Source organism: Chryseobacterium paludis, assembly GCF_025403485.1.
GTDB lineage: Bacteria > Bacteroidota > Bacteroidia > Flavobacteriales > Weeksellaceae > Chryseobacterium > Chryseobacterium paludis.
Window position 1 is genome coordinate 2,133,845 of the sequence record NZ_CP099966.1, and the last position, 115,343, is coordinate 2,249,187.

A 115,343-nucleotide genomic window follows, 5' to 3' on the forward strand; every position below is an offset into this window, starting at 1 on the left:
CAAGGGAACTCCGATATGATTATTCAGGTTACCATAGGTATACTGAACATTATACTTTTCAGACAGAACAGCATGGATCAACTCTTTTGTAGTCGTCTTACCGTTACTTCCGGTAAGCCCTATAATAGGTATATTTAACTGATCTCTATGATGTATAGCTAAAGCCTGTAAAAATTCTAATGTTGAAGGAACATAGAAAATATTTTTACCAATATCTTCGAAATCCTTAAGCTCAACAATAGCAGCCAGCGCTCCCATCGAAATAGCTTTTTCCGCTAACGTCGCTGCGTTGAAGTTCTCTCCCGAAAAAGCAAAGAAAATATCATTATTTTCTACTTTCCTACTATCAATCGTAACTTTATTGGCCTTCAAAAATAAAGGATAAAACTGTTCTGTATTCATAGTTCAAAAATAAAAAAACCTTCCAGTATTTAGGAAGGTTTTTTATATTATTTTTTTGATAAATATTATCTTCTAGTTCTACTCTTGTCAGCTGCTCTAGCATCTTGAGCAACACGGAATCCAATCCATCCAAAAGCTCTATTTTGATCTTTATATCTTCTTTGTCCCGGATCCAGCCAATAAGCTGTATCTTGCCAAGAACCTCCTTTAATTACTCTGATATCATTAGACATTGCAGATGTTCTGTCTTTAGTATCCTTCTGCATAATTACTTTTCCAGATCCGTCTACAATAAATCTCTGTTTTGGAGAATTATACATATCATAAGCTGTTGCAGAGTCTCCCGCTTTATAATAATCTAAAGAAGATTGTCTGTCACCATCTCTGTAGTTTCTGTAATCAGCGATAGTTTGTTTTTCAAACTGTCCTGGTAAACTTTTATATACTAATCTACCATCAGCTAAAGTATCATATTTTATTGAACCTTCATCTACCATTTTGTAAGTCCCGTCTCCGTTCTTTACAACAGCCTGAGGCATATTTCCTCTGTAGTAGTTGAAGTCACTGAAATCTTCGTCAATAACTGGTCTGTAAACATCGGCAACCCATTCAGATACGTTTCCATACATCCCATATACCCCAAGGTCATTAGATGGATATTGTCTAACATCTGAAGTTCTTGCTGAACCATCATTTTTCCAGCCTGCAATACCTGAATAATCACCTCTACCCATTTTGAAGTTCTCAAGGAACATCCCTCTGTCTCTTCCTTTAGTACCTCTCAATCTTTCGATTTCCGGTTTTTTACCTAGGTATTGGTTATATTCTCTATTTTTAGCCATACCAAGTGCTGCATATTCCCATTCAACTTCTGTAGGAAGTCTGAATTTCTGAACCATTGCAGAGTTTGGAGCTCTATTAGCAGAAAGCAATCTTTGGTTTGTTGTTTTTAAACCTGATTTTTGCTGCATTCTCTGTTCATTGATATACCCTTGCATTTCAGGATCATTCGCTTTGAATTTATCCATGTTAAATGCAGTTCCACCTTGATTATTGGATTCATTGATATACAAATCTTTAGCAATGATTCCTGCAGACATTAATGCTTTTTCATTAGCTCTGTCAGTTAACCACTCACAATATCTATTTGCTTGAGTCCAAGAAACACCTACTACCGGATAGTAATCAAATTCAGGAGAACGGAAATACGTCTCGTTGTAATCATTTCTAGATAGTTTGTTATCCCATAATAAGGTATCTGGTAAAGCACCATTATAGATTTCCTTAAAACTTGGATCACTAGGTGGGAATACATACTTCAACCATGTCAGGTATTCGCGGTATTCATAGTTAGTAATCTCTGTTTCACCGATAAAGAACGAACTTACCTGCATTCTGCGAGGTGAGTTATTCCAATCGTGCATTACATCATCTTTCACTAATCCCATTGTAAAAGTTCCACCTTCTACATATACCATCCCCGGCCAACCTTTCTGTTTTTGTTGCTTTCCTGCAAAAAACCAACCTTGTTTTTCGTTTGGCTTCCAACCCGTCTTACTGATAAATTTTTTAGTACCTCCACCTTTGTTGGTACCTGATCCACCACAACTGGTTAATGCAAGTGTAGAACTTAATGCTATTAATGAAAACAACTTTAGTTTTTTCATAGTCGATATAAATATTTTCAAAGTACAAAGAAAAAATAAATTATTCAATAAATCAAGTAAACATTTGATTTTTTTGAAAAACGTTAACAAATTAATTTTATTGTATCGCAATTTAATTATAAAATTTTCATTTATTTTGTAATTTAGAAATTTCAAAAACAAACATGAAACAATTAACTACGTTTTTACTCTTATTGACTTTTGTATCAACGCTTTATGCTCAAAAAATCAACATCGAATGGGATGGATCAAAAATTCAAGATTTTGGCGATACAAAAATCAATCTCCCTAATTTTAAAAATACAGGTTTTTCGTATGGCCAAAATAACATTTTTATAACAACCAAACAAAAAATAGGAGAAAAGCAGTTAAAGATTTCTAATTTAGTTTGGGAAACCGTTTCAAATAGAGATTTGTTTGAATTGGGTAAAAACGGAATCCCAGATTATGACATTACAAATGTTTCTTACTACTATTTTGAAGGGGAACAATATGCCGGTGTGAATGTCGGTTTATTTAAAAATGTAAAAGGGAGAATCCAGAGGCTTTCATCATTTGAAATTTCAGAAGGCAGTGCTTCGAACCAAATTATGAGTGCTGCTAAGGTTGGTACAAATAACAACCCTTTGTCGAGTGGTACTTTTTATAAAATTAAAGTTGACAAATCAGGTATTTTTAAAATCACGACACAGTTTTTAAGGGATAATGGCATTAATCCTTCATCTATAAATCCAAGAAATTTCAGAATCTATGGCAATGGAGGAATTATGCTTCCAGAATTTAATCAGGATGTAAAATATAGCGCTTTACAGGAAAATGCAATACAGGTAGTAGGAGAAAGTGATGGCACTTGGAATGATGAAGATTATGCATTGTTCTATGCTCAAGGTCCAAACGGATATAACCTTTACAATAAATCAAACGGTAATGGTATAAAAAGAGCTGATGAACGAAATGACAGAAGTGAGAATACAAAAAATATTTATGATGATTTTTCTTATTATTTTATCAACTTTGATAAAGGAGAAGGAAAAAGAGTTCAGCCTATAGATGCTAATCTTCCGGCAGCTTTAATTACGCGATTTGATAATTATCAGGTTATTAATAATGACCAAAAAAATATCATGAAAGTAGGAAGAGTATGGACTGAAGAAGCACCTTTCACTACTGACAAGACCGTTACGTTCAACCTCGCCTCACCTATTCAGGGTGCAGATAATATAAAATACCGAACAAAGATAATAGGGTATAAAACTCAGGGTAACAGTATTTCTTTTGATATCAACAATCAAAATGCGCAAACCTACTCAACCATTCCAACAGATCTGGATTATATACCATTTGTTTATACTGGGGACATCACTAATTTAAGTGGCAATCAGATCTCCTTTAATTACAAACCCAGCATTACGACCAATCCTAATGGATTATTTTACTTTGATTATGTAGAAGTACAATATAAAGAAGACCTAAAATATAATGGTTCCCAAATGAACTTTAGAGATTTCTCTCTTACCACAGGAACTAATACCAATTACGGCTTTAGCGTAAACAATGTTTCAGGATTGGAGCAAATTTGGGATGTTACGGATATTACCAATGCAAACAGAAGGGTAAACAAAGCAGCGGGTAGCGCGAATTTTAACTTTGGATATGTTACTGCTGATGTAAATTTCAACAACGAGTTTGTAGCCTTCAAAGCAGATGCTGCATACTCACCTCAATTTGTAGAGAGGATTGGAAATCAAAATCTCTCCGGATTACAAAATGTAGATTATTTGATAATTACGGTTCCGGAAATGATGTCACAGGCTCAAAGGTTAGCCAGCTATCATCAAACCAAGAATAATTTTAATGTTCAAATCGTAGATGCTAATAAAATCTATAATGAATTTGGTAGCGGAAGCAGAGATCTTACGGCCATCCGTGATTTTGTAACTAAATTAAATACTCCATCAGGAGCTTTAAAATATGTTTTTATTTTAGGAGATACTTCATATGATTATAAAAACAGGGTTCCTAATAATTCTAATGTCGTGTCAAGTTATCAAAGTGAGCAGTCTTCAGAATTCATTACCTCTTATGTAACTGATGATTATATTGTCATGACAAAACCTCAGACTTCGGCATCTATTCCAAGTAACCTTCCGGATCTTCCAGTAGGAAGAATTCCAGCGGCTAACATTACGGAAGCAACAGTTATGATAGATAAAACCCTTGCTTATTACAATTCATTACCAGGCCAATCCAGTCCATTTGGAGAATGGCGTATGAAACTTGATTTTGTTGTTGATGATGATACTGATAATGGGAGTCCGTTTCATAATGTAATGAACAGTACCTTAGAAACTATTTTTGAACAGGCTGGATCAAATAATCTTAAAGAATATAATGTAAGAAAACTGTATTTAGATGCCTTTCAGGCTCAAAGTACAGCGGGGGGGCGTAGATATCCACAAGTAAACCAGGCAATCTCCAACGATATTGGAAATACCATGTATCTCTTTTATTTCGGACATGGAGGGATCAGTGGCTGGGCCCAGGAAAGAGTTTTAACTCTGGATGAAATCAACAATGCCAATAACTTTTCGAATGTATACAGTAGATTTCCATTTGTATCCACAATAACGTGTGAATTTACATTATGGGATGAACCGGAAACATTTTCTGCCGGAGAACGTTTCCTTAAAATGAAACAAGGAGGCCCTGCAGCTATGATTACATCAAGCCGTGCTATCGGTGTAGATTATGGCCGTGATTTTACAAACCTATATACTCAGGATATTTTCAAATTAGTAAATGATGATTTTGAAACATTAGGACTGGCACATTTAAATGCTAAAAAACAAAAAGGTCCACAAACTGATCATTTAAAAGTAAATCTTCTTGGTGATCCCGCTATGAAATTAAGCAGGCCCAAAAGATTATTAGTTATTGATAATATTGACACCCCTGTACCAGGGCTGATCAGAGGATTAGATTTTGTAAAAGTGAAAGGACATATCAATAATGCAAATGGAACAGTTAACACTACATTCAACGGAAGAGTTGTAATTAACATTTTTGATAAAAGATTAAATAAAAAAACTTTAAATAACAGTGGAGCCTTAGATCCGATATTAAACTATACAGAAGAAGGAAGTGCTATTGTAAAAGCATCGGGAATGGCTGTAAACGGAGTTTTCAATGTCGAGTTTTATGTTCCAAAAGATATCAATTATGCAGTAGGTGAAGGAAGGATATTAGGATATGCCGATAATAAATCTACTGATGTCTTCAACAACCAGTCTGTGCAGGTTGGAGATGTTAATCCAAACGGAATTAATGATAGTGAACCGCCAAAAGTAAAATTGTATATGAACAACACCAATTTTGCAGACGGAGGAATTACAGATCAAAATCCGATGTTGCTAGCTTGTGTAACTGATGATACAGGAATAAATTCTACAGGTGCTGGTATCGGTCATGATATTACTGTATATTTGGACGGACAAATTATTAACACTATCGTATTAAATGATTTTTACGCTTCGGGAGAAGGAAACGGATGTCTGAGCCCGAGTCTTGCAGATTACCAAAAAGGAAATGTAACCTACCCTTTCAGGAATTTAGCAGTAGGTCAACATCAATTATCATTTAAAGTTTGGGATATAAACAATAATTCTACGTCTGCAACGTTAAACTTTGAAGTTAAGGATGAGGCCGATCAGCATCTGGTAATTAACAGACCGCTTAACTGGCCAAATCCATTTACCAACAAAACCTATGTTCAATTTGAACATAATTGCGATGATATATTAAATGTAAATGTTCAAATCTATACAATAACAGGAAAATTAGTAAGAACATTATCTCAAGCAGTAGTTGCAGAACCCTTCTTACAGGGCTTTAGAACGCCAAGACAAGCAATTGAATGGGACGGAAGAGATGATTTTGGTTCAACTGTTGGGAAGGGAACGTATATTTTTAAGATATTTGCAAAAAGTCAAAATCAAGAAAAATGCAAAGGAAGTGCTACAGCTGTAGAAAAAATGGTACTTTTGAAGTAAAATAAAAGAAGTATAAATAACAATATTAATAAAAAACTGATAATATATAAAAGACAACATATGAATTTAACTACTAAACTGCTTTTAGGAATTGGTTTTACTGCTGGTTTTTTAGGCTATTCGCAAGATCTGAGTAAGGTAGGACCTGTATTAACCGGAGCTCCATTTCTAAGAATTGCGCCAGATGCGAGATCTGGAGGTATGGGTGATCAAGGTGTCGTTACCTCTCCGGATGCATTTTCTCAATTCTGGAATGCAGCGAAATACCCTTTTAGCAGAACTAGTTCTTCCGTAGGCCTTAACTACACCCCATACATGGGAAAACTGACTAATGATGTATTCTTATTATATGGAGCATTCCATAAATTTTTAGGTCAGGATGAAAGATCTACGATCTCGGCAAGTATTTATTACTTCAATATGGGTCAGGTGGATTTAACTCAATTAGTAGGTACTGAGGTAGCTTCTATGGGAACATCAAAACCTAATGAATTCTCTATTGATGTTGCCTACGCACTAAAACTTTCAGATTCTTATTCCATGGCTGTAACTGGTAGATTTATTCGTTCAGATTTAGCCGGAGGTTTCAATACAGATACTACTCTTAAGCCTGCAAACTCTTTTGCAGTAGACGTTTCAGGATACTATACTTCTCCAAGATTTTCAAGTTTCGGAGGTTATGATGGTAAATTGAATGCAGGTTTCACAATTCAGAACCTAGGTCCTAAACTGGACTATACAGGAAATGAAGAATCCAGATCTTATCTTCCTACTATGGCAAGATTAGGGGTTGGATATGATATGTATTTAGATGATGCCAATAAAATAGGATTAAGCGTAGAAGGTTCTAAGATCTTGGTTCCAGGTTCTGAATTTGTAGGAATGGATCCAAATACAAGACAGCCGATGTATGCTGTACCAAACGTAGGTCCAATTGCAGGTATCGGAAAATCTTTCAAAAATAAAAACAGCATTATGTATAGTGGTGCTTTAGAATATTCATATGATAATGCTTTTGCAGTAAGAACCGGATATTTCCGTGAAAGCGAAGAACAGGGAGCCAGACAATTTGCAACTGCAGGTGTTGGTTTGAAATACCGTTCTTTTGGACTTGACATCTCTTACTTAATCAATATGTCTAAAATTAATACAGCTTTAGATAATACACTTCGTTTCGGTTTAACCTGGAATATCGGAGATGAAACTTCTAATGTTGATTATTAAAAAAATATAATACATAAGTTTACAAAAGTCTCATATTTATGAGGCTTTTTTGTTTTCCAATAATTATTTTTGTAAAATGAACTATTCAGCGGAGCTAAAAAAATTTGTAACCAGTCAATATGTATATTCTGCCATCAGAATTACATTAGCCACTGTATTGCCTTGTTTAGTTCTTGCCCACTTCGGAATTTTAAAGGAATATTTCCTTTTTCCTCTTGGAACCAGCTTCGTAGCCCTTACTGATCAACCCGGACCTTTTATAAGAAGAAGAAATGCATTAACATTTGCTATTTTCTGTTTTGTACTCGTATCCCTTATTGCAAGTTTAGTGATGCATATAAAAGTTCTCGTTATCCTGGAGATCATTGTATTTGCAATGTTTTTCTCATTAATAGGAGTTTATGGACAGAGGCTGGCTGCCGTTGGTTCATTATCTTTGGTGGTGTTAGCTATCTTTATTGATGGACATCTCACGGGAAGTAATATTTTTAAAAGCCTTCTTATTTTTGCTTCGGGATGTATCTGGTTCTTACTGATATTCCTTATTGTTACTACCATACAACCCTATAAACTTGCCAGCCAGATGATTGGTGAAAACTATCTTCAACTGGCTGAGTTCTTAAAAATTAAGGCTAATTATTATCAGAAGAATCCCGATTTTGATAAACTTACAACACAGGTCATTGCTAAACAGATCGGAATTAAAAATCTTCAGGAAGAAACCAGAGAAACCGTTTTTAAAACCAGGACTATCGTTAATGAATCTACGACCACTAGTCGATTGCTAATGCTGATGTTCCTGAACTCAATGGACCTTCATGAAAAATTAATGACTTCTGAAAGTGACTATCAAAAGCTTCAGCAAAGTTTTGAAGACAGCATGATCCTGGTTAATATCCATGATTATCTCAATCTCCTTTCTGAAGAAATCACCAATATCGGAATCTCTCTTCAGCTTGGTACAAGAGCAAAGCCCATCTTTGATCTCGATATCGAATTAAAAAAACTGAATACCTTATATTTTGAGCTTAGAAATAAGCAAATCACACCAGGGAATCTTGAAAACTTTATGATCTTGCGTCAAATTCTAATGCGTATCAGTGAGATTACAAAAGAAATAAATGAGATCTATAAAGTCTTTTCGCAAGATGTAAAATTAGCAAAGAGTCTTTCAACCGGACTAGATTTAAAGAAATTTATGCCTAATGAAGAGAAACTTAATTTCAAGGTATTAAGAAATAATATTTCTCTTTCGTCGTCTCAGTTCAGGCATGCTATACGGATTACAACAGCTTTATTAATTGGTTATCTTTTTTCATTATTCCAATTTTTAGGGATTGGACATACCTATTGGATATTAATCACAATTACCGCAATATTAAAGCCCGCCTACTCTATCACAAAACAGCGGAACGGACTTCGTTTGTATGGAACGATCGTTGGTGCTACCATTGCTTATGTGATATTGCACTTCGTTCATATTAACGCCATATTATTTGCTACACTTTTGGTGAGTATGATCCTTTGTTTCAGTTTATTAAAAGGGAGATATTTCTGGGCTGTCCTATTTATGACGATCTACGTTTTTATGAGTTTCAACTTTTTAAGTCCCGGGAAAGTAGATGTCATTTTTAAAGACAGAATTGTAGATACTATGATTGCAGGTATCATAGCATTTCTGGTTTCTTATGTTGTTCTTCCTGTTTGGGAACACACTCAGAACCTTGATCTGATGAAGAAATCTGCTGAAAGCAACCTTATCTATTTTCAAAGTGTCATTTCCAAATTTTTACAGGAAGATTTTGATCTTGAAGATTATAAAGTAAAACGTAAAAATGCAATCATTTCACTGGCCAATCTTTCTGATAATTTCCAAAGGATGATCTCTGAACCAAAAAACCAGCAGAAGAAACTGGAGGTTGTCCATCAGTTTGTGGCAACTTCACATCTTATTACTGCTTATACGGCTTCCCTATCTCAGTATTCTAAGAATGAGGAGAAATATCCTGAAATAGATGCCGAAAGCTGGAGCCGGAAAATAGAATCAGAAATGCATCAGACTTCTGCACTTCTTAATGGAGAAGAAATTAACGAAGTACTGAAAATGGACAGTCGTCTTGAGCCCGAAGATTCTTCTATTGACGATCTGATGTTAAAAAGAAAAAGTGAGCTTGAAGAAAATGAACCATCAAACTTGAATGATCCGAATAAAATATCTCATCTTACAGAACTGAAAAATATTCATGATGTTCTGGAACTTATTTATGATGTTGCTAAAGAACAGAGAAAAGTTATAGAAAAATATAAAAACGAATCTAAAACTACTCCTCCACAATCGTAAAACAGTAATCATCAAAAAACTCTACTTTGGCTTTGAATTCATCTGAAAACTGATCATCATATACCCTACAGTTTATTTTGTGAAGATTTTTTAATTCAAAAGGTTTTACTTCATAATTCTTTTTCAGAGACCAGTATTTTGAATGGTGTATTTTGTACATACTTTCTTTCACACTCCAGATAATCGTATAATAAGTATCCGCTATATCTTCCGGTATGAAACCTCTTTCATTTTCATAGGTAAACTTATCAATGACCCTCATTATTTTAGGATTAAATTTCTCAATATCAATTCCAATTTTATTTTTTGAAATTGCAATCGCAGCAAAAGGAAATGAATGGGTAATAGAAATTTCTGCATCTTTAGGAGAGAGAAAAGGTTCTCTTTCGTTGTATAGAATCTTTGAACTGGGCTTCAATCCCTTTAAAAGTTTACGGACCATTAAAACCTCCAGGAGTTTCTTAGGGTGATAATCCTTTACTTTCTCAGCATTTTCAGGCTCTAAAAGTTCATTAATGCATAATTCTTCACTCTCATCATATTTCCATACAAGAATTGTAGCGGTATCATCTGAAAAATCTCGGTAAAGGGGCATTGTTTTTTATTTCGTAAAAGTAATGCAAAGATAACGATTCTAGAATCTCGAAATCATCGGAAATCAAAATATTAGAGTTCAACTTTTTACAACATAAAAAAGGCTCAATCTTCAGATTAAGCCTTTTTTTTATTTTGACTGGTGGTTAACATCATTTCGATGCTCAAGAATTTCTAAATTCTCATCAACAAAATAAGCACTTCCAAATCCATTAACATAAGAACCTTTAACAGGATGTAAAGCGATAAGAATAAAATCTTTCATTTCGGAAATAACATCAACCACTTTTCCATGATTTTCTTTTAAATTGGCAACAACAGTATTCCACGTATCAGAATCTCTTTCTATTTGAGAAGTTGTTGCTTCAAGTGTTAAACGTTCACGGGCATAAATTTGTTTTGTTGCAGATTCATCTTCAATAAACATCATTGATGTTTTTCTTCCTTCAGCAAGATTTTTAGTATGTCTCGCCATAAAAGATACAAGAATATAGAATGTATTTTCCACCTGTATAAAAGGGGCATAGCTGGAATTAGGATTTCCCTCCGCATCTACAGTCGCTAAAATTACACTTTTAGTATTTGCTATCAATTCTTTCACTTTCGGAGTCAGAGGTTTTGCTTTTTTCTGAGCTTCATCCTGCGTATTTGTATGATTCATTGTATAAATTTATTTAAGCAAAAATAGGTTATTTAGAATAAATAAAGATAATTTAAAACTATGTATAATCTCATCAATCGAACTTGATCAGTTGTTTTTATATCTTAATTATTAATTGTAATTTTGCAGTTCGTTATCAATTGAATTTAAACTTATTCATTAACATATGAGTACTACAACACAATACATTCCTTATAAAGTTAAGGATATTTCTCTAGCAGAATGGGGAAGAAAAGAAATTACTCTTGCTGAGGCAGAAATGCCTGGTTTGATGTCTATTCGTGAAGAATACGGACCATCTCAACCTTTAAAAGGAGCAAGAATTGCAGGATGTCTTCATATGACAATCCAGACCGCTGTGCTTATCGAAACTCTTGTAGCTTTAGGTGCTGAAGTTACTTGGTCTTCATGTAATATTTTCTCTACACAAGATCATGCTGCTGCTGCTATTGCTGCTGCAGGAATTCCCGTTTATGCTTGGAAAGGTTTAAACGAAGAAGAATTCGACTGGTGTATTGAGCAGACTTTATTCTTTGGTGAAGATAGAAAGCCGTTAAATATGATTCTTGATGATGGTGGAGATTTAACAAACATGGTTTTTGATAAATACCCTGAATTCACAAAAGATATCAAAGGACTTTCTGAAGAAACAACAACAGGAGTACACAGATTATACGAAAGAATGAAAGCGGGAACTTTAGTAATGCCTGCAATCAATGTAAACGATTCCGTTACTAAATCTAAATTCGACAACAAATACGGATGTAAAGAATCTGCAGTAGATGCTGTAAGAAGAGCTACAGACCTTATGTTGGCTGGAAAAAGAGTTGTAGTTTGTGGCTATGGAGACGTAGGTAAAGGTACTGCTGCATCTTTCAGAGGCGCTGGTTCTATCGTTACTGTTACAGAGATCGATCCAATCTGTGCTTTACAGGCTGCAATGGACGGTTACGAAGTTAAAAGATTAGATACTGTTGTAGATAATGCAGATATCATCATCACAACGACTGGTAACTTTAACATTGTAAGAGGAGAGCATTTCCTTAAAATGAAGGATAAAGCTGTAGTTTGTAACATCGGTCACTTCGATAATGAAATCGATATGGCTTGGTTAAACAAAAACTATGGTCATACTAAATCAGAAGTTAAGCCACAGGTTGACATCTATACTTTAGAAGGTGGTAAAGAAATTATCATCCTTGCGGAAGGTAGATTGGTAAACTTAGGATGTGCTACAGGACACCCAAGTTTTGTAATGTCAAATTCTTTCTCTAACCAGACTTTAGCTCAAATCGAACTTTGGACTAACTCTGCAGCATATGGAAATGAAGTATATATGTTACCAAAACATTTAGACGAAAAAGTAGCTGCTTTACACCTTAAAAAACTAAGTGTAGAATTAGAAACTCTTTCTCCGGAACAGGCCGAATACATCGGTGTTGACGTAAAAGGGCCGTTCAAACCGGAATATTACAGATACTAAAATGTGATCCTGAATTTTACAAAGGATTTCAAAATAATAGAAACTCTCCATTTTTGGAGAGTTTTTCTTTTTAGAAGCTATTTCCCGCTATCTGCTCATACTCCTCGCTCTAATGCTTAATCCATTCCTGCTGTGGGGTAACCGCTTCTATCGGGGCTAATAATTATTACTTTTCAACCATAAAAAGGAATGTTTAAGGGTAATTAAAAAAAGTATATATTTGGCTCCCTAAACAAAACATTATAATTAATGAAAAAACAAAGAGTATCAAATGCATTCGTTGCAGCGTCATGGATAGCATTAGGAGCAGGAATGGTAGGCTTTATCGTAGGTCTTGCAAGAGCCGAAATGTTGCTTAATGAAAAAGGATATTATTTTACGATCCTTTTATATGGTCTATTCGCAGTAGTTTCTTTGCAGAAAGCCGTTCGTGATAAATTAGAAAATATCCCTGTAACGGATATCTATTATGGAATCTGTTGGTTTGCAACTTTATCTTCTATTGTATTATTAGCTATAGGCCTCTGGAACGCAACCATCCTTCCGAGTGAAAAAGGATTTTATGCTTTTGCATTCTTACTTGCCCTTTTCGGAGCTATTACCGTTCAGAAAAATACAAGAGATAATATGCTTCAGGAATAACGAACTCATCACATTTCAAAATCCGGATATTTTACCATTCAGGCTATAAAAGGCAAAAAAGAATAAAATAAATCAATTACAACAATAAACTCTTCAAAAATTTGGAGAGTTTTCTATTTTTATTATCTTTATTTCACAAAATATTGATATGTATAAAAGATTTTTACTCCTTATCCTTTTTTATTTTCAAATTACAAATGCTCAAAATGAATTTATTACAATCTGGAAGCCTAATGCTCCCACCATTGTTCCCGATATAGACTTTATTGCTCCCCATCCTGCAGGCAACAATCAAATATGGTTTCCGGGAATTGGAGAAAACTACACCATCAGCTGGGAGGAAGTGGGTTACCCGCAACACAACGGAACCATTTCTAATGTGACCTCCACAAATCAGGTTTTCATTGATTTCGGAACAGCCTTAAATCCCAATCTTGCAGATGCTACCTATAAAGTAAAAGCAAGTAATGGAAATGGTATTTTTAAACAAATCAGATTTAGTGACCCTGAAATCTTAAACTTTCCGTCGGCATATCTTAGTATTTCCTGGCATAGTGTAGGAAGTATCGATAAAATCACAGAAATTGCTCAGTGGGGAAACATTAATTGGGTTTCAATGAATAATGCTTTTAGTAATTGCAGAAGGCTTCAGGTTACAGCAACCGATGTTCCGGATCTATCCAACGTAAACGATGTATCATTTATGTTCTATGGAAATTCAGATTTTAAGGGCCATCCTTCAATGACTACATGGGATACATCTGGTGTTCAAAAATTCACCTATATATTTGGCCACATTTCTTTTATTCCCGCTACCGCAGCAGTTGATACCTTTAACCTTCCAGTTGGCTCATGGGATATGTCTTCTGCAGAAGATATCAGTTATATGTTTTTCCACAGAAGATCATTTAATCAAAATTTAAACAGCTGGAATACCTCAAATGTCACAACAATGGCTCATACATTTGAAAATTGTTTCACTTTCAATCAACCTCTTGATAATTGGAATACTTCAAAGGTTACCGATATGGCTTATCTATTTCATTTTATTCCAGAATTTAATCAGCCAATTGGCAATTGGGATACTTCAAGTGTTACCAATTTTAGCCACATATTTCATCATTGTACCGCTTTCAACCAACCCCTTAATAACTGGAATACGAGTAAAGGAACCTCAATGGATATGTTATTTTCAGGTGCTTCCACATTTAATCAGCCCTTAGATACCTGGAAAACCAGCTTAGTAGGAACGATGCTTGCCATGTTTGATGGTGCTACAAATTTTGATCAATCTTTACAGACATGGGATCTAAGCTCTTTAACTCTGGGAATGCAGATATTAGCAAATTCAGGATTAAAATGCGAAAATTACAGCAATACGCTTATAGGTTGGGCAAATAATCCTAGCACCCCGAACAATATTAATTTAGCCTCTACAGCACCTTTAATCTATTCACCAGATGTAATTCCTTACAGAAACATGCTCATTAATAAAGGCTGGGTTTTCAACGGTGATACTCCCGGATCGGAATGCAGAGTATTGGGTGTTTCAGCAAATAATCTCAACAACCCCTCTATCTATCCGAATCCGGCAACAGACTTTATTTATATCAAAAACATGAAAGGTTTTGATACTTACAAAATCTTTGATAAAAGTGGAAGAATTGTGCTTCAAAATCTGCTACGTGAGGAGAAAATAAATATCGCTTCTTTAATTAAAGGAAATTACATACTACACATCATTTCAAAAGATAAAATACAGTCTTTTAAATTTATTAAGAAATAATAATCCAATCCATCAATATGTATAAAAAGATTTTAGTTTTAAGCTTATTCTTCTTTCTAGGTCACATCATAAAGGCACAGGACGAATTTACCACCATATGGCAACCTAACATGCCAAATACAACACCACTTATTAATATCGATGCTCCTTATCCTGCAGGTCAAAATCAGATTTGGTTTCCAGGGATCGGTGAAAATTATACCATAAGCTGGGAAGAAGTAGGATATCCACAGCACAATGGTGTCATGAACAATGTAACCTCTGTAAAACAGGTACTCATTGACTTTGGAAATTCATTAAATTCTGATATCGCCAGTGCCACTTATCGCGTAAAAGTAAGTGATGGAAATGGTACTTTTAAGCAAATCAGATTTGGTGAATGTCAAATTATAAATGTGACAGATTCTTACGTTCTTATATGGAATATGTTTGGCAGCTCAGATAAAATTACAGAAATAGAAAAATGGGGAAATATTTCATGGACTTCTATGAATAGTGCATTTGTACATTGCAGATTACTGCAGCTTACCGCTCCCGATAGTCCAAACCTTAATAATGTAACGGATGTCTCATTCATGTTCTATAATGCCCATAATTTCTTAGGAGCAAGTTCTATGCAAAATTGGGATACTTCAGGTATTGAAAATTTTAAATTCATGTTTGCAAGAATGAATGACTACCCCCAGGCAATAGACCTCTTTAATTCTCCTTATTTAAATTCCTGGAATATGTCTTCAGCTAAAAACCTGAACAATATGTTTTCGGGAAGAAATGCATTTAATCAATCTCTAAATAATTGGGATACCTCTAAAGTGGAAGATATGGGCTGGATGTTTGCAGCATGTGTGAACTTCAATCAGCGATTAGATAGCTGGAACACTTCAAAGGTAAAAGATATGTCCTTTATGTTTCATTACATTCCGGTTTTTAATCAGGATATAGGCGGATGGAATACCTCAGCGGTAACTACTATGACCCATATGTTTCACGGATGCCTTGTCTTCAATCAGCCTCTTAACTGGAATACTTCACTGGTTACCAAAACTGATTTTATGTTTAATGGCTCTACTCTGTTTAATCAATCTTTGGGAAACTGGAATCTCAGCTCCCTATCTGAAGCTTCAGGAATGCTCACTAATACGGGACTCAGTTGTGACAATTACAGTAAGACTCTTTCCGGTTGGGCAGACAATCCTACTACTCCAAATAATATACCTCTCTCTTCAGTAGCTCCACTACAGTATGCCTCCAATGCCGTTGGTAAAAGAAATATTCTGATCGGTAAGGGTTGGAGCATGTCGGGAGATACAGCAGGCAACTGTTTATTATCAGTCTCTGATGTTCACACAGATGTTCAGAATTCATCCATATATCCTAATCCTGCGGAAGACAATCTGCATATCAGACATGTACACGACACCAAAAGCTATAAAATAATAGATACAAGTGGCAGACTGATACAACAGAATGTTCTTAATACAGATATGATCAACGTGAGTTCCTTAACAAAAGGAAATTATATACTACAGATTACTACGAAAAATAAAACGGAATCGTTTAAGTTTATTAAAAAATAACATAAAGCCTCACTAATTAAGTGAGGCCTTTTTATTTAAATAATTTTTACTTATCGTATTGATTAGGATGCTGAGCTTTAATATCATCTACTGTTCCTAAAACTTTATCTTTTAAAGAATCTTGATATTGTTGTAGCCTTTGGGCAACCTGTTCATCGCCACTACCTAAAATTTTAGCAGCTAGAATCCCTGCATTTAAAGCACCGTTTAGTGCTACAGTAGCGACAGGAATTCCACCTGGCATTTGAAGAATTGACAATACGGAATCCCATCCGTCAATTGAATTGCTGGAAAGAATAGGAACTCCGATTACAGGAAGCGTAGTGCAGCTCGCAACCATTCCGGGAAGATGAGCAGCTCCTCCAGCTCCGGCTATTATTACTTTTAGTCCTCTTTCTTTTGCTGTTTTAGCATAATCGAACATTCTTTCCGGTGTTCTGTGAGCCGAAACCACTGTAAGCTCATAAGGAATATTGAGGCTTTTCAGAAAATTTGCCGCTTGTTCCATGATCGGCAAGTCGCTTTGACTTCCCATAATAATTCCTACCATCTTCAATTTTATTAGATTTTCAAAGATAAAAATTAAAATCTGTTTTTTAAAATTACTGCTACCATGAAATCCAAACTGCTTCCTAATTGTTATTCTGGCGAAATAAAGAGGGTGACATCCCATTTGATTTTTTAAAGAATCTATTAAGATGACTCTTATCTGTAAAACCAAATTCATCTGCTATCTCATTAATCCTCATATCACTGTATTTCAACCGATTTTCAATGAGTTTCATTCTATACTGAGCAATATATTCAGTGAATGCTTTTCCAGTCTGATTTTTAAAGTAACGTCCAACATAAGTAACGGATATTCCAAAAACTTTACTGATATTATCAGCAGATAGCTTTTCAGGATGATAAATATTTTCATGGACATATTGAATAATATGAGCAGCTTTGTCATCTGTTTTTTCACCAACCTTAAGATTTGTTTTCTGCAAAAGATTACGGGAAACAATAACCAAAACGGAATGTACCAATAAATGGGTTACTTCACGTTCATAAATTCTCATCCCATCTTTTTCGAGCAACAGACTTTGCATAATATGTTTTATCATAAGGTTATCTCCTTTATGGTCAATAATACAACCCTGAAAACCATTTGCATTAAAAAAACGCTGTTCAATTTGCTGTAAAAAAGAAGAAGCCAACTGATTCGTACTAAAAAAAATACGATTAAACCTGATAAAAAACAATTGTGTTTTTGCTTTAAATCTAAAATAGTGGACATCATCCGGCATTAACAAGAAAAGATCTCCTTCCTTATAAGAAAACTTATTTCCATTAATGTTCTGAGTTCCGGTTCCTGACACAATATAAACCAGTTCAAAGAAACTAACCCCGTGCTCTCCTCTGGGGCAAGCATCTATTGGTTCTTTTAAATCAAGTTCAAAAGGTTCATTCAGATAATCTTTCTTCACAGCAACAATATACTCTTTAATGATGTAAAAATACAACATTTTAACCATATGAATTTTTCAACTTTGTATTATAATTAAATGATAATAACGAACAAAAAATCAACATTAAAAAATGAAAGCACAAGTATTAGAACAATTTGGAAAACCTTTGGTATTAAAAGAAATAAACAAACCGGAACCAAAAGACCATGAAGTTTTAGTTAAAATAAAAGCGAGTGGGCTTAACCCCTTAGATGTTAAAATAAAAAATGGACAGGCTGCTCATGCTGAAGCTGCCCTACCTATGATATTAAGCTTGGATATGGCCGGTGTTGTAGAGGAAGTAGGAAAAGATGTTCACAATTTTAAAGTAGGTGATGAGGTATTTGGTTTGGTAGGAGGGGTCTCGGATCTTCAGGGAACTTTAGCTGAATATATTGCAGCAGATGCTGACTTGCTGGCATTAAAACCAAAAAATATTTCATTCTACGAAGCTGCGGCAACACCTTTGGTATTTATCACAGCCTGGGAAGCATTGGTAGATCAGATGAATATTCAACAGAACCAAACTGTTTTAATTCATGGCGGTAGTGGTGGTGTAGGCCATGTAGCCATACAAATTGCAAAAGCAAAAGGAGCAAAAGTATATACCACTGTTGCACCCTATCAGGTTGAATCAATAAAAAAATATGGTGCTGAATCCATTGATTACCAAAGTTTATCCGTAGAAGATTATGTAGAAACATATACCAATGGAGTTGGATTTGATGCTATTCTTGATACCGTTGGGGGCAATGTTCTTGAAAGTTCTTTTAAAGCTGTAAAAAGATATTCAGGGCACGTTGCAAGTATTTTAGGTTGGGGCAGTCAGAACCTCGCGCCACTTTCTTTCCGTAATGGAACCTATTCAGGAGTATTCTCTTTATACCCATTGTTATCCGGTAAAAGCAGAAAACACTTCGGAAAAATATTAAATGAAGCTGTTGAGCTTTTTGAACAAGAAAAACTAAAAATAATACTTCATCCGATCGCTTATACATTAGAAAACGCAAATGAAGCATATACCGATTTAGAAAATAAAAAAACCACAGGAAAATTGGTTATTGAAATTCATTAAATAGGGATTTCAATAAAAAAGATTAGCACGAAATTCAATTCAAAATAAATATCTTTGTGTTCCATTTCACATCTATATTTTGAAAGATTATAAACTCTTTTTTGCTATCGTTACAGTTGCTATTGTTTGGGGAACAACATTTTTGGCAATCCGGGTCGCCGTACAAACAATACCTGCCTGGTTCGTAGCAGGAATACGTCAGTTTTTAGCATCCCTTATCATGCTTTCGATCCTTCTTTACAGAAAAGAATTTAAATGGATAGGATGGAAAAATCTAAAATATCAGATTATTTTCTCTACATTAATGCTTGTGATTGCTAACGGGATGACCACTGTAGCTGAAGAAACGGTATCTAGCAGTCTTGCTTCATTAATAAGTGCCTCCTCTCCTATTCTTGTTTTTTTAGGCAGTGTCGCTATTGGCTTACAAAAGTTTAGCTTTAAAGCTTTTCTGGGTGTATTAATGTGTTTCGGCGGAATTCTTTTTATCTTTTGGGATGGTCTTAAAGATCTTGCTAATCCAGATTACAGAATGGGAATCCTCTTCCTGTTCTGTGCTATTTCCGGATGGGCCTCAGGTACTATTTTTACCAAGAAACTAAATATCCAAAGTGGAAATATTTCACTGAATCTCTTTTATCAGTTTGCCTTTGCCGGAATTATTCAGATTATTTTTGCTTTTTTATTTTCACAAGATTATAATTTTGGAAATTGGAGTATCAAAAGTATTTCAGCCATGCTTTATTTATCTGTTTTCGGTTCAGTAGCCGCATTTTTTGCTTTTCATTTTGCCCTTACCAGGGTTTCACCTGTTCAGGTTTCTATTCTGGCATATTTTAATACGATCATCGCAATATTTTTAGGCTGGCTCATTCTTAATGAGAGTATTTCTTTTAAATTCATCATTGCTGCTGTTTTAATTATTTTCGGTGTCTTTATCATCAATTATAAACCCGAAATGTTTAAAAGACAAAAAATTCAGGATTCCTAAAGAATATTCCCCCAAGTCGAGACGCCTTTATTTTAGTTGACAAGAAAAGTATATCTTGAATTAGATTTTTATTTACAGTTCTTTTCAAGGGATATCTTTCTTTCGGGACTATCTATCGATTCCTATTCCCTCATGTATTATTCAGAAGATTTTCAATCAATTAACCTATATTGATAATATAATTTCAACCAGCTGACGCTATTATTTTTAGTTTATTTTCATTAAATTAGATCAGGTGAAAATCATGAATTTTGGCCTTTCATTTTATACCAACGAATCAATAATTAAACTAATTAAAAAACGGACCAGCCGAACACCGTATTTCAAAGTAGGCAACAAAAACACACTTAGATTATGCCCAATTTATTAAAATCATTTAGAAACTCAGTAAAACACTGGTATATCCCACTTATTTTAGGGATTCTCTTTATTGTCTGTGGAATTTATGTATTTTCATCTCCCGTTGAAACTTATTTAGCATTATCCGTTCTTTTCAGTGTATCGTTTATCGTCTCAGGAATTTCGGATATATTTTTCTCTCTTAATAACGCCAAATTTTTAAATGGATGGGGCTTATATCTGGTCACAGGGCTACTCTCCCTCATTATGGGAATCTATCTAGTTTCCTATCCTCATATTTCAATGAGCGTTCTTCCTTTTATAGTAGGATTTACCGTTATGTTCCGTTCTTTTCAGTTATTAGGAATTTCGTTTGACCTAAAAGATGCCCATGTACTTAAATGGGGAAACCTGGCTATTTTTAGTATTTTAGGTATTATATTATCTTTTATGCTTTTGGCTAACCCTATATTCTCTGGTATCTCACTAGTTGTTTTAACTGGTTTATCTTTCATTTTTGTAGGAATTGCTTCCGTAATCCTAGCATTCAATTTGAAGAAAATAAAAGACTACCCCAGCAAACTCAGCAGTGAATTGAAGGAAAAAATAGAATCGCTTCAAAATGAAATTAATGACAGAATGAAATAAAGAAGCTTAAAATAAAAAAAGACTGCTTTTCGGCAGTCTTTTATCTTTATCGTTAAGCAATCACTTTTACCATTCCTTTTATCATTATCAACTTTTCCATCAGTTCTTCTTTCGAGTCAGCCAGCACATTAATGTGTCCCATTTTCCTTCCTGATTTGGTCTCTGTTTTTCCATAAAGATGAACATAGGTTTTTGGAAGCTTTAAAACCTCATCCATTCCTTCATAGATCACTTTTCCAGCATAACCTTCAGCTCCTACCAGATTGAGCATCCCACTATATCCAAAAGCATCCGTATCTGCTAAAGGTAAATTTTTAACCACCCGGTACATTTGTTCAAATTGTGAATTTGCATTTCCCTCCTGACTTTGATGTCCGGAATTATGTAATCTTGGTGCTGTTTCATTTACCCATACTTTGCCATCCTTATCTAAGAACAATTCTATAGCAAAAAGTCCTGGAGAATTAACAGCATTTAAAAATTTCTCAGTGATCAGATTAATCTGCCTTTCAATATCCTCGTTAAGAAAAACCGGGCAAATATTAAAATCTAACAGATTTAATTTCGGATCAGCAACCATCTCTGTAACCGGAAAAGTCTTGGTCTCTCCTTTTTCATTTCTGGCAACAATCACAGAAAGTTCTTTATCAATATCAACAAGACTTTCTATTACAGATGCCTCTTTCCATAAATGTTGATAATCTGCTTCTGTTTTAATGACCTGAACACCTTTTCCATCATAACCACCCGTATTCATTTTCTGAACAAAAGGTAATGACATCATAATTTTTTCATCACTATTCCATACCACCTGAAATTCGGGACTTGGAATATCGTGAGCTTTATAAAATTCCTTCTGAAGGATTTTCTGTTGAATGGTTTTAATGATTTTAGAATTCGGAACGACTTTTACCCCTTGGTTTTCAAGCTCTGCCAATGCCTCAGCATTTACATGTTCAATTTCTATTGTGACAACGTCTTTATCCTTACCAAAATTCAGGACTGTTTCATAATCATTGAAATTTCCCTGTGTAAAATTCGAAATATTGTGACAAGGTGCATCAGAAGCAGGATCCAGAGTATAAAAGTCATCGTCATAATTCAGTGCACTCTGTATCAACATTCTTCCGAGTTGTCCACCTCCTAAAATTCCTATTTTCATTCTATTTTAATTAGATATATTCAATTAAGTATTAATAATCGTTCACCATTTATAATGATAATAGTACGATACATATTCGTCTGTTTAAGACTTTGCAAAGATAAAAATTTTATATCCTACTACCTAAATTTTCACTTTATTCAAATATACTCTAAAATAAGAGGGCCGGCTTTTCAAGCCGGCCCTCTTATTAGGTTATACTTTATCTATTTTCAGATATCCCAGTCCCATTGGATTTTTCTGATCTTCCGTATCTGATTTCTCTAAAACAATAGAATATTTTTCTTTCATTTTTTGTGGAAGAATATCATTGACATTAAAAATATCATCAATATCTACTCCGTGCTTATCATCAACGTGGCTTACTGCACCTTCAAACCCCATTGTCTTATAAAACTCTGTATCTTTTACTCTTTTCACAATCTCCCCCATTGATCGTCCTACCATCAGGTGCTGCTCATGAAACTCTTCGAAAAAGCCTTTTTTATATCCACCCAGGTTTATAAAGTATAATTGATTTTCAGAAACAGAGTCTCTTTTTTCAACAATTTTCACTTCATATCCGTCTGCAAACTTCACTTCCTGATGACAGTCGATATGTATTTTACCATCAGCCTCTTTCCAGAAATCCTTCATATCCGGAACGAGGTCTTTTAAACTTTCTGCTATACCAAAGAATACATCGTGCTGTTCAATATTCCTTCCTGGAGGTGTAGCACCAAGGATAACATAGAATAATTTCATTTCCATTTTTTTATTCACACAAAAATACGTCAAATTTATCTTTTTGAAAGTTTGGCAGAAAACGGCAATAGTTTTATATTTGTATTCATGTCAGAAATCATTATTCTCTTTCTTGGAGCAATTTCGGCCGGCCTGTTAGGCTCGCTTACCGGTTTAGGAGGAGGAGTTATCATTATCCCTTTGTTGACACTGGGTTTCGGTGTTCCTATGCATTACGCAATCGGAGCTTCTTTAATATCTGTAGTAGGTACTTCCTCTGGAGCTGCTGTAGCTTTCGTTAAAGAAGGTTTTACCAATATGAGAATTGGAATGTTCCTTGAAATTGCCACTACGGCCGGAGCCATCGTTGGAGCTCTTGTCTCAGGAATTCTTAATCCCAATACCATCGGAATTATTTTCGCCAGTATCCTTCTGCTTACTGTAATTCTTAATATTAAAGGAAAACCTGATCATCAGGAACCTTTGATAAAAGGAAGCTTAGAAGATAAACTTAAGTTGTATGGAACTTTCCCCGATAAAGGGGTAATTAAAAATTATTCAGCGAGAAATACTATTCCTGGATTTTTTATGATGATGTTTGCCGGTGCAATGTCTGGGCTTTTAGGAATTGGTTCAGGTGCATTGAAAGTATTGGCAATGGATAATATGATGAAACTGCCTTTCAAAGTTTCAACTACGACCAGTAACTTTATGATTGGGGTAACTGCTGTAGCCAGTTCTTTAATTTATTTTCAGAGAGGTGAAATTATCCCTGTTATTGTAGCTCCTGTGTTAGTAGGTGTTGTAGTAGGAAGTTTTATAGGATCTAAAACATTAATGGTTTCTAAAACAAAAAAATTAAAAGTATTTTTTGCTATTGTAATTACTATCCTTTCACTTTATATGATGTATAACGGTATAAATCAAAGTTTCCGATGAGAAAGAATTTCACAGATGTTGATTTGAACCGTTCGGTAGGAAACCTTTTAAGACTTGGGGTTATTCTATCCGTAATTATATCTCTTATAGGATTTATAAAATTATTCCTTGAAGGCTTTAAAATGCCTAAAAACTATTCCTCTTTAGAAACAGGATCTTCTTCAGAAAAAGTATGGAGTCAGCTTTGGGATTCTTTATGCAAAGGCGAAGGCATGGCTATTATCCAGCTTGGGATTCTTGTGCTAATCTTCACTCCTTTAATGAGAATTGTTTTTGCATTGATAGGTTATCTAAAAGAAAAAGATTACGTTTATGTCGTAATCTCATCTATTGTTTTAGCCATTATGGCAATCAGTTTCTTTACAGGTTATGCTCACTAAATTTTACATTTCATAAAATTCCAGAGGAAGTTGGTCCGGATCCTGGGTAAAGAAAAATTCTTTCCCTGTAAATTCATCAATACGAATTCCCTCACAATTGAGACCTTTTTCAATGAGCTCCTGACGTTTCTCATTAACGTTCTCTACAGAAAACGCAAGATGCCTTAATCCACATGATTCAGGGCGTGATGGCCTTTTTGGCGGATCAGGAAATGAGAAAAGCTCTATGACATAATGATCTCCAATAGCAAGATCCAATTTATAAGACTTCCTTTCTTCACGGTATACTTCGCGTATCATATTCAATCCTAAAATCTCTGTATAAAATTTCTTTGAAACATCGTAATTCGAGCCGATAATAGCTATATGGTGAATTTTCATTTTTAAATTATTTGATATTTTCACAATTCTCCTTCCTTCTTGTATCAATAATATACTGAATTTTCCACTTATCATTCTGTTTTACCAATTGAAAACTATTGGCTCCACAATGTGAAAATTTCCCTTTATAATAAAACTGATATGGAGTGAATACACTCGCCAGTTCTCCATCAACATGAATAGATTCTACAATTATCCTCTCATCTAGGTCACCTTTTGAAGCTTTAGAGATCGTAGATATAAAATCATTAATACTATCTGTTTTTACAACCCCACCCTTTGTGATAGTCTGTAGAACTGCGGTTTCAGCAAAAGTTGATTTTAGTAAATTTGGATCTGCATTTTTCATCGCTGAAAAAAGATCCCGGATAGGTTTTTCAATGTCCTTATTTTCAGATCCCTGCCCAAAACAGAAAGAACTAAAAAACATAGCAATAACAAATATTCTATTGATCATATTTTCTCATAGTTTAATTGATTAAAAATAAGAAAAATACCTTTTAAACAAACCTGATTTAAACTAAAAAAAGCCAATTTAATTTGAATTCTTGTAAAAATAAGCTACTTTTATCAACCTATTCTAAGAGATATGTGGAGTGCTTACCTGATTTTAATTGGTTTACTGATCCTGTTAACATTATTACCCAAAATTCAAAATCAGCATTGGATATTTCGGGTTCCTGAATTTGGGAAAATTCAAATCACATATTTTATTGTTATTACCTTCATTTTAGGCTTTTTCTTGGAGTCTTCTGAAAAATTTTGGTATTTCCAGAGTGCCCTATTAATTCTATTTGTTCATCATGGTTCTATTCTTGTAAAATACACTCCGCTCTATAAGGTTAAAAAACATCGTCAACATAATCATTCGTCCCAAAAAATACATTTTGTTTCTGCCAATGTTTATCAGTTCAACACTGATTACAATAGATTCGTTGAACTTATTGAAAAAAGCAAACCGGAGATATTCATGACTATGGAAAGCAATGGTGGTTGGGAGAAAGCATTAAGAATTCTCGAAAAAGATTATCCTTACACTCATAAAGTGACTTTAGAAAACACTTATGGGATGCATTTTTATTCTAAAATCAAAATCAAAAATGCTGTAACACATTATTTCGTTGCTGATGATATTCCAAGCATTGAAATATCCTTGGAAACCGAAGATGGCTTTTCTTTTGTTTTTTTTGGAGTTCATCCACCACCGCCAAGTCCTACGGAAGAAGAAACATCAAAAGAAAGAGATGGTGATCTTTTAAGTATTGCAAAACGAGTAAAAGACATCAAAATTCCAGTTATTGTTGTTGGTGATTTCAATAATGTTGCCTGGTCAAAATCATCTATATTATTCAGAAAAACCAGTCACCTTATCGATCCAAGAATCGGACGTGCCTTTGTTTCTACCTTTCATGCAAAATATCGTTTATTAAGATTTCCGATCGACTTAATGTTTCACAGTGAAGACATTTTTATTAAAGATCTTAAAACCCTGGAAAATTTTGGCTCAGATCATTTACCAGTCTATTGTGAGTTTTTTATAGATCATCATAATGACGGGCAGGAGGAAAGAATTGAAGATGCGACTTTAGAAGAAAAAGCGGAAGCAGAAGAAATGATTCAGGAAGGAAAAAAAGAAGATGGCGAGCGTGATGCTGTGGTTACAGAAGATTAATTTGCTTTTTCAGTGAATAGCTCCTATTGATCGTACATTTTATTATTACCTATTCAAAACACGATAAGAATTTTCGGAACTTTTTGGTGTCAAAAAGGATCCATAAAAAACAGAATTTATCCCTTTTTTATGGTTGGAAACCAAGATATTCGAACCAAAAAACACTTTAACTTCACAAAAAAACGGGCTAAAGCCCGTTTGTATTATTTTTTATGTCATTAAAATTTCATTATATCTTTCACTACCCCATTTTTTTGAGTGTGCTGTAATAACTCTGCTTCAATAAAACTTTTTATTTTTTCTTCAGAACCATCATTTGGAAATAGAAGGTGGACATTTGCCCCTGCATCCAAAGTAAAGAATAATGGTAGTTTCGTGTCTTTTCTAAAATCCCAGATCTTGTTAATTACTTCCATAGTTCCTGCCTTCATCAAAATAAATGCAGGATCACTCATCATCATCATTGCATGAAGAGTTAATGCTTCATGTTCTACTAATTTAATAAAGCTTTCAAGATTACCACTTTTAAGTATTGCCTTCATCGGAATAAAGTTTTCTCTGGCCTCTTGAAATCTTCTTTCGGCATAAGGATTTGTATTCATCAAACCATGCCCTACTGTTGAGGATACACTTTTCTGACCTTCATGGATCAATAAAACCCAGTCATTGAAATCCTTAAAGATCTCGTGAACCTCAGTATTTGGATATTGCACAGCAAATAAATCTGAACTTCCTGAAACCTCATCAGAATCTCCCCAAACCACTAATCCATTGTACAGACTTCTGCATGCACTTCCACTTCCCAACCTTGCCAAAAATGATGCTTTTCGTAGGGAGTCTTCCTGAGAAATATTTCCTGAAAAAGTTTCCTCCAGCTTCATCAGACATTTTGCAATAGCTCCAAACCCAGAAGCTGAACTTGCAATACCAGAGCTGTGTGGAAATGTATTTTCTGTTTTAATACTATATTTTCCTTTTAAAATCCAAGGTAAATATTGTTCTATATTTTTAAAGTATTTTTCTATTTTTTCAGCAAACTTTACTTCTTCAATTCCCGACAAAAAAGTTTGTACAGAGAAAGCTTCATCAGCCAGAAATTCTATGGTCGTATTTGTTTTACAATGATTAAGAGTATAGCTGATACTTGGGTTTGCAGGAATCTGATTTGCATATTTCCCCCAATATTTAATCAGTGCAATATTTGATGGACAGCTTTCTGAAACCATCTGCGAATGAATGGTATAATTTTCTTTTCCTAGAAATTCTTGTGTTGTCATAATTTAATTTAAATGTGCCATATCATTTCAATAAAAATCATCGAATGGTGGCTACCTACTAATACATCTTCTCAATAATATCTTCATATCTCTTCAGAACTACATTTCTCTTGATCTTCAAAGTAGGAGTGATTTCCCCCGTGTTAATATCAAATTCTGCAGGCATAAGGGTGAATTTTTTCACCTTCTCGAAATCTGCCAGATGCTCCTGTAGTTCTTTTATTTTATTTTTATAAAGATCGATAATTTCTTCTTTTTTAACAATTTCTTCCCAACTGGTAAATGGAATATTATTTTTCTTGATATAGTCTTCTAAAAATTCAAAATTAGGAACTATTAAGGCTGAAACAAACTGTCTTCCTTCAGCAATCAATACAATCTGCTGGATATAATTATTATTGGTCAGCAAATTCTCAATCTGTTGTGGGGCAATATATTTCCCATTGGAAGTTTTCATGAGATCCTTGATCCTATCTGTAATGATCAGATTTCCGTTATCATCAAATTTTCCAGCATCCCCGGTTTTAAACCACCCATCTTCCGTAAATACCGCTTTCGTTTCTTCAGGTTTATTATAGTAGCCTTTCATAATCCCATTTCCTCTGGCCTGAATTTCATCATTATCGCTAATTCGAACCTCAACTCCGGGTAAGGGTTTCCCACTGGTAGCATGTTCAAAATGAGTTAAGGGAAAAAGAGTTAACGTAGCTGTAGTTTCAGTAAGACCATATCCTACTGTCACATGGATTCCTACAGATTCAAAGAATCGGGTCACTTCAGGAGATAAAGAAGCTCCGCCACAAGGTAAAAACCATAATCGTCCACCCATTTTCTCTTTGATCTTACTAAAGACCAACATATTGGCAATGGATTCTTTAATTTTCAATCCAAATGGAGCAGGATGATCATTTCTTCTTAATTCGGCTGTTTGTTTACCAACTTCTAAAGCCCAATTAAAGATCTTTTTCTTAAATGGTGAGCTTTCTGCTGCCATATCATTTACTCCAGCATAAATCTTCTGGAAAAATCTTGGAACCGCACACATCATTGTTGGCTTTATTTCCACTAGGGCTTTAGCAATATTTTTAGGATCTTCTAAAAAATAAACCCTTGCCCCTCCATACAATGAAAGTAAGCTCCAGCTTCTTTCAAAAACGTGGCTTAATGGTAAAAATGCCAGTGAAAGTTCTTCTTCGAAATTTTTAAACTTAAAAAACTCAAAGTGGGCATCAAAAGCCTTTACAAAATTACCGTGTGTAAGCATTACACCTTTAGGAGTTCCAGTGGTTCCGGAAGTATAAATCAATGTAGCTACATCTTCATATTCCTTTTTAGAGATTTCCAATTTTGGAGACGCCTTTGCAATAAAGTCTTCCAAATAAGATGCATTTTCTTTTTTTATCCAGACTGCTTTTTTAGTGACAACAATGGTCTGAAGATCATTATCCTCTTTACTTAACAGTTCAAAACAAGCATCATACTGAGCCTGATCTCCTACTAAAACAGCTTTAGCCTGAGAATCCCTGATAATATATTCCGCCTGTTCTGCATTGTTGGTAGAATAAATTGGTACCGTAATGGCTCCGATAGACAATGAAGCCAGATCAAACATCATCCATTCAGCAGAATTGTCTGAATAAATAGCCACTTTATCATTTTCCTGGATTCCTGCATTTTTAAGCGCATTGGCAGTTTTAAAAATCATTTCGCTGAATTTTTTCCAGCAAAGTTCTTTCCAAACCTCTTTACTTTTAAAACCAATTGCTGACTTTAAAGGATGCTTTTCTATATTTTTACTGATAATAGCCTCTGCAAGATTCATTTATTTATTCAGCTTTTTGTCGTTAATGTAATTATTGAGATGAAAATCAATACTATCTTTTACGGGAATGAATTGATAATTCAACTTTTCTTTAATTCTTTGACTGGAAATGGTGTTGAATGAAGTGATAGATTCAATATTAGATTTTGTAACCATCTTTAATTTAGGAATCAACCAACCAAAGAGTATATTGGCTGTTCTTCCGGCATTAAGCTCTGCTTGGGATAAAATCCGGGCGTCTTTTAATCCTAGTTTTTTACGGATATAATTACCTACTTCTGCATATCTTTTATTTTCAGAGACCAAGATAAAACGTTCACCAAAAATGTTATTCTCCATAAGTTCTATAGAGATCCTGGCAACGTCCCGAACATCAACGTATGATGAACCACCAGAAAATGTAAAATTATTTTTCTCAAAAGTTGAAAAAAGCTCACCACTGCTTTGAGTCCAGTTTCCACTGCCTATGATAATAGCCGGATTGATGATGATCGTATTTAAACCTTCCGCTGAAGCTCTCCATACTTCCATTTCTGATAAATGCTTAGAAATGGCGTATGCAGGATGATCAATTTTTGGATTAAAATCAGAATCTTCGTCAAGCTCTCCTTTTTCATTGAAGCCGTCTAAAACAGCCACAGAGCTTACATGTAGAAATTTTGTTACCTGAGAACCTTCACAGGCAAATAAAAGACGTTCAGTACCTTTGATATTTGTATGGTACATCTCCTTTCCATCTTGTGGATGAAAACTTACTTTTGCGGCGCAGTGATACACTTCATCTACTCCTTTCAAAGCATTTTCCAGTGAATTGATATCGTCAAAATCAACATCTATCCATTCGATCTTGTTAAAAAAATCATCTGGATTTTCAGTATAAAACTGATACGAATGTCTTACTTCGTTTAAATTACTTGTGGGTCTTTTGGCGCCTCGTACATTTTTACCTCTCTTAAGAAGTTCTAAAATAATTACGCGGCCCAAAATTCCGGTTGCTCCCGTTACAAAAACCATCAATTATATTCCTACTTGATTGTTGACTAAATTATGATAATATTTTTGATTCAGCAATTCTCAGCTGCATCCTAAAAATGTGAAAAAATACTTTTGCAAATTTGCGATTTTTAAAGCACAATTCAGCTTAATTTCATCAATATTATCAGTTTAAATATATTCTTAGAATAGTTATTGTAACGGAAAACCGGCTTTATAAAAATTTACTTTTTAAGCTAAAACCATATTATTTCTTCTCGGTGCCTTGTCACACAAAACATCAGCAATACTTTTAGAAATAAGATTCTCTTCCGTTAGATTATCCAACCAGAAAAACTCACCAGCACCATTAATTTCAATGAAATAATATTCATCATCAGGAGATACAATAATATCCAATGCACCGTAATCAACATTATAAACATCCAGAAGTTCGAGAACTTTAGTTTCAATATCTTTAGGAAGATCTGTTCTCACCCATTTATCGATAAGATTCACACCATCTTTTCTCCAGTCTACTTTTGCATCTTCAAATTGTTGCGAATCGATCTCAAAAGCGTATACATCTCTGCCTACAACAGTCACTCTTAATTCTCTTTTCTTTTCGATTTTCGTCTGAAACTGCATCGGACAATAGAGTAAAGTATCCAATTCTTCCAGTTTCTCTTCTCCAATAACATTCGTAAAGACCACGTTCTCTACACCATCTTCATAGATTGCAAAACCAGCCTGCATCTTCCCTATCACATTCTTGTGTTTAAGGATAAAGCTTCTTGCCTCATCAGGGTTATTGGTAATACAGGTTTCAGGAATTTTCAATCCGATTTTATCAGCAATTTTCAACTGTTCTTCCTTACTGTCTAATCTTCTGTAGACACTTGGTTTTCCCAAAGCGTACGCATCAATAGATTCTAAAAATCCAAAAAGTGTTGTGCGAATTTCACCCATTGCTGCACCATAAAATTTAGCATCAATTTCTTCTTTCAGGCCCTCCCCCATATTATAGGCTCTTCTATACCATACAGCAGCAATATCATCTAAACGATGTTTAGCAGTAGGAGTTTCGAGAATGCTGATCCATTTTCCATCCTGGAAAGTGGTTGATAATTTATTTTGTAGAGGATATAAATCTACATCAAAACGAATAACCTCAAAGCCATTTTTTTCAATATATTCTGTTACTTTTAGAATTGAAAAATTATCTCCAGTATGGGTTATTATTAAAATTTTATTGTTCATTGGTTTTCATTCTTTTTATAAGGTTATCGGCAATGCTTTCCGCAATAGGAAAATCTAATTCTTTTTGTAACATTCCCCACTCTCCTTGTGGGTTTACTTCAAGGAAATAATAATTTCCATCTCTCCCTTTTATCATATCAATGGCGCCCATATAAAGTCCCATTTCTTTCATCATTCCGGAAAGATGAGCTTTAATATCTTCAGGCAATTCATAAGGTGACCAAAAATAATTTCCTTGATTGACACGCCAGTCAGCATGTTCACTATTATTGATCTTTCCTGTAAAAAAATCACCATCCACATACATGATTCTTAATTCATATTCTTTTTCAATATAAGGCTGAAAAATCATAGGGCAGTAAGCGATATCAGAAATTGATTCTAAATTATCTTCATCAATTATTGTCGTAGAAAGTAAATCTTCTCCGCCCATCGATTTTGAAATGACCCCATGAAGTTTTGCGACTGCTTTTCCATTACAATGCTCATGGAAAAAAGCAGTTATTTTTTCTTTATCATTCGAAAACAATGTTTTTGGAACCGTTAAATTATTCTTTTTTGCTATTTTCAGTTGATACAATTTATTTCCATCCACTTTTTTTTCTTCTTCAAAGGGATTGATCCATGGGACATGCTCTAAAGCTGTGTAAAGATTATATCGCAAACTTCCATATTCATTTACAAAAATTTTCACATAATCATTATCCAACTCTTCCGGAATACTGATGCGCCAGCCTTTTCTGTGCCAAACCGCTTTAATATCATTGGAACTGACTGTATTTCCATACTCATCTGTCAATTCAAATGAATTTTCGTTAATACTGACTTCCTGAAGATGGTTCACATGATCTGAATTCAATCTGAAATATGGAATATTTTTAGAGGAAAGATATTCGAAGAAAATATCAATGTTATAAAAATCATTGGAGTGAGTGATACAAAGAATCATTTATTGCTTTTTATTAAAAAAGGAAACTTAGAGTGTAAGTTTCCTTTAATTATGATTTGTAAATATTGTTATCTATTATATAAACAATTCATTATACTGTTGGAGCATCATCATCCCCATCAGATGGATATTTCATTGTATGAGCCATATCTAAAGTTGGCTTTGTAACAACATCTCTTTCTGGAATTGTAATGTCTGGTCCACCGCCTGTTACAGATTGAGGATCTTTTAATTGTTTCTCAAGAAATGATGCGAAAAATGGTTTTTTCTTTGAACTCTTGTTTTTCATAATGTTTTAATTTGGTTTGACTTAATATTTTGTTGAAATTTGATTAAAAATGATCGATCGGTAAAGATGGATCTATAGGATGAAGAGGTCCGCCTTCATCATTATCAGAAGGATACTTCAATGTAACATTATCATTTCTTACTGTTGTTACATTATCTGCTAAAACAGAAGTAATGTCATCTTTTGAAGGAATAGTAATTACATCTCCGTTAATGGAAGTAATAACCCCGCCTCCGGTTACTTTCTCAGGCTCTTGAATTTGTTTCTCTAGAAAAGAAGCAAAAAATGGTTTTTTTAGTTTTTTTGGTTTCATAAGTAAATATTTTTAACTTTTTTGATAAATCTAAAGTACAAAATTTTCACATTCAAAAAAATAAATCACTCTTTTAAGAAAATTTTAACAACATAAAAGACAGAGTATCAAATTAATCCAACCCTAAAAATTTTTTAACAACCATACTAAAATCCACAGGATTATCGGCCTGAACCCAATGAGCTGCATTTTTAACCGTCACAATTTTCGCCTTTGGAAACTGTTGTTTAATTGCATATTCATCTTGTGGAAGAATGTAATTGGATTTTTCTCCGGCAATAAACAATGTCTCTCCTTCAAAAACTCCAAATTTTATCGCATTGGAAACAAACTCATTATATTTTTCAGATAGTGTTTTAAGATTAAATCTCCAATTCAATTTTTTATTATCATCCCAATACAGATTCTTAGCCAGAAACTGAATGGTCGATTTTTCTGGGATATACTGAGTTAATACAGCTTCTACTTCATTTCTTGATCCCACTGTATTGAAATCAACAGTTTCCAAAGCTTTAATAATTCCCTGATGATGTGGAGGGTATGCTTTTGGAGAAATATCAACAACAATTAACTTTTCAACTTTTTCCGGATATTTTATGGCAAACTGCATTACCGCTTTACCACCTAAAGAATGTCCTAAAACGTGGGCTTTTTTTATTCCATAATGATCCATATAATTGGCAATATCATCTGCCAGGTCATCATGTGACATACTTTCTGAGTGGAAACTTCGTCCATGATTTCTTAGATCCAAAAGATGAACCGGAAGATATTCTCCCAGATCCTTTCCAAAACTTCCCCAATTGTCGAGCATTCCAAACAAACCATGGAATACTAATAAAGGTGTAGACGATTTTTCTTCGCCAAATATTTTTGAATGTAAAATTTCCATAATTCTTTTTTAAGATTTTAAATTTCAGACCACAGATTCCAGAGGATCAGTATACTTTATATTTAAAGTCTACTATCTGACACCCGGTATCCAACATCTAAATTTACCACTTTGCTAATCTCTTCAGATAGGCCTGAACCGTATTCTCCATTCCCATATACAGGGCTTCAGAAACTAAAGCATGCCCGATAGAAACTTCTAATAGATTAGGGATCGTATCAGCAAAATATTTTAAATTTTCAAGACTCAGATCGTGTCCTGCGTTTACACCCAATCCGAATTCACCAGCAGCAATTGCTGTTTCAAGATAGGGCTTTATAGCTTGTTCTTTATTTGTAAGATAATCTTTTGCATACGCTTCAGTATACAGCTCTATTCTGTCAGCACCTGTTTTTGCAGCATACTCCACCAGTTCAGGTTTTGGATCTAGAAAAATTGAAGTACGAACTCCTGCATTTTTAAACTCAGCAATTATTTCTTTTAGAAAATCTAAATGCTTTTTGGTGTCCCAACCCGCATTGGAAGTTATAGCATCATCCGCATCCGGAACAAGAGTAACCTGTTCAGGTTTCACCTCCAGCACCATATCGATAAAAGAACGGTGTGGGTTTCCTTCAATATTAAATTCTGTGGTTACTAAAGGCTTCAGGTCATAAACATCTTTTCTTGTAATATGTCTCTCATCTGGTCGTGGATGAATGGTAATTCCCTGTCCTCCAAACTCCTGAATTTTTATTGCTGCTTCTGTAACGCTTGGTGTTTCGCCTCCCCTTGCATTTCTTAAAGTTGCAATTTTATTAATGTTTACGCTTAGTTTTGTCATTTTTTATAAGTAGATGTTAGATGTCAGATCCTAGATGTTAGATAAGGTTGCTTCTAATATCTAAAGTCTAACCTCTTATTAAATTAAACTTTTACGGTTACCTGCATTACCTGCAGATCAAATTCTTTTGAAGCGACTAAAAGGTGATCAAAGATATCTGCCTGAATCTGTTCAAAACGTTCCCATTTGGAATCATTTGCGAAGCAATAAACCTCCAGGGGAAGCCCATGCGGAGTAATATCCAGCTGACGAACCATCATAACTCCTTTTTTGTCTATATCAGGATCATTTTCGATATACTTTTGTGCATAATATCTGAAAACCCCAATATTGGTTAATTGCCTTCCGTTTACAATTTTGTCTTTATGTGCAAGCTTCTCTTTTTCTTTTCTGATTTCTACGCTTTTACCTTCCAGATATTCAGAAATCAAATTAATATCCTTTAACCGTTCAATCTCCTCATCGCTTAAAAATTTAAAAGAATTGATATTGAAATAGATCGATTTTTTAATTCTTCGGGTATTGGATTCTGACATAATCTGAAGATTCTTTATCTCAGTAGTTAACAGATCATAGGTTGGAATTGTAGAGACTGTCTTATCAAAATTTGTGATTTTTGTGGTTAAGAGACTGATATCTGCAATATTTCCTTCTATGTTGTATTTAGGGATACCAATCCAATCTCCTACTTTCATATTTTTAGAAGTTGCCACGTGAAGTCCTGTAACAAATCCTAAAATGGTATCTCTGAAAACGAGAACCAAAACAGCAGTTATAGCTCCTAAACTTCCTAATATTGTCCCACCTTTAATTCCAAAAATCACACAAATACCTACCACAGTAAGGATAAAAATACCAAATATTTTTACAGACTCTGAAATAGCATTCAAAGCCATTATCTTATAAAAGTCCTGTTTGATCACAAAATAATTCCTTAAGGCAGTTAATGCTCTGAATAACATTCCCGCAATGACAAAAATAATAGAAACACTTACGATCAATCCCAATAGTTCAAAACTTTTAGGATGTCTCCAAAAAACAGATTTCAAAGCATATTCTGCAAAACTCAATGCTCCTAAGTGAACAATTGAATTGGTAATTCGGGATTGATAAATTGATTTTAGAACCGGATATTTCTCTTTGTCAAAAAAATATTTAAATATAGTATTAACAAGAATTTTAAAAATAAAATCCAATACATAAACAAGTCCAGCCAAAAATAAAAATTTAAGGATTATCTGGCAGGTAAGCACCAAGTCATTGGGCACATTAGCACTTACAAAATAGTGGATCTGATCACTAATATCCTGTAAAAAATCTTTGGTGTCTTGTAACTCGTCTTTCATTATAGCAAATTTATGAAATTTAAGGCTGATTTTAATTAAAACCTTTCCATCAATTTTCATCCCAAATAATTTCCTTTTTTAATATTTAATAAAAATTTTAAATCATTTTTTTTAAGATTATTAAATCCCATTAAACTTGGATTAATAAATAAAAAATTCACCAAAAAACTTAATTAAAAATAAATAATACTGAAAATTTATCATATTTTATAATTTTATATTTAATTATTTATTAAATTTGATCAAAACTAACCCAATCAAAATCAATTAGATATGAGAAAACACTACTTATTTATTTTATTGTGTGTATTCACACTTTTAACAAATTGTGCAGGAGGAGACGATCCTGTGATGACTCCCCAAAATGTTGGCCCTACAGCTGTAAAAACCGGAAAACTTACCGGAAAGGTGATGTCACAAAATGGAACAAAACCTATTGGAGGTGCTTCAGTTTTTACTTTTGATGACAAGTATAAAATCTATTACACTACTTCAGATGCAGATGGTAACTTTACCTTGGAAGCCCCGGTTGGAAATCACACCATTCATATCCAAACAGGTAATGGTAGTAATTTCCGTACGGAAATTAACACAACTGTAAAAGATAATGAAACTTTAAATCTCGACGCCAGTCAAACCAAACTGAATCAGGTTGCAAAAATCGCTTACGTAAAAGGAACGTATGATAAAATCGAGGATATTATTCAGACTTTAGGCTATACCACCACCGAAATTACCAATACCGATCTTGCTAACCTAACTACTATTGCACAGTATGATATTATATTTCTTAACTGTGGTTCAAGGAATAGTTACTCTTCAAATCCGGGACTTTATTCTGTAATTGATACTAATTTAGCAACTTTTGTTGCTAACGGAGGAAGTATCTACGCTTCAGATTGGGACGTTGCCTACTTAGTGGGTGGAACAACCAATACCAATAACTGTTCTCTTCCTGGAGGATTTGTTCCTGATACAAAATTATGCTCTAAAAATATCGGAAGTTCAGGTACACTAGGCGCTACGGTAACTAATACGGGACTTACAACAGCTTTGGGGTTCAATACACTTAATATCGATTATGACTTAGGTGCGTGGCAAAAAATAACTAATTATGATCCTGCTTATTGGGAAGTTTTAGTTAAAGAAACTTCATCAAATGACGCTTTAATGATCAGAACCAATCATTTTACAGCAACAGGAATACCAACTACTCCGATAGGAAATGCTCCGAATTCAACATTTGTAACGGTTTGTATTACTCTTCCTGGAAACATCCAGATCAGTATTTCAGTTCCTCAGGTATTAGTTCCTTATTTGGTTGCATTAGGTGCAACAGTAGGACCATGCTCAGGATCTTCAACAAGTGGGTATATTTATTACACAACTTTCCATAATCATGCTTCAGGTAACATTGGAAACGCCGGCGTAATTCTACAATATGTAATCTTAAACTTATAGAAAATCTTAAACTTATATTAAAAGGTGGCTTTTTTAAGGCCACCTTTTTTTATCTTGCATATATAATTTTAAAGAATGGATACAACGTTAATTAATATTCTCTGTCTTGTTTTATTAATATTAGGAATGCTGGGAACTTTCCTCCCTATTTTACCAGGCCTTTTATTAAGCCTTTGCGGTTTGTTGATTTATAAGTTTGGAACGGATGCCGATTTACCAATGCTTTATATTTGGGTTTTTGGAATCCTTACTGCTGCCTCCGCGGTTTTAAACTATGTAATTCCCGCTAAAACCAATAAAAAATATGGTGGAACAAAATGGGGAAGTATAGGTTCAGTAGTTGGTACCATTGTAGGGATGTTTATTCCTATTCCATTGGGATTTTTAATAGGGATGTTTGCCGGAGTATTTATAGGGGAATTACTTCACGACAGCAAAGATATGGATAAAGCCCTTAAATCCACAAAAGGAGCTTTCATTGGATTTATATATGGTACGGGATTTAGTTTTGTTGTAGGTGTGGCAATGTTTTTGGTAGTAGTATTAGATATGCTCGATTACATTTAAAATAGATTACCATGTTATATAAAACCATTTTATTCAGTTTAGGTATGTTGGCTCTTACGAACTGTAATGCTCAAAAAGAGACTAAATCACCTACAAAATCGTCTGGTACACCCAGCACAAAAGAAAAAACGATGAACAAAGAAGGAGACATTATTTATTTCAATGAGGGAGAGAACAGATTTCTTAAAGAATACCAAATGAATGTTACTTTCACTAATATTTCTGAAGACAGTCGTTGTCCAGAGGGTGTCAATTGTATCTGGGCGGGTGTTGCAGTCGCCAATATTACGGTAATGGGAACGACAACAAGACCGGTTACTTTGACTTTAGCTACAACAGAAAATCCGGGAAGAAATTATTTTAAATCTGCGGAGTTCAACGGATATACGATTTCATTAAATGATGTTGCCCCTTATCCTACTTCACAAAGTGGAGCAAAAGCACTTCCGGGAAAATATAAAATAGGAATTACGATTAAAAAGACTGGTGAAAAACCTACCATGAGATAGGCTTCTTACCTTTCGAAACAAGATATTCATTAATTTTTGAAAAAGGTTTGCTTCCGAAAAATCCTCTGTATACAGAAAATGGCGATGGATGTGCCGATTTCAAAATAAAATGCTTAGCCGGATCTATGAGTTCGGCTTTTTTTTGTGCAAAGGCTCCCCACAAAACAAAAACTACATTTTCTTTTTTATCAGAAATTTCTTTAATGATATAATTGGTAAAGGTCTCCCAACCCAGATCTTTATGGGAATTGGGAGTATGAGCGCGAACGGTTAATGTTGCATTCAATAACAAAACGCCCTGTTTCCCCCAATCATCTAATTCTTTTGAAGTTCTTACTATTCCCAGATCATCCTTCAGTTCGATAAAGATATTCTTAAGAGATGGTGGAGCTGCAACCTGTTCTGAAACAGAAAAACATAAACCATTTGCCTGATGATCATTATGGTAAGGATCCTGCCCGATAATCACCACTTCGATGTCATCAAAAGGTGTGATTTCTAATGCCCTGAAAATTTGATTTTTAGGTGGAAATACTTTGGTAGTTGCATACTCCTGCTTTACTTTTCCCCAAAGATTAGTAAAATATTCTGTGCTTTTTATAGGTGCTAAAATTTCTGTCCAGGTCATGGTTTGGATTTAATAATTTGAAAAGGGACTAATTTGACAATCAATTTTCATCTGGTGTATATACTAAATGATAGATTAACTATTTCTTTAAGTTAAAAATAATATTATCCGGAAAACCTTCATCCTTCTTATCTCTCTCCAAAATAAAGTGATGTTTTAGAAGAAGTCCAATTGAATTTTCATTATCCTTATTTGTAATAGCTAAAATTTCCTGCAAATTTAATTCATTAAAACCGTAATCTAAAACCGCTTCTAATGCTTCGGACATTATTCCTTTTCTGTGATAGTCGGGTAATAATTCATAACCCACTTCCGCTACTTTTCGGTCTTCAGAAAAATTCCACAGGCAAATTGTTCCGATAAGATTGGATTTATCTTTATAAGAAATACCTAAATAAAGGGTTTGCTTATTTTCAGTATTTTTTTTAATCGTTAAAATAAAATTCAATGCATCATAATTCGTTTTAGGCGAATTTCTCAAAACATATTTATTGATCACCTCGTTACTTCTGATCTTTAGAATATCTTCAGCATAGGTTTCATCAATCTCCTTTAAAATTAATCGTTGGGTTTCTAGGGTCATCTCAGCTTAATTTATAGACTTTAGTTTTAAATAATGATCTTTCCCTAACGTAACATAAAATAGAGATAAGAAAGGATTACGACCACTTAAATTATATCGAAGTACCTCATCCAGATTGATTTCTAAGTTGATTACATTAGATCTGCACCAATCTATTTGCGCTCTTAATTGATATATACCTGGCATTACTTCAAATTCTTTAGATTCTCCGTCTTTAATCTCACCTATTTTCTTATCTCCCAAAAAGATTCCTATAGATCTTAAAGCATTCGAAAATTCAGATGAACGGTTAATAATTAGTTTTGTCACTGTCTTGTATTTAAATTATTAATGGTCTCTTTAATAATCAAATATACATAATAATCAAATTTCTCACTAAATTTGCAGTGTGTATATAAATAAAGAAGATTTAAACGAATTAGAGTTTCCGCAATTGCTCGCGGAAATTTCTCCTTTTGCGTATTCTCCGAAAACAAGAGAAAAAATCCTTCACCTTCGTCCGATGGAAATTGACGAAGCAGAACTTTCTTTGAAAAAAACTTCAGAATATCTTTCTAGTTTTGAAAGTTCAAATGCTATTCCGTTCGATGAATATGAAGATATTGAAGTAGAGCTTAAATTAATGCTGATCGAAAATTACCGTCTGGAAAACAGCGCTTTCATCAAAATAAAAACTTTAACGGAACAAATAGGAAAGCTACAAAAATTCTTTCCAACCATGCCTGATACCTTCCCTAATCTTATGGAAGATGCTTCTGTTCTGGAATTTAAAAAAGAGATCATTGATAAGGTTGATAAAGTTTTCAATCGTTTTGGGGAAGTGAAAAGTGAAGCTTCACCTATTTTAAAAACGTTACGAACAGAAATTCAGCAAGCTAAAAAAGCAATTCAGGAAAATTTCAATCGTGTATTGTTCAATTATGGCCAAAGTGATTTTTTAGATGATATCCGAGAAAGTATTATTGAAGACCAAAGGGTTTTAGCTGTAAAATCAGCATACAAAAAAAGAGTTCCCGGAAGAGTTTTAGGACTTTCAAAAACCGGTTCTATCACATATATTCAACCGGATAGTGTGGTAACCCATTATTTTAAGCTTAAAGAAAATGAGGAGGAAGAGAAGAAAGAAATTGATAAGATCCTTAGAAAGCTGACTGCTGAATTAGCAGAATTCCAACCTCAGCTTTGGCGATATCAGAAATATATCTTTGATCTCGACTTAACGAGGGCGAAGGCTAAGTTTTCAGAAATGATTAATGGTGTTTTACCTAAGATCAACCGCCATAAAACACTCAGATTAAGAGAGGCCTTCCATCCTTTGCTATGGTTGAGAAATAAGGCAGAAAACAAAATAATCCACTCGCAGACATTAAGTTTAACGGAACACAACAGAATCATATGTATTTCAGGACCGAATGCGGGAGGAAAGTCGATTACGCTGAAAACGGTCGGATTACTCCAATTAATGATTCAGAGTGGAATTTTAGTTCCTGTTCATCCGAAATCTGAAATGTTTTTCTTTGATAAGATCATGACGGATATTGGAGATAATCAGTCGATTGAAAATCACCTTTCTACGTATTCATCCCGATTAAAGAAAATGGGTGGTATCATTCGTGAGTCTGATGCCAATACTCTTTTATTGATCGATGAGTTCGGAACCGGTTCTGACCCGGAATTAGGTGGTGCTTTAGCAGAAAGTTTCCTTGAGTTTTTCTATGATAAAAAGAGTTTTGCCATTATAACAACACACTATACCAATATCAAATTGGTTATAGAGCAGCTTCCCAATGCTGAAAATGCAGCGATGTTGTTTAATGAGGAAACGCTGGAACCAATGTATAAATTAGAAGTCGGACAAGCGGGAAGCTCATTCACTTTTGAGGTTGCTGAAAAAAATAAGATCCCTAGATTTATCATTCATTCTGCAAAGAAAAAAGTAGAACATGATATTGTAAATCTTGATAAGACGATTGTAAAACTGCAGCAGGAAAAATTTGAGGTTGAAAAACTTAAAACAGACCTTGCGGAAAGAAAAGAATCAGTTGAAGATAAGCGTGACAATCTGCAAAAACTAAACGAACAGCTCCAGCAAAAGCTTTTCAATTTCCAAAAATTATATGAAGATGAACACCGCAAACTTCAATTCGGAAATAAAATTGAGGCCTTTGTTGATAGTTACGTAAAAGGTAAATCCCGAAAGGATGTGGTGAAAGATTTCGTAAAGATCCTGGAGCAGGAAAAGTTTCGAAAAGTGGGTGCTGATAAAGATGAAACAAAACGTCTTCAAGTGGTAAAAAGAAAAATTACCCAGCAGCTTAAAAAAGAAGATGTTATTGAAAAGATCGCTGAAACGAATGAAAAGATAGAGGAGAAACGTAAAGTAGACCGCGCCGTATGGATGAAAATAGGACAACGGGTCCGTATTCCGGGAAGTACAAGTGTCGGTACTATAGAAAAAATTTCCAGAAATAAAGTGATCGTTAATTATGGAACCTTTAAGACCACAATTAATGCCGATGAATTAGAGAGAATTTAAGCTTATTTAGCAACAAATTAAATTTAATAAAAAACAAAAGAGAGTACTTCAAGCACTCTCTTTTCTCTTTTCTCTCACTTCTTAATAAATTTTAACCTGATATTATTATTTTCTTTTCCTTTGAATTCAATAAAATACACTCCTTTAGGCTGAAGTTGCTGTAATACTTGAGACCTGAACATTGGTTGGCACATTTTATTAGTTTTTAATATTTTAATAAAAATTATACTAATATATTGAATCATCAATTATAGGATATCAAGTAAATTTTATAAAATTAAAATTCCCTTTATTTTGCAATAAAGAAAAACAAAAGCAATATTCATTCAACTTTTTATATCTTTAAAAGAAAATGTTTAAGAAAATCATCTTTGGAATAATTGCTTTTCTGTTAGTATGGATCCTGTTTATATGGGGAAAATACTATTTTTTCTATCCATCTTATTCACAGGAAGATATCAATACTATTTTTAAAAAAGAAAATCTGAAAGCTCCCGTTTATGACTCTATAAACATACGCGGATACAGTATTCATTATCTCACTAATAAAGCCAATGATGATGTAATCACTAATCAGGAAACGCGAAAGAAAAAGCCCTACCTCTTCTTGATACATGACAGTGGAAAGAATTCCGGATATTTTTTAGACTATTTTAAGAATAAAGAAATCAATAAAATATTTCATATCATCGCAGTGGATAGGATTGGTTTTGGAAAATCTCATTTTATAAAATCTGAAAGTGAAGATCAAAAAGAGTTTGGGGAAGATTTAGACTATGTAACTTCTGTCATGCCTAAAGAGATTTTAAAGAATGAAGGCCAACATCTTGAAGAAGTTCGTATTGTTACGAATGGTTGTGCCGGTTTATTGGGCTTAAAAGCATACAACTGGGCAGATTTAACTTATGTGAAAGTTTTCATGTTTTATCCCGAAACAGAACCCAGATTTTTTGGAAGTATTTTCTTTAGTAAACTAATCTCCAGTCCATTTTTAAGCTTTCTTTTTCCACGGGACTTTGTGAGTAAACATCAAGACTTATTATTGATGGATGATTCAAAAGGACAAGGCAGAAAAACCCTTTTTGAAAATGCTAAAATTTCCGAAAACAAAGGAATCAGCAGCGATGGCCCTATGTTTCCTGCAGGTAAGGGATTCAAATCTATATTCTTTATAGTTGCAAACAAAAAAGCGAAGGAACAGACCGAAAATATCATTGAAACCAATAATTTTCTAGTAGAAGAAGCTGATAAAAAGAACATTTATAAAGATCCTGGGTTCGTGCTGGATAAAATTTTATTGAACGATTTTTATACTTTGGATTTTAATAGGATTAGAAGATAATGTCCTGCATATTGAACCGTCTTTTTAAATATTTCAAACAAAGTTCAACCTTTTTACAGGTCATCTAAAACCAATAACTAATATTAAGGATTTAGAGTTATATAATTATCTTCCGAAAAGTATTTAATTTATATATTTGATGCATCAAAAATTTTTCATAATGATTTCCGTAAATAAAGCAGTCTATTTATCAGCCTTCAGTTTATTCTCATTAGCTTTTGTAAAAGGCCAGCAAAAAATTCCTTTTGGAGTGGTAAAGGCTGAAGAAGGTTACGCGAATGTTAGGGTTGCCAAGGATAATTATAGAAAAATTGTTGATAAGATCAGAATGCGTAAAGGAGATGTCTTTCTTTATGTAAAACCGGCTCCGGGAGAAACAGAATGGTTATGGATCAAATATCCCGAAAAGCAAGACACTGAAAAACCTTTTGTGAGATATGAGAATCTTGACAAAGAAGGTATGGTGAATAAAGAACGTGTAGCTTTTATTGATCAGCTTCCTCAATACACACCGTCCAAATCCAAAAACGGAAGATCCCTTATTTTCACTGACAATAACAATCCTAAAATACCTACTGCCCAAAGAAATAAGGTTATCATTGATGTCTATCCTTCCAATGCCAGTTATAGGAAACAGGAAAAAGATGCGGATGGAACAATCCTTACTATTGATAAAGTAAAACCTTGGGGTATCAGTAAAGAACTTCCTGAAGGGATGACAGAAATCAAGTCTATCCGTGTACAACAGGTTGGAAGAGGTTCCGTTTTTGTAAGAGAAGCTATTAAAAATATGTTCCAGCCGACTATGGATTTCAATAACATTAGTGTTGCTGCTATTGACAATGATAACATTTTTCTTTATATGATCAACGGTTCCGGGGAAAACAGATATACCACGCTCTGGACGATCAGACAAGGAAAGGTTGCTCACCAGATTATTTTTAAAAATCCTGAATAATTCACTATACTTCTCTGTATTATCCTTATTTTTGTCATTGAAAAAGTTTTAACGCTTATTCATCACAGGAATTGGTTCTGTTTAATCACAGATTAATAGGGAATCGTGTGAAAATCACGAACTGTCGCGCAACTGTAAGTAACTAAAGTCTTTATAATAAACCACTGTGCAAAAGCATGGGAAGGGATAAGGATGTTACAAGTCAGGAGACCTGCCACTTTCTATAAACAAGAAACTTTCGCGGCTTGAAGTTTATTGATCTGATGGATTGTTTCAGGAATTTCACCTTTCCTGTTATTATTCTGTTTGCTTCAATATATTTCATTTCGCTTTAATTTAATAATGAAATATGACTACAGAAGAAAGAATTCAAGCATCCGAAACCAGAATCTTTAAAGCGGTTTTCCCTAACACAACCAATCATTATGATACTCTTTTTGGAGGTACAGCGATGCAATTGATGGATGAAGTGGCATTTATTACTGCTACACGTTTTGCAAGAAAAAGAGTGGTAACTGTAAGCAGCGACAAAATTGACTTTAAGAAACCTATTCCTGCCGGAACTATTGTCGAGCTGATAGGAACGGTTTCTCATGTTGGAACAACAAGTATGAAAGTAAATGTAGAGATCTACACGGAACAAATGTATTCTTATGAAAGAGAAAGAGCTATTGTGGGAGACTTTACTTTTGTGGCTATCGATGAATTTAAAAAGCCTGTTCAAATACTATAATTAGATGAGAAACGCAAGTCAAATTGACTTGCGTTTTCTTTATTTTAAAACTTTTTCGGTCTCTAAACTTCTATTAAGCAGAAGCTGGAAAGCTTCACCCATTTCATCAGAAGCTCTGCTTATTGCATTTTCCAGCATATTTCTGATTTGACTCTCGGTTACTTTTGCTTCGGTCCAGCTTTTCCCCGAAGTATGTGAGTTAAGAATAAATGGCATAATACGGTCTATTGCACAGGCAAAAATAGCATCCGCAGTCTGCTCTTCTTCAAACTCCAACCATAGATTGAAAAACTCTGAACGTAAAGGTTCATCTAAAATTCCAAAAATATTCTGAGCTGATAATTTCTCTCTTTCAAATTTGCCAACCATTGCTTTCTCATCAAATAAGAATGTATCACCAGCTTCAATTTCTACCAGATCATGGATAGAAAGCATCCTTATAACTCTTAACAAATCGATATCTGTCCTGTTTTTAGCATATGGAAAAAGTACCTGTGCCAGTATTATTATCTGCCAAGAGTGTTCAGCAGTATTTTCCCGTCTTGAATCATCTGCATTATAATTTCTTCTCTGCACATTTTTTAAAGCATCTACTGCTAAAATAAAATCGATCTCTTTTTGTATTTTCATTTTAATCTTCTTTATAGTACTGTTTGATCGGATATTTTTTTGATTTTACGATCCACTTGTTATTGATCTTTTGTCGCTTTGTTACTTTTACGAATTCTTCACCACCCATTGCATCTTCTTCCAGCTCGTAAACTTTATCTAGTCCTTTTTTCGGAATTACCTGATACTCTGTTGTTAAATGCCAGCAACATCCGGATTTAGAAAATGTAATTAATCTCTTTCTTTTAGGATCTGTTTGAAACATTCCCAGATTTTCAAAAGCAAGAGTAGTTAATTCATCACTGATAACGAATTGTTTTTTTGTAGAATTGTAGACATATACATCATAGGATGGACCACCATAACTGCTTTCATTCCCATTTCGTATTGCAATATCTTCTGAACCATCAAAATTAAAATCTTCAAAAATCAATGGACTTTGCTCATCATATAATTGAATAACATTAACACTTGGTTGCTGCTCTTTATTCAAATAAAAGTAAAGATCATCAGAGGTTAAAGTCTGAATAGTACGTAATGTTTTTTTATCTTTTAGTTCTACTATCCCGCTTCCACTACATTTTTCTGCGTCACAATCATTTACCGTAATCACTGCATCATAGTGATTTGATCCCGTTTTAAGTTCAAAATGATGCTGTCCGGAACATAGAAATCCCAAAAAGACAAAACTGATCAATGTAATATACTTATTCAATATATAGATTTTATTCAGTACAAATACGACTGAAATTTCATAACAAAAGTAAGAATAGCTGTCAAAATCTGGATCATTTATCCTCTAAATTAATTAAATATAATTTTCTTTTAAAGACTTGATAAAATTTATTAAACTGATTATCAGTATTTTAAATAATAAATAATAAAAATTTCACTACTTTGTATTGCATAATACCATTTTAATTACATATCTTTGTAATGTAAAATAAGAATAGGTTCAACTAGCTAGGAACTGAATTCTAAATATAACTAATTAAAAACCTTATTAAGATGAATACTGAAAATACCAAAGCGCAGATGCGAAAAGGGATTCTGGAATTCTGTATTTTAAGTCTTATCAATCATCGTGAAATGTATGTTTCCGACCTTATAGATGAACTAAAAAAAGGAAAACTGGATGTTGTAGAAGGCACACTCTACCCTCTTTTAACAAGATTAAAAAATGGAGAGTTTCTTTCATACAGATGGGAAGAATCAACCGGAGGACCTCCGAGAAAGTACTACCAGATTACAGAAAAAGGTAAACTGTTTTTAAGTGAACTTTTAAACACCTGGAACGAATTAACCAATTCAGTAAACCAAATCACTCAAAAAAATTAAAAAACAAAGCTATGAACAAGACACTCTCCATAGGACTCGCAGGTTTTTCTTTTACAATAGAGGAACACGCATATATAAAGCTTAGCGATTACCTTAATGCTCTAAGAAGTACATTGGACGCTTCAGAAGTAGACGAGGTAATGCATGACATAGAAATAAGAATGGTTGAAATCTTCAGAGATTCATTAGGAAAACGAGAAGTAATCAACGATACAGATGTAGAAGGAGTTATTGCACAAATCGGAACCCCTGAAAAGATCGAAGAACAGGAAGAAGCTTATTATTCTGAAAAGAATTCTAAAAGAACTGGCCATTCAGGTGCTGAATATTCTGATAAAAAGCAATTATTCCGTGACCCTGAAAGACAAAAAATAGCAGGTGTTTGCGCAGGTTTAGCTCATTATGTAGGAATGGATATCACTGCCATGAGAGCGATCTGGTTAGGTGTATTTATCTTAGGAATATTTACAGCAGCTATTTCTTCTTCATTAATAGCATTGCTTTATATCATTCTTTGGATCGTACTTCCAAAAGCAGAGACGGCAGCCGATTTTTTGAAAATGAAGGGAAAGCCTATGAACTTCGACAATCTTAAAAGCGAATCTAATAAACTGGTTCAGTTTGCTAATGAATCTACACAGAGAGTCGGAGAAATATATATCGAAAACAAACCTTATATCAACAATGCAGGAAGTGGAATTTGGAACGTTGTAAGATATGTTTTAGGAGGAATCTTCGGATTGATGGCATTTGGATGTTTGATTGGAGTATTCGTAGTTTTTGGATTTATGGGAAGCAATGATTTTCCTCCAATCAACGAAATGAATTTCTACTTTGACAACGATGGAATGAGGTATGTACTAATGGCGATGATCATATTAGGAAGTTTGATTCCTGCAATGTTGTTCGCATTATTAAGTATTAAATTAATTTCCCCTAAAACAAAATTAAGAAATACAGGATGGGTTTTAGGAGCTTTGGTTCTTGGTTTAATTGCAGTATCCACTTATTTCGGAGTTAGCATGGCGAGAAAAGATATGTTCTTAAAAGGCCACAAAGAAGATACAGAAGAAGTTTCTATCAATACAACATCGGACAGTATCTATGTTGACTTAAAACAAATCGTTATTCCTCAAAACTTTATGGGATATGATGATGATCTTTATTCTGACAAAGTATCTGTTTTTAAAAGAGATTGGATTCATGTTCAGGTAACAAGAAAAGCTGACATAAAAACACCTTATTTAATTATTAAAAAAGAAGCAAAAGGTTATAACATCCCCCTTAATGTAAGTGTTCCCGTAGAAGTATTAAATAACAAAGTGATCCTTCCTAATTATGTTAAATATCCATATGATCACCGTTTCAGAGACTACAATGTAGATTATGAATTGGTAATTCCACAGAACGCAATCGTGATCCCTGTAAAGAAAGACGGAATTGATTTTGATGGGGATTTGAATGGTGACGGAGTAGATGACGATGATGAGAATAATGATGACGATCATGGAAATATCAGAATTGAAAAAAATAAAATTTCTGTAAATGGTTCTACAATCGAATACAACTCTGATGATAAAGACAGTATCATTATCAACGGAAAGAAAGTTCCAAATTCAAAAGCAGAAAAAATAATGGATTCAGTAAAGTCTGACATTAAAAAGATGAAAGGCAAAGTAGACATCCAGATAAAGGATGGAAAAGACGAAATTTCTATAAAAACCAAATAATAAACTGCAGAGAGTGGCGGAAGGTGTGAATGGAAGGCAACAGTTTGAAATTCACACTCTTCTTCTCTCATTAGCAACAAAAAACATTATTAATTAGTTCTTTATATTAAAAAATTATCTTACCTTCGTACAGTTATATTAATAATAACCAAATCATTAAAAACACACACCTAAACCATGGTACAAGTAGCACTAGAAATTGTAATGAAAATCGTAGATTTAATCAGCGGTTTATTTTAAGAGCGATAATATTTCAATATATTTGTAAAGTATAACTTATTTGGTTATACTTTTTTTGTTTTTAATAGAAAATATATGAAAAAACTAATCGGCAAATTAATGTTGAAACTCATGGGTTGGAAGGTCGTTCTTCAGGGCGATGTCAACAGCCTGAACAGGTGTATTCTTGTAGTAGCACCACATACTCATAATATGGAATACATATTGGGGAATTTCGCCTATTGGTCGTTACAAAAACCATTAAAAATAATTATCAAAGATGCTCATACCAAAGGATGGTATGGCGGGATCGTAAAAAATCTTGGCGGAATCGGAATCGACAGAAGTCAGAAAAATGATCTGGTAAATTTCGTTGCCAAAGAATTCGCTAAAGAAGATTTCAGCTTGGTGATCACGCCCGAAGGAACAAGAAGCTGGGTGCCAAAATGGAGAAAAGGTTTTTACCATATGGCATTGGCAGCAAAAGTGCCCATCGTACTGGCTGCCGGAGATTTTAAGAAAAAAATCGTTTATCTTGGATATACTATTCCCTATGAAAGAATAGCTTCCGTTCCTTTTTCAGAGATCATGGACGAAATTAAAAATTACTACATTAAAAACGATATTACACCAAAAGTTCCTGCTAATTGGAATCCGAATATCATGGGAACAGAGAACGAACAGCAATCATAAACAGTGAATTAATAGATAATGATGAGTAACTCCTCATTATTTATTACATTACTTTTTAATAAAACCATACTGATACTATATGAAAGACATGACCAAAGATGAGCTATTAAACTTCCTTAACAACTGGGGTGAAGAAACAATGGCCAAAGCACTTGAAATAAGATTCATTGATATCGATCAGACCAACGAAACACTTACTGCTACAATGCCGGTTTTACCAAGGGTTCATCAGCCATTCGGCATATTACATGGTGGTGCAAGCTGTGTTTTAGCCGAAACTTTAGGCTCTAGCCTATCTAATATATTCATAGATGGTGAAAAATATTATGGTGTAGGAACTAATATTAACTCCAACCACCTGAGAAGCAAAAAAGATGGAATCATAACGGGAACTGCACGATTTATAAGAAAAGGAAGAACGATGCATGTTTCTGAAATCGAAATCCGTGATGAAAAAGGCCAGCTGATCAACCATACAACAATGACCAATAATATCATTAACAAGTAACTCGATGATTAATAATAAATATAAGACTCAAATTTTTTGAGTCTTTTTTTATATACTTGCTGCAACCTTTTTATTTTTTATCATCTTATAAGAAAATTAAGCATCCATGAAAACTTTCATTTTACCTTTCTTATTTTTATTAATATCCATAGTTTCCTGCAAACAAGATAATGATGAGCTTTTAGAAAAGAATACAACATCTGTTGATTTATATGTAGCAGGAGTCGAAAATAACCAAGCTTGTTATTGGAAAAACGGTCAAAAGATAATTCTTCCTAATGGAACGGGACTATATGCTATGCAGATTATCGTTGAAAATAACAATGTATATGTGTACGGAGGAATGACTTCTGAATTTGCAAATATCCCTCCATCAAAACATTTGTACTTATGGAAAAACGGAACGAGATATAATTTGGATGAATATTTACAAGATGTACCAGATCCGGATCCAAATAATTATTTTGATATTTCTTCAAGGATGGTTGTTGAGAATGGAAACGTTTATTTCTGTGGTTCTCTTAGAAACCCTAATCCTTTACCCAATCAAGGGCCGAACACTTTTTATTCATGGAAAAACGGTATAAAAACAATGATTTCAGATAGTAATGAAGGTTTAATTTCCGGAACTTACGCATTAATTAATAATGACATTTACTTAAGTATAAGGAAGAACCAGCAGTACAATCCAATTACATGGGAAACCGGATTCTACAAAAACTCCACTTATTTTCCTCTAACAAATGACTCACATATTTTGGATTTTTACAAGGATAGTACTGGAATATATGCTTACATAAGAAACATTTTGACAGGTGAAAAGTATTTCAAAAATATACAAACCAATGCTATCTTATCACTTCCTTCAAATCCTCCAGGAGAAATTACACTCGTTGTATGGGACAATAATGACAAATATTATATTGGGGACAATTTTTATTACAAAAACAGTACTTTAATTCAATTAAATGATCCAAATGGATATAATAAGATTGCTAGGTTTAACATTAAAAATAATCAAATCTATACAATAAGGTATAAAGATGGTTCAAATCCATCACCTTTTGCAAAAGTTTTCATCAATGACACTGAAGTTCAAAGCCAACCTATAATGGGTGTTTCAGATCCTAATGTTGGTGGAATTTTATCAATTTTTATCGATTAATATTAATGCAGACATACGATTGGCAAACTATATACATCAACTACTCCCCAAAACTCTTGGGGATTTGCCGTAGATATATACAGGATATTTATGCCGCTGAAGATATTGTGCAAGATAGTTTTATAACAGCCATACAAAATAAGAACCAGCTCAGAGATGAAAAATTACTCTTTGCATGGTTAAAAACAATTGTAGTGAATAATGCCCTGCAATATATAAGAAAGAGCAGTAAAGAAACTTTCATTACAACGGAGCCTTCAGAAATCCCAGATATACTTTCAGAGATGAATCACCCTTCTTTAGACGAAAAAATATTTTTTAAATATGACTTCACAAGAGATCAACTTCTGTCTTCAATAGATAATTTACCAGAGCATCACAAATCTGTTTTCAATTTATTTTTTATTGAAAATCACTCACACATGGAAATTTCAGGTATGTTAGGAATAACTGTTAATACCTCAAAATCTCATTTATTAAGAGCAAAAAAGTCTATTCAAAACTATTTGCTTGGCAATGTGGATCATCATACACCAAAAAATAAAAAGAAAATTACGCAATTGCTTGTCCTCTTTGGATTTGGCGGTTTATTATGGGCACAAACTTTCAGAAGTAAATTTTTGGATTATAGTATTGCGCCTTCTAAAGTATTTGATATTTCTGAAAACATTTCTATTAAGGTAACTTCCCCTCCGATGATCTCATCGCTGGTATGGAAAAAGAAAGTGGCCATAAGTTCTATGACTTTATTAATTATTGTAGTCTCTATCTTTATAATAAAATCAAATAAAAATCTTCATTCAAAAGAAACCTCAATAATTACATCTGATAAAACCCCAGACAACGAACATAAAACAATAGAAATAACTTCTCAAAATCTTAAAAAAAGTTCAAGTTCAGTTGATCAACCTTTGGAAAAAGCTTTAAATGGGGACAATTCTCAAATTCCAATTGTAGAATCTCAATCTACATCTGAAGAAAAAAGTATAGACAGCAAAGAAAAATCAAAGAAAGTCATTTTGAAAGATTCCATTCAGAATGCTCCAAAAAAAATTATTGTGGTAAAGAAAATTATCCAAAGGGATACAATATTTATAGAAAGATAAAAACTAATAATCCAAAACTATGTTTCTCAGAAGACTGCTTCTCTTATTTCCAATTATATTGTTTCACTTTTCAAAAGCTCAAAAAAAGAAAAATGATACGGTTTATGTTTATGAAAAAGTAATTGTATATGATACCATTTATTTAGAAAAACCTATAAAAGCAAAATTGAACAGCATCTCTGTTCCTCAATTAAATATAAATAAAACGGAAATTAAAGATATCATTCGAGAAAATATTGTAAAAAATAAAACCAATTCACGAAAACAAGATTCATTACCAACAAACTTCCAATATGGTATTACTGCTGGAGTTGGGCTAAAAAACAGCAATTGGGCAAAGGAGCTTTCAAATAAAAAACAACAGTTTGGGGAGAGTATCGGAGTCTGGGTATCAAAAAACATTATTACTCCAAGATTATCACTAATGCTTTCGGCAAGTGTTTATTATTGGAATTCAACATTTGATCTGGATGCTAATAAAGAAGACACCTACTTAAATGGATTCTATTTTTCCAATGATCAACAACCCCTGCTTTTCCAAAGATTTAATAATAAACATTTTGAATATGCACTTCAATTAAAAATATTTTACGAATGGAACAATATCCGACCATTTGTGGGGTTTTTAGCCAATAGGAATATCTATAAAATGCAATTTTTAGTTCCTGAAAACAATGTTCTGGATAAATTGGATGATTTTAAAAACACTCAAAATAATTATGGTTTCACCCTGGGGATAGAATATCGTTTTATGCGGAGATTTTTGCTATCTATAGATTATCAACAATACAAAATGAAGAATATATCATTAAAAAACTCTTCATTTGATTTTGACATTTTTGACAGTAATAATACCTTTGCAGAAAGAAAGATCAACTTAGGCTTATCTTATATTATTTCTAAGTAATTTTTTCTAAAAGCATTGGCCTAATGATTTACTTTAAACTTCCCTTTAACGAAAAACTGTATACCACCGGAGAAGATTCTTCTAAAATATCAGTTACTTTTCATTCATTTGATAATTCTGAACAATTACATTTCAAAGGAAATATTATAGAAATAGAATCTGGAGATTTCGAAAAAAAAGAGATAACAAGTCAATCTTTGCCCAAAGAGAATAATCATTTTATCGCTGAAACGGAGGATGAATATATCCGTAAACTCAATGGTGTAATTGAAATCATCAAAGAAAATAATCTTCCTAAGCTCGTTTTATCACGAAGAAAAATAATCAGAAATTTCAATACAATTGATTTAAAGGAGAGTTTCAAACGTCTATGTAATTCTTATCCTAATGCTTTCAGGTACATTTTTATTAATGATGAAAACTGCTGGATGGGTGCCTTTTCAGAGGTTTTAGGAAAATTCGATAAGGTTACTCACACATTTGAAACGATGAGCCTGGCAGGCACCCTACCTGTCTCTGAAGATTGGTCACAGAAAGAAATTGAAGAGCAAAAACCAGTATCTACTTATATTGAAAATGTTTTTGAAAAATACGCTACTTCAGGTCATATTGAGAAATCTCCAACGTATGATCATATTTCAGGAAATATCAAACATCTAAGAACGGACTTTAAAGCAAATATAAAACCTGAAGATATTGACAAAATTATTACAGAGCTGCACCCTACTCCCGCTGTTTGCGGAATACCTAAGGATTTCTGTAAGGAAAAAATTCAATGGATTGAAAAATTCCCACGTGAATTCTATGCTGGATATATCAAAATTGAGACAGAAGAAACCGTTCAGTATTTTGTGAATCTGCGATGTGCAAAACTCTATAAAGACGCAGTGCATTTATTTGTTGGTGGCGGAATTACAGCACAAAGTAACCCTAAAAAGGAATGGGGAGAAACAGAGTTAAAATCCGAAGCTGTATTTAAGAATCTTGTTATCTCTTGACTTTGCCAGAGTATATTTTTTTAAATCTATTAGTGTAAATTAAAATTATTAATTAATTTACATTTGAAAAAAGGTGTCTAATTATTTATAATGCCGAAATATACCAAAATCTGTAGGTGTCCACAAAGCTGCTTTTTGTCCGGCTGCTTTTAATGCATTGTTTGTCCATGTATTGCATGTGTATAAGAAATTATAACTTCCATTGGCATCATAAAACGCATCATTATCACTATACACAGCATTGGTAGGAATCAGAATGAAATTTCCATTTTTATCCTTGTCAAATTTATCTTCTACAAATTGTACCAATTTTTTGTATTGTGATCTGCTGATCATGATCATCTTACAATCATCGCCTTCCTTCATTGTATTATAGTAGGTACAGTGCATTGCAGATTCACTTAACCAGAAAGCCGCTTTAAAAGCTGTTGAAAATTTTAAATCGGACCAGGTTGGAGTATCCAGATAAAAGCCTTTATCACCCCAACCGATTCCTATATATTGATAGTCGGTTCTTTTTGAAGCAATATTGGAAAAAGGGACTTTTACACTCCAGTCCTGCAAATCATTTTTTACAGGCATTACAATGTCCGTATGTACTCCATTGGTATAAATATAAATTGGAACCTCTTTTGTCTCACCATCATCTTTTGCTGAAACTTCAATAAAAGGAATTAGAAGGCCCAGTACGACATATAAAGCAACAATCCCAAGAATGATCCCCAAAGCTTTTAAGAATATGATCAATATTTTTTTCACAAATATGCTTTTATAAAGATTAATAAAACTTAATTTTTAATTTATCACAAAACTATTTGTTTTAATCGGAAAAATAAGTATATTTAGGTATGAAATAGTTACAAATATGCGTAAAAACACTAAATCCCAAAAAAGATTTAAAGTAAGAGTAAAAATAGCTCCAAAAAGAATACAAAAAAAACGTTGATTTTCTAAGAGATTTTATCTTTTTGAAAGTCAATTTTTCTTTTTTAGGAAAGGCTTTTTAACGAATTCTTATCACTAAAAATCTTCATCTCCTTATCCCTTAAAGGACAAGGCATGATCAACAACCCTCTTTAAATTTGGAATGTAAAATTTTCAAAAGAGGATTTATCACCAAAAATCTGACTTAAAGTTTGTCTGAAGATGATTCTAAGAATTCAATATTTCTTTTTAAGCCCGCAAATTTTGTTCTTTTAACAGGAGATTTTCTAAAAATATCAGAGAATAATTCTTGTGTAAGTTCCTTCCATTCACCTTTTTTGAAATTTTTAAGCATTTCATTAGGTCTGAACCTGCTTTGAAGGTTTGGTGCTGAAAACCTATTCCATGGGCAGACATCCTGGCAAATATCACAACCAAACATCCAATCCTGCATCTTATCTTTAAAATAGTCAGGAATCTCAGTTTTCAATTCTATTGTTGCATAAGAAATACATTTACTTCCATCAATAAGCTTATCTGAAACAATAGCATCTGTTGGACATGCATCTATACACTTTCTACATGTTCCACAATGATTAGTTGTTTCATGGTCGGCAATAAGTTCCAGGTCGCAGATAATTTCTGCTAAAAAATAAAAAGAACCGTTTTGCTTTGTAATAAGGTTAGCATTTTTACCCACCCAACCAATTCCTGATTTTCTTGCCCAGCTTCTCTCAAGTATGGGTGCAGAATCTACAAAGACCCTGAATCCAAACTCGCCGATCTCTTCTTGCAGCTCCATTACCATTTCTCGAAGGATCTCTTTGATTACTTCATGATAATCTTCGGCATAGGCATATTTTGAAATCTTATAGTTTTCGAGTGTCGAAATCTTTTCTTCAGGAAAATAATTGTAAGATAATGAAATCACAGATCTAGAACCTTCCACCAATAACCTCGGATCCAGTCTTTTATCAAAATGATTTTCCATATATTTCATTTCTCCATGGAAGTTATTCTTAAGCCACAGTTCTAGATTCCGAGCATCTTCCTCAAGAAAATCTGCTTTGGAAATACCACAATTCTGAAATCCAAAACGTTGAGCTTTGGACTTTATCAGTTCAGAATATTTTTCGGCAGTTGAATTCATGATTTCTTATTGCAAAACTAAGATTATTTTATAAATTTGCCGCCTTTATACTTTTTTACTAAATACGTATAAAAACCTAAACCCGAAAAATCTAAACCATGAAGAAAATAGGTCTGTTAATTGGACTTTTTACTTTGAGCATGAACTATGCACAAATCAAATTTGAAAAAGGATATATCATTAATAATTCAGGCGAAAGAACCGAAGTATTGATCAAAGATGTAGATTGGAAAAACAATCCCACCGATTTTGAATATAAACTTAATGATTCTTCTGCGCCAATAAAAGAAAGTGTAAAAAATATTGCTGAATTTGCTATTGATAATTCTGAAAAATATGTACGGAAGACAGTAATGATAGATCACTCTTCTGATATTATTGCCTATATTTCAAAGAATAAAACACCAGATTTCAAAGAAGAAACACTGTTTCTAAAATATGTTGTTGAAGGAAAGGCAAATTTATATTATTATCAAAATAATGACACCAAAAGATTTTTCTACAATATTGATCAATCTGATATAAAGCAGCTTATTTATAAGCCATATTACGTTAATGAAAGTTTGATCCGCTATAATAATGAATATAAAAAGCAGATCGCAGAAAATCTTACATGTGGTATCGAAAATAAAGAAATTGAAAGAGCAGATTATAAAACGAATGCTTTGACAAGAATTTTCGTAAAATATAATAATTGTTCAAATGGCGGTTCTGTTAATTATACTCAAAATAAAGAAAAAAGAGACTTTATTAATTTAAATATACGACCAGGAATTAGCAGCTCAAAACTTCAGACTACATTTAATTCTTATGATCCAGCTGGAAAAACAGATTTTGACAGAAAATTTTCCTTTAGGATTGGAGCTGAGCTCGAGTTTATTTTACCTTATAACAAAAATAAATGGTCAGTTTTTATAGAGCCTACTTATCAATATTACAAAACAGATTCTGAAACAGTAGTTAATGTTGGAACTTATTTTGAAAGAAAAATCACTCAAAATATAGACTATAAAGCATTAGATGTACCTATTGGGGCAAGACATTATATGTTCCTAAATGATAAGTCCAAGATATTTATTAATGCTGCATTCATCATCGGTATTGGTCTTAATTCTTCTTTCAAAGAAGGAAATACTGAAATGAAAATAAAATCTGCCAACAATATTGCATTCGGTGCTGGATATAAATATAATGACAAATTCAGTGTTGAGCTTAGGGTACATACCACAAGAAACCTCCTAAGAAATTATGTTATGTGGGACTCCAATTATAATAATATGTCATTAATTTTTGGATATACACTTTTCTAAGAATTAAGTTTCAACAAGAAAGTTTTTTAAGAAAAAAAATACGTATTTTCGTTATTATTTTAATGATTAAAACCCAACAGCTATGCCTTTAACAGAAGTATTAAAATCAGGAAATTATCAATTAATAGACGTTCGTGAACCAATGGAACTGGAAATGGACGGTAATATAGAAGGTGCTCAAAATATTCCACTGGGTGAAGTAGAAGATAGAAAAGAAGAAATTCTATCTATTGAAAAACCAGTTGTTATATTCTGCAGAAGTGGAAACAGAAGTGGAAAGGCATTGGAATATCTTAATTCTCAAGGCTTAAAAGACGGTTATAACGGCGGAGGCTGGGCAGACCTGAAAGCAACAATCGAAGCAAATCAAGGAACTTTTTAAGTTCCTTTTTTTATATGGTTTAATGATATGAATTTGCAAGAAAGATTTAAACAAAGCCTATTCTCCTACACTCAGGATCAAAATACACTTGATATCCTATGGAAGGAAATTGAAACTCAATATTCGCAAAAAGGAAGACATTATCATAATCTGGAACATCTGAATACTATGTTTTCAGAGCTTGAAATGGTAAAAATTAATATTTCACATTTCTCTAATATTAGCTTTTCAGTGTTTTATCATGATATCATTTACGATGCCTCTTCTAAAGCTAATGAGGAAAAAAGTGCAGAGCTAGCTACATTCAGACTTCAAAGGCTCAATGTTGATCAAAAGTCTATCGAACAGATTTCTGAGCAGATTTTAGCAACCAAGGCTCATCAACGATCTAATGACAATGACACTAATTATCTTTTAGATGCTGATTTATCAATTTTGGGAAAAGACATCGAAACCTATCTTGATTATACTAAAAAAATCAGAAAAGAATATTCTATTTATCCTGATCTTTTGTATAAACCTGGCAGGAAAAAAGTACTGAAACATTTCCTGGAATTAGAAAACATTTTTAAAACCGATTATTTTAAGGATCGATATGAAAAACAGGCGCGGATAAATATTGAACACGAGCTTGATAACTTATAAGTTCCTGCTAAAATTTCAAAGGTTTTGAATAAACTCTGTTGCTTTTTTTAACACCAAATCCGACACCTCCTTATGAGGTGTGTGTCCGACATTTGGAATGATGTATTTATCTGAAATCCCACTTACCTGTTCTATTGTTTTCTCCACCTGATCTAAAGTTCCATACTCATCTGCATCTCCCTGAATAAATAGTAAGGGACAAGTAATATCTTTTAATAAGTATTCAATATTCCAATTTCTATAACTTTCTCTGGTCCAGGTTTCCGTCCATACTTTAAAAAGCCTTTCAACTTTATCTCCGTGGTATTTTTGTAAACGTTCAGCAAGGTTGGTAGTCTTATAAGCTTCCCAGGCATCATATACACCTTTTAGAGTAACTTCTTCAACAAATATATGCCCAGCTTCACAAATAACTGCCTTTACGTTTTTAGGGTATTTGCTAGCGGTTATCAAAGCGATTGTTCCGCCATCACTATGTCCAAACAAAATGGCATCTGTGATATTCAGTTCTGTTAAAAGATCTTTTAGTAAATCCGCTTCGATTTCCATATAGTTATTCGGTCTTTCATCTGTCAGCATTGGATCAGACTTACCATAACCAAGCCGGTCATAAACCAGAACATTACATTGGGAACCTTCTGAAAGTTTCATAGGAAAATCCCGCCATAATTGAGTACATCCAAGAGAGTCATGGAGAAAAATCAAGGTAGGCCTGTCTTCAAGTGAATGATTATATTCTATATAGAGTTTTTTTTCTTTTACTTCTATTAAATTAGTTGACATAAAATTCAAAACGTCATTAAAACTTAGGCATTTTCACCTCTTCAAACTCTTTCAGTAAATTTTTAAAGACTGTTTCAGCTGGCAGTATATCATTAATTAAAGCAGAAACCTGTCCTATTTCTAATTCTCCATCTTCCATATCACCTTCGAACATTCCCTTTTTTGCCCTGGCTCTTCCTAAAGATGCGGCTAAAGCTTCTGCATCTCGTCCTAACTGGTAAATATTTTCCAATTCATTAAAGAACTTATTTTTAACCATTCTTACGGGTGCTAATTCTTTTAGAGTAAGATGGGTATCTCCTTCCTTAAGTTCTGTAATCTTCTTTTTCCAGTTTTCATGAGCACTAGCTTCGTTAGTAGCCGCAAAACGGGAACCAATTTGTACCCCATCTGCACCCAGAATCATTGCTGCTTTCATTTGAGAACCTAAAGCAATTCCACCTGCAGCTATTAAAGGTTTAGAAATGTGCTGTCTTACATTGGGAATCAAACAGAAAGTTGTTGTTTCATCTCTCCCATTATGGCCTCCTGCTTCAAAGCCTTCAGCTACAATAGCATCTACCCCTGCTTCTTCACATTTTACAGCAAATTTTGTAGAAGAAACAACATGTGCTACTTTTATTCCTTCCTTTTGCAACGTTTCCGTGTACGTTTTTGGATTTCCGGCAGAAGTGAAAACAATCTTCACTCCTTCCTCTAAAATAATCTGGATAATTTCTTCAATATTTGGGTAAAGCATAGGAACATTAACTCCAAAAGGCTTATCTGTAGCCGCTTTACACTTTTGAATATTCTCTCTTAATATATCAGGATACATACTTCCTGCGCCGATCAAGCCTAACCCGCCACAATTGGAAACTGCTGAGGCAAGTCTCCATCCTGAATGCCAGATCATCCCAGCCTGGATAATTGGATATTTTATATTAAAAAGTTTTGTAACCCTATTTTGTTCCGATTCCATATCATGAAGCTTTTTGGCTGTCGTAAAATCTATAAAATTGCTCATGCTGTAAAAATACTAAAAACAAAGATTTCAGGCATTCCGTTTTTAAGAATATTCACTCTGATTCTTATCAAATTTTGTAATGATCCAGGGTTTCATCAATTATAAAACTGATATCTAAAAATTTTTGAACCAGTTGAGAAGTATCCTTTTCAATACTGTCAGGTTTCAACTCAATCCATCCTTCCATTAATGTTAACGGACCATATTGTACACTCACATTAGGCCAATTATCGCTGTTATTGATAAACTGCTCTCTAAATCGTTCTGCAAAATTCCGGCTCAAAATTTTATATCCTTTTAATTCCCTTAACTTCAAAGCGTGAATATTATAGTATATTTTGTTTTCCTGAATCGCTTTATCATTAACCCAGACAGAAAAAAAAATTCTTCCATTGGCAATTAATGGTGATTGTGGATTGCTAGACCACTCAGATTTATACACTTTCAATGCTAAAGATTCCATAACACTACCTATAGACACTTTCAATTTCAAATCATCCAATTCTTTTTTTAAAATTGTTGAAATTGCCGATTGAAATTTATTTTGGTAAAAATTATAATCCATTTCTATTTGTTTTAAAATAAAATATTTAAGGTATTAAAAACAATAGGCTAAAAGTAATTACTTTTAGCCTATTGTTTACAAAAAAAACCTTCAGACTAACTGAAGGCTTTTAATTTATTTCTTTAATGCCTCTTTCTTCCAGTTTCCTTTGAACTTACAAGAATCGTAACGGCTATCTATTGATATGAAAGTCGTTGGTAATTTTGAATTCACAAATTTTTCAACCATTTCATTTCTTTTCTTATTAAGAGCCATCTGCTTTATTCTGTCATAGTCAGTCTCTAAAGTGATCTGGTGAGCAGGAATTACCTCTTCGATCTTTACAATCTTAACCACTTTTCTTTTTCTTTCATCTTCATCATCAAAAGCATTTGTTAGATCATCTTTGTTAAGACCTGCCAATTCGTAGCTGATTGTTCCTGGAATACTTTCTCTTTCAATTTTATTAGAACCATCAGCTCCGGCAATTACCCCACCATTGAACTTAGTTTTCTTATCGTCAGAATATTTAAAAGCAGCATCTTTAAATGTGATCTTTCCTTCAACAATTAAAGTTTTGATACTATCTAATTTCTTTTTTGCTGTTTTAATCTCATCCTCTGTAGGTGTAGCCATTAAAAGAATATGTCTTGCATCATAAATCTTTCCAGATTTTTTCACCAGTTGAATAATATGGTAACCAAATTCTGATTCTATAGGATCTGAAATTTCTCCTTCCTGTAAATTAAGTGCGGCAGCCTCAAATGGCTTTACCATCTGACCTTTAGAGATATTTTTCATCAAGCCACCTGTAGATGCGGAACCTGGATCTTCAGAATAAATTCTAGCCTGGCTTTCAAATGATTCTCCACCTGCAATATCCTGTTTGATCTTTTTTAATTTATTGATCAGTTCGTCTTTGTGCGCTTCCGTAAGCTTAGGGTACATCATGACCTGGGCTAAAGAAACTTCATCCTTGATCTCAGGCAACTGAGCTTTATAAAGGTTATAAAAATCGGTTACTTCATTAGGAGTAACATCTGCTTTATCAGTAACTCTTTGGTATTTTGCCTGTCCATAATAAGTATCAGTATCTATTTTTTCAATAGCATTTTTCATTTCATACCCATTTCTGAACTTATAAGCTGCCAACATTGCTTTTTCGTCTGGGAACTGAGAAAGTAATTGAGAGTACTTAGCATTTGCCTGGCTTTTTATAGCTGCAGATCTGTTTTCAATTAATGTATCTTTCTTAGCTTCGTATACAAGAAGTTTGTTGTTGATCAGATTCTCCAAAAACTCACACTTATCCGTATTGGAAGCTCCCTGCTGTTTTGCATAATTCATCTGTTCATTTACATCAGACTCCAATACAATTTCATCTCCAATTACAGCAGCAATACCATCCACTAGGTCTCCTTGTTTTATTTGAGCTTTCATGTTGGTAGCAAATAGCATCACAAAAACTCCAAAAAGAAAAGTGATCTTTAGTTTATTTATCATTTTAGTATTTTAAACAAGTTGCAAATTTAGAATTCTTAATGAATTACACTAAATTTTTTATTATAAATATTTCTTAAAAACACCTATTTATTGTAGTTCAACATCAAATGTTGTTAATTCTTTGAATTGTCTCAGTCTGCTGAACATATCAGACTCGCTTACTTCCTCAATTCTTTCCGTTCCAAATTTTTCAACAGTAAAGGATGCCATAGCAGAACCAACGATCAAAGCAGATTTCATTGTTTCGAAATCGATCTTCCCTTTTTTAGCTAAATAAGCTGCAAAACCACCTGCAAAAGTATCTCCAGCTCCTGTTGGATCAAAGACATCTTCTAATGGAAGTGCCGGAACAGCAAAAACCTTATTATCGTGGAAAAGTAATGCTCCATGCTCACCTTTTTTAATGATAACATATTTAGGTCCCATTGTAAGGATCTTTTTTGCTGCTTTTACAAGAGAATACTCTCCTGACAACTGTCTTGCTTCTTCGTCATTAATAGTGATCACATCAGTTTTAGCGATCATATCCATTAAAATATCTAAAGCAGTATCCATCCAGAAATTCATTGTATCAAGAACAACAAGTTTAGGACGTTTGTTCATTTTTTCAAGAACTGATAACTGAACTCCAGGATGTAGATTTCCTAATAATAAAATCTCAGAATCCTGCATAGAGTCTGGAATTTTAGGATCAAAATTTTCCAAAACATTCACCTCCGTAGCTAAAGTATCTCTAGTATTTAAATCATTATGATATTTACCTGACCAGAAAAAAGTTTTTCCTTCTTTTACAATTTCAAGTCCTTCAATATTTACATTTCTGTCTGTAAACATGTCTAGGTGTTCTTGTGGGAAATCTCCTCCTACAACAGAAACAATTCCTGATTTCACTCCTAATATAGATGAAGTGATTGCAATATAAGTGGCGGCTCCGCCTAAAATTTTATCTGTCTTACCAAATGGTGTTTCAATTGCATCAAATGCAACACTCCCAACAACTAAAAGTTTCATATATTTTTCAATGTATTTTAAACTGATTTATTTTTTCCATTCAAAAGTATCCAGCAGGTGTTTCATATCTTTTTTGATATAATCCACAGCAGGAGCTAATGAATCCGGTTTCGGTCTTGTATTAAAGTATAGATAGGCAGTCACAAAATGTTTTGTACTGTCCGTAATGTAAAATTGAAGGTTAGAAGCACTCTGTCCTTTTAATTCGTAAAAGTTTCCATATACCTTTTTTTCAGGATATTCGAAAGACTTCGTATCAATAGCACTTGCTTTAATGGTATGTTCATATACCATTTTTTCAGCTTCTTTAATATGATCTGCAAAATCATTTTGAATCGGATAATAGGTAACGAAGATCTTAGCCTTCATTTTAGGATAATTCAAATAATACCAGCAAGGCTTTTTAGCATCTGTCATTGTCGCAAAATCCGAATACTCAAAGCTGTAAGCACAGTTAGATTCAAATTTTTGATATTTTGGTGTGGGATACTCCAAACGTAATTCTCCGTAAGGTTTTGGAATTGGATCTTTTCCACATGAAATTAAAAGCAATGAAGCAAATATAAAAATGACTTTTTTAATCATTTTGCAAAAGTACAAATTAGATTTCAGATTTAAGAAGACAAATTTCAGTCTTTCAATGAGTTTTGAATATAGTTTTCCAAAGGTTTGGGAAAAGATTTCTTTTGTGATCCTTTAAAGTCTGTAATGATGTATTCATTTTGTTCAATGAAATTGTTCCAAACCACTTTCGAACTTACGTCAACATCATAAATATCAATGGTCAGATTCTTATGAGTGAGTTTATGATGGAGCGTTTTAAGACCTTTTATAAATGGTTCCAGCTCTCCTGTAATGGAAGTTGGAAATTCAAAAAGTTTTTTCCAGATAAAGTCATCTTTTCGCTGCTGAACTACAAATTGCCCTTTAATGTGAACAAAATAATATTTTAAATGAAGATCCTCTGTTTTTGTTTTTTTTGTTTTAACAGGGAAATCAGAAACTTTATTTAAAGAATATGCTAAACAGTCATCTTCCAAAGGACATTCATCACAAAGTGGATTCTTAGGCTTGCAAATTTCTGAACCAAGATCCATCATCGCCTGATTAAAATCGCCTACATTTTCCGGCATGATCAATGTTGCCAATTCAGAAAAATAAGTAAATGCCCGCGAATTGGAAATATCAAAATCATCTGCAAAAACCCTACTCAATACCCTATAAAAATTTCCATCTACAGCCGGTATTTTACCACCAAAACAAATACTGGAAACTGCCGCCGCTGTGTATTTCCCTACTCCTTTCAACAGTAGAATATCCTCATAGCGAGATGGAAAAAAACCATTATGATCAGCTATGATCTGTTTTGAAGCTTTATGAATGTTAATTGCTCTGGAATAATATCCCAAACCCTTCCAATGGAGCAAAACCTCATCCTCTTCAGCTTCAGCTAAAGTTTCTACATCGGGAAATCTTTTGATAAAGTTATTGTAATGATTGAGTCCCTGACTGATTCTTGTTTGCTGAAAAACAATTTCGCAAATCCATATTTTATAAGGATCTTTTGTTTTTCTAAAAGGTAAATCTCTGGCATTTTCTTTATACCAATTCAGTAATTTACTTCCTAAGTGAAGAAAACCTGAATCTCTAAAATTCTTTTCCAAAAAATAAGTCTGTTAAGTAGTTCAATTGCTCTGATCAATTATTAGTTTTAGATCTATTATTCTAAAACCAGATCAAAGTATCTGCAAAGATAGAACTATTTACTTTCTGTACCTACAGAGTATATCGGAGCGGATTTAAGCCATTGATATTTTAGCTTCTTATCATCTGCTATAAAGCGATATCCATTAAGCTTTTTAAGAAAAATGTACACCGAGTCTTTTTTCAGTTTTAGCCTTTGGTTGGAAAGGAACTGAAATGGATAGTTGATCACAGAATCTCTTGTTGTCTTTTCTATTACACCTGATTTGAGTCTGTAAATAAATATTGATTTTCCGCGACCCGAAGAGCTATCTACAAGCTTTATATCAGAAGTAGCAAGAACCATATCACTAGCATCAAAACACTCGTCAACATTCATGATATAAGCTTTACCTTCCTGCCTTTCATCTGCAAAAAGATCTCGTTTATAATGAGTAGGGCTTTGAAATTTCTTTTCGCAACTTATAACAAAAAATATAAGAAGGATTGGTATGCAGTAAATAAATCTGAATTTAAGCATATTAATTTTTATGTGAATTGGTAGAAAAAAACCGATGTAAAATTGCATCGGTTTTTATTATTAAAATAGGATATATTAGTCCTGAGTATATTGTGACTCCCATTCGTTACCATCATCTCCTTTGTGTCCGTCCAATTTAATAACGAAACTTTTTGTTGGGAAATAAGGCGTTAAACGGATATCCAGCCATACTCTGTCTTTATTTACTTTATCTTGCTCAAAACGAACAATTTTGAACTTTTCAATAAGCTTATCAGCTCCTTTGATTCCATCTAGGAAGGTTACGATCTGTCTTCTTAAATCATCTTCATTTTTTGCAGTCCAGTTTTCAAATGCTCTTCTGTTTAAGAAATCCAATAAAACTTTAGTTACATAATCAAATACACGAACCACTGAATAAGTCTGAAGTCCAATATTATCTCCTGTAAATAATGTTTTAGCAGAGAAAGCCATGATTTTTCCATATTCATTAACCATCGGTACTAGCCCCATTTTTTCCAACTGAGAAATTTCACTTTTCTTCAATTCGAATTTTACGGCATCAACCTCGTTGATATTACCATGTTTTTTACCCGCTGCTACCTGAGACATTAGTGTCTTATGAATTTTTCCTGCCAATGAAGTAGATGGTGGTAATTCCACGTTTTCTTCTTCACCCACTTCTTCTGCTCTTCCACGACCTACAAGCCAGTTACAAGTCATGATTACATTACTTCTATGAAGCTCTCCTCCTGTAAGGTTTGCAGAATGGAATAAATCCACCACATCATCCGGTTTATCGAGATTAGCAAAATCCGTAACCATCATTACTTTATTCTCGTTACAGATCTTCGCCCATTTTTCAATCACTTTATTAGATCCTAAATATCCAGGAATTGCTAAAAGAGAATAATTATCTCTTAGATCTAAACGATCATAATAGCTTTTGAACTCCTCAGCAATAGCATCGATAAAAAGTGGATTATCTAAATCTGAAAGCTGATCTAAGCTTGCATTTACAATACTTACATTATCAACTTTATCAAGTTCTGTATTTTTATAGAATTGAGCTACTGTTCTGTATGAAGTTTCCAACTGGCGAACAGTATCTAAAGTATTTTTTAAGTTTGTTTTTAAATTTTGTTCTGCCTGCTGCGCTTTATTTTTGCAGGTCTCTGCCATTTTATCTGCAGATTCATTACCCTCCAAAAGACTTACCCAAAGGTTGATCTTTTGAAGTAATTCTTTTCTTTCGTCTCCTTTATTATTATCAGTAAGGAATATTTCTTTCCTTGCTTTTCTAGTCGGATTCATGTTGGCGATGCCATCTACAACAGATTCTACAAAACCAAACCCACCAATTTTGTTGAGCTCGGCAAGAGGATTACCTTTCGGTTGTCCCGAATGTTGCTGTTGACCTTGTTGCTGACTTTCTGATGCCTGTAATTTACTATCCATGATTTAATGTAAAGTCTTTAGATTATTTTTCAAGTTCTTGTGCCACTTCTTTTAATACTTCCACAAAAGCAGATCTTGTCTGTTCGTTTTCCAGCATGTTACGCAGAATTTTATTTGTTTTTAGCTGACGTACAATTTTGTTATATTGTTCCTGCTCCATGCTAAGTTGCTGCAAATAATTTGATTTCTGTGTAAGACTCTTAGGAGTGAAGTCCCCAAGATTTTGAAAACGGAATTCTTCGTCTACCACACTACCATCTTCTGTTTCATGTTGTACACTTATAGAAGGTTGAAAATGCTTGAAGACGTCTTCCACAGTCTTTAATCCTGTTACGATTTCAGGGTTATAAGATTCATCAGTAGTAAGCTGGCTTACAATTAATGACTTATTTTCCTGTATTTCTTGAATAGCTTCATTAGCGTCTACTTTTATCTCGTTTCCGCCAACACCATAATTAAACATTGCCATATTATTATTATTTTGAGATTTTTGATTTTGGTTAGAATTGTTTTTATCCGACGAGTCGAATAAGTCCCCAATCCAATGCTTAAATTTAAAAAAAAACTCTAACATACAAAATTTTGTTAAGATTTTTCTTGAATTATTTAATTATACCTATTTTATCAGACATAAATATGTCATTTTCACTTCACTAAACTATGAAAAATAAATAAAAAAACACATCAAAGATGATGTGTTTTTTATTTCTAACAATTTTTGGCAATGTTACCAAATTTTTATTCTGTCCTGAGGAGCTTTATACAGCTTATCTCCAGGCTTTATATCAAATGCTTTGATAAAAGCATCCTGATTTACTAATGGTCCAAATGCTCTGAAATATCCAGGAGAATGTGGATCTGTTTTTACCTGATTCACCATATATTGGTCTGTAGACTTTGTTCTCCAAACCGTTGCCCAACTCATAAAGAATCTTTGATCCTGATTAAATCCGCTGATAGATCCTGGATTTCCGTGGTCTTTAAGATACATCTGTAATGCATCATACGCTACAGCTACGCCTCCCAGATCACCAATATTTTCACCACTTGTAAATTTCCCGTTTACAAAGCTTCCTTTCACCGGTTCGTAGCCGTTATATTGTGCTGCTAACTGGGCTACTTTAGCATCAAAGTTTTTACGATCTGTATCTGTCCACCAATTATTAAGGTTTCCATCACCATCAAAACGGGAACCACTATCATCAAAACCATGAGAAATTTCGTGACCGATTACTGCACCAATCCCACCGAAGTTTACTGCTGCATCCGCTTTAGGATTATAGAAAGGTGGCTGAAGGATTGCCGCTGGGAAAACGATCTCATTATTTGAACCACTGTAGTAAGCATTCACAGTTTGTGGTGTCATTCCCCACTCTGTTTTATCAACTGGCTTTCCAACTTTTTCCAAACTTCTCTGATATTGCCAAGCAGCTACATTTTGTAAGTTTGAATATAACGTTGAGCCCTGATTCGGAGAACCTACTTTTAGTTCAGTATAATCTTTCCACTTGTCAGGATAAGCAATTTTTACTGTGAATTTAGATAATTTCTCCTGAGCTTTTACTTTCGTTTCCGGAGACATCCAGTCCATATCATTAATATGGGTTTTAAACGACTTTAAAATATAGTCGATATAGGTTTCCATCTGCTGTTTTGCTTCAGGAGTAAAATACTTTTCAACATATAATTTCCCAAAAGCTTCACCAAGAACACCATTTACAAGACCCAACCCTCTTTTATTCATTGGGCGTTGTTCCTTTTGTCCCTGAAGATATTTTGAGTAGAAATCAAAACGGATCTGCTCAAGGCTCTCATCAAGATTACTTGCATTACCATTTATTACATGATATTTCAGATAATCTTTTAATAGAGGAAGGTTCTTTTGAGTCAGGAATTGATCCATATTCTGGTAATACTTCAATTCACCAACAATTACTTTATCTGTATTTACACCTGCATCGGTTAAATACTTAGCAAGGTTAATATTTTTAACTAATCCTGATAACTCAGATACATTTTTTGGATTATATCTTAAATTAGCATCTCTATTCTGCTCCAGAGTTAAAAGATAGTTGGCTAATTGTTTCTCAAAAGCAACTACATTTTCAGCAGATTGAGTCGAATTTTTATATCCTAATACTCCGAATAGTTTACCTACGTAGTTTGTATACTCACCTAACGTTTTTGTATTGGCTTCATTTACTTTCTGATAGTAATCTCTTCCCAAACCAAGATCCGGCCCACCAAGATATACCGCATTCATTTTAGAGTTCTTCATATCTGCACCTACTCTCCAGCCATAAAAAGAATTATCACCCAGTTTAGTAGCATCTAAAAGATACTTCTGTAAATCGTTAAGGTTTTTGATTGCATCAATTTTAGCAAGATCTCCTTTTATAGGAGCAATACCATCTGTATTTCTTTTACTGGTATCCATGAAAGACGCATATAGATTCTGAATTTTTTGTCCTTCAGATCCATCAGAATATTTTTCAGATAAGATTTTATTTAAAATATCCAAAGAAGCATCATCTACATTCTCTCTCAAAGCATTGAAAGATCCCCAGCTTGCTTTATCAGAAGGAATCTGAGTTGTTTTCACCCAATTTCCATTTACATAGTTGAAAAAATCATCTTGTGGACGAACACTTTTATCCATGTATGATAAATTAATTCCCTCTTCTTTCATTTCTTCTTTTACTGGTTGTGTAGTGGCAACCGCAGTCTCTGTCTTAGTTGTTTTTTCTGCGGTCTTAGCTGTACCACATGAGTTTAAAAATACCATACCCGAAAAGGCAAGTATACCAATATTTAGCTTTTTCATTAAAAATCGTTTTTTATTTTACACAAACTTACCAAATATACGAATTTTCGTAATGTGGAAATAGGTAATTTGAGAAGATGTTACAAGTTATGGGTTGTGGAATTTGAGATACCTGATGCAGAAGGATTTGGTAGTTAGAGAAATAATTTATTTATAATAATTTCAATCAAACCCAACAACTCTTATCCATTTACCTGCTACCTACAAAAAAACCGCTCATTTCTGAGCGGCCTATATATTAAGTATATTACCAGATTTTGATTCTGTCCTGAGGAGCTTTATATAATTTATCTCCTTGTTTTACATCAAATGCTTTATAGAATGCATCAACGTTCGTTAACGGACCGAAACTTCTGAAGTATCCAGGAGAATGTGGATCTGTTTTCACCTGATTGGTCATATATTTTTCACTAGACAATGTTCTCCAAACTGTAGCCCAGCTTAAGAAGAATCTCTGGTCTTGTGTAAATCCACTGATCACTCCAGGATTTCCTTTATCTTTTAAATACATCTGTAATGCATCGTAAGCGATATTTACCCCTCCTAAATCAGCAATATTTTCCCCGTTTGTGAAAGTTCCGTTTACGAAAGTTCCTTTTACAGGCTCATATTTATCATATTGAGCAGCAAGAGCTTTTGTTGCTTTCTCGAAATTCGTTTTATCTTCCGGAGTCCACCAGTCTACCAAGTTACCATCTGCATCAAACTGAGCTCCTGAATCATCAAATCCGTGGCTCATTTCGTGACCGATAACAGCTCCAATTCCACCGAAATTTACAGCAGCATCCGCTTTAGGATTAAAGAATGGTGGCTGAAGAATAGCAGCTGGGAATACGATCTCGTTATTTACCGGGTTATAATAAGCATTTACAGTTTGTGGAGTCATTCCCCATTCTGTTTTATCAACAGGTTTTCCGATTTTAGCTAAATCTTTGTTATACTGCCATTCTGAAACATTCTGAAGATTCTGATATAAAGTACCTCCTTTAGATTCTGGAGTGATCATTAATTTAGAATAATCTTTCCATTTGTCTGGATAAGCAACTTTTACCGTAAATTTATTAAGCTTGTTCAATGCTTTTTCTTTCGTTGTAGAAGACATCCAAGAAAGGTTATTGATATGAACAACAAAGCTTTTCTTTAAATAATCGATTAATTCAACCATCTGAGCTTTCGCTTCAGCAGGGAAATATTTTTCAACATATAATTTACCGAAAGCTTCTCCTAAAGAACCATTGATCAACTCATATCCTCTTTTGTTAAGTGCTCTTTGTTCCTGCTGACCTCTAAGGTATTTACCATAGAAAGCAAATCTCATATTTCCCAGGTTTTCGCTCAAATAAGAAGCGCTTCCATTAATCAAATGGAATTTAAGGTAATCTTTAATAACAGAAAGATTCTGAGCATTCACTAATTGGTCGAAGTTTTTATAATATCCTATTTCTCCGATGATCACCTTATCTGAATTTACACCTACTTTTTTCAGGTAAGCAGGAAGGTCTACATTTTTTACCAAAGCAGAAAGTTCTGCCATAGTCTTAGGGTTATACTGAAGGTTTGAATCACGGATCTGCTCGTTTGTCAAATAAGTTTTAGCAATGCTTTTTTCATATTCAACAATTCCTTTTGCAGCTTCATCAGCATTTTTGTAGCCTAATTCTTTTAGCATAGAAGCTACATATTTCTGATATTCAGCAAGTGCTTCTGTATTTTTATCATTAACTTTCTGATAATAATCTCTTCCTAAACCTAAAGATGCATCCCCAAGATAAATAGCATTCATCTTCGAGTCCTTAAGATCAGCGTCTACACCCCATCCGTAGAAAGTATTTTCTCCTTCTTTAGTTACAGCAGTCAAATAATTCTGTAAATCTGTAAGGTTCTTGATCGCATCGATTTTAGTCAGATTGCCTTGAATAGGTTTAATCCCGTCAGCATTTCTCTTCTGCATGTTCATATAGGTAGCATAAAGATCCTGAATCTTTTTCCCCTCACTTCCGTCAGCAAATTTATCTTTCAGAAGAGAGTTCAAAATCGTCATTGAATTATTGTCAGTATCATCTGCCAATTTATTAAAACTTCCCCAAGTTGGTTTATCAGAAGGAATTTTGGCTGTTTTCATCCACGTTCCACTCACGTAGTTATAAAAATCATCCTGTGGACGTACAGATTTGTCCATCAAGCTAAGGTCTAAACCTTTATCTGTTGTACTCATTACTGTTTTAGTTGTTTTAGCCTGAGCACTCACTGTATTTTGTGAGCAAATTCCCGCTAATAAAAACAAAGAAAGCGTTAGTTTTTTCATTATGATAACAATTTATATAATATGTATGTTTATTTTAACATTCGTTACGTTTAATGAAAACAAATTTAAACAAATATTAAGAAGTTGTTACCTCTTTTACATTCCCTGTTCTTTTTAGAAATCCCCAGGCTTGTATTTCTCCTTTTAATGCCTTTCTTAAGCTTCTGAATAAGACAATGTACATGAGCCATCTATAGCCGAATCTTTGCGGGATTACATACAATAAATTGACCAGTTTCTCTCTCTGCATCAAAAAAGCGACAATCGCCAGTGAAGCATCTACCAGAAGAAACAGTAAATAGTATGTGAATATCTTTTCTCCGTTTCCAAATAATATTCCAAAAAACATAATTACATCTGCAAAAGGCGAGAAAAATGGAATAATATATTGAAATAATAAAATATTAGGCATCGCCCAAAGTCCTAAACCTTTATATTTCGGATTTAAGAAAGTCTGTTTCTGTTTCCAGAACATCTGCATGATACCATATGTCCATCGGAAACGTTGTTTTAAAAACTGTCTCACCGTTTCTGGTGCTTCAGTTACTGCAATGGCTCTGTTTTCATTGGCTACTGTATATCCTTCTTTTAAGATTTTCACAGTAATATCACAATCTTCCGCCAGCGTATCTGAAGAATATCCGCCAACCTCATCGATTACTGATTTTTTAAATGCTCCTATTGCTCCCGGGATTACTGTAATCGCATTGATATTTGCATACGCTAATCTATCAAAGTTCTGGCTCGTAGTATATTCTATAGCCTGCCATCTCGTAAGCCAGTTGACTTGATTTCCCACTTTTACATTACCCGCTACTGCAGCAATTTTTTCTTCAGGACTTGCATTTAAAAACCTGGCTATCAAATATTTTACAGCATCTTGCTGAAGCTTAGTATCTGCATCAATACAAACTACATATTCTGCATCGGTTTGAGAGATTCCAAAATTCAAGGCTGTTGCTTTTCCACCATTTGATTTTGTGAAGATTTTCAACTTTGGATGTTCAGAAAATGCTTCTCTTGCTCTTTCATAGGTTAGATCTTTACTTCCATCATCTACCATAATGACATCAAAATTTGGATAAGACTGATTCAGCAAATTGGTTAGAGAAGATATAATATTTACTTCTTCATTATAGGCGGGAACGATAATAGATACTTTAGGGTAGCTTTCCAATACAGGAAACTGTGAAAGTACTTTTTCTTTTTTTCTCTCTTTGATTGCCCAATAAGCCATCAACAGTAATCGTATCAATCCTAATATTATAAAGATTGTAAAAAGAGCTACCAGGAAATGACTAATCCCATAAATCGCAGTTGCCAATACCAGATTCAACTGCATAATATAATAGGATTTTGTCTTTGGAACTTCGGGCATTAGCTCATTTTTGCTTTTATGTAAAATACTTGCTAAAGTGGTAAAATGATACCCCTGTTTTTGTAATGTAGGAATTAATATTTTAAGAGCCTTAACAGTCTCTTCTCTTGTATCTCCGCCCGCATCGTGAAGGAGGATAATATTTCCTCTTTCTTGTTTTATTCCTTGTAATACGCGCTTTACAATTTCATCCGATTTTACACCAGGCTGCCAGTCTTCAGGGTCTATACTTTCACCAATATCCAGATAATTTTGCTGTCTTGCCAAGGCCACCGGAATGATCTCTTCAGAAGTCGTAGGTTCCGAGTCCGCATTATAAGGTGCTCTGAATAAGATCGTACTGTGACCTGTTATACATTCAAATAACAACCTTGTCAGCTTTAGTTCCAGCAATGCTCTTTCCGGACTTACTTTCGCCACATTTTCATGGGTGAATGTATGATTTCCTATTTCGTGACCTTCCCTATAGATTCTTTTTACAAGTGGTAAGTTTCTCTCAGCATTTAAACCTATTAAAAAGAATGCTGCAGGAACATGATATTTTGACAATACATCGAGAACCTGTGGTGTGTATGTTTCATCCGGCCCATCATCAAATGTTAGAACCAGCTCTTTCTGTGGTGCTGAGCCATATTTTTTCACTTCATAAGAACTCGGATAGGTTACATAATTTTCATCCGTAATTATTTTTTCTTTCGGATCTATCTCCACTGCAATTTTTCCATCATGTGGAGTATTTAAAACATCCAAAACTTCACCATCTCCGATATAGTCTACCATCGTCTGACCTTTCACATTCTCAAATTTCTTTAGATCAAGTTTTGGCAAACCTGCAAAAGTGAGATCTTTATCATAAAAATTCCATACTCTGCTGTCTTCGCTTCCTAATCTCCAAAGTGCTGTTCCTGCTAATGGATATTCTGATGAAAAACGCATCGTATTGAAAATAGAAGCAGCATCATTGAAAAATACAGTATGTGTATTATTTTTAAAATCTGTGTATGAATAATTAAGATTAAAAGTATTGTCATCAAAATTCATAACCGATTTACTGGCACTGGCTTTGGTAATTGCCTGCATATAGGAAACTGAGACATTATCATCGGGATTCGAGCTCCAGTCATATCCATAAGCTCCAAGACCTAAAATAATTTTATTAGCTGTTGTTTTCTTTAAAATTTTTCCTGTCTGGGCCTCGATCCATTTTTGAGACGAAATTGGACCCGCATCTCCTGAAGCAGAATATTCATCATAAGCCATCAGCACAAAATAATCTACATAAGGGTTTAGGCTTTGGATATTATAATCATCATTATCAGTCATAATATCCATGGTTACCAATAGCTTATTTTGCTTAAAAGTATCTGAAAGCTCTTTCATAAAAGCAATAAGATTCTCATCGGAATCCAGATTCATATCCTCAAAGTCAATGTTGATTCCTTTAAAATGAAATTTCACACATTCTTCAGTTAGTTTTCGAATAAGCTTTGTTCTTTTTAAAGGATCATTCAACACTTTAGTTAAACCCTCAGCACGGAACTCTCTATCTGAATTGTTACTTAAAATAGGCATTGCAGCAATACCGGTTCTTTTAATAACTTTATAACCTTCAGGATCAATATTTGTTTTCAGATCTCCTGTTTTAGGATCAAGGAAGAACCATTCGGGGAAAACTAAATTGATGTGTTTAATATTTCTTTTCAGGGACATTAGAGATTGAGGATCCCAGGCTACATAGAAAGCCGAGCGAATTCCTCCGGGAAACTGAGACCAGTTCTTATTTTGATTTTTGAGTCTTTCAGCTTTTGCTTTTTCAATTTTAGAAAGACTGGTATGGATTGTTTTTTCTGAGATAAAACTTCTGAATCCTTTATATTCTTTCGAAATTCTATTTTCTTGAAGGTAAGGTTTTCCGGCAGTAATTATTGTTTTATAGTCTTCATGGAAGGGAATTTTTGGACTTTTGTCCAGCTTCATCATTAATGCCAATGCTAAAAAAAGTAATATCCCAATGAAGATAAAAACACGGGATCCCCATTGGACATTTCTCCATCGTTTTTTATTAGTTGTTTGAAAAACCTGTTTTGAATTTTCCACGTTTTGTTATTTTTCTGAATACGTCTCAAAAAGCGTGAAAAACCATATCAATTTTAATTAAAATAAAATTAAAAAATAGGAAATATGATTAATCATTTATAAGTAATCCTACTAAGTCCTGAATAATTTTCTGAGAAACAAAGTTCATAAAATCCAGTCTATCCAGATGTGGCATATATAATTTGAAACTCTCCTCTCTGTCATTGATCCTGATCGAATAATAAACAGTCCCTACTTCTTTTCCATCTTCCCCTTTGCCAGGTCCCGCAACTCCTGTTGTAGAAATTGAAATATGAGTACCAAATAATTGCTGACATCCTCTAGCCATTTCCTGAGCTACCTGCTCACTTACTACGGTAAACTCATTCACTGTCTCTTGGGCAACTTGTAAAATCTTAACTTTTTTTTCTGTCGCATAAGGAACGATTCCCCCTATAAAATAGTTTGAACTTCCAGAGTTTGAGGTAATCATTTTTGCAAGCTCACCACCTGTACAGCTTTCTGCAGTAGAAAGTGTCAATTTCTTTTCATTCAAAAGCTCACCTAAAATTTTCTCAATTTTATCTTCTGTTGTTGCTATAATGCTGTCGCCAATCAGAGGAAATAACTTTTGTATTTCTTCTTCCAATTGCTGGTTTAAAATACTTTCATCATCTCCAGATGCCGTCAGCCTCAATTTCACCCGGGTTCCAACAGGCAAATAAGACAGTGCTAAATTTTCAGGCAATGAAAGTTCCCAGTCCTCAATGATATCTGCCAGGATACTTTCGGCAATTCCAACTACGGAAACAATTCTGGTTGTAATATAATGTAAACTGAATGTATCTTTTAAATAAGGAACAATCTGATCTTTGATCAATGGTTTTACTTCATAAGGAACACCAGGAAGACTAAAACTTAGTTTATCATTATACCTCATCATCATGCAAGGAGCAGTTCCGTATTGATTTTGAAAAACTATGGATTTTGTAGGAACAAAGGCCTGTTCTCTATTTCTTTCCAGTATTTCAGATCGCCCCCTTTTTTCCATATAGTTTCTTAAATGTTCAAAAGTAGCTTCATCTAGAGCAATCTCGTCATTAAAAAACTCAGCAAGGGCTTTCTTAGTTTTATCGTCTCTTGTTGGCCCTAATCCACCCGTTGTAATAACCAAATCACCCATCTCAAAGGCCGTTTGCAAGGTCTTTTTGATGGTTTCAATTTCATCAGAGATTGTAAAGATCTGCGAAACTTTTATACCTATATTTTTAAGTTCAGTAGCAATAAAGTTAGAATTGGTATCTATTGTATTCCCGGAAAGGATTTCGTCTCCAATAGTAATCAGAACAGCGTTTTCCATATTGTAATTTTTGAAAAAAATCTAGTACAAATGACGGAAAAATCTGCGGTTGAGGCAATATAAAATCATTTTTTCTATCTTTGATTTGAACTGTTTATAACTATAATAAAAAATAATGGCAAAATATGATGATGCCTTTTGGCATTATGGTGTGATTTCTCTACTGCTGTGATTAGCACAAAGTTTAGATTCCTGCGAAATGACAAGGTTGATTAGTAAGATAAAGTAATCTAAAAGGAAATTTAAATAATTTAATCTTAATCATTATGTCTCACCCAGATCAGTTCTTCTGTATTATATCCTATTCTTTTTGCTTTTTCTAAAAAACGCAGTCTTATACTTTCAGGGATTTCAGTGGTACGGGACAATATCCAAAGATACTTTAAGCTGTTTCCGGCAACTAGGGCATACTGATAATTTTCATCGATATCAATCACATTATAACCTGCCCAGATTGGTTTAAAAAAAGAAACTTTTAAACGACCCTCTGTTTTATCTTTTACAAACTTTGCTTCACCTATAGATTCTTCCCATACTTTTTTTAGATAATTATACCCTTTATTATTGACACGAATGCTTCCATCAGAATTCTGAGAATAAGTTGCTGTTACATTATCCATTCCTTTCTCAAACTTATAATCGAATCTTGCGATTTCATACCATTTCCCCAAATATTTTTCGGCATCAAAATGAGTCACTGCAACAGCACCTTTCGGAAGCCTTACCGAATAGTGATTAAAAATTAACAACCCCAAGATGCCAACCGTGACGGGAATTCCAATTTTCTGAATATTTTTCATAATAATACAGTTATGTGGTGAGTATGAAAAAGTCCAAAAATAATGCCTTTGGGCTGTTAATAAACAATAATTCTAAGAGAAAACTTTTAGAAAAGCATCTTTAAAAGTACCTGAAACTTCAATTTCAGCTTCATCCAGTAATGTTACAGTTCCACTTTTATGATAGGATTTTACAAAACCAGTATTGATGATATGAGAACGATGAACCCTAACAAATGGTGCTTCCAACAGATCGTCGAAATGTTTCAAAAATCTGCAGACCATTTTTTTGGATCCGTCCATAAGATAAACCTGAGTAAAATTACCATCCGCTTGAAGTCTGACAATATCTTCTGTTTTTACGACATCAAATCCCTGCAAAGTTGGTAGAATAAGCTGTTGCTTTTCGGGTTTTAATTTTAAGTTTTCAAGTAGTATTTTATTCCGGTTCAGTTCTTCTTTTTTCTCAAGACTTTCTGCTACTTTATTCACAGCAAGAATGAGCTCCTGAATATCAATAGGTTTTAAAATATAGTAACTCGCTGATTTATTAAGTGCCTGTAATGAATATTGGGAAAAAGCAGTGATAAAGATCGTTTCATAGATGTAGTCTTTTGTAGCCTCCAGAACATCGAAAGCGTTCCCATAGGGCATTTCTACATCCAGAAAAACAAGTTGAGGTTGCTTCTCTGCAATAAGGGGAACGGCATCTTTGATATTTTCGGCTTCTCCCAGGATCTCTACCTGAGGACAGTATTTTGTGAGATAATTCCTGAGAACCTCTCTCGCAATGACCTCATCGTCTATTATAACAGCTTTTATTTTCATTTAAACAATCCGGATGTATTTCCGTTTTATTGTAAAAATATGAATATTTCGCTTTTTATACAACTTAATGGCTCTGCGTCATTATTTACTGAACCCTCTTCCATTTCCAGGCATACCATACGATCAATAAAGTGATGATACTTTCTAAAATAGCCAAAAAAACATAAAACGTTTGCCAGGCTGAAAATGAAGTTACTGCTATCAATAGCATGATTCCAGTAAAAAATATTCCGAAGATAATATTGAAAATTCTATTGATGGTGGCTTTTAATATTAAAGAAAGGAAGACCATTACTGCCGGAATTGATAATAACAGTGATGCTAAAAACAATTTAATGGGAGTATCCAGCAAATTCGTTCCATCAACAAGACCTTGTGCTTTGCCGGGAATATACAGTTCAAAATAATCACCATATAGATAGCATAATGTTACCGAAGTCCAAAGTCCAGCCAGTTTTATTTTAATATTTACCGGGATATCTTCCAGTTTTTGAGGGTCATTGGTTTTCATAGCAATAAATTATTGAGTTTAGTTTTTTTGAACCTTTAGGTTTACAACTTAAAGACAATAATATTTCACAAATAGTTACACGATAATAGAAAATGTTTGTCAATGGTTCTTTATAGCTTATACTGTATTTCCACTAGAACCCCTTGTTCATTCTTTTTATCTGTTACTTTACAATGGATCTCCTTTTTATATAAATCATTAAGCAGTCCAATCCTTTCAATGGTATTTTTCATTCCTCGTCCTTCTCTCGCTTTTTGATGTTGGGTTTTCAGTTTTTTACTTTCTTCAATTCCAATTCCATTGTCTTCAATAATGATTTTTAAATGCTCATTACTTTTTTCAAAGTTCAATTTTAAAAATCCCTTTTCTTTCCGATATCGTAACCCGTGCCAGATTGCATTTTCTAAAAATGGCTGAACGAGCATTCCGGGAATCTGTAGGGTCTGTAAATTTAAATTCTCGTCAACAATAATTTCATAGTCAAACTTATCTGCAAAGCGTGTTTTTTCCAATGCAAGATAATTCTGTAACAGATCAAGCTCCTGCTGGAAGGGAATAAAATCTTCAGTCGAATTTTCCATGACTCCCCGCATCAGCTTTGAAAATTTGGTTAAATATTGATTGGCTTCCAATTCGTTATTTGTTGCGATGAATTGATTAACGCTATTTAAACTGTTAAAAATAAAATGAGGATTCATCTCACGGCGAAGAGACTGCAAAGCAATTTTTTTATTTTTAATCTGAACCTTTTTTAGGGTCCAGAAAATAAAACCAACCAATCCCAATAATAAGATCAACGCTCCGATCAAACCGTAGTTGAAGACATTTTTCTTTCTGATCAATTCATCTTTCAGTTCTCTTTCCTTTTCTAATTGTGAGATTCTTTGCTCCGTATCCTCCAGGATTTTGTTATCCACAAGGCTTCTGTCTTTTGAAACAAGATCAGGAAGCTTTCCCAGAAAATCCCTGTATAATTTTACCGAAGCGTCTGTATTTTCAGAAACACTGTATAGACTGTCTAATCTCTTTACACTTTTTTGAGCTTCTAAGGTATGTCCTTTCTCCAAGGCAATTCCATAAGCGTTTTTTAATGTTTCAATAGCACTTTTCGTGTCGTTTTTCTTAATATAGATATCAGCTAGTTCCTGGATCTGTTCAACTTTTTTCTGAGAATCGTCTTTTACAAAATCTTCTTTAAGAACTTTTTTCTTGGCTTCAATCGCTTTATCAAAATCTTTATTATCAACATAAAAATTCGTCAGTTTTTGATTAATTTCTAAAGCCTGTTGTGGTTCCTGTTGCTTTTTAGAAAGCTTATAAGCACTTTTCAGATTTTCTTCAGCTTTAGGAATATCATTTTGCTGAATATTTACATCAGCCAACTGACTGTAACTTGCTGCCAAATCTCCTTTTTCATTTTCTTTTCTACTGAGATCAATATTACTCTGAATTGCTTCAGCTTTTGCCTCCTGGGAAGGCGAAGAAAGTCGAGTAACATCATTTGAGTTAACACTCCTGCTTTCTTTTGAGTAACTTATTTCTGCAGCCCGGCTATAATTGCTTATGGCAGGACTTATTTTATTTTGCTTCTCCTGGGATTGCGCTAGTTTTCGGGTTACAGATTCCAGATTCTTTTTATCGTTCAGGTTCTGATATACATTTCTGGCCTTTATCAGATACTCTTCGCTTTTGGCATAATTTCCTTGACTATAATAATCGTTGGCCATTCCAACATAAGTTTCAGCGACTGTTTTATTATCGTTATTGTCGACTGCTTTTTTTAATTTTGATGCTGATTTTAGAGCTTTGGAAATCCTTGTAGAATCCTGGGCGAAAGAAAAATTTCCTATCGCTAATGTGATGATTAATATTATTTTAAAAAGTAACTTCACTTGTTTCCAATCTATATTGCAAAGTAACTAAAACTTTACTTATACTATCTTATCCTTCACCAAGTCAAAACCATATTTCACCAAGTTTCAAAGAAATAGCAATCGATACAGCCGTTTTCATATATTTGTGAATTATAAATCATATAAACGAAATTCATGAAAACGTATTTTTATCTATTATGTATACTCTGTTTTCTGACCAGTAAGATTCATGCACAGACGTATATCCAGAATGTAACTGTTGTGGATGTTGTCAATAAAAAACTGGTTCCTAATCAAACCGTTGTCATTACTAAAAACCTCATTTCTGAAATAAAACCTATCAATAAAATAAAAGTTCCTCAGGGTGCAAATGTTATAGATGGAAAAGGAAAGTTTCTGATGCCCGGAATGACTGATGCCCACGTTCATTTTTTTCAAAGCGGAGGTTTATATACAAGACCGGATGCTTTAGATCTCAGAAAGCAGGTTTCTTATGAAAAAGAAATTGACTGGGTACATCATAATATGGAAGACTTTCTATTAAGATATCTTAAAAATGGGATCACTTCTGTAATAGATGCCGGAGCTTCTTACAATTTTCTGGGACTTCGGGATTCATTCTCAAAAAACACAACTTTACCTTCTGTTTATATGACAGGTCCACTTATTACAACATATGAACCTGAGGTATTTAAAAACCTTGATAAAAATGAACCCTTCAAATTGGTAGCTTCAGCTGAAGAAGCAAAAAAAATGGTTCTGGAGCAACTTCCCTATAAGCCGGATTTCATTAAAATATGGTATATCGTAATGGCCAATCCAAAAGAGATGGAAGCTGCTGCAAAAAAGTATGAACCTATTATAAAAACTATTATTGACGAGGCTCATAAAAATAATTTAAAAGTTGCGGTTCATGCTACTGAAAGAATAACTGCTCAAATTGCGGTACAGAATGGTGCAGACTTTTTGGTACACGATATAGAAGATGAAATTGTTCCTGATGATTTTGTAAAACTCTTAAAATCTAAAAAAGTTGTTTTAAGCCCCACTCTTACTGTGATGGATAATTACTATAAGACTTTCGCACAGAAAAAGAATTACAGTACTTATGAATTGGAAAATGCAAACCCACAAACAATAGGATCTATCTATGATCTTAAACATTTATCTGGTTCTTCAGACTCAATATTAGTCAGTGCAGTAAAAAAGCGTTTCAATCTTCCACAAATAGATATCTCTGCAGCAAAAAAAGACTCTATCAGGATGGTAAATTTAAAGAAGCTTTCAGACGGCGGTGTAACAATTGCTGCAGGTACTGATGCAGGAAATATAGCCACCCAACACGCGTCCTCTTTTATTATGGAACTCAAAGCAATGAAAGAAAGTGGAATGAACAACTGGCAGGTCCTTGAGTCGGCAACTATTAGTCCTGCCAAAATATTTAACAAAGAAAATGTTTCCGGAAGTATAACAAAAGGTAAAATTGCAGATATGGTACTTCTCAATTCAGATCCGACTGAAAGTTTAGATCATCTTACTCAAATAGAAATGGTGTTTAAAAACGGACAATCCATGTTACCGAGTAAGATCATAAAAGTAACTCCTGAAATTCTTGTACAGCAACAATTAAATGGCTACAATGCAAGAAATATCGATGCTTTTATGGATCCATATTCTGAAGATGTTGAACTTTATGTTTTCCCTGGTAAATTAATAAGCAAAGGGAAGGAAGCTATGAAGAAAAGCTACAGTGCCATGTTTGAGAAAATGCCTGATCTGCATTGTGAAATCAAAAGCAGAATCATTAATGGTAATTTCATTGTGGATAAAGAAAGTGTTTCAGGAATGCGAAAAAATGGAAAAGTGGAAGCGACTGCTATTTATGAGATAAAAGATAATAAAATTTCAAAGGTCTATTTCTTACCTTAATATAGCTTCAAATACTTACAAATAAAAGACAGTTCCTTCGGGCTGTCTTTTTTTTATACTTCACCAAGTGAAAACTCTATTTCACCAAGTCTCTCCATTTCCGGTTTTGAATCGGACTAATTTTACTTCAGAATTTAAAACAAAAAATTATGAAATTGAGACATTTTTTATTAATCGGATTCCTTACAGCAGGAAGTTTAATCAGCGCACAGGAAGTAAAGAAAAACGCAATTGAAGTAACAGGTGTTGCTGAAATGGAAGTAGAACCGGATGAAATTATTTTTAACATCGGAATAAAAGCTGACAATAAAAATGAACTGGCGGATAATGAAAAGAAATTATTCGAAACATTAAAAAGCAATGGAGTAAAAAATGAAGATATCACCTTCAAATCCATGTATCAGAATATATATTCAAAAACAGCCAAGTTTACCAAAAGCTTTCAGTTTAAAGTAAATGCAAAAACTAACCTAAGTAAAGTATTTGAGGGACTTAATCAAAAGTGGGTAAGCAACCTTAATATTTCGGAGGTAAAAAACACTAAGATTGCTGAATTCAGAAAAACAGTAAAAATAAATGCTCTAAAAGCAGCTAAAGAAAAAGCTGATTATCTATTGGAAAGTATGGGTAAAAAAACGGGTGCTCCTTTAGAAATTGTAGAAATAGAAGACTACACAAGTGATACCGTTCTTCCAATTGGAGCTTATGCAAGAAAATCCAACACTGTACAAATGGAAGCAGATGCAGGTGTAGATTATTCTTTCGACAATATCGAAAACATCAAATTGAAGTACAGTATCAAAACAAGATATGAAATACTTTAAAACGATATAAAGGCAGTTCATAAGAGCTGCCTTTTTTTCTAAAATAACTATTCACCAAGTCAAATCTCCTACTCACCAAGTCTTCAGATTTTCAGCCTGAGATTCAGATAATTTTACTTTAGAATTTTAAATAATATACTATGAAATACTTATTAATACTATTCACTCTTTCAGTTTCTTTATTCAAATCTCAAGAACTGAAAAAAGAAATAGATGTAAAGCAAGCTACCCTATTCTTGCAAGGCGCAAAAGTTTTTGGCAGCACAAATGTCTCTTTGCAGAAAGGAAAAAATACCGTACGAATTATCAATCTTCCAAATGATATCGACGAAAATACCTATAAAATTAACCTTGAAAAAAATACCACGCTCCTATCTATCACGCCACAAAATAATTATTTACAAAATGACGAAATGTCTGAAGGCGAGAAAAAACTGGAGAATGAAAGAAAAAAACTTCAACGACAGGTAAGTTTATTGAATATTCAAATTAAAAACCTTACGGGTGAGCAGAATATCATTAATGATAATCTTAAAGTTTCTACGAATGATAAATCTACTCCACAGGATCAGTTGATAAAATTAACAGAGTTTTATAGAAAAAGAATGCTTGAAATTGATAACCAGGTATTTTTACTGAATGAACAGAAAAGTGGATTTGATGAAAGTATAGCCAAGATCAATAAACAATTTACCGAAGAGCAGACTCACAAGAATAAAAACAAAAAAGAACTTCTCCTTGAAATTCTTGCTGATCATGAAATGAATGTAAATCTTGGTGTCAGCTATATTGTTTCTAATGCTGGCTGGATTCCATCTTATGATCTACGTGCTGAATCTACAAAAAAACCTCTTGAGATCGTTTATAAAGGAAAAATCTATCAGAAAACAGGTCAGAACTGGAATAATGTAAAATTATTTGTTTCAACCTACAGGCCCTCTTATAACCAAAACCGCCCTATTTTATCACCACTCTACGTAACCGAGTACACTCCTTATGATTCTCAAAAAGAACTTGCAGCCTATTCGATAAAAGCTAAAGCTGAATTGACGAATGCCTATCAAATGCGTGCAGAAGAGATTGCAGCACCCAGCCAAATCCCAGTAGCAACCGTTTCTGATAATCAGATGAATGTGATGTATGAATTAAAATTCAATCAGACCATTGTAAGTCAGGAAAAGGAACAGTATGTAATTCTGGATAAAAAAGAGGTCAATGCTACTTACAAGTACCACACCGTACCAAAGCTTAATAATCAGGTATTCCTGATGGCATTTGTGAAAAACTGGCAAAACCTCAACCTGATATCTGGTGAAGCCAATATCTACTTTGAAGATAACTATATCGGAAAAACCAATATTGCCAGTAACTATATCAAAGATGAGTTTCCAATATCTCTTGGTGTTGATGAAAGAATTACTGTAAAAAGAGTAAAACAGGAAGATAAAACTTCTCAAAAAACCCTGAGTTCAAATAAATGGGAAACAGAGTCTTATCAAATACATATCAGAAACAATACGAAAGAAAACATTGACCTGGAGATTCTTGACCAGCTTCCTATAAGTGAAAACTCCAAAGTATCAGTAAAAGCTTTAGAAATAGGCAATGGAGATTTTGACGGGAAAACGGGAACCATCCTTTGGAACAGAAAGATCACCAGCGGTGGCTCAGACACCATCAACTTTTCTTTTGAAGTGAAATATCCTAAAGACATGCAAATTCAATATTACAGCAGATAACCTTATTAAAAATATAAATAATGACAACTTTTAAAATTTTAACATTAGCAATAGGCGCTGCTTTTTTAAGCTCAAACAGCCTGACTGATATTCGTTGTGCAAGTAAAAAAAATACTGAGACAAATGAGAATATACCGACACGAAATGCTTCTTTAACTCCGGTAAATCATGCAGGCAAAGAAAATAAGATTCAGGTCGCTCTTTTATTGGACACTTCAAACAGTATGGATGGACTGATTGATCAGGCAAAATCCAGGTTGTGGAATATTGTTAATACATTAACGACATTGAAATACGATGGAAAAGCTCCCCAGATAGAGATCGCTCTTTATGAATATGGAAATGATGGAATCTCAGATGAAAATTTCATCAGACAGGTAACTCCATTAACACAAGATCTGGATTTGGTTTCAGAAAAATTATTTGCTTTAAGAACCAATGGTGGAAATGAATATTGTGGTGCTGTTATCCGCGATGCAACATTGAATCTGAACTGGGATAAAAATGACAAAAGCATGAAACTGATCTATATCGCGGGTAATGAACCTTTTGATCAGGGAAGAATTAATTATAAGGAAGTTATCTCCTCTGCGAAAGCTAAAAAAATATATACCAACACTATTTTCTGTGGGGATAGAAATGAGGGAATCCAATCCTTTTGGCAGAATGGAGCTGTTTCTGGCGATGGAAAATATTTCAATATCGATAGCGACCTAAAAGTAATTTATATTGAAACACCTTATGATATAAGAATTTCGGAATGCAATACAAAACTTAATGATACTTATATCTATTATGGAAGTCATGGATCTGAATATAAAAGTAAACAAATGATGCAGGATAAAAATGCCGAGGTTCAATCAGTTTCCAATGCTGTAGAAAGAACTGTTGCTAAAAGTAAGAAGAATGCTTATAAAAATGACCATTGGGATCTTGTGGATAAAGCTGAAAAAGATGTAAACTTTATCACAACGGTTAAAGAGAGTGAGCTTCCCACTGAATTAAAGGGTAAAAGTAAAGAAGAGGTAAAAAAAGTAGTGGGTCAAAAGTCAGCAGAAAGAGGAAAAATTCAACGAGAGATTGAAGAGCTATCTAAAAAAAGACAAGATTATATTGATAAAGAAATGAAAAAACGTGGCAATGCAGATTCTGATGATCTTGGAAAAGCGATTGAAAAATCTATTTTAGAATTGGCTAAGAAAAATGGATATAGTTCATAACATAAAAATTTTCACCTCCTTTTCATAGTTTTAAAACTGGTGGCTGAGGTTCCCAAAGCCACCGTTTTTTTTATCGTCCAAATTTAAAATATCTCGATAAGGGATGTTTTTTATTTTTCATAAACTTAGAGCTCATTTCCATTCCCGTCACAGAAAAAGTAATCCCATTTCCACCAAAACCAAGTACAAAATAAGAGTTTTTAAAGTTTTTATGCTCCCCGATATAAGGTAATCCATCTTTTGTTTCACCAAAAGTACCAGCCCAGACAAAGTCGGTATAAAAATGATAATCGGGTTTAATTTTTTTTAAGGTCTTTATAATTTCCTTTTCTTTTTTATTGAGCAAAGCATCACGCTTTCCGGCATCATAGAAATCCTCATCTCCACCTCCGATCAATAATCGGCCATCATCTGTAGTTCTCATGTACATATATGGTTCATCGGTATTCCAAACAAGTGTATTTGTTATATTCTTAAATTTGTCATGATCAATTTCAGAAACGATAGCATAGGTACTTTTTAGATCTACAAAATTCTCTTTAAGTAAATTTTTACTCTCATACCCTATGCAATAGATGAGCTTTTTAGCTTTAATTTGAGGACCGTTAGTTGTTGTGACTAAATTATATCCTTTATAATATTTTACAGATTTCATTTCTGTTTTATCAAATATAGCAAGCCCCTTTTTTCTATTGAATTCCAATAATTCGTGAGCAAATTTAAAAGCATCGATACTGGCTCCCTGTTTGGATACAATCCCGCCATAGGTATTTTGAAACCCAAATTCCTTCTGAATTTCTTCAGCTTCCAACCATTTTACTTCAAATCCATATTTTTTTCTGGCTTCAAATTCTTTTTTTAACCAGGATACATCTTTCTTTTTCGAAGCAAAATACAGAGACCTTTTTCTCTTAAACCCAGCTTCTGTTTTTATTTCTTTAGTTAGTTTTTCTATAGTGTCAATGGAACCTGAACAAGCCTTGTAACTTTCAACAGCACCTTTTTCTCCTATCAGATTTATAAGTTCATAAAGTGGAACATCAATTTCGTATTGCAACATGGATGTGGTTGCTGAGGTACTTCCATTACAGATTTCCCGCTTATCTATAAGAATTGTCTGATATCCATCTTGTCGCATTTGATGAGCAATTAAACTCCCTGTTATTCCACCTCCTATTACCAGTACATCACATTCTTCATCTGATTTTAATGACGGATAAGAAGCTATCAACCCGTTTTTTACCAACCAAAATGGTTCATTAGACTTTAGATCCATATTAATATTTTACAATAAATGTAATGATTTTTATGAGTTTTTAACGCTTTCCCCTGTATTAATGGTGTAATTATTGTTGGTTGAGATAGAATCAAACCACACTAAATATTAATATTATGATAACTATCATTCCAGAAGCACCGGAAAATGTTGCAGCATTTAATGCAACAGGAGAAGTAACGAGAGAGGATTTTGAAAACCTTGTTATTCCTCATGTAAAAAAGAAAGTAGATCAATTTGATGAGCTCAATTATTTATTGTATTTAGATACCGATCTGGATAATTTCACTATGGGCGCATGGCTACAAGATGCTCTGTTAGGATTAAAAAATCTGGCCAACTGGAATCGAACTGCTATTGTCACTGATAATGCGGGAGTTCAAAATTTTACAGACATTTTCAGTGTTCTATTGCCCGGTGAATTCAAGTCATTCCCTAAAGAAAATTTATACAATGCCCTTTACTGGTGTAAGAACGGTAATGAAGTTGAGGCATAAAAGGGATAAAAAAAGAGGCAGTTAGCCTCTTTTTTATTGATAATATGAAATAGATTAAACTAAAGCCTCCTCTTTCAGAAGTTTTGAAGCTCTGTATAAATACATATATCTAATACTAATTAATAGCCCTATAAATGTCATTCCTACTCCAACGAGAGAAGGATATTTAAATGAAAAACCATGTTCTAAAGGAATTCCGCCTAAGAATGCTCCCATTGCATTAGCTATATTAAATGCAGCCTGCATAAAAGCAGCAGCCATCATTTCGCTTCTCGGAGCCGCTTTCATCATCATTATATTAATTGGTGCAGCCACAGACATCGATAATGCTCCACATATGAATGTCAATACTAAAGCGATTGTTCTGTTTTCAGAAAAGAAAAATACCCCAGCTAAAGAGGTCATCATAAGAAACAATAAAAGTGAACACGTCTTTTCAGGACCTAATTTATCTGATAAAAAGCCTCCAGCCAAATTTCCCACTACCATTCCTGCTCCAGCAAGAACCATTACATAAGCCATTTGACTGCTTTTAATTCCAGCAATGATCGTCATTAGTGGAGTTATATAACTGAACCATGTAAAAAGTCCACCAAATCCGATTGCTGTAATCAAAAGTACTAGCCAGGATTGTTTATGTTTAAGAAATTTTAATTCTTCCAGAAAGTGGGTATCTTGTTTGGTTTCCATAGCAGGCAGCCAGAATTTTAAAAACAATAAGGCAAACAATCCGATTACAGCTACAATGACGAAATACCATTTCCAATGAAATGTATGCCCAATATAGGTAACCAAAGGAACCATAGCCAGGTTTGCTACAGTGAGACCTGTAAACATTAACGAGATATAGAAAGCTTCTTTTCCTTTTCCTGCCAGCCTTGAGGCTACTACCGTTCCTACACCGAAGAACGCTCCGTGCGGCAAACCAGACAGGAACCTGATGATCAACATTGATGTATAATCTGGGGCTATCGCTGATAAACCATTAAACAATGTAAAAATCATCATTAAGACAATCAGTACTTTCTTAGGTGGAAATTTCACTGAATAACCGATCAATATCGGAGCACCAATAACCACTCCTAGTGCATAAGCCGAAATTAAATGTCCGGCTTCCGGAATACTTACATGAAGTGTCTTGGCAATATCAGGTAATAAACCCATAATGGTAAACTCTGTAGTTCCAATCCCCAAACCACCAATTGCAAGTGGTATTATCCTCTTATCTATCATTCCCATATCATTAAAAAAAATCTTTGGATTGCTGCTTTTCTAAACACCGTCTACAACCCTTTGTTTTTGAAAGTGCAAAAATCGGCAGAAATATTTATTTCCACTTCTACTCAAATGATAAAAATTTGCTCTATATTAACCTTTTTACTTAATTTTGAATTAAGAAATAATCAAGATAGAACCAATGAAAATCCAAAAGGAAATTATTGAATTTGAAAAAGGAAAATCATTTAAACTTTTTGCCCCTTCCTTAAAAAATTGTTTTTTCTGGCATTATCACCCTGAAATCGAACTGGTTTATGTTGAAGCTATTAATGGTATTCGTCATGTAGGAAAAGATATTTCTGATTTTACAGACAGTGATTTGCTTTTAATTGGTTCTAATGTTCCGCATCTTAATTTTGACTATAGAATTCAAACGGAATGCAAACAATTGGTTCTTCAGATGAGAGAAAATTTCCTTCAGGATATTATCATTCCAGTTCCGGAATTTGAAAATATAAAACATCTCCTGGAGCGTTCTTATTTAGGGCTTTCTTTTTCTGGAGAAGCTAAAAGACAGGTAGTAGAAAAAATGCACATCATCAAAGACTCCGACTCTTTTGATTCTTTAATAGGTTTAATAGAGATTCTACAGATCCTGGCTAATTCAAAAGAAGTAAAAGAATTAAACAGGGATGACACCCGGATCAAATGGTTCCTGAATGATAAAATAAGAATGGGAACGATCTACGATTACATTCACGAGAACTACGATAAAAAAACGAACGTTAATCAGATTGCTGAGATCGTAAGTCTAAGTACTCCTGCTTTTTGCCGATATTTTAAAAAGCAAACGAATATGACCTTTACTGATTTCGTAAATAACTACAGGATTAATCAGGCCAAAATATTTTTACTGAAAGATTCATCCATAACAGAAGTTTGTTTTCAGGTAGGTTTTGAGAGTCTTTCCTATTTTAATAAATTATTCAAACAGCACGTTGGAGAAACACCATCAGAGTTTAGGAAAAGGCATTTAGATAAGGTTGAAAGTTGAGTTAAGAAGTATCAAGTGTAATCTTTCAATTCCAGCTTGTTACTCATTTAATAAACTTTCAAATAAAAAAATCGCTCCAGTTTTGGAGCGATTATGTTTTTTAATGAATATGTTTTTCTGCGTGGTAAGAACTTCTTACAAGAGGTGAACTTTCAACATGTCTGAAACCTAAACTTCTTGCAAAGTCTCCAAATTCATCAAACTCTTCAGGTGTAATGAATTTTTTCACAGGCAAATGTTTTTTAGTAGGCTGTAAATATTGCCCCATGGTGATGATATCAACATTTGCATTTCTGATGTCTTCGATTGTTTGAAAAACTTCGTCTTTTTCCTCTCCCAGCCCTAGCATAAGACCTGTTTTTGTTCTTCTTTGACCTGCTTCTTTCAGATATCTTAATACTTCAAGACTTCTTTCATATTTAGCCTGAATTCTCACTTCTCTTGTTAAACGTTTTACCGTTTCCATGTTATGGGAGATCACTTCAGGAGCTACATCTACCATTCTGTCAAGGTGTTTTGTCAGACCTTGAAAGTCCGGTATAAGAGTTTCCATTGTAGTACCTGGAGAAATTCTTCTTACAGCATTTACAGTTTCACCCCAAAGAATAGAACCCATATCTTTCAGATCATCACGATCTACAGAAGTAAGTACAGCATGTTTGATCTTCATTAATTTGATAGAACGTGCTACTTTTTCAGGTTCATCCCAGTTTACATCCATGGGTTTTCCGGTTTTAACTCCACAAAATCCACAGCTTCTTGTACAGATGTTTCCTAATATCATGAAAGTTGCAGTTCCTTCACCCCAACATTCACCCATATTCGGGCAGCTTCCACTCTGGCAAATTGTATTTAATTTATATTTATCAACCAAGCTTCTAAGTTCTCTGTAATTCTTTCCGGTAGGAAGTTTTACACGAATCCACTTTGGTTTTTGAACGGTAGTGTCTTGAACTAAATTTTCCATTTCTAAAATTGAAGTTCAAAGTTAAGGAATTTTTAATGGAAACCATCTAATAGAGAAATTGATGGAACATATAATTAAAAATATAATTGTAAATTGAACCCACAAAATCCCCTGTATGAAAACGATATTTTGCCTATTATCGCTGCTTTTCAGCACGATCTCTTTTGCACAAAAAGAATTTCAGCCGAAAGATTCTGAAATGATTGAAACAGTAGATGGAGATCTTGATGGAGATAAAATTCCTGAAAAAGTAATTATATATAATACAAAGGACACGACGGATATGGGTAATGTACGTGAAATTCAAATCTTGAAAAAGACTAATGGAAAGTGGGCTGTCCTGGAAAAGTCAAAAAACGCCTTACTGGAAAGTAAACATGGCGGAATGGAAGGTGATCCTTATCAGGGTACCATCATAAAAAATGGTATTTTAGAAATTACTCAAGCTGGCGGAAGCAGCTGGAAATGGGGATATACGGATAAATACAGGTTTCAGAATGGCCATTTTGAATTGATAGGTCATTCGCTAAGCTATGGAAGACCGGGAGATTATTGGGCTGATATGGATTATAATCTTTCTACGGGAAAACTTATGTATTCTAAAGAAGTAGAAGATACGACCAATCCTGATAATGGAAAGTCCGAAAAAGAAACCGTTATTAAAAAGGATTGGAAGATTAATTTACAAAATAGAAACACAAATAGAGAAACGAAAGAAAGAAGCTTTATATTTCCAAAAACAAAAGCTGAGTTTCATTTGTAATTAATCCTCATCAAACTCATTATTTTTCAGAAGCTCAGCTAATACTTTTTTAGCACGCATTACTCTTACTTTGGTATTCGCAATAGAAATACCTAATTCTTCTGCAATTTCTTTGATGCTTTTTTCTTCAAAGAATCTTAATTTTATAATATCCTGATAATTGGCGTCTAAAGATTCTATTGTTTTAATGATTTTCTTTTGTTCTTCTTTGGAAATCATTAATTCTTCGGGTGATTTTGCAAATTGATTTTTTACCTCGTCAAGATTTTCAGTAGGATCCTGATTTTCGCGACTTCTTTTTCTCCAGAAATCAATAACCGTATTCTGAGCAATTGTTAATATCCAGGTTTTAAATTGAAAATGAGGATCGTACATATCCAATTTTGACAATACTTTAGAGAAAACATTTACTGTGATCTCATCCGTGTCATTTTCATTCCGTACTTTTTTCATTACAAAAGAAAAAACATCAACCCAAAAAACATTAATGAGTTTTGTCTGGGCTTTCTGATCTTTTTCTTTTGCCTTTTGAATAAGTAAAAATAACTGTTCGTCGTTCATTATTAACAAATATAATTTATTTTAAGTAAAATCGCAAAAACACTAAATAGCGTGATTATTAAATTACAAAAAACCAAAATCGGATCATTGTGAAATCGTAAGTTTGAATTTCTTTTTCAAACTTTTACTATTTTACCCCTTTACAAATTAACATTTCTTAACCTTGAATTCCTTATCTTTGCACGGTTAAATTTTAAAGAAAATTATAATATGAATTCCTTTATTGAAGAATTAAAATGGCGTGGTCTTTTTGCTGATATGATGCCAGGAACCGATGAACAACTGAATAAAGAGGTAACTACGGCATATATTGGTTTTGATCCAACGGCTGATTCTTTACATATTGGAAGTTTAATTCAGATCAAAATTTTAGCCCATTTCCAACAGCATGGTCATAAACCAATTGCTCTGGTAGGAGGTGCTACAGGAATGATCGGTGATCCATCAGGAAAGTCAGCTGAAAGAAATCTTTTAGACGAAGAAACTCTTCTTCATTATGTGGATTGTTTAAAAAATCAACTTTCAAAATTTTTAAATTTTGATGGAGATGGAGCCAATAAGGCTGAATTGGTCAACAATTACGATTGGATGAAAAATATCTCGTTTTTAGATTTCGCTAAAAACGTTGGTAAGAATATTACCGTTAATTATATGATGGCCAAAGATTCTGTAAAGAAAAGATTTTCTGGAGAAGCCGGAGCCGATGGAATGAGTTTTACTGAATTTACTTACCAGCTTATTCAAGGATATGATTTCCTTCATTTATATCAAAATAACAATGTAAAACTGCAAATGGGAGGTTCTGACCAATGGGGAAATATCACTACAGGAACAGAATTGATCCGCAGAAAAGCTCAGGGTGAGGCTTTTGCCCTAACAGTTCCTTTAATCACAAAAGCAGATGGTTCTAAATTTGGAAAGTCTGAAAGTGGTGAAAATTACTGGTTAGATAAAAAGAAAACTTCACCGTATAAATTCTATCAGTTCTGGTTGAATGCCACTGATGCTGATGCAGAAAGATTTATTAAATTTTACACGTTCCTAAGCAAAGAGGAAATTGATAGTTTAATTGAAGAACACAAAACAGCTCCACATGAAAGAAAACTACAAAAAAAGTTAGCTGAAGAAGTTACAGTTTGGGTTCATGGAAGAGAAGAATATGAAAAATCTGTAAAAGCTTCTGAAATTCTTTTTGGACGTTCTACTGCCGAAGATTTGATAAGCCTTGACGAAGAAATATTTCTTGAGGTTTTCGATGGAGTTCCACAAAAAGAAGTGGCAAAAGATGATGTCTTAGGAATAAATATTGTTGATCTGCTTTCTGAAAAATCAGGATTTTTAAAATCTAAAAGTGAAGCTCAGAGAGAAATCAAAGGCAATGCGATTTCAATCAATAAGGAAAAAGTAGATGACACTTTTACTGCTAGTGAAAATGATCTTATTGATGGTAAATTCCTTTTACTGCAGAAAGGAAAGAAAAGTTACTTTATTATTAAAGTTCAATAACATTCAAAAATATAAAGAAACACTTTGGCTAACCAAAGTGTTTCTTTTTAAAATAAACTGACCATACTTACTTTTTGATAATTTTCTTTATCTGTGTTTTCTCATTTTTCAGGTCAATCTTTAGGTAATAAACACCACGTAACAATTTAGATATATCAATCGTACTAGTTTCTTTATATTCTGAAATTTTTCTACCCTCTGCATCGCTTAATTCAATCTTATCAATTATTTTTTCATTTTTTATGGTGATAAAATCAGAACTTGGATTGGGGTAAACCACCAGGGATTTCATATCTTCCACTTCTCCTACTCCTAAAACCACATTATTATTAGTGTATTGAAATCTTGAAGGCAATGGTTGTACAATAGGAGATAACAAATTACCCATTGAAAATACACCAATCACTTCTCTGCTATTTTTGTACCAACTATACGTTGTAATCTTTGTTGTAGAAGTCGGTACTCCACTTGTAATGATTGTAATTGTACTTTCTTTTTTTACTCTTAAAACATTAGAATAGGTTCCAACCGGAGTTTTAATGGTGCCATATCCATCTGCAGTAATAATATCATTTGTACTTGTTGTAACTCCATTTACTGTTGAAGAAGAGGTATCAGTAAAAGAATTCAGATAGGTCATTGGAAATTTAAGTTCGATTGGTATGTCCGTATAAGTTAATGTGAAATTAGTTGTGTTATTTCTTGCACCTAAATGTTCCAATTGGGCACTACTAAGCTTCAGTAAATTCTTATCAGCACTTTGATTCCCTGCATTATCTAAAACGGCCACATATTGATTAGCTGTTGGAAAAGATGAGCATTCCGGAATAGCCGGACATGTACCATAAAACATTCTGTATATTTCGTTTGTACCACTTATGTTTGTAAAGTCCCACGTAATATTGGCTCCAGCATTTCCAGGAGTGTGTACTCCCTGATTAAAAGTAAACGCTGTAAACTGAAAGGTTCCGGTAATCATATCTGCACTGGTAATTGTGGGCTGTGCTCTCATGTATGTATTAAAAAAAATACCAAGAATGATAAAAAGTAAATATTCTGTTTTCATGTTTTAAATTTTAATTTAATTTTCTTATTACTTCATTTTAATTTCTATAATTCCATCATCGAAGCTTTCGATATTTTTATCAGTAAAAATATTCTTTGCATTAGGTTGTACACTTTCCAATAGCTTTTCAGAGCTTCCAGAGTGTGTTACTGTGATTGTTGACAATGAAGAGTTATATTTCATACTGGTGTCAGATACCCCTTTGCATGTGGAGATTATTTCGTTGAGCTTTTTTAAATTTGCAAGATCTATATTGGAAATCTTTACAATCGTTATTTTATTGTCTTCAGCTACTTTCGCAGTATTCTGTTTATTCTTTTTACCAAATAATGAACTTAATTTCCCTCCTGTTTTAGAAGCTTTATCAGCTGTATTTGAGGCGTCATCCAGTTTACTGACTGCGCGGTCTATCTTATCTAAAAAGCTTTGTGCTTTTGCTGTTGAGATGCTTAATACTAATAAAGCAAAACTCATAAAAACAATTTTTTTCATGTTATTTATTTTAAAGGCTTAGTGTTTAAATGACTTGAATGTTTTAAAATTCTCACTACAAATGTTGTCTAATCAGTGCTTAAAAAAAACACTACCCACCAATATTTTATAAAAAACATCAGAACTTTTTATAAAAAGTAAGTTTAAAACAAATAATATAAAACAATAATTATCAATCAATTAAACCAATTGAACAAGAGATCTTATTATTCAATATGATAATTATAATTTTCACTAAACATTAATTTCTAATTTTACATTATTATATAACTGAAAAAGAAAACTAAAAAAACAACACTAAATGAAAGCTAAAATCAAATCTACTTTTAAACGATTATCTAGAAAAAAATTGCTGGGAATTATTGCCGGGAATGAATCTATAGAAGATCCTTCATACGGTAATGGAGGTGGCACTAATAATGGAGCAGGTTCAGGAAATGTCACGCTTTTATGCCCGGAGCCCAAATCGTTTGATTGTTCACCTGCCCAAAGTTCATAATAAAATTATGGGGTGAAAAATAGCGGAATAAAATCCAATACCTGAAATCTATAAATATCAAATTAAAAAAGACAAATATGGAAACTCAATTAAAAAATAATATAAAAAAACTTTCAAGAAAAGAGCAGCTAAAAATTATAGCTGGAACTACTGAACTAAACGGGGGTACAAATGGTGGTGGCACAAACAATGGTGGTGGCTCAGGGAATGTAGTAGGTCCTTGTACCCGCATCATTATTACAGAATGTCTTTATCAGGATAAGTGTACAAAGGAATACACCAGAACTTGCTAAAATAATAATACGAAAAATGTAATTATCAGAAATTTATTATTTTGAAGCATTTTCAGCATTCAATTTTTCAATATACTGAAACGGGGTAACTCCCGTTTTTTCTTTGAATGTTCTGGCAAAGGATATCCCGCTTTTATAACCTACAATATCTGCTAATGCCTGAGTAGTATAATTTCTTAACTTTTTATCTTGAGAAAGAGCATTCAGTATGTAGTTAATTCTTAACTCATTGGTATATTCACTAAAAGTCTTTTTCATGTATTTGTTAATCGTCTGTGAAAGATAGGTAGTATTGGTGCTTAATTTTTTAGCCACAAAAGCCTGATTATATTCGTTTTTAAGATAAAGTTTTTTGTCTTCCAACTCCATCAGTTTTCTCATGATCTCAGCCTCTTTTTCATTGCTTATTGTAAAATTATTTTTGTTTTGGTGACTATTCAAACTGTTATTCTTTACTTGTAACAATAGATCATCAAGCCGTTGTTCAACATCTTTTTTCTTTCGCATCTGAATGAGCAGATAACCGGTAATACATCCTATCAATAAGACCAATGCAATAATTAGAAACATGCGACTTTTAAGGATAGAAGAACTTTTATTGATTTCATCATTCAAATTTTTAGAATTGATTTCTTTATAAATATTGGCAATGTTCTTCCTTTCGGCTTCTGAATTTTCTTTATATAGTTCAATGAATTTGTTATTATAAAATTCTACTGAATCTCTTTTCCCTTCCTTTAAATAAATTTTTGATAAATAATCCTGAGCAAATATATAGTCCGTATTTACCAAAGAATCTTTTTCCATTAAATGAGACATTTCGAGAAAATCACGCTTCGATTTTGAATAATCTTTTGATTCGTAAAAATTTACTCCCAAATTGTATTTAAGATTTAGAATTTCATCTTTAAATTTTAAATCCTTGTAAATATCTAAGCTTATTAGGTAATATTTCGTTGCTTCGATAAAATTCTTTTTTTTGTTATTAAGCGTTCCCAGCTTTAAATAGGTTACAGCTAATAATTTTTTATCTTTCGTTGAATGCAGAAGCTGATTAAAATTCTGTAAAGCACTGTCTGCATACTTTCTATTCTTTTCAGGATCTGATATATATTTATCAGAATATAAATGTCCTAAATTCGAAAACACAGTATTATAGATAATCTCGAAATTTTCTTTTTCATAGAGCTCTCTATTCTTTTTTAAAAGCTCAAGGACTTCATGGGTTTCTATAATAGCGTCATCAGTTTGTCCGATATTAAGTTTTACAAATGCAATATTTCCTTTGATTTTTATGTGCTGCTTAATATCATTATTCTTTAGAGCAAAAAAATCTGCTTTTATAAATTTCTTCAACGCATCATTCGGAACATGGTTGGCCATATCTGTATTTCCCAAGATATTGTATACTTGGGATAAGCTCGAGTAATTTTCCTCTTCCTCAGGGATTTTCTTTAAATAACTATTAATTTTTGAAAGATAATTTTGGGAATCTTCTTCTTTTCCAGTAATAGTCAGCAAGTACCTTTTCGCAGAATAGGCGAATGCCAGATCAACCTCTTTTTTTGAAGAAAAAATTTTATCTACAGAAATTAATGCACTATCAATTCCTATTTTTTGGTAAATGAAGAATTTATCTTTGTAAGACTGTATATCTTTTTGATTCTGTGGAAACACAGAAGAAAATATCATTAAAAATATTAAGATAGTAATTCTTTTCCCCATTTATTTTCTAACTAAAATTGGTATTCTAATATACTTAATTTTATTCTTTAATTTCAAAAAAACAACACTTAACGACTTAGGTTTATCGAATTAAATATAATTTTTATCCTATGGAGTCACAAAAATAAAAGCCAAGAGACTTCCCTCATGGCTTTATTGCTAAATAAAATATAGGTATGATTAGAAACTGTAACTAACTGTTGCGGAAAGGGTGGTTCCACTTCCAGTTGCTTCTTTTTTTAATTCACCATCTACATAAACCTGCACTTTTACAGTAGAAGATGCATTGACACCCGTACCAACTACTCCACCGTTTACCATAACAGCTCCTGCAGGAGCAGTAAATTCAGGACTGGTCCAGCTGGTTCCACTAAGTCCGGTTACTTGTGTATTATTAGCATCGTATCCGTAGGCTGCATTTGCTATACTACTTCCTGGAGACACTTGTGCTTTAAAAACCACCTTATGACTTTTTCCAGAGCCACCTCCTCCGTTATTATCGTCATCATCATTACTGCATGATGATATAAATCCTAAGAGCACTGTAGCCACCATTGCAATAATTGCTCTTTTCAATCCATTGTTTAACCACATTTTTTTCATAAGTCTTTGTTTAAATTTTTTACAATTGTTTAATTCTATGATGAGTTGTTTGACACCTACAAAACTATTCTAGTATAAAGTCACTATCAATCCTTAAAAAACAGTAATTATTTCTCCTTAATCTTAGGTATTTTTAGTCCTAAAAATTTTAACTAAATTGTAAGTCTTATAATAAAAAATACTGATTCATTTCCAAAATCAATAAAATTGAAAAGATTAACGCTTATACTTGGGATTTTACTTTCTTTTAAGGCCCAATCTCAACAGATTGTTCCTCTTAACGAAAAGTCTTATTTAGACAGTTTGCAAAATGTTATGAAAAATGGCAGTAACAATCAGTCAAAGGCAGTTGCTTCTTTCATGCTATCCAATTATTATCGAAATGCAGATACTGTTCTCAGTAAAAAACAACTTGAGACAGGACGAATATTAGGAAAATCTAGTTATTTTACGTCTGCTCAATATTTTTATTATGAAGGGCAGTATTATGCAGACCGAAATAAAGAAAAAGCATCTGCATCTTATTTAAAAGCTGTGAAACTATTATCTAAATTTAAAACCCAGGAATCTGATCTCTTCCAATCCTGGTGTTGGTTTGGTTATGGAATAGCCCAGAAAAACAAAGAAGGTTACCCATTTCTAATTAAGATTATGCTTGAAAAAAGCATCCCACTGATAGAAAAGTATGGTAACAGTAAAAATTTAGGATTTGAATATACACAGTTAGCTTTAATGCTTACCTATAATGCTGAATTTGAAAAGGCTCAAAATTATAATAACAAAGCCATTGAAATTCTTGAAAAAAGGGCACCCAATTCTTCGGAATTATTTTTCGCTTATCTAAATACGGCCAGCAATTTTTTTTATCAGGCAAAAGGAGACATCGGTAAGTCTTTTCTGGATAAGGCTGAAAATCTCATTCAACCTTATCCTGAATCTTCGTCAAATTCATTTTACTTTTATGATAAAGCTTTATACTTTATTACGAAACAAAAACATGAAGAAACCCTATCTGCAATTGAAAAAGGACTTTATTATACTAAAAAATTTAAACAGAATTTGCTTACTCAGATGTTTTATCTTAATAAGTATGACATTTTGAAAAGACAAAAAAAATATACTGAAGCCAGAGATTTATTAAAAAGTATTCTAACAGAAAGAACTCTTGTTATAGATGCCAATAATAGAAAAATGATCTATCTCCAATTATCTAGTATCAATGAAGAAATGGGAAATACCAAAGAAGCTTTGATTTGGCAGAGAAATCATTCAAAGTTGAGTGACAGCTTAAATTCAGCAAATATAAAACTGGAAATAAATAAGTTAGAAACAAAATATAATACAGCTGAAAAAGAAAGAAGTATTGCCAATCTTAATGCTGAAAAAAAACAAAAAGAACTGGAGGTAAGTAAAAAAAATTCTTATTTATGGGCACTAAGTCTGGTTTTGATCCTGTTTATAAGTCTTGCCATTTTCTTGTTTATACTCTATGGAAATAACAGAAAGTTATCTGAACAAAAGGAGATCAATCTGCAGCAAAAATTAAATGATATTAAGCAAAAGGAGGAGTTGATTCTTACCAAAGCCATCCTTGAAGGTGAGGAAAGAGAAAGGGAACGTATTGCAAGAGATCTCCATGACGGGCTTGGAGGAATGTTAGCAGGTGTAAAAATTAATTTTTCGACGTGGGCTTCCGAACATTTAAATAATGAGAAACATGAAGAATTTTTCAAAATTTTGAGTCAGCTGGATAGGTCGGTCAGTGAACTGAGACATATAGCCCGGAATTTAATGCCCGAATCATTATTAAATTTTGGTTTGGAAACAGCACTTCATGACCTGTGCCAGTTTTATATAAGAAAAGATCTGGAAATAGATTTCCAACCTATCAATATTCATAAAGATCTGTTACTATCAACACAGCTCACTATTTATAGGATTGTACAGGAATTGCTGGCCAATGCAGTTAAGCATTCCGGCGCTACGAATATACTATTACAATGCTCTCACTCGCAAGATCACTTCTTCATCACTATTGAAGACAATGGAAGAGGATTTAAAAAAGATACTACAGACCCTTCCAAAAGTATGGGAATTTTAAATCTTAAAAACAGGGTAGATTATCTGCAGGGAAAAATGGAAATCAACTCAGATACGGAGGGAACAACCATTAATATAGAACTCAACACCTATGAAATCTGATACCATAAATATCGTCATTGTGGACGACCATCCTATTGTTATTGAAGGATTAAAAATGATGCTAAAAAATGAGCCTCTGCTATCTATTTCCAGGAGTTTTACATCAGGAAATGAAGCAATAGATTTTATTAAAACCAATGATATTGATATTATTCTTTTGGATATTGCTTTGCCGGATGCCAATGGTATCAATCTTTGTAAAGAGATCAAAAAATTATCATCAGATGTTTCTGTAATTATGTTCAGTAACCGATCAGAAAGAAGTATTGTTATGCAATGTGTTCAAAACGGAGCCAGCGGTTATTTATTAAAAAACACTTCTATTGATGAATTAGTAACTTGTATTAAAGGAGCACTTTCAGGGGAAATTGTTTTCTGTAATGAGATCAAGCAAATCATTAGCAAACCATCTCAAAGTGAATTGACAGTTCCCAGATTGACAAAACGTGAAAAACAAATTTTAAAATTAGTAGCCCAGGGGAAAACCAGTAGTATGATCGCTGATGAATTGTTTTTAAGTCCTCTAACTGTTGATACCCATCGGAAAAATCTACTTCAAAAATTTCATGCTAAAAACTCAACGGAACTTATCAGTCTTGCTTTGCAACAAAATATGATTGAATAAAACAAGAAAACCGCTTATAAAAGCGGTTTTCTTTATCTGTAAAATCTGATTTTTTATAATTCTAAGAAACTGTGAAATACAGCTACATCTAAATCTCCTTTACCAGTAACGGTCTTAGTTTCTGTAACCTCTCCATCGATCCAGATTGTAACAGTCAGTGTAGAATCGTCATTTGGCATTGTTGCATTGGCCGAAAGATTTAACTGAGCCTGACTAGAGTTAACAAAAAACTCTCCACTCGTCCAAGGTAAAGTAATAGGAGTTAACACTGTATTATACATTGTGGTAGAAGTAGTTCCCACCTGTGTAACTATAGTTTTTGAAATGACACCTGTACTACCTTTTACCTCAAACTGTACAATATGGTCCTTAAATTCTTCATCGTCATCATCTTTCTTACAAGAGTTAAGAACTGAAATTGCCGAAAATAATACGATAAATAAGAAAGAAAGTTTAAATAAACTTTTTGATTTGTAAAATTGCTTCATTTCTCCAAATAGATTTTTTAATGTTTCAAATATAGGTTTTTTATCAATATAAAAATAACTTTTATGAAAAATTTCCAATAAAGATTTCCAAACAATATCAAATCGACAAAAGGATAATTACTTCCAAATTTCATCTATTGTCGCCATATTACAGTTATTACTAAAGCTGTAAATATTCGATACCTAAAGATTTAGGAAATTGATTTATTAATTATCTTTGCACTATGAATTTAGATTATTTAGTAAGAGAACCCGAAAATATTACATCCAGTACTCCCATACTTTTTATGCTTCATGGTTATGGAAGTAATGAACAAGACCTTTTCAGTTTTAGAGAAACACTTCCCAATGATTGGCTTCTTGTAAGCTTCAGGGCTCCAAAGGATACTCAGTTTGAGGGCTATTCATGGTATGATATTGATTTTAATAATCCCGAGAATTTTATAGATACGGATCAGGCAAAAGAATCATTGAACAATGTTTTAGAAAATATTTTAAAAATAATCAATCATTACGGATTAACGGAAAGTAAAACGCATTTATGTGGATTTAGTCAAGGGGGGATTTTATGTTATGCTTTGGCATTAAAACATCCAGATCTTTTCAATTATGTAGCCTGTTTAAGCAGTTATCCGGAGGAAAAGATATTAGGTGATATCGTTAAAGATAAAAAGAAACTGGAAAAACTCAGATTTTTTGTATCCCATGGAACTGATGATGCTGTTATCCCATTAGAATGGGGACGAAAAGCCGCAGATCTATTATACGATTTAGGATGTTATTTTACTTTTAGAGAGTATATGAGTGGCCACGGGGTAAATCAAAAAAATTATATGGATCTTATGGATTTCTTTTCTAAATAATTTACGAAAAACTAAACAATTACATTAATTCATTGTAAAATACATAAACATTCTCAAATTTGAGAATGTTTTTTATTTCAACTCCCAATAAATTGACTATATTCAGTAAATGAAATTTAGGCATTTTATATGGATTTTATTTATAAGCATTTTCGTAAATGCTCAAAACTCGTTTGAAATTAAAGATGCTAAAAAAGTCGTTATTCCTTTTAAATTAATTAATAACCTGATTTTTATTCCGGTTAATATCAATGGGGCCGAGCTCACCTTTTTACTGGATACTGGTGTTGCTGAAACTTCAATTTTCAGCCTTGAAAATAAAGAGGTAAAGCTTACAAGCTTGGAGAAAATTAAGTTTTCAGGATTAGGAGGAAACGCAAGTATAGATGGATTCCGCTCTGACAATAACATTGGTAAAATAGGAAAAAATTACATCAACAATTCTTTAAGTTTGTTTATCATTGTTAATCAGGACTTCAATATTTCTTCTCATGTCGGAATTCCTGTTAATGGAATTATCGGCTATCATTTTTTTAAAGACCATCCTATATCAATAGATTATATTTCTAAAAAGATCACTATTTATAATGATATGGATTTATTCAGAAAAAAAGTAAAGAAATTTGATGAGTTCTCCATATCCATTGAAAAGAGTAAACCCTATATGGAGGCAGATGTAGAGATGACTACCGAAAAGAAAAGCTCAAAGTTGCTTATAGATTTAGGAAACAGCGATCCTATATGGCTTTTCCCTACCCTTATTAAGAACTTTGTTTACAATCGTCCTAATATTGATGACTTTTTGGGTCGGGGTTTTAATGGTGATGTATATGGGAAAAGAAGCCGTATTCATAATTTTTATCTTGGCAATTTTAAATTTGAGAAACCACTTACTGCCATGCCAGATGAGTATTCTATTCAGCATGTAAACCTCGTCGAAAATAGAAGAGGCTCTATTGGTGGAGAGATTATGCGTCGTTTTACTGTAGTTTTTGATTATCCCAATCAAAAGTTGTATCTGCGAAAAAACAAAAATTATGATGATCCTTTTCATTTCAATATGAGTGGCCTGGATTTCCAGCAGGATGGACTACAATGGGAAAATGATTCATTTGCACTTGAAACCAAAAATGCAAATAATGCTAGCAATGGAATAGAAGTAATCAACAATAATTTACAATATAAATTTGTTTTAAAGCCTTTATTTTCTATTGCCGGCGTTCGAAAAGATTCTCCGGCAGACAAAGCTGGCTTTAAAAAAGATGACAAGGTTATCACAATTAATGGTAGAAAAACTTTAGATATGACTTTAGAACATATTATGGAGTTAATGAAGTCTGATGAAGGAAAAACGATTACAATGCTGATAAAAAGAAAAGGCCAGGAACTTACCTTAAGCTTTACACTGGAAGACCCAATCCCCTATCAAGAATAATATGAAAACGGAAGAAACCACTTTAGATAAAATAAGAACACGACCGAGATTTAAAATGTTTACTCACCTTACAAAAGAAGAGTACGCTAAAAATCTGAGTACATATCTTAAAGAACATAAAGATGAATTTTCTGGTAATGTAAATAAGGAAGTCGCTACTATTTGGGTAGAAACAGAATATGATAACTACTGGAAACCAAGATTATCCCTACGTACTGAAGAAGAAGATGACGACATCGTTATACGAGGTGTATTTGGTCCTAGTTCAGCAGTATGGACATTCTTTATGTTTCTCTATTTTTCGTTTTCAATATTATGGATGACTTTTTTCACCATGTATTATGTTGAAAGACAAATTAAAAGTTACGAATTCCCTTGGGCTTTAAATGCTTCATTTGCAATGTTAATTTGTATTGCTGCAACCTATGGAGCAGCAAGGTTTGGACAGAGTAAAGCCAAAGAAGAAATGTTAAAGCTCAGAAAATTTGCAGAAGAATCTACTTTACAATTTGAAAAGAAAGCTTAAGGTGCAAGAACTTCTGGTTTTTGTGCAGGTTCCTGAATTTCAACAGCCTTCGCCGCTCTTATAGAATCTGCCACCTTTTCTCTATTCTCCTGTTCTCTTAAAATCCTTTCAACATTAGGCTCAATAAGCTTATTCATTTCTTCTACAGAAATATTATTGGCATTAGGATCCTCCAAGAGATTCCGCCATGGTTTTCTGTGCCCCCATTTATAATCCCCAAAAACCATTACTGCTGTTCCTTTGGCCTTTGTGGTCGCTCCTCCAGGGTTTAAGATCCATGTATCGGCATAAGAGTATAGCCATTGAGCATCTTTCCTCAATAATCTTAAGCATGAATGCGATGCAGGATATCCGGGTAAATCATATTGGTGCCATCCTATTCCACCTGAATTAAAGATATTGAAGTTATAAGGTAATTTCCATTCGCTACTTACTGTTGAAATTGATAATTTCTTTTTCCAGTTTGCAAAAGTTAATCCCCTTGTTGTCTGTGCTGCTTTTTTTCCCATACTTGTAGGACCCCATTTTACAAGGCTCCCATTGGAATACACACCATACGCTTGAATAGGATATGAGAAAACAACAAATTTTTTCACATTACTCAATACATCCAATTGCATTGGAAATGGCGAATAGGCCATCAATGTAGTGTCTATTTTAGCCGGAACAACCAAGGTATCTGAGTTCCATTTATTTTTAGAGTCTAATCTGTTTAATGCTAAAATAGCATACCGCTCCTTTTCTGTATATTTTTTACTAAATACAGAATATATGGAGTCTCTCATTTTTTTATCTTTCGGAAGTATAAAAGCATTATAGAAACCGGTTTCCTGCATTGCAGGGGGAACAGATTCTTTTTTTACTACAGAGTCTTTCTTTATAGAATCTGTTTTCGCCATTGGAGACTCGGTATTGGCTGTATCGTTGCCTAAAGTATCATTTATTTTTTCAATTTCTTTTTTACATGAAACTAAAAATAATGCCAGTACAAGACTGTATAAAAGAGATTTTTTCACAATTATGTTATTCATAAAATTTGACGGGTCGCTTAGTTTTTCTAGTCAATACAAATATCAGACCTAAAAACCGAATAATCATAGTACCAAAGAAAAATATCGTAAAAATACGGAGGAGCAAAAAAAAATTAAAAATCACTTATGGAGAAACTGCCATTTTCTGTGATGTAATAAATGATATTCTGGAAAATTCCTCGTCTTTGAAAAGTCTTTTCTTTTTAAGTGGTTTTCCCATATAAATCTCATATTTATGTAAATCTCTATTTTGGAAAATAACCTTTTCAACAGAAAAAATTTCTTTAGGTATATTGGCTCCAAACCATAATTCATCTGGCTTTTGCTTCCATGTTACTTCGTAAAGTACAGCACCTTCAGGATATTTGGAATCAGAATTCATTTTTGCATAAGCAGCAGCTGCTTTATTTCCATACAATGTAGACATTGTACTATCTTTTGGCTGAACAGATGATGTAATTGGAGTCATTAACAGTGGGTTTTCTAGCAATTCATCACTCTGTTTAACAGAAGCATTTCTATTAAGATTTTCTTTTTCTTCCGAATGACATGATAAGATGAATAGAAAACTTAAGACTAAATAAATAACATTCTTTTTCATTTTTATTCTACTTTTTTAAGTTGTGAAATAAGATATAAAGGAGAGGTGAAAACATAATCTCTGCTTTTCATCGGTTGGTGACACTCAACACATTCTTTATCAAAGTCAGGACGATCACCGTAAGGTTTCAGATCATTCCCTTTCCATCTTCCCCATCCCCAACCTTTTGTTTTAGTGTATTTCTTACTATCTTTTACCATAAATTCCACTTGGATAAACTCTCCTGTCGATATACTCCCATCCGCATGAACTTCCTGTTTCCAAGCTGTTTTTGCGAAAACCGTTCCGTCAGGCCAAGGATTTGTATGATGCTCTTGAATCGCTTTTACAGCAATTTCATTTCCGAAAATAATACGTGTTGAACCATTATCAAAACGATCTGTAGTACTGATTGCCTTCCAATCCCTATAGTCAGGAATATATTGTAATCCGTTAGGTGAAGGTTTGACAGTAGTATTTTTCCTGCCTTCATTCATCCATGCGTTGTATTGTTTTTCAACTTTATTCACTTGAGCAGTATCTGTCACTTTTCTTGAGGTAAGTGATAAAGCATAATTTTTTAAAATATCAACCTGTTTACCATTGAGCTTTGTTGAAGAATGTACAGCTGCATAACTTGGCAATGGCATCTCTCCAGACAGCACTTTATTTATGGCAAAAAATAGTGTAGAATTTTGCTGAGCCTTAGGCCAGGTATTCCATTTCGAAAAATCCAAAGCTTTACGCCCGTCTTTAATATGAGAAGTCACAAAAAAATTAGCCGGCGTTATATTGTCATACCAATTTAAACGCGCTTCAGATGAATGACAATCGAAACAGGAATTTCTTATAATAGCATTTACCTCTTCAGGTACATTAGACAGGTCTTGAGCAGGTTTTCCGTAATTTATTTTTTCAGGCCGGAAAAACTGAATCAAAACAAATACGATTAATAGAACCACAAGTATTTTAGTATTTCTTTTCATTGCATATCTCTTTATAGTTAAAAAATTACAGATCAAAGATACCATCAAACAACACCTTGTGGGTTCGATTTATGAATAAAAGGGAAAAATAGGCCGCTGAAAGCGAATATATTCTTCTGAATAATGAGTACTTTTGAGAAAGAATATCTCATTTAGCGAATGAAAAAGATCAATCTCTATACCATTACTTTTTTTGCAGTAAGTATTGTTATCTTACTGATCAGTTTTTTTTCTTTCCGTTATTTATATTCATCATCCAAGAATGATATTTTCAATAATAAGATCGAAGCGGGAAAAAGAGAATCTCGGGAGATTGGCAAATTATTGGAATTACAATTAAAGCAAGGCCTTTCCAAAGATATAGTTATTCAAAATTTACAAAGTAGTATTGTAAACACAGATACCCAAAGTGGATTCATCTGTATGTATAATAAAAATGGAATTGAGCTTTGTCATCCAAATCCAGCGCTAATTGGTCATAAAATCGATAAAAGCAACTCTCAATTTACTTCGGATACCAAAAACCAATCAGACTTTTCAACTATTCTAAACTCCGGACAGATCAATGCAGGAGTCCGAAGTTTTCCTAAGAACAGTAACCGCAGTTCGGAAATTGTAAGTGTATATCCAGTAGCAGGAAGTGATTGGATGGTAGCCTCTCATGCTAATATCAATAGTATAGAACAACAGGTAACTGATTTGTATCAGAAGTTTCTACTTGTATTTATTATTACAAGTTTAGTTATTTTAATAACATGCTTTACTTTAATACGATGGATTTATAAAAAGTATGAAACACAGAAAAATCAAGAGATCAATACCCTTAATATTGAGGTTAACAATCTTACCATTTTAAATAAGCAGCTTACTACCCTACAGGAAAAATTTCATGAGACCACCAATTTCCGTTCTAATGAGGATACTTTCGAAAACTCCAGGAAAAGGCTAATCACTTACCATAAGGATGAATTAATTTCTTTAGAAACATCGGAAATAGCTTATTTCTTTCTGGAAAATAATATTGTTTACCTGCATACTTTTATGGGAAGCCAATATTCGATCAATTCAAGCCTCGATGATCTTATTAAAGCTGTGGATAATAAGATGTTTTACCGGGCTAACCGGCAGTTTATCGTCAACATCAAAGCGATCGACAGTATTCTTGTATATGGAAAAAATCAATTGAAATTAGTAATGAAACCCGAGACTAATGACACCATCCTTATCAGTAAAAATAAGGTAGCTGAGTTTAAAAAATGGATCGAGCAATAAGTAAAGTATGCAAATGTCTAAGCTAATTTATAAATAAAAAAACCTTCAACAAATGTTGAAGGTTTAATTTTGATTGCGATCCGGACGGGACTCGAACCCGCGACCTCCGCCGTGACAGGGCGGCATTCTAACCAGCTGAACTACCGGATCAGTAGTCCTGAAGTTTTCAATCAAATTTGATATGCGATCCGGACGGGACTCGAACCCGCGACCTCCGCCGTGACAGGGCGGCATTCTAACCAGCTGAACTACCGGATCAGTAGTTCTCTTATTTCAAATAAATTTGATTGCGATCCGGACGGGACTCGAACCCGCGACCTCCGCCGTGACAGGGCGGCATTCTAACCAACTGAACTACCGGATCAAATTTTGTTAAAGAACTTCTTTCTTTTTTGTGATTGCAAAATTACACCTTTTTTAATTACCTGCAAATTATTTGTTAAAAAAATGCCTCCCAAAAGCGGAAGGCATTCATTATCAAAGTTCTTTTTTTTATAAATGAGCACTTAATTTCTCAGCGATCACCTCTTTTGGAGTAACTCCAACTAATTTATCTACAACTTCACCATTCTTAAAAATAAGAACAGTAGGGATATTTCTGATACCATACTGCATAGAAATTTCCTGATTATTATCTACATCTACTTTTCCTACTACAGCTTTTCCTTCAAAATCTGTTGCTACCTCTTCAATGATTGGTCCAAGCGTTCTACAAGGTCCGCACCATACTGCCCAAAAGTCTACCAATACCGGTTTATCTGATTTTAAAACCGTTTCCTGAAATGAGCTATCCGTAATTTCTAAAGCCATTTTTTTTATTTTATTTAAATTAATATTCTATTGTATTTTTAATCCTTAATTGGATAAACAAAATTACTACTTTTCAGCAATAAGACTATCTATGCTCAACATTTGTTTTTTCTATAACGAAATCATTTGAAATTTCTTTCAATGCATTCACTAAAGCATCGATGTCCGCTTTCGTAGTAAGGTGGCTAAACGAAACACGTAATGGTGTGCAATGATCCATTTCATCATCAGATAACACCATCATCATAACCATTGAAGGCTTTGAAGCCCCGGAAGAGCATGCGCTTCCCTGGGAAATAGCAATTCCCTTCATATCTAGTTGCAGACCTATTAAAGGGTCTTTATAAGGTAGTAAAACACTTAAAACACTATCAACACTATTCTCCATTTCTGAGCTTCGCCCATTGAATTTAATGTTTGGAATATCCGCTGATAATCTTTCAATAGCGTATTCTTTAATTTCTTTTATATGATCGGCATAAGTTTTCATATTATTGATGCAAAGTTCTAAAGCTTTGCCCAATCCAACGATACCGGCAACATTCTCAGTTCCTGCTCTAAGGCTTCTTTCCTGAGGTCCGCCAGTAATTATTCCTTTCAATCCTGTAGCTTTTCTGATAAAAGCAAAACCTACTCCTTTTGGTCCATGGAATTTATGGGCACTGCAAGATGCAAAATCCACAAGAACATCTGAAAAATCAAATTCCATGTGAGCCATTGTCTTCACGGTATCTGAATGATAAAGTGCATTATTTGCTTTGCATAATTCTGCAATTTTCTTAATATCTACAATATTTCCGATTTCATTATTAGCATGCATTAAGCTTACTAAAGTCTTTTTATCTGAAGCTTTTAATAATTCCTCTAACTTATTAAGATCAATATCTCCTTTTTCATTAGGTCGGATATATACTACCTCCACACCTTTTCTGCTCTTCATATCTAAGATACTCTCTGAAACACATTTGTGCTCTAGTGGAGAACTGATGATCCTTTCTACTCCAAGGTGCTCTACACTGGACTTAATAATCATATTATTAGATTCTGTGCCACAAGACGTAAAAATAATTTCAGCAGGTGTTACATGAAGATAATCAGCAATCTGTCTTCTTACATTTTCTATAAGAATTTTAGCCTCCTGTCCAAAGCTATGAGTAGAAGAAGGATTTCCAAAATTCATTCTCATGGTACCTACCATTGCATCAATAACTTCTTCTGCAAGAGGTGTTGTTGCTGCGTTATCTAAATATACTTTATTCATTTTTATTTTGAATATTTTAATGCTACGGAATTGAATTGATAATTTGAAGGAATCGTAAAAACGACCCACGGATTTGACATCACCTGTATTTCCATTCCTCCAGACTCTCGCTGTGGAACTTCTATATACAAGACATTATCCTTTATGGAAAGATTTTTGATTTCAGTAATCTTATGATCCCCGGAATTGAATGTTCCTAAGTTATATAAGACCGCTTTCTGATTTTTCGGAAAGGTGGGATAATTAACACTGCTACCTTTACCTAGTTCTGCAAGACTGGAATTAGCTTTAATTATTTTTTGAAGTTCTTCTTCATTTTTTATTATTGTAAAGCCAGCCGCTTCGGTTCCGCCCTGAGATTCGGAAACGAGAATACTTCCTCCTTTTTGTGCATCTGTCGATGTTGCTGATGGTTTGCTCATGCAACTCATAAAGAGAGCTAGGAACAAAATAAACAGTTTATTCATTATTTCTTTTTATAACCCAAAATTAGTGAAAAAATTGGTAATGTCCTTCATTTGCCCATTTCAGCATATACTTATCTCCCGAGGTATCTCCAAAAGCGATTATTTTATCGTATTTTGAATTATTTATTTGCTCCTGAATCCTTACCAATTTCTCTTTTCCGTTACAATTTTTTCCAATAAAATTTCCTGTAAAAATCCCATTTTTAAACTCTGCACGCGTCGAAACAAGTTCCATTTGAAGTTGTTCAGCAAATGGTTTCACCCAGATATCCAATGAAGCGGTAACCAATAGACTCTGCGTATGATTACGATCTATATTTTTAATAAAGTCTAATGCATTTTCCCGTACAATTTTTGGATAATTCTGTTCAAAGAACTGTTTGGATTTTCTCTCGATCTTCTCTTGAGACTGCCCTTTTAATATAGATCCAATAAAACTCTTCTTTACTTTTTCTGTTTCCGCCAGTTTTAGCTTTAACAAAATAAAAAGAGGAACGTGTTTCAAAAATTGTATATGATATTTTGTAGAATCATAAAACTTAAGATACATAAACATGGTATCCTTATAGGTTATTGTGCCATCAAAATCAAAACAATACAATTTTTTCATCTTTATTAAAGCTTTAATTTTTTAAATATAAACTCAGGAATATTCCTGATGATCATCATAATAATACCCCAGATTGGTAAGACGTATGCCACATTTTTCTGTTTTTTATAGGCATTATAAATAACTGCGGCAGCCTGTTTTGGCTTAGCAGTAAGCTTAGGATTTAATGGTAACCCTTCAGTCATTTTGGTTTCCATAAAACCTGGCTTTATGGTAAGCACATGTACTTTTTTGTCAAAAAGATAATTCCTTAAACCACTTAAATATGCTGTAAAAGCGGCTTTTGCACTTCCATATATAAAATTACTTTGCCGGCCTCTGTCTCCTGCTACTGAAGATAGTCCTATTATTGTTCCTGATCTTCTGCTTTCAAATTTCTGAGCAAAATAATTCATAACTGGAACTAGTTTTGAGTAATTAATATTAATGATCCTTTCTGTATTTTTATTATCATACAATCCTTCTTCTGTCCCATCGCCTAAATATCCTGTTGCACAAAATAATAAATTTGAACTGACATTTTCAAATCGAGTATAATCTATTTCTTTCATCAGATCCAATTCGATCACTTCTGATTGTTGTAGAAACTTAACATCAATATGTCTTGCAAATCTTTCTGTTGTTTCCCTACTGGAGGTAAACAAGTAGATTTTTTCATATTTTTCTCCTTCCTGCAAAGCTTTTTCGACAAAAGCCTGTGCTACTTCAGAGGTACTTCCCAGAACTATCATTTACTAATTATTATTTATGATTCTTTTGTGCTGTAAAGACACAAATTTAGGACTTTGAATGTTTTTAAGATAATTGGTTAAAGAAGATTTACTCATACTGTCTTTCGTTAAATAAATTCGACCGCCAAACTCCTGCACAATATTATCTAACTGTTCCACCAGTTTTTTTAGTTTAGAATTTACTTTAAAGTCTAATGCTAAAGTATATCCTTCCATTGGAAATGAATTATAGGCCTGAGGATTATCTTTTCCAAAAAGTTTTAAAACAGCTAAAAAAGAACCGTTTCCACTATTGGCAATTGTTTCCAGGATCTTCTTCATTCCTTCTTTTCCGGATTCCTTTGGGATCACCATTTGATATTGAATAAAGCCGGATTTTCCATAAATCTTATTCCAATCATTTACAAAGTCTAAGGGATAAAAATAGGTCTCATAATCTATAAAACTTTTAACCTCTTTTTTAGACTGTTTTTTATAATACAGTAAATTGAAAATCTTTACGGTTAATGCATTCAGTACAAAACCTGGAAAATAAAACGGAACCGTCGGCTGAAATTTTTTCTTTAATCTCAAAGGACTGTTAGCCATAGATTGGGGAAGTTCATGTTGAAAAGCATGCTCGCCTCTCATTAAAATACTTCTTCCTATATTTTTACCCTTTTGTAAGCAGTCGATCCATGCTACCGTATATGTCCAGCTCTCACTCTCGTCAAATAATCTAAATATTTCATCAAGGTTTTCAGCTTTAATACTCTCCTGACGGATATAGGCTGAATCAATATTTTTAAGTTTGAACTTTGCCGTAAGAATGATCCCTGTAAGTCCCATTCCCCCAACAGTAGCCCAAAACTTTTCTGCATTTGATTCTCTTGAACAGGTAATGATTTCACCGTTCTCCGTCATTAATTTAAACTCAATGACATATTCTGAAAAGCAACCTTCCGAATGGTGATTTTTCCCATGTACATCTGATGCTATAGCACCACCAACACTAATAAACTTCGTTCCCGGCGTAACGTATAGAAAATATCCCTGCTGTACTGTGATCTCCAGTACATCTGAAAGCAAAACTCCGGATTCACACTCTATGATCCCATTTAAGCGGTCAAAACTGATGAATTTGTTTAATTTTTTGGTTGAAAATATATGTTCCCCTAATGAAGCATCTCCATAACACCTCCCATTTCCTCGTGCAATGACTTCATTGTGGTTCAATACAAATTCTTTTATCTTTTTGAAGCTGTCTTCAGACTTCATTTCCTTTTCCACTACCGGGAAATTACCCCAGTTGGTCACTTTCTGTATAAAATTAGGCTTCATTTCTTAAAATAAATTTGAATTAAAAATGTAGCCACCCATAATAATAAGGTAACCTGAATATATCGGTCTCTGTATACAATTTTTGTAGGAGACTCTGTTCTGTTGTATACTAATGTCTGTTGCAGATATCTTAAAAATGCAAATACAACAAAAATAACAGTGTAAAAAACTCTTTCATGAAACTTAGCCTGTACCTCAGGTGATAATGTAAACATTAGGTAACATATAATAGCAAGTGTTACTGAAATTGAAAGTGCAATATCTGCAAACTGTACATTATAACCATCC

The 115,343-nt window shown here is 33.5% G+C and carries 111 protein-coding genes, 3 tRNA genes and 1 riboswitch (2 of these 115 running past the window's edge); of the genes, 47 read left to right on the forward strand and 67 right to left on the reverse strand.

Going from position 1 to position 115,343, the window contains the following annotated elements; all coding sequences use genetic code 11:
- Both NG806_RS09450 and gldJ read right to left on the reverse strand, forming a co-directional pair.
- On the reverse strand, positions 1-402 hold the 5' portion of the coding sequence (locus tag NG806_RS09450) for a UDP-N-acetylmuramoyl-tripeptide--D-alanyl-D-alanine ligase (RefSeq protein ID WP_261512843.1). Its footprint begins 870 nt before the window's first position; 402 of the gene's 1,272 nt are visible here — the first part of the coding sequence; it begins with the start codon at positions 400-402; the stop codon falls past the left edge of the window.
- A gap of 65 nt (positions 403-467) precedes the next feature.
- On the reverse strand, positions 468-2,069 hold the full coding sequence (gene gldJ / locus NG806_RS09455) for a gliding motility lipoprotein GldJ (RefSeq protein WP_214826880.1): 1,602 nt from the start codon (positions 2,067-2,069) through the stop codon (positions 468-470).
- 164 nt (positions 2,070-2,233) lie between these two features.
- Between gldJ and porU the strand changes: the two genes are divergently transcribed.
- The 3 genes from porU (at position 2,234) to NG806_RS09470 (ending at position 9,683) form a co-directional block, all read left to right on the forward strand.
- Positions 2,234-6,118, forward strand: a complete 3,885-nt coding sequence (gene porU / locus NG806_RS09460) for a type IX secretion system sortase PorU (protein ID WP_214826883.1) — start codon at positions 2,234-2,236, stop codon at positions 6,116-6,118.
- Between the two features lie 60 nt (positions 6,119-6,178).
- The gene (gene porV, locus NG806_RS09465; protein ID WP_214826886.1) at positions 6,179-7,342 is read left to right on the forward strand and encodes a type IX secretion system outer membrane channel protein PorV; all 1,164 of its coding nucleotides are present in this window, start codon (positions 6,179-6,181) and stop codon (positions 7,340-7,342) included.
- A gap of 76 nt (positions 7,343-7,418) precedes the next feature.
- Positions 7,419-9,683, forward strand: coding sequence for an FUSC family protein (locus NG806_RS09470; RefSeq protein WP_214826889.1), 2,265 nt, complete (start codon positions 7,419-7,421; stop codon positions 9,681-9,683).
- Here NG806_RS09470 and NG806_RS09475 read toward each other — a convergent pair.
- Positions 9,664-10,278 (reverse strand): 4'-phosphopantetheinyl transferase family protein, encoded by a 615-nt coding sequence (locus NG806_RS09475; RefSeq protein ID WP_261512844.1) that lies wholly within the window; start codon positions 10,276-10,278, stop codon positions 9,664-9,666. The genes NG806_RS09470 and NG806_RS09475 overlap by 20 nt on opposite strands.
- Before the next feature lie 129 nt (positions 10,279-10,407).
- Complete coding sequence (locus NG806_RS09480; protein WP_214826894.1) at positions 10,408-10,938, reverse strand: pyridoxamine 5'-phosphate oxidase family protein; 531 nt, start codon at positions 10,936-10,938, stop codon at positions 10,408-10,410.
- Between the two features lie 166 nt (positions 10,939-11,104).
- Between NG806_RS09480 and ahcY the strand changes: the two genes are divergently transcribed.
- The 4 genes from ahcY to NG806_RS09500 all read left to right on the forward strand — a co-directional run bounded on the left by ahcY (position 11,105) and on the right by NG806_RS09500 (position 16,426).
- Positions 11,105-12,421, forward strand: coding sequence for an adenosylhomocysteinase (gene ahcY / locus NG806_RS09485; RefSeq protein WP_214826897.1), 1,317 nt, complete (start codon positions 11,105-11,107; stop codon positions 12,419-12,421).
- Between the two features lie 249 nt (positions 12,422-12,670).
- Complete coding sequence (yiaA, locus tag NG806_RS09490) at positions 12,671-13,063, forward strand: inner membrane protein YiaA (RefSeq protein ID WP_261512845.1); 393 nt, start codon at positions 12,671-12,673, stop codon at positions 13,061-13,063.
- A 148-nt stretch (positions 13,064-13,211) separates the two neighbouring features.
- The gene (locus tag NG806_RS09495; protein ID WP_261512846.1) at positions 13,212-14,849 is read left to right on the forward strand and encodes a BspA family leucine-rich repeat surface protein; all 1,638 of its coding nucleotides are present in this window, start codon (positions 13,212-13,214) and stop codon (positions 14,847-14,849) included.
- Between the two features lie 17 nt (positions 14,850-14,866).
- Positions 14,867-16,426 carry a BspA family leucine-rich repeat surface protein gene (locus tag NG806_RS09500; protein WP_261512848.1) on the forward strand — a complete coding sequence of 520 codons (1,560 nt, stop codon included), beginning with the start codon at positions 14,867-14,869 and terminating at the stop codon, positions 16,424-16,426.
- 46 nt (positions 16,427-16,472) lie between these two features.
- On the opposite strand, the gene purE is transcribed toward NG806_RS09500, so the two are convergent.
- Together purE and NG806_RS09510 are read right to left on the reverse strand one after the other, a co-directional pair.
- A complete protein-coding gene (purE, locus tag NG806_RS09505) occupies positions 16,473-16,976 on the reverse strand; it encodes a 5-(carboxyamino)imidazole ribonucleotide mutase (protein WP_214826905.1) in 504 nt (167 codons plus the stop codon).
- A gap of 82 nt (positions 16,977-17,058) precedes the next feature.
- Positions 17,059-17,937 carry an AraC family transcriptional regulator gene (locus NG806_RS09510; protein WP_261512849.1) on the reverse strand — a complete coding sequence of 293 codons (879 nt, stop codon included), beginning with the start codon at positions 17,935-17,937 and terminating at the stop codon, positions 17,059-17,061.
- A gap of 73 nt (positions 17,938-18,010) precedes the next feature.
- Here NG806_RS09510 and NG806_RS09515 point away from each other — a divergent pair, with 73 nt between their 5' ends.
- From NG806_RS09515 to NG806_RS09525, 3 genes are all read left to right on the forward strand, one after another.
- Complete coding sequence (locus NG806_RS09515) at positions 18,011-18,994, forward strand: zinc-dependent alcohol dehydrogenase family protein (protein ID WP_261512850.1); 984 nt, start codon at positions 18,011-18,013, stop codon at positions 18,992-18,994.
- 79 nt (positions 18,995-19,073) lie between these two features.
- On the forward strand, positions 19,074-19,985 hold the full coding sequence (locus NG806_RS09520; RefSeq protein WP_214826912.1) for a DMT family transporter: 912 nt from the start codon (positions 19,074-19,076) through the stop codon (positions 19,983-19,985).
- A gap of 354 nt (positions 19,986-20,339) precedes the next feature.
- Positions 20,340-20,972: an HdeD family acid-resistance protein gene (locus NG806_RS09525; RefSeq protein WP_214826916.1), complete on the forward strand. Its 633-nt coding sequence runs from the start codon at positions 20,340-20,342 to the stop codon at positions 20,970-20,972.
- 52 nt (positions 20,973-21,024) lie between these two features.
- Here the strand turns inward: NG806_RS09525 and NG806_RS09530 are convergent, their stop codons facing one another.
- A complete protein-coding gene (locus NG806_RS09530; protein ID WP_261512852.1) occupies positions 21,025-22,134 on the reverse strand; it encodes a 5-(carboxyamino)imidazole ribonucleotide synthase in 1,110 nt (369 codons plus the stop codon).
- A gap of 195 nt (positions 22,135-22,329) precedes the next feature.
- On the reverse strand, positions 22,330-22,878 hold the full coding sequence (locus NG806_RS09535) for a DUF1543 domain-containing protein (protein ID WP_261512853.1): 549 nt from the start codon (positions 22,876-22,878) through the stop codon (positions 22,330-22,332).
- 87 nt (positions 22,879-22,965) lie between these two features.
- On the opposite strand from NG806_RS09535, the gene NG806_RS09540 reads away from it, so the two are divergent.
- On the forward strand, positions 22,966-23,796 hold the full coding sequence (locus NG806_RS09540; RefSeq protein ID WP_214826926.1) for a sulfite exporter TauE/SafE family protein: 831 nt from the start codon (positions 22,966-22,968) through the stop codon (positions 23,794-23,796).
- Positions 23,793-24,176, forward strand: coding sequence for a DUF1634 domain-containing protein (locus NG806_RS09545; protein WP_214826927.1), 384 nt, complete (start codon positions 23,793-23,795; stop codon positions 24,174-24,176). The genes NG806_RS09540 and NG806_RS09545 overlap by 4 nt, the downstream gene beginning before the upstream one ends.
- Before the next feature lie 3 nt (positions 24,177-24,179).
- Here the strand turns inward: NG806_RS09545 and gloA2 are convergent, their stop codons facing one another.
- Together gloA2 and NG806_RS09555 are read right to left on the reverse strand one after the other, a co-directional pair.
- Positions 24,180-24,557, reverse strand: a complete 378-nt coding sequence (gene gloA2, locus NG806_RS09550) for an SMU1112c/YaeR family gloxylase I-like metalloprotein (protein WP_261512854.1) — start codon at positions 24,555-24,557, stop codon at positions 24,180-24,182.
- 7 nt (positions 24,558-24,564) lie between these two features.
- Positions 24,565-25,014: a nuclear transport factor 2 family protein gene (locus NG806_RS09555; protein ID WP_261512855.1), complete on the reverse strand. Its 450-nt coding sequence runs from the start codon at positions 25,012-25,014 to the stop codon at positions 24,565-24,567.
- Between the two features lie 132 nt (positions 25,015-25,146).
- Here NG806_RS09555 and NG806_RS09560 point away from each other — a divergent pair, with 132 nt between their 5' ends.
- Positions 25,147-26,229, forward strand: a complete 1,083-nt coding sequence (locus tag NG806_RS09560) for an endonuclease/exonuclease/phosphatase family protein (protein WP_261512856.1) — start codon at positions 25,147-25,149, stop codon at positions 26,227-26,229.
- 218 nt (positions 26,230-26,447) lie between these two features.
- On the opposite strand, the gene NG806_RS09565 is transcribed toward NG806_RS09560, so the two are convergent.
- The 10 genes from NG806_RS09565 to NG806_RS09610 form a co-directional block, all read right to left on the reverse strand.
- On the reverse strand, positions 26,448-27,506 hold the full coding sequence (locus NG806_RS09565; protein WP_214826930.1) for a diphosphomevalonate/mevalonate 3,5-bisphosphate decarboxylase family protein: 1,059 nt from the start codon (positions 27,504-27,506) through the stop codon (positions 26,448-26,450).
- Between the two features lie 58 nt (positions 27,507-27,564).
- On the reverse strand, positions 27,565-29,328 hold the full coding sequence (locus tag NG806_RS09570; RefSeq protein WP_261512857.1) for an AMP-dependent synthetase/ligase: 1,764 nt from the start codon (positions 29,326-29,328) through the stop codon (positions 27,565-27,567).
- Complete coding sequence (locus NG806_RS09575; protein ID WP_214826934.1) at positions 29,329-30,342, reverse strand: NAD-dependent epimerase/dehydratase family protein; 1,014 nt, start codon at positions 30,340-30,342, stop codon at positions 29,329-29,331.
- Between the two features lie 210 nt (positions 30,343-30,552).
- The gene (locus NG806_RS09580; RefSeq protein ID WP_214826936.1) at positions 30,553-31,560 is read right to left on the reverse strand and encodes an MvdC/MvdD family ATP grasp protein; all 1,008 of its coding nucleotides are present in this window, start codon (positions 31,558-31,560) and stop codon (positions 30,553-30,555) included.
- The gene (locus NG806_RS09585) at positions 31,550-32,509 is read right to left on the reverse strand and encodes an MvdC/MvdD family ATP grasp protein (RefSeq protein WP_261512859.1); all 960 of its coding nucleotides are present in this window, start codon (positions 32,507-32,509) and stop codon (positions 31,550-31,552) included. Before NG806_RS09585 ends, NG806_RS09580 begins: the two co-directional genes overlap by 11 nt.
- A 91-nt stretch (positions 32,510-32,600) precedes the next feature.
- Complete coding sequence (locus tag NG806_RS09590) at positions 32,601-32,798, reverse strand: microviridin/marinostatin family tricyclic proteinase inhibitor (RefSeq protein WP_214826943.1); 198 nt, start codon at positions 32,796-32,798, stop codon at positions 32,601-32,603.
- A gap of 43 nt (positions 32,799-32,841) precedes the next feature.
- Entirely contained in the window at positions 32,842-33,111 is a 270-nt protein-coding gene (locus NG806_RS09595) for a microviridin/marinostatin family tricyclic proteinase inhibitor (protein WP_214826944.1), read from the reverse strand.
- 112 nt (positions 33,112-33,223) lie between these two features.
- Entirely contained in the window at positions 33,224-34,003 is a 780-nt protein-coding gene (locus NG806_RS09600; protein WP_214826945.1) for an alpha/beta fold hydrolase, read from the reverse strand.
- A 103-nt stretch (positions 34,004-34,106) separates the two neighbouring features.
- On the reverse strand, positions 34,107-34,826 hold the full coding sequence (locus tag NG806_RS09605) for a pyridoxine 5'-phosphate synthase (RefSeq protein ID WP_261512861.1): 720 nt from the start codon (positions 34,824-34,826) through the stop codon (positions 34,107-34,109).
- 83 nt (positions 34,827-34,909) lie between these two features.
- Complete coding sequence (locus NG806_RS09610) at positions 34,910-36,172, reverse strand: mechanosensitive ion channel family protein (protein WP_261512863.1); 1,263 nt, start codon at positions 36,170-36,172, stop codon at positions 34,910-34,912.
- A 273-nt stretch (positions 36,173-36,445) separates the two neighbouring features.
- Here NG806_RS09610 and NG806_RS09615 point away from each other — a divergent pair, with 273 nt between their 5' ends.
- The 3 genes from NG806_RS09615 (at position 36,446) to NG806_RS09625 (ending at position 38,709) form a co-directional block, all read left to right on the forward strand.
- Positions 36,446-37,633, forward strand: coding sequence for a carboxypeptidase-like regulatory domain-containing protein (locus NG806_RS09615; RefSeq protein ID WP_261512864.1), 1,188 nt, complete (start codon positions 36,446-36,448; stop codon positions 37,631-37,633).
- A gap of 75 nt (positions 37,634-37,708) precedes the next feature.
- The gene (locus NG806_RS09620) at positions 37,709-38,200 is read left to right on the forward strand and encodes a DUF456 domain-containing protein (RefSeq protein ID WP_214826949.1); all 492 of its coding nucleotides are present in this window, start codon (positions 37,709-37,711) and stop codon (positions 38,198-38,200) included.
- Positions 38,201-38,211: 11 nt separating this feature from the next.
- Positions 38,212-38,709, forward strand: coding sequence for a hypothetical protein (locus NG806_RS09625; protein ID WP_261512865.1), 498 nt, complete (start codon positions 38,212-38,214; stop codon positions 38,707-38,709).
- Here the strand turns inward: NG806_RS09625 and NG806_RS09630 are convergent.
- From NG806_RS09630 to NG806_RS09640, 3 genes are all read right to left on the reverse strand, one after another.
- Positions 38,696-39,337: a uracil-DNA glycosylase gene (locus NG806_RS09630; RefSeq protein WP_261512866.1), complete on the reverse strand. Its 642-nt coding sequence runs from the start codon at positions 39,335-39,337 to the stop codon at positions 38,696-38,698. The genes NG806_RS09625 and NG806_RS09630 overlap by 14 nt on opposite strands.
- Before the next feature lie 79 nt (positions 39,338-39,416).
- Positions 39,417-39,920, reverse strand: coding sequence for a GNAT family N-acetyltransferase (locus NG806_RS09635; protein ID WP_214826957.1), 504 nt, complete (start codon positions 39,918-39,920; stop codon positions 39,417-39,419).
- Between the two features lie 6 nt (positions 39,921-39,926).
- Positions 39,927-40,229, reverse strand: a complete 303-nt coding sequence (locus tag NG806_RS09640) for a hypothetical protein (RefSeq protein WP_261512867.1) — start codon at positions 40,227-40,229, stop codon at positions 39,927-39,929.
- Positions 40,230-40,308: 79 nt separating this feature from the next.
- Here NG806_RS09640 and NG806_RS09645 point away from each other — a divergent pair, with 79 nt between their 5' ends.
- From NG806_RS09645 to NG806_RS09660, 4 genes are all read left to right on the forward strand, one after another.
- Entirely contained in the window at positions 40,309-42,456 is a 2,148-nt protein-coding gene (locus NG806_RS09645; protein WP_261512868.1) for an endonuclease MutS2, read from the forward strand.
- A 352-nt stretch (positions 42,457-42,808) separates the two neighbouring features.
- A complete protein-coding gene (locus NG806_RS09650) occupies positions 42,809-43,798 on the forward strand; it encodes a hypothetical protein (protein WP_261512869.1) in 990 nt (329 codons plus the stop codon).
- Between the two features lie 160 nt (positions 43,799-43,958).
- A complete protein-coding gene (locus NG806_RS09655; RefSeq protein ID WP_261512870.1) occupies positions 43,959-44,756 on the forward strand; it encodes a hypothetical protein in 798 nt (265 codons plus the stop codon).
- 55 nt (positions 44,757-44,811) lie between these two features.
- Positions 44,812-44,989: riboswitch (cobalamin riboswitch) on the forward strand.
- A 116-nt stretch (positions 44,990-45,105) separates the two neighbouring features.
- Positions 45,106-45,489 (forward strand): acyl-CoA thioesterase, encoded by a 384-nt coding sequence (locus NG806_RS09660; protein ID WP_089027276.1) that lies wholly within the window; start codon positions 45,106-45,108, stop codon positions 45,487-45,489.
- 39 nt (positions 45,490-45,528) lie between these two features.
- Here the strand turns inward: NG806_RS09660 and NG806_RS09665 are convergent, their stop codons facing one another.
- Complete coding sequence (locus NG806_RS09665) at positions 45,529-46,119, reverse strand: HD domain-containing protein (protein ID WP_261512871.1); 591 nt, start codon at positions 46,117-46,119, stop codon at positions 45,529-45,531.
- A 1-nt stretch (position 46,120) separates the two neighbouring features.
- Positions 46,121-46,813: an XAC2610-related protein gene (locus NG806_RS09670; RefSeq protein ID WP_261512872.1), complete on the reverse strand. Its 693-nt coding sequence runs from the start codon at positions 46,811-46,813 to the stop codon at positions 46,121-46,123.
- A 293-nt stretch (positions 46,814-47,106) separates the two neighbouring features.
- Between NG806_RS09670 and NG806_RS09675 the strand changes: the two genes are divergently transcribed.
- From NG806_RS09675 to NG806_RS09710, 8 genes are all read left to right on the forward strand, one after another.
- A complete protein-coding gene (locus tag NG806_RS09675; RefSeq protein WP_214826979.1) occupies positions 47,107-47,436 on the forward strand; it encodes a PadR family transcriptional regulator in 330 nt (109 codons plus the stop codon).
- Between the two features lie 11 nt (positions 47,437-47,447).
- Positions 47,448-49,166, forward strand: a complete 1,719-nt coding sequence (locus tag NG806_RS09680) for a PspC domain-containing protein (protein ID WP_214826981.1) — start codon at positions 47,448-47,450, stop codon at positions 49,164-49,166.
- 315 nt (positions 49,167-49,481) lie between these two features.
- Complete coding sequence (locus NG806_RS09685; protein ID WP_214826983.1) at positions 49,482-50,078, forward strand: 1-acyl-sn-glycerol-3-phosphate acyltransferase; 597 nt, start codon at positions 49,482-49,484, stop codon at positions 50,076-50,078.
- A 79-nt stretch (positions 50,079-50,157) separates the two neighbouring features.
- Entirely contained in the window at positions 50,158-50,586 is a 429-nt protein-coding gene (locus NG806_RS09690) for a PaaI family thioesterase (RefSeq protein WP_214826985.1), read from the forward strand.
- Between the two features lie 106 nt (positions 50,587-50,692).
- Positions 50,693-51,751: a hypothetical protein gene (locus NG806_RS09695; RefSeq protein WP_261512873.1), complete on the forward strand. Its 1,059-nt coding sequence runs from the start codon at positions 50,693-50,695 to the stop codon at positions 51,749-51,751.
- A 5-nt stretch (positions 51,752-51,756) separates the two neighbouring features.
- Positions 51,757-52,857: an RNA polymerase sigma factor gene (locus NG806_RS09700; protein WP_261512875.1), complete on the forward strand. Its 1,101-nt coding sequence runs from the start codon at positions 51,757-51,759 to the stop codon at positions 52,855-52,857.
- A gap of 19 nt (positions 52,858-52,876) precedes the next feature.
- Entirely contained in the window at positions 52,877-53,764 is an 888-nt protein-coding gene (locus NG806_RS09705; protein ID WP_261512877.1) for an outer membrane beta-barrel protein, read from the forward strand.
- A gap of 23 nt (positions 53,765-53,787) precedes the next feature.
- On the forward strand, positions 53,788-54,762 hold the full coding sequence (locus NG806_RS09710) for a chorismate-binding protein (RefSeq protein ID WP_261512878.1): 975 nt from the start codon (positions 53,788-53,790) through the stop codon (positions 54,760-54,762).
- An 81-nt stretch (positions 54,763-54,843) separates the two neighbouring features.
- On the opposite strand, the gene NG806_RS09715 is transcribed toward NG806_RS09710, so the two are convergent.
- Together NG806_RS09715 and queG are read right to left on the reverse strand one after the other, a co-directional pair.
- The gene (locus tag NG806_RS09715) at positions 54,844-55,521 is read right to left on the reverse strand and encodes a TIGR02117 family protein (protein ID WP_261512879.1); all 678 of its coding nucleotides are present in this window, start codon (positions 55,519-55,521) and stop codon (positions 54,844-54,846) included.
- A 370-nt stretch (positions 55,522-55,891) separates the two neighbouring features.
- On the reverse strand, positions 55,892-56,836 hold the full coding sequence (queG, locus tag NG806_RS09720) for a tRNA epoxyqueuosine(34) reductase QueG (RefSeq protein ID WP_214826997.1): 945 nt from the start codon (positions 56,834-56,836) through the stop codon (positions 55,892-55,894).
- Positions 56,837-56,934: 98 nt separating this feature from the next.
- Between queG and NG806_RS09725 the strand changes: the two genes are divergently transcribed.
- From NG806_RS09725 to NG806_RS09735, 3 genes are all read left to right on the forward strand, one after another.
- Positions 56,935-58,146, forward strand: a complete 1,212-nt coding sequence (locus NG806_RS09725; protein ID WP_261512880.1) for a PorT family protein — start codon at positions 56,935-56,937, stop codon at positions 58,144-58,146.
- 82 nt (positions 58,147-58,228) lie between these two features.
- A complete protein-coding gene (locus tag NG806_RS09730) occupies positions 58,229-58,528 on the forward strand; it encodes a rhodanese-like domain-containing protein (RefSeq protein WP_214827003.1) in 300 nt (99 codons plus the stop codon).
- A gap of 27 nt (positions 58,529-58,555) precedes the next feature.
- Complete coding sequence (locus tag NG806_RS09735; RefSeq protein WP_261512882.1) at positions 58,556-59,173, forward strand: HD domain-containing protein; 618 nt, start codon at positions 58,556-58,558, stop codon at positions 59,171-59,173.
- A 15-nt stretch (positions 59,174-59,188) separates the two neighbouring features.
- On the opposite strand, the gene NG806_RS09740 is transcribed toward NG806_RS09735, so the two are convergent.
- The 18 genes from NG806_RS09740 to NG806_RS09825 all read right to left on the reverse strand — a co-directional run bounded on the left by NG806_RS09740 (position 59,189) and on the right by NG806_RS09825 (position 81,634).
- Complete coding sequence (locus NG806_RS09740; protein ID WP_261512883.1) at positions 59,189-59,956, reverse strand: alpha/beta fold hydrolase; 768 nt, start codon at positions 59,954-59,956, stop codon at positions 59,189-59,191.
- A gap of 16 nt (positions 59,957-59,972) precedes the next feature.
- On the reverse strand, positions 59,973-60,962 hold the full coding sequence (locus tag NG806_RS09745; protein WP_261512884.1) for an NAD(P)H-dependent flavin oxidoreductase: 990 nt from the start codon (positions 60,960-60,962) through the stop codon (positions 59,973-59,975).
- Between the two features lie 67 nt (positions 60,963-61,029).
- Positions 61,030-61,527, reverse strand: a complete 498-nt coding sequence (locus NG806_RS09750; protein WP_261512886.1) for a hypothetical protein — start codon at positions 61,525-61,527, stop codon at positions 61,030-61,032.
- Positions 61,528-61,641: 114 nt separating this feature from the next.
- Positions 61,642-63,009, reverse strand: a complete 1,368-nt coding sequence (locus NG806_RS09755; protein ID WP_261512887.1) for a peptidylprolyl isomerase — start codon at positions 63,007-63,009, stop codon at positions 61,642-61,644.
- A gap of 87 nt (positions 63,010-63,096) precedes the next feature.
- Positions 63,097-64,020: a PfkB family carbohydrate kinase gene (locus NG806_RS09760; RefSeq protein WP_214827015.1), complete on the reverse strand. Its 924-nt coding sequence runs from the start codon at positions 64,018-64,020 to the stop codon at positions 63,097-63,099.
- A 27-nt stretch (positions 64,021-64,047) separates the two neighbouring features.
- Positions 64,048-64,605 carry a gliding motility lipoprotein GldD gene (gldD, locus tag NG806_RS09765; protein ID WP_214827018.1) on the reverse strand — a complete coding sequence of 186 codons (558 nt, stop codon included), beginning with the start codon at positions 64,603-64,605 and terminating at the stop codon, positions 64,048-64,050.
- Positions 64,606-64,649: 44 nt separating this feature from the next.
- Positions 64,650-65,684 (reverse strand): A/G-specific adenine glycosylase, encoded by a 1,035-nt coding sequence (mutY, locus tag NG806_RS09770; RefSeq protein WP_261512889.1) that lies wholly within the window; start codon positions 65,682-65,684, stop codon positions 64,650-64,652.
- 95 nt (positions 65,685-65,779) lie between these two features.
- A complete protein-coding gene (locus NG806_RS09775) occupies positions 65,780-66,244 on the reverse strand; it encodes a hypothetical protein (protein WP_261512890.1) in 465 nt (154 codons plus the stop codon).
- 75 nt (positions 66,245-66,319) lie between these two features.
- Positions 66,320-67,681: a DUF5458 family protein gene (locus NG806_RS09780; protein ID WP_214827029.1), complete on the reverse strand. Its 1,362-nt coding sequence runs from the start codon at positions 67,679-67,681 to the stop codon at positions 66,320-66,322.
- A gap of 22 nt (positions 67,682-67,703) precedes the next feature.
- The gene (locus tag NG806_RS09785; protein WP_214827032.1) at positions 67,704-68,255 is read right to left on the reverse strand and encodes a type VI secretion system contractile sheath small subunit; all 552 of its coding nucleotides are present in this window, start codon (positions 68,253-68,255) and stop codon (positions 67,704-67,706) included.
- Between the two features lie 153 nt (positions 68,256-68,408).
- Entirely contained in the window at positions 68,409-70,505 is a 2,097-nt protein-coding gene (locus tag NG806_RS09790) for a M13 family metallopeptidase (RefSeq protein WP_261512891.1), read from the reverse strand.
- Positions 70,506-70,752: 247 nt separating this feature from the next.
- A complete protein-coding gene (locus NG806_RS09795; RefSeq protein WP_214827047.1) occupies positions 70,753-72,810 on the reverse strand; it encodes a M13 family metallopeptidase in 2,058 nt (685 codons plus the stop codon).
- A gap of 76 nt (positions 72,811-72,886) precedes the next feature.
- Positions 72,887-76,285, reverse strand: coding sequence for a polysaccharide deacetylase family protein (locus NG806_RS09800; protein ID WP_261512892.1), 3,399 nt, complete (start codon positions 76,283-76,285; stop codon positions 72,887-72,889).
- Between the two features lie 88 nt (positions 76,286-76,373).
- The gene (locus tag NG806_RS09805; RefSeq protein ID WP_261512894.1) at positions 76,374-77,624 is read right to left on the reverse strand and encodes a CinA family nicotinamide mononucleotide deamidase-related protein; all 1,251 of its coding nucleotides are present in this window, start codon (positions 77,622-77,624) and stop codon (positions 76,374-76,376) included.
- A gap of 257 nt (positions 77,625-77,881) precedes the next feature.
- A complete protein-coding gene (locus NG806_RS09810; protein ID WP_214827056.1) occupies positions 77,882-78,424 on the reverse strand; it encodes a lipocalin family protein in 543 nt (180 codons plus the stop codon).
- Positions 78,425-78,496: 72 nt separating this feature from the next.
- A complete protein-coding gene (locus NG806_RS09815; protein WP_214827058.1) occupies positions 78,497-79,231 on the reverse strand; it encodes a LytR/AlgR family response regulator transcription factor in 735 nt (244 codons plus the stop codon).
- Between the two features lie 85 nt (positions 79,232-79,316).
- On the reverse strand, positions 79,317-79,742 hold the full coding sequence (locus NG806_RS09820; RefSeq protein WP_214827060.1) for a DUF6326 family protein: 426 nt from the start codon (positions 79,740-79,742) through the stop codon (positions 79,317-79,319).
- A 110-nt stretch (positions 79,743-79,852) separates the two neighbouring features.
- On the reverse strand, positions 79,853-81,634 hold the full coding sequence (locus NG806_RS09825) for a tetratricopeptide repeat-containing sensor histidine kinase (RefSeq protein ID WP_261512895.1): 1,782 nt from the start codon (positions 81,632-81,634) through the stop codon (positions 79,853-79,855).
- A 156-nt stretch (positions 81,635-81,790) separates the two neighbouring features.
- Here NG806_RS09825 and NG806_RS09830 point away from each other — a divergent pair, with 156 nt between their 5' ends.
- The 4 genes from NG806_RS09830 to NG806_RS09845 all read left to right on the forward strand — a co-directional run bounded on the left by NG806_RS09830 (position 81,791) and on the right by NG806_RS09845 (position 87,328).
- Complete coding sequence (locus NG806_RS09830; RefSeq protein ID WP_261512897.1) at positions 81,791-83,545, forward strand: amidohydrolase family protein; 1,755 nt, start codon at positions 81,791-81,793, stop codon at positions 83,543-83,545.
- A 149-nt stretch (positions 83,546-83,694) separates the two neighbouring features.
- Complete coding sequence (locus NG806_RS09835) at positions 83,695-84,369, forward strand: SIMPL domain-containing protein (RefSeq protein ID WP_214827065.1); 675 nt, start codon at positions 83,695-83,697, stop codon at positions 84,367-84,369.
- A 140-nt stretch (positions 84,370-84,509) separates the two neighbouring features.
- Positions 84,510-86,108 carry a DUF4139 domain-containing protein gene (locus NG806_RS09840; protein WP_261512898.1) on the forward strand — a complete coding sequence of 533 codons (1,599 nt, stop codon included), beginning with the start codon at positions 84,510-84,512 and terminating at the stop codon, positions 86,106-86,108.
- A 20-nt stretch (positions 86,109-86,128) separates the two neighbouring features.
- The gene (locus NG806_RS09845; protein WP_214827073.1) at positions 86,129-87,328 is read left to right on the forward strand and encodes a vWA domain-containing protein; all 1,200 of its coding nucleotides are present in this window, start codon (positions 86,129-86,131) and stop codon (positions 87,326-87,328) included.
- Positions 87,329-87,398: 70 nt separating this feature from the next.
- Here NG806_RS09845 and NG806_RS09850 read toward each other — a convergent pair whose 3' ends face one another.
- Positions 87,399-88,604: an NAD(P)/FAD-dependent oxidoreductase gene (locus NG806_RS09850; protein ID WP_261512899.1), complete on the reverse strand. Its 1,206-nt coding sequence runs from the start codon at positions 88,602-88,604 to the stop codon at positions 87,399-87,401.
- A gap of 116 nt (positions 88,605-88,720) precedes the next feature.
- Here NG806_RS09850 and NG806_RS09855 point away from each other — a divergent pair, with 116 nt between their 5' ends.
- Complete coding sequence (locus tag NG806_RS09855) at positions 88,721-89,101, forward strand: SpoIIAA family protein (protein WP_214827078.1); 381 nt, start codon at positions 88,721-88,723, stop codon at positions 89,099-89,101.
- A gap of 54 nt (positions 89,102-89,155) precedes the next feature.
- Here NG806_RS09855 and NG806_RS09860 read toward each other — a convergent pair whose 3' ends face one another.
- Positions 89,156-90,334: an MFS transporter gene (locus tag NG806_RS09860; protein WP_390882586.1), complete on the reverse strand. Its 1,179-nt coding sequence runs from the start codon at positions 90,332-90,334 to the stop codon at positions 89,156-89,158.
- Between the two features lie 184 nt (positions 90,335-90,518).
- On the opposite strand from NG806_RS09860, the gene NG806_RS09865 reads away from it, so the two are divergent.
- Positions 90,519-91,373, forward strand: a complete 855-nt coding sequence (locus NG806_RS09865; RefSeq protein ID WP_214827085.1) for an AraC family transcriptional regulator — start codon at positions 90,519-90,521, stop codon at positions 91,371-91,373.
- A gap of 100 nt (positions 91,374-91,473) precedes the next feature.
- Here the strand turns inward: NG806_RS09865 and lipA are convergent, their stop codons facing one another.
- Positions 91,474-92,340 carry a lipoyl synthase gene (gene lipA, locus NG806_RS09870; RefSeq protein ID WP_214827088.1) on the reverse strand — a complete coding sequence of 289 codons (867 nt, stop codon included), beginning with the start codon at positions 92,338-92,340 and terminating at the stop codon, positions 91,474-91,476.
- 115 nt (positions 92,341-92,455) lie between these two features.
- Here lipA and NG806_RS09875 point away from each other — a divergent pair, with 115 nt between their 5' ends.
- Positions 92,456-93,103: a hypothetical protein gene (locus NG806_RS09875; protein ID WP_261512903.1), complete on the forward strand. Its 648-nt coding sequence runs from the start codon at positions 92,456-92,458 to the stop codon at positions 93,101-93,103.
- Here the strand turns inward: NG806_RS09875 and NG806_RS09880 are convergent, their stop codons facing one another.
- Positions 93,104-93,664: an RNA polymerase sigma factor gene (locus NG806_RS09880; RefSeq protein ID WP_261512904.1), complete on the reverse strand. Its 561-nt coding sequence runs from the start codon at positions 93,662-93,664 to the stop codon at positions 93,104-93,106. It abuts the gene before it with no gap.
- 210 nt (positions 93,665-93,874) lie between these two features.
- On the opposite strand from NG806_RS09880, the gene tyrS reads away from it, so the two are divergent.
- Positions 93,875-95,170 (forward strand): tyrosine--tRNA ligase, encoded by a 1,296-nt coding sequence (gene tyrS / locus NG806_RS09885; protein WP_261512905.1) that lies wholly within the window; start codon positions 93,875-93,877, stop codon positions 95,168-95,170.
- 67 nt (positions 95,171-95,237) lie between these two features.
- Here the strand turns inward: tyrS and NG806_RS09890 are convergent, their stop codons facing one another.
- Both NG806_RS09890 and NG806_RS09895 read right to left on the reverse strand, forming a co-directional pair.
- On the reverse strand, positions 95,238-96,236 hold the full coding sequence (locus NG806_RS09890) for a T9SS type A sorting domain-containing protein (RefSeq protein WP_261512906.1): 999 nt from the start codon (positions 96,234-96,236) through the stop codon (positions 95,238-95,240).
- Positions 96,237-96,263: 27 nt separating this feature from the next.
- Positions 96,264-96,728, reverse strand: a complete 465-nt coding sequence (locus NG806_RS09895; RefSeq protein ID WP_261512907.1) for a hypothetical protein — start codon at positions 96,726-96,728, stop codon at positions 96,264-96,266.
- A 301-nt stretch (positions 96,729-97,029) separates the two neighbouring features.
- Here NG806_RS09895 and NG806_RS09900 point away from each other — a divergent pair, with 301 nt between their 5' ends.
- Complete coding sequence (locus NG806_RS09900; RefSeq protein WP_261512908.1) at positions 97,030-97,227, forward strand: hypothetical protein; 198 nt, start codon at positions 97,030-97,032, stop codon at positions 97,225-97,227.
- A gap of 77 nt (positions 97,228-97,304) precedes the next feature.
- Positions 97,305-97,520, forward strand: coding sequence for a hypothetical protein (locus tag NG806_RS09905; RefSeq protein WP_261512909.1), 216 nt, complete (start codon positions 97,305-97,307; stop codon positions 97,518-97,520).
- Positions 97,521-97,556: 36 nt separating this feature from the next.
- Here the strand turns inward: NG806_RS09905 and NG806_RS09910 are convergent, their stop codons facing one another.
- Together NG806_RS09910 and NG806_RS09915 are read right to left on the reverse strand one after the other, a co-directional pair.
- Entirely contained in the window at positions 97,557-99,212 is a 1,656-nt protein-coding gene (locus NG806_RS09910) for a helix-turn-helix domain-containing protein (RefSeq protein ID WP_261512910.1), read from the reverse strand.
- Between the two features lie 213 nt (positions 99,213-99,425).
- Positions 99,426-99,848 (reverse strand): hypothetical protein, encoded by a 423-nt coding sequence (locus NG806_RS09915; protein ID WP_261512911.1) that lies wholly within the window; start codon positions 99,846-99,848, stop codon positions 99,426-99,428.
- 207 nt (positions 99,849-100,055) lie between these two features.
- Between NG806_RS09915 and NG806_RS09920 the strand changes: the two genes are divergently transcribed.
- Positions 100,056-102,050: an ATP-binding protein gene (locus NG806_RS09920; RefSeq protein ID WP_261512912.1), complete on the forward strand. Its 1,995-nt coding sequence runs from the start codon at positions 100,056-100,058 to the stop codon at positions 102,048-102,050.
- Entirely contained in the window at positions 102,040-102,675 is a 636-nt protein-coding gene (locus tag NG806_RS09925; protein ID WP_214827105.1) for a response regulator, read from the forward strand. The genes NG806_RS09920 and NG806_RS09925 overlap by 11 nt, the downstream gene beginning before the upstream one ends.
- Before the next feature lie 53 nt (positions 102,676-102,728).
- Here the strand turns inward: NG806_RS09925 and NG806_RS09930 are convergent, their stop codons facing one another.
- Positions 102,729-103,163 carry a hypothetical protein gene (locus tag NG806_RS09930; RefSeq protein WP_214827107.1) on the reverse strand — a complete coding sequence of 145 codons (435 nt, stop codon included), beginning with the start codon at positions 103,161-103,163 and terminating at the stop codon, positions 102,729-102,731.
- Positions 103,164-103,387: 224 nt separating this feature from the next.
- Here NG806_RS09930 and NG806_RS09935 point away from each other — a divergent pair, with 224 nt between their 5' ends.
- From NG806_RS09935 to NG806_RS09945, 3 genes are all read left to right on the forward strand, one after another.
- Positions 103,388-104,026, forward strand: a complete 639-nt coding sequence (locus NG806_RS09935; RefSeq protein ID WP_214827109.1) for an alpha/beta hydrolase — start codon at positions 103,388-103,390, stop codon at positions 104,024-104,026.
- A gap of 109 nt (positions 104,027-104,135) precedes the next feature.
- The gene (locus NG806_RS09940) at positions 104,136-105,461 is read left to right on the forward strand and encodes a PDZ domain-containing protein (RefSeq protein WP_261512913.1); all 1,326 of its coding nucleotides are present in this window, start codon (positions 104,136-104,138) and stop codon (positions 105,459-105,461) included.
- Between the two features lies 1 nt (position 105,462).
- Complete coding sequence (locus NG806_RS09945) at positions 105,463-105,987, forward strand: hypothetical protein (protein ID WP_214827115.1); 525 nt, start codon at positions 105,463-105,465, stop codon at positions 105,985-105,987.
- Here the strand turns inward: NG806_RS09945 and NG806_RS09950 are convergent.
- The 3 genes from NG806_RS09950 to NG806_RS09960 form a co-directional block, all read right to left on the reverse strand.
- Complete coding sequence (locus NG806_RS09950; RefSeq protein ID WP_214827118.1) at positions 105,984-107,018, reverse strand: L,D-transpeptidase; 1,035 nt, start codon at positions 107,016-107,018, stop codon at positions 105,984-105,986. The two genes, NG806_RS09945 and NG806_RS09950, sit on opposite strands and share 4 nt — an antisense overlap.
- A 124-nt stretch (positions 107,019-107,142) precedes the next feature.
- Positions 107,143-107,619, reverse strand: coding sequence for a cytochrome P460 family protein (locus NG806_RS09955; protein WP_261512915.1), 477 nt, complete (start codon positions 107,617-107,619; stop codon positions 107,143-107,145).
- A 2-nt stretch (positions 107,620-107,621) separates the two neighbouring features.
- Entirely contained in the window at positions 107,622-108,584 is a 963-nt protein-coding gene (locus NG806_RS09960; protein WP_261512916.1) for a cytochrome P460 family protein, read from the reverse strand.
- A gap of 159 nt (positions 108,585-108,743) precedes the next feature.
- Between NG806_RS09960 and NG806_RS09965 the strand changes: the two genes are divergently transcribed.
- Positions 108,744-109,856: a LytR/AlgR family response regulator transcription factor gene (locus tag NG806_RS09965; RefSeq protein WP_261512917.1), complete on the forward strand. Its 1,113-nt coding sequence runs from the start codon at positions 108,744-108,746 to the stop codon at positions 109,854-109,856.
- Positions 109,857-109,932: 76 nt separating this feature from the next.
- On the opposite strand, the gene NG806_RS09970 is transcribed toward NG806_RS09965, so the two are convergent.
- The 10 genes from NG806_RS09970 to NG806_RS10015 all read right to left on the reverse strand — a co-directional run.
- A tRNA-Asp gene (locus NG806_RS09970) sits at positions 109,933-110,006 on the reverse strand.
- A 34-nt stretch (positions 110,007-110,040) separates the two neighbouring features.
- Positions 110,041-110,114, reverse strand: a tRNA-Asp gene (locus NG806_RS09975).
- Between the two features lie 32 nt (positions 110,115-110,146).
- A tRNA-Asp gene (locus NG806_RS09980) sits at positions 110,147-110,220 on the reverse strand.
- Positions 110,221-110,348: 128 nt separating this feature from the next.
- Positions 110,349-110,666, reverse strand: a complete 318-nt coding sequence (gene trxA, locus NG806_RS09985; protein ID WP_034682284.1) for a thioredoxin — start codon at positions 110,664-110,666, stop codon at positions 110,349-110,351.
- A gap of 85 nt (positions 110,667-110,751) precedes the next feature.
- Positions 110,752-111,927, reverse strand: a complete 1,176-nt coding sequence (locus NG806_RS09990; protein ID WP_261512919.1) for a cysteine desulfurase family protein — start codon at positions 111,925-111,927, stop codon at positions 110,752-110,754.
- A 2-nt stretch (positions 111,928-111,929) separates the two neighbouring features.
- Complete coding sequence (locus NG806_RS09995; RefSeq protein WP_214827130.1) at positions 111,930-112,394, reverse strand: hypothetical protein; 465 nt, start codon at positions 112,392-112,394, stop codon at positions 111,930-111,932.
- Between the two features lie 22 nt (positions 112,395-112,416).
- On the reverse strand, positions 112,417-113,004 hold the full coding sequence (locus NG806_RS10000) for an HAD-IB family hydrolase (protein WP_214827132.1): 588 nt from the start codon (positions 113,002-113,004) through the stop codon (positions 112,417-112,419).
- Positions 113,005-113,009: 5 nt separating this feature from the next.
- A complete protein-coding gene (locus NG806_RS10005; protein WP_214827134.1) occupies positions 113,010-113,735 on the reverse strand; it encodes an SDR family NAD(P)-dependent oxidoreductase in 726 nt (241 codons plus the stop codon).
- Positions 113,736-113,738: 3 nt separating this feature from the next.
- Positions 113,739-115,055, reverse strand: a complete 1,317-nt coding sequence (locus tag NG806_RS10010; protein WP_261512920.1) for an FAD-binding oxidoreductase — start codon at positions 115,053-115,055, stop codon at positions 113,739-113,741.
- A protein-coding gene (locus NG806_RS10015) for a decaprenyl-phosphate phosphoribosyltransferase (RefSeq protein WP_261512921.1) crosses the window boundary here: on the reverse strand, positions 115,052-115,343 show its 3' end. 596 nt of this gene lie beyond the right edge of the window; the window shows 292 of its 888 coding nt (coding positions 597-888); the start codon falls outside the window, past its right edge; it ends in the stop codon at positions 115,052-115,054. Before NG806_RS10015 ends, NG806_RS10010 begins: the two co-directional genes overlap by 4 nt.

What these genes read in the sequence shown, in the direction of transcription:
- gldJ (WP_214826880.1), bottom strand. Translation starts at nt 2,069, where the DNA reads ATGAAAAAACTAAAGTTGTTTTCATTAATAGCATTAAGTTCTACACTT.
- porU (WP_214826883.1), top strand. Translation starts at nt 2,234, where the DNA reads ATGAAACAATTAACTACGTTTTTACTCTTATTGACTTTTGTATCAACG.
- porV (WP_214826886.1), top strand. Translation starts at nt 6,179, where the DNA reads ATGAATTTAACTACTAAACTGCTTTTAGGAATTGGTTTTACTGCTGGT.
- NG806_RS09470 (WP_214826889.1), top strand. Translation starts at nt 7,419, where the DNA reads ATGAACTATTCAGCGGAGCTAAAAAAATTTGTAACCAGTCAATATGTA.
- NG806_RS09475 (WP_261512844.1), bottom strand. Translation starts at nt 10,278, where the DNA reads ATGCCCCTTTACCGAGATTTTTCAGATGATACCGCTACAATTCTTGTA.
- NG806_RS09480 (WP_214826894.1), bottom strand. Translation starts at nt 10,938, where the DNA reads ATGAATCATACAAATACGCAGGATGAAGCTCAGAAAAAAGCAAAACCT.
- ahcY (WP_214826897.1), top strand. Translation starts at nt 11,105, where the DNA reads ATGAGTACTACAACACAATACATTCCTTATAAAGTTAAGGATATTTCT.
- yiaA (WP_261512845.1), top strand. Translation starts at nt 12,671, where the DNA reads ATGAAAAAACAAAGAGTATCAAATGCATTCGTTGCAGCGTCATGGATA.
- NG806_RS09495 (WP_261512846.1), top strand. Translation starts at nt 13,212, where the DNA reads ATGTATAAAAGATTTTTACTCCTTATCCTTTTTTATTTTCAAATTACA.
- NG806_RS09500 (WP_261512848.1), top strand. Translation starts at nt 14,867, where the DNA reads ATGTATAAAAAGATTTTAGTTTTAAGCTTATTCTTCTTTCTAGGTCAC.
- purE (WP_214826905.1), bottom strand. Translation starts at nt 16,976, where the DNA reads ATGGTAGGAATTATTATGGGAAGTCAAAGCGACTTGCCGATCATGGAA.
- NG806_RS09510 (WP_261512849.1), bottom strand. Translation starts at nt 17,937, where the DNA reads ATGTTGTATTTTTACATCATTAAAGAGTATATTGTTGCTGTGAAGAAA.
- NG806_RS09515 (WP_261512850.1), top strand. Translation starts at nt 18,011, where the DNA reads ATGAAAGCACAAGTATTAGAACAATTTGGAAAACCTTTGGTATTAAAA.
- NG806_RS09525 (WP_214826916.1), top strand. Translation starts at nt 20,340, where the DNA reads ATGCCCAATTTATTAAAATCATTTAGAAACTCAGTAAAACACTGGTAT.
- NG806_RS09530 (WP_261512852.1), bottom strand. Translation starts at nt 22,134, where the DNA reads ATGAAAATAGGAATTTTAGGAGGTGGACAACTCGGAAGAATGTTGATA.
- NG806_RS09535 (WP_261512853.1), bottom strand. Translation starts at nt 22,878, where the DNA reads ATGAAATTATTCTATGTTATCCTTGGTGCTACACCTCCAGGAAGGAAT.
- NG806_RS09540 (WP_214826926.1), top strand. Translation starts at nt 22,966, where the DNA reads ATGTCAGAAATCATTATTCTCTTTCTTGGAGCAATTTCGGCCGGCCTG.
- NG806_RS09545 (WP_214826927.1), top strand. Translation starts at nt 23,793, where the DNA reads ATGAGAAAGAATTTCACAGATGTTGATTTGAACCGTTCGGTAGGAAAC.
- gloA2 (WP_261512854.1), bottom strand. Translation starts at nt 24,557, where the DNA reads ATGAAAATTCACCATATAGCTATTATCGGCTCGAATTACGATGTTTCA.
- NG806_RS09555 (WP_261512855.1), bottom strand. Translation starts at nt 25,014, where the DNA reads ATGATCAATAGAATATTTGTTATTGCTATGTTTTTTAGTTCTTTCTGT.
- NG806_RS09560 (WP_261512856.1), top strand. Translation starts at nt 25,147, where the DNA reads ATGTGGAGTGCTTACCTGATTTTAATTGGTTTACTGATCCTGTTAACA.
- NG806_RS09565 (WP_214826930.1), bottom strand. Translation starts at nt 27,506, where the DNA reads ATGACAACACAAGAATTTCTAGGAAAAGAAAATTATACCATTCATTCG.
- NG806_RS09570 (WP_261512857.1), bottom strand. Translation starts at nt 29,328, where the DNA reads ATGAATCTTGCAGAGGCTATTATCAGTAAAAATATAGAAAAGCATCCT.
- NG806_RS09575 (WP_214826934.1), bottom strand. Translation starts at nt 30,342, where the DNA reads ATGGTTTTTGTAACGGGAGCAACCGGAATTTTGGGCCGCGTAATTATT.
- NG806_RS09580 (WP_214826936.1), bottom strand. Translation starts at nt 31,560, where the DNA reads ATGAACAATAAAATTTTAATAATAACCCATACTGGAGATAATTTTTCA.
- NG806_RS09585 (WP_261512859.1), bottom strand. Translation starts at nt 32,509, where the DNA reads ATGATTCTTTGTATCACTCACTCCAATGATTTTTATAACATTGATATT.
- NG806_RS09590 (WP_214826943.1), bottom strand. Translation starts at nt 32,798, where the DNA reads ATGAAAAACAAGAGTTCAAAGAAAAAACCATTTTTCGCATCATTTCTT.
- NG806_RS09595 (WP_214826944.1), bottom strand. Translation starts at nt 33,111, where the DNA reads ATGAAACCAAAAAAACTAAAAAAACCATTTTTTGCTTCTTTTCTAGAG.
- NG806_RS09600 (WP_214826945.1), bottom strand. Translation starts at nt 34,003, where the DNA reads ATGGAAATTTTACATTCAAAAATATTTGGCGAAGAAAAATCGTCTACA.
- NG806_RS09605 (WP_261512861.1), bottom strand. Translation starts at nt 34,826, where the DNA reads ATGACAAAACTAAGCGTAAACATTAATAAAATTGCAACTTTAAGAAAT.
- NG806_RS09610 (WP_261512863.1), bottom strand. Translation starts at nt 36,172, where the DNA reads ATGAAAGACGAGTTACAAGACACCAAAGATTTTTTACAGGATATTAGT.
- NG806_RS09615 (WP_261512864.1), top strand. Translation starts at nt 36,446, where the DNA reads ATGAGAAAACACTACTTATTTATTTTATTGTGTGTATTCACACTTTTA.
- NG806_RS09620 (WP_214826949.1), top strand. Translation starts at nt 37,709, where the DNA reads ATGGATACAACGTTAATTAATATTCTCTGTCTTGTTTTATTAATATTA.
- NG806_RS09625 (WP_261512865.1), top strand. Translation starts at nt 38,212, where the DNA reads ATGTTATATAAAACCATTTTATTCAGTTTAGGTATGTTGGCTCTTACG.
- NG806_RS09630 (WP_261512866.1), bottom strand. Translation starts at nt 39,337, where the DNA reads ATGACCTGGACAGAAATTTTAGCACCTATAAAAAGCACAGAATATTTT.
- NG806_RS09635 (WP_214826957.1), bottom strand. Translation starts at nt 39,920, where the DNA reads ATGACCCTAGAAACCCAACGATTAATTTTAAAGGAGATTGATGAAACC.
- NG806_RS09650 (WP_261512869.1), top strand. Translation starts at nt 42,809, where the DNA reads ATGTTTAAGAAAATCATCTTTGGAATAATTGCTTTTCTGTTAGTATGG.
- NG806_RS09655 (WP_261512870.1), top strand. Translation starts at nt 43,959, where the DNA reads ATGATTTCCGTAAATAAAGCAGTCTATTTATCAGCCTTCAGTTTATTC.
- NG806_RS09660 (WP_089027276.1), top strand. Translation starts at nt 45,106, where the DNA reads ATGACTACAGAAGAAAGAATTCAAGCATCCGAAACCAGAATCTTTAAA.
- NG806_RS09665 (WP_261512871.1), bottom strand. Translation starts at nt 46,119, where the DNA reads ATGAAAATACAAAAAGAGATCGATTTTATTTTAGCAGTAGATGCTTTA.
- NG806_RS09675 (WP_214826979.1), top strand. Translation starts at nt 47,107, where the DNA reads ATGAATACTGAAAATACCAAAGCGCAGATGCGAAAAGGGATTCTGGAA.
- NG806_RS09680 (WP_214826981.1), top strand. Translation starts at nt 47,448, where the DNA reads ATGAACAAGACACTCTCCATAGGACTCGCAGGTTTTTCTTTTACAATA.
- NG806_RS09685 (WP_214826983.1), top strand. Translation starts at nt 49,482, where the DNA reads ATGAAAAAACTAATCGGCAAATTAATGTTGAAACTCATGGGTTGGAAG.
- NG806_RS09690 (WP_214826985.1), top strand. Translation starts at nt 50,158, where the DNA reads ATGAAAGACATGACCAAAGATGAGCTATTAAACTTCCTTAACAACTGG.
- NG806_RS09695 (WP_261512873.1), top strand. Translation starts at nt 50,693, where the DNA reads ATGAAAACTTTCATTTTACCTTTCTTATTTTTATTAATATCCATAGTT.
- NG806_RS09700 (WP_261512875.1), top strand. Translation starts at nt 51,757, where the DNA reads ATGCAGACATACGATTGGCAAACTATATACATCAACTACTCCCCAAAA.
- NG806_RS09705 (WP_261512877.1), top strand. Translation starts at nt 52,877, where the DNA reads ATGTTTCTCAGAAGACTGCTTCTCTTATTTCCAATTATATTGTTTCAC.
- NG806_RS09710 (WP_261512878.1), top strand. Translation starts at nt 53,788, where the DNA reads ATGATTTACTTTAAACTTCCCTTTAACGAAAAACTGTATACCACCGGA.
- queG (WP_214826997.1), bottom strand. Translation starts at nt 56,836, where the DNA reads ATGAATTCAACTGCCGAAAAATATTCTGAACTGATAAAGTCCAAAGCT.
- NG806_RS09725 (WP_261512880.1), top strand. Translation starts at nt 56,935, where the DNA reads ATGAAGAAAATAGGTCTGTTAATTGGACTTTTTACTTTGAGCATGAAC.
- NG806_RS09730 (WP_214827003.1), top strand. Translation starts at nt 58,229, where the DNA reads ATGCCTTTAACAGAAGTATTAAAATCAGGAAATTATCAATTAATAGAC.
- NG806_RS09735 (WP_261512882.1), top strand. Translation starts at nt 58,556, where the DNA reads ATGAATTTGCAAGAAAGATTTAAACAAAGCCTATTCTCCTACACTCAG.
- NG806_RS09740 (WP_261512883.1), bottom strand. Translation starts at nt 59,956, where the DNA reads ATGTCAACTAATTTAATAGAAGTAAAAGAAAAAAAACTCTATATAGAA.
- NG806_RS09745 (WP_261512884.1), bottom strand. Translation starts at nt 60,962, where the DNA reads ATGAGCAATTTTATAGATTTTACGACAGCCAAAAAGCTTCATGATATG.
- NG806_RS09750 (WP_261512886.1), bottom strand. Translation starts at nt 61,527, where the DNA reads ATGGATTATAATTTTTACCAAAATAAATTTCAATCGGCAATTTCAACA.
- NG806_RS09755 (WP_261512887.1), bottom strand. Translation starts at nt 63,009, where the DNA reads ATGATAAATAAACTAAAGATCACTTTTCTTTTTGGAGTTTTTGTGATG.
- NG806_RS09760 (WP_214827015.1), bottom strand. Translation starts at nt 64,020, where the DNA reads ATGAAACTTTTAGTTGTTGGGAGTGTTGCATTTGATGCAATTGAAACA.
- gldD (WP_214827018.1), bottom strand. Translation starts at nt 64,605, where the DNA reads ATGATTAAAAAAGTCATTTTTATATTTGCTTCATTGCTTTTAATTTCA.
- NG806_RS09775 (WP_261512890.1), bottom strand. Translation starts at nt 66,244, where the DNA reads ATGCTTAAATTCAGATTTATTTACTGCATACCAATCCTTCTTATATTT.
- NG806_RS09780 (WP_214827029.1), bottom strand. Translation starts at nt 67,681, where the DNA reads ATGGATAGTAAATTACAGGCATCAGAAAGTCAGCAACAAGGTCAACAG.
- NG806_RS09785 (WP_214827032.1), bottom strand. Translation starts at nt 68,255, where the DNA reads ATGTTAGAGTTTTTTTTTAAATTTAAGCATTGGATTGGGGACTTATTC.
- NG806_RS09790 (WP_261512891.1), bottom strand. Translation starts at nt 70,505, where the DNA reads ATGAAAAAGCTAAATATTGGTATACTTGCCTTTTCGGGTATGGTATTT.
- NG806_RS09795 (WP_214827047.1), bottom strand. Translation starts at nt 72,810, where the DNA reads ATGAAAAAACTAACGCTTTCTTTGTTTTTATTAGCGGGAATTTGCTCA.
- NG806_RS09805 (WP_261512894.1), bottom strand. Translation starts at nt 77,624, where the DNA reads ATGGAAAACGCTGTTCTGATTACTATTGGAGACGAAATCCTTTCCGGG.
- NG806_RS09810 (WP_214827056.1), bottom strand. Translation starts at nt 78,424, where the DNA reads ATGAAAAATATTCAGAAAATTGGAATTCCCGTCACGGTTGGCATCTTG.
- NG806_RS09815 (WP_214827058.1), bottom strand. Translation starts at nt 79,231, where the DNA reads ATGAAAATAAAAGCTGTTATAATAGACGATGAGGTCATTGCGAGAGAG.
- NG806_RS09820 (WP_214827060.1), bottom strand. Translation starts at nt 79,742, where the DNA reads ATGAAAACCAATGACCCTCAAAAACTGGAAGATATCCCGGTAAATATT.
- NG806_RS09830 (WP_261512897.1), top strand. Translation starts at nt 81,791, where the DNA reads ATGAAAACGTATTTTTATCTATTATGTATACTCTGTTTTCTGACCAGT.
- NG806_RS09835 (WP_214827065.1), top strand. Translation starts at nt 83,695, where the DNA reads ATGAAATTGAGACATTTTTTATTAATCGGATTCCTTACAGCAGGAAGT.
- NG806_RS09840 (WP_261512898.1), top strand. Translation starts at nt 84,510, where the DNA reads ATGAAATACTTATTAATACTATTCACTCTTTCAGTTTCTTTATTCAAA.
- NG806_RS09845 (WP_214827073.1), top strand. Translation starts at nt 86,129, where the DNA reads ATGACAACTTTTAAAATTTTAACATTAGCAATAGGCGCTGCTTTTTTA.
- NG806_RS09850 (WP_261512899.1), bottom strand. Translation starts at nt 88,604, where the DNA reads ATGGATCTAAAGTCTAATGAACCATTTTGGTTGGTAAAAAACGGGTTG.
- NG806_RS09855 (WP_214827078.1), top strand. Translation starts at nt 88,721, where the DNA reads ATGATAACTATCATTCCAGAAGCACCGGAAAATGTTGCAGCATTTAAT.
- NG806_RS09860 (WP_390882586.1), bottom strand. Translation starts at nt 90,334, where the DNA reads ATGATAGATAAGAGGATAATACCACTTGCAATTGGTGGTTTGGGGATT.
- NG806_RS09865 (WP_214827085.1), top strand. Translation starts at nt 90,519, where the DNA reads ATGAAAATCCAAAAGGAAATTATTGAATTTGAAAAAGGAAAATCATTT.
- lipA (WP_214827088.1), bottom strand. Translation starts at nt 92,340, where the DNA reads ATGGAAAATTTAGTTCAAGACACTACCGTTCAAAAACCAAAGTGGATT.
- NG806_RS09875 (WP_261512903.1), top strand. Translation starts at nt 92,456, where the DNA reads ATGAAAACGATATTTTGCCTATTATCGCTGCTTTTCAGCACGATCTCT.
- NG806_RS09880 (WP_261512904.1), bottom strand. Translation starts at nt 93,664, where the DNA reads ATGAACGACGAACAGTTATTTTTACTTATTCAAAAGGCAAAAGAAAAA.
- tyrS (WP_261512905.1), top strand. Translation starts at nt 93,875, where the DNA reads ATGAATTCCTTTATTGAAGAATTAAAATGGCGTGGTCTTTTTGCTGAT.
- NG806_RS09890 (WP_261512906.1), bottom strand. Translation starts at nt 96,236, where the DNA reads ATGAAAACAGAATATTTACTTTTTATCATTCTTGGTATTTTTTTTAAT.
- NG806_RS09895 (WP_261512907.1), bottom strand. Translation starts at nt 96,728, where the DNA reads ATGAAAAAAATTGTTTTTATGAGTTTTGCTTTATTAGTATTAAGCATC.
- NG806_RS09900 (WP_261512908.1), top strand. Translation starts at nt 97,030, where the DNA reads ATGAAAGCTAAAATCAAATCTACTTTTAAACGATTATCTAGAAAAAAA.
- NG806_RS09905 (WP_261512909.1), top strand. Translation starts at nt 97,305, where the DNA reads ATGGAAACTCAATTAAAAAATAATATAAAAAAACTTTCAAGAAAAGAG.
- NG806_RS09910 (WP_261512910.1), bottom strand. Translation starts at nt 99,212, where the DNA reads ATGATATTTTCTTCTGTGTTTCCACAGAATCAAAAAGATATACAGTCT.
- NG806_RS09915 (WP_261512911.1), bottom strand. Translation starts at nt 99,848, where the DNA reads ATGAAAAAAATGTGGTTAAACAATGGATTGAAAAGAGCAATTATTGCA.
- NG806_RS09925 (WP_214827105.1), top strand. Translation starts at nt 102,040, where the DNA reads ATGAAATCTGATACCATAAATATCGTCATTGTGGACGACCATCCTATT.
- NG806_RS09930 (WP_214827107.1), bottom strand. Translation starts at nt 103,163, where the DNA reads ATGAAGCAATTTTACAAATCAAAAAGTTTATTTAAACTTTCTTTCTTA.
- NG806_RS09935 (WP_214827109.1), top strand. Translation starts at nt 103,388, where the DNA reads ATGAATTTAGATTATTTAGTAAGAGAACCCGAAAATATTACATCCAGT.
- NG806_RS09940 (WP_261512913.1), top strand. Translation starts at nt 104,136, where the DNA reads ATGAAATTTAGGCATTTTATATGGATTTTATTTATAAGCATTTTCGTA.
- NG806_RS09945 (WP_214827115.1), top strand. Translation starts at nt 105,463, where the DNA reads ATGAAAACGGAAGAAACCACTTTAGATAAAATAAGAACACGACCGAGA.
- NG806_RS09950 (WP_214827118.1), bottom strand. Translation starts at nt 107,018, where the DNA reads ATGAATAACATAATTGTGAAAAAATCTCTTTTATACAGTCTTGTACTG.
- NG806_RS09955 (WP_261512915.1), bottom strand. Translation starts at nt 107,619, where the DNA reads ATGAAAAAGAATGTTATTTATTTAGTCTTAAGTTTTCTATTCATCTTA.
- NG806_RS09960 (WP_261512916.1), bottom strand. Translation starts at nt 108,584, where the DNA reads ATGAAAAGAAATACTAAAATACTTGTGGTTCTATTAATCGTATTTGTT.
- NG806_RS09965 (WP_261512917.1), top strand. Translation starts at nt 108,744, where the DNA reads ATGAAAAAGATCAATCTCTATACCATTACTTTTTTTGCAGTAAGTATT.
- trxA (WP_034682284.1), bottom strand. Translation starts at nt 110,666, where the DNA reads ATGGCTTTAGAAATTACGGATAGCTCATTTCAGGAAACGGTTTTAAAA.
- NG806_RS09990 (WP_261512919.1), bottom strand. Translation starts at nt 111,927, where the DNA reads ATGAATAAAGTATATTTAGATAACGCAGCAACAACACCTCTTGCAGAA.
- NG806_RS09995 (WP_214827130.1), bottom strand. Translation starts at nt 112,394, where the DNA reads ATGAATAAACTGTTTATTTTGTTCCTAGCTCTCTTTATGAGTTGCATG.
- NG806_RS10000 (WP_214827132.1), bottom strand. Translation starts at nt 113,004, where the DNA reads ATGAAAAAATTGTATTGTTTTGATTTTGATGGCACAATAACCTATAAG.
- NG806_RS10005 (WP_214827134.1), bottom strand. Translation starts at nt 113,735, where the DNA reads ATGATAGTTCTGGGAAGTACCTCTGAAGTAGCACAGGCTTTTGTCGAA.
- NG806_RS10010 (WP_261512920.1), bottom strand. Translation starts at nt 115,055, where the DNA reads ATGAAGCCTAATTTTATACAGAAAGTGACCAACTGGGGTAATTTCCCG.